The following is a 115,343-nucleotide window of genomic DNA, read 5'->3' as shown; positions in this document are numbered from 1 at the left end:
CGGCGCGGGCCTGCTCGGCGGCGGCCTCCTCCTTGAGCCGGCCGATCTCGGCGTGGGCGACGGTCAGCTGCTGTTCGGCGGCGACGTGCGCGGCGGCCAGCTGCTGCTGGGCTTCGCCGCGGGCGGCGTCGACGTCGGCGGCGGCCTGGGCGCCGGCCTGCTGGGCCTGCTCGGAGGCGGCGCGCAGCATCCGCTCGGCGTCGGTGTGGGCGCGCTGGAGGGCGGCCTCGGCGGCGGCGTGGGCCTCGCCGCGGGCGGCGTCGACGTCGGCGGCGGTCTGCGCCCGGGCCTGGTCGGCCAGGGCGGTGGCCTCGGCGCGGGCAGCGGCCATCATCCGGTCGGCCTCGGCGCGGGCGTCCTGGAGGAGGCGCTGGGCCTCCTGCTCGGTGCCGGCCCGGGTCTGCTCGGCCCAGTTGACGTTCTCGTTGACGTGCTGTTCGGCGCTGCGCCGCAGCTCGGCGAGCTCGTCCTCCAGCTGGCGGCGGCGGGCGGCCAGCTCGGCCTCCAGCCGGGCCGTGCGCTCGGCGGCCTCGGCCATGATGCGCTGGGTGGCGGCCTGGGAGTCGCGAAGCTGGCGTTCCGCGTCGGCGCGCAGCTGCTGCGCCTGCATCTCGGCAGTGCGGAGCATCTGCTCGGCCTGGCCGGAAACGGCGTCGAAAGCGCGCGGCTGGGCCAGCATGCGACGGGACTCGTGCAGCTTGGCCCGGAGTACCTCCACCTGGTAGGCGAGGTCCTCGGCATGCTCGACTGCCTTTTCCCGTTCCTTCCGAGTCCGATCCATGTCGGCCTCGAACTGGGAGAGGTGGTCGTCAACCTCGTAGCGGTCGTAGCCCCGCACTCCGCGGTCCCATCCATCTCCTGGTCGCGTCCTCGACCCGGCCGGTCCGGTGCTCCCGTTGTCCGGGCGCTGGTCCGACTGGTCCTTGCATCCGCGCTCGTGCGGGCGGCCCCGTCCTTGGGGGCACCCGCCGCGGTCGTGGGAGTCCGGGGCTTGGGAGCGCGGTCGATCCGCGTTCCCCCGTCCGGGTGGACTCCTGGGCGAACTCTTGCCTTGTGGAGAATGGTGACAGATCCGTCTTGCGACTGTTCAGCCGTGCCCGCGAAATGGACTCCCCTGCGACGGGCCTCCCACCGGGGCGGACGGGCCTGTCTTCGGCCGTGCCCGTCGTCCCCGTCCCCCGGAGTCTTCGCGCACCTGGGCATTGTAGTGGGAGCGCCTTGCGGGGGAATGGCCGCGTGGGGGTTTTCCGGCTCGCCGCCCGAGGTTACCGGCGGGTCATGAGCGTGGAGGGGCGGTGGCACGGCGGCGGACGGGCGTCCGGGGGGCCCGAGGAGTGCCGGAGGAGTCGCCGGGAACGGGGCCGGGGAGAGACGCCGAAGCGGCCGGGAAGCGGCGGGGAGGGGCCGGGTGCCGCCGCCCGGCGGCACCCGGCGTCGCTCAGTGGGCCTCGTGCTCGCCCGGCTTCGCGGCGGTGACCAGCTCGGTCAGTACGCCGCCGCAGTCCTTCGGGTGCAGGAAGGTGATCCGGGAGCCCATCGAGCCGATCCGCGGCTCCTCGTAGAGGACCCGGACGCCCTTGGAGCGGATCTCCTCGGAGTCGGTGTCCACGTCGGCGGTGCCGAAGGCGATGTGGTGGACGCCCTCGCCGTTCTTCGCCAGCCACTTGCCGACCGGGGAGTCCTCGCGGATCGGCTCCAGCAGCTGGAGGTAGGAGGCGCCGCCGTCGCCGGTGTCGTTGATCTTGAGCATGGCCTCGCGGACGCCCTGCTCCTCGTTGACCTCGCTGTGGAACACCTCGAAGCCGTAGGTGGAGCGGTAGAACTCGACCGTCTTGTCGAGGTCGTGGCAGGCGATGCCGATGTGGTCGATACGGGTCAGCACGGTGGCCTCCGGATGCGGCGCGGGTGACAGGTCGGCAACAGTGCAGCGCATGCGGGTCCGCGGCGCCAGCGATCCCGGTGCGAGCCTGCTCACACGGGAGGCCCGGCGGCAAGGGTTCACCCGGACCGGGTTGACACGGTGTTGACTGGAGGGTGCCAGTGCGCTCGATCACACGGTCGGTCCGGTGACGGGCGGGTAGCAGGTCAGTACATTGAGCGGCATCCTCACCTGGCCACGACGTGCGAAGGGGCCCGTCCTATGACCAACACCACCTCTGTGATCGTTGCCGGTGCACGGACCCCGATGGGTCGGCTGCTCGGTTCGCTCAAGGGCTTTTCCGGCGCCGAACTCGGCGGCTTCGCGATCAAGGCGGCGCTGGAGCGGGCCGGTGTCACGGGCGACCAGGTCCAGTACGTGATCATGGGCCAGGTGCTGCAGGCCGGCGCCGGCCAGATCCCGGCCCGCCAGGCCGCCGTCAGGGCCGGTATCCCGCTGAGCGTCCCCGCGCTCACCATCAACAAGGTGTGCCTCTCGGGTCTGGACGCCATCGCCCTGGCCGACCAGCTGATCCGGGCCGGCGAGTTCGACATCGTGGTGGCGGGCGGCCAGGAGTCCATGACCAACGCCCCGCACCTGCTGCCGAAGTCCCGCGAGGGCTACAAGTACGGCGCGATCGAGCTGCTCGACTCGATGGCCCACGACGGCCTGACCGACGCCTACGAGAACATCCCGATGGGCGAGTCCACCGAGAAGCACAACGCCCGGCTGGGCATCCCGCGCGAGGTCCAGGACGAGATCGCGGCCGCCTCGCACCAGCGCGCCGCCAAGGCCCAGGCGGACGGCGTCTTCGACGCCGAGATCGTCCCGGTGGCCGTCCCCCAGCGCAAGGGCGAGCCGGTCCTGTTCAGCCAGGACGAGGGCATCCGCGCCGACACCACCGCCGAGGGCCTGGCCCGGCTGCGCCCGGCCTTCACCAAGGACGGCACCATCACCGCCGGCACCTCCTCGCAGATCTCGGACGGCGCCGCGGCCGTGGTCGTGATGAGCAAGGCCAAGGCCGAGGAGCTGGGCCTGAGCTGGATCGCCGAGATCGGCGCGCACGGCAACGTCGCGGGCCCGGACAACTCGCTGCAGTCGCAGCCGTCCAACGCGATCCGGCACGCGGTCGCCAAGGAGGGCATCGCCGTCGGGGACCTCGACCTGATCGAGATCAACGAGGCCTTCGCCGCCGTCGCCCACCAGTCGACCAAGGACCTGGGGGTGTCGTCGGAGATCGTCAACGTCAACGGCGGCGCGATCGCGCTCGGGCACCCGATCGGCATGTCCGGCGCACGGGTGGTGCTGCACCTCGCGCTGGAGCTCCAGCGCCGCGGCGGCGGTGTCGGCGCGGCCGCGCTCTGCGGTGGCGGCGGCCAGGGCGACGCGCTGATCGTCCGGGTTCCCAAGGCCTGACCCGTCACAGGAAACCCACTCAGGGGCTGCGGACCGCCACCGGCGGGCCGCAGCCCTTCGGCGCAAGGAGCAGCTACCCATGATCGATGTGCCGACGCTGGTCGAGCAGGCCCGGCAGGGCCGTCCGCGGGCGGTAGCCCGACTGATCTCGCTGGTCGAGAACGCCGCACCCGAGCTGCGCGAGGTGATGGCCGCGCTGGCGCCGTACGCCGGGCGCGCCTACACCGTCGGGCTGACCGGCTCGCCGGGCGTGGGCAAGTCCACCTCCACCTCGGCGCTGGTCTCCGCCTACCGGCGGCTGGGCAAGCGGGTGGGGGTGCTGGCGGTCGACCCGTCCTCGCCGTTCTCCGGCGGCGCGCTGCTCGGGGACCGGGTCCGGATGCAGGACCACGCGACCGACCCCGAGGTGTTCATCCGCTCGATGGCCACCCGGGGCCACCTGGGCGGCCTCTCCTGGACCGCCCCGCAGGCGCTGCGCGTGCTCGACGCGGCCGGCTGCGACGTCATCCTGGTCGAGACGGTCGGTGTCGGCCAGTCCGAGGTGGAGATCGCCGCGCAGGCCGACACCACCGTGGTGCTGCTCGCCCCCGGCATGGGCGACGGCATCCAGGCCGCCAAGGCCGGGATCCTGGAGATCGGCGACCTCTTCGTGGTCAACAAGGCCGACCGGGACGGCGCCGACGCCACCGCCCGGGAGCTGAACCACATGCTCGGCCTCGGCGGGCCGCGCGAGCCGGGGGACTGGCGGCCGCCGATCGTGAAGACCGTCGCGGCCCGGGGCGAGGGCGTGGACGAGGTGGTCGAGGCGCTGGAGAAGCACCGCGCCTGGCTGGACGAGCACGGTGAGCTGGCCGTCCGCCGCCGCCGCCGGGCGGCCGACGAGATCGAGGCGATCGCGCTGGCCGCGCTCCGCGCCCGGATCGGCGACCTGCGCGGCGACCGGCACCTGACGACCCTGGCCGAGCGGGTGGTGGCCGGGGAGCTGGACCCGTACGGGGCGGCCGACCGGCTGGTCGCGGGGCTCACGGCGGCCTGACCGGTCCGTGCGGAAGGCCGGCACCCCTCGTGCGGGGCGCCGGCCTTCGTCCCGCGCGGCGGTTCGTTCCGTCGTGCGGCGGTTCCGTGTCGCGCGGTGGTTCGGGGGCCGGGTCAGGAACGGCCGCGGAGCCCGCGCAGGTGCTCGGCCACCGGGGCGAGCGCCTCGTACATCGCGTCCAGCTGCTCGGGCGTGAAACGGTCGATGAAGTGCGCCCGGACGCTGCGGACGTGGTCCGGGGCGACCCGCTGCATGGTCTCCCAGCCCTGTTCGGTGAGGTGGGCGTACAGGCCGCGGCGGTCGCCCGGACACTCCTGCCGCAGCACCAGGCCGGCGTTCTCCATCCGGGTGATCTGGTGCGAGAGCCGGCTCTTGGACTGGAGGGTCGCGGTGGCGAGGTCGGTCATCCGCATCCGGCGCTCGGGGGCTTCGGAGAGCACGACCAGGATCTCGTAGTCGTTGATCGCCAGGCTGTGCGGCTGGAGTTCGCGGCCGAGCTGGTAGTCGAGCAGCTTGGCGACCTCCAGGTGGGCCCGCCACAACCGCTGCTCCCGGGAGGACAGCCAGGGGGTCTCCTCCTCGGGGCCCGCGGGCTGCGAGGAGGAGACGTCGGCCGGGGCGATCGTGTGCGTGTCCATGGACACAGCATACCCCAATTAGTTCAATGTTGTACGAATTTACCGGCGTTCACGAACGCCGGCGTACGGATCCGGCCGGGGAGGCTCAGAGTCCGAAGCGGCGTCCGAGGTCGCCCAGGTTACCGAGGCCCGGCACGTTCGGGCCCCCGTGGCCCTGGGCGTGCTGCGGCGGCACCCCGCCCATCGGCACGCCGGCCTCGGCGTGCACCTGGCCGACCGCGCGCTCGGCCATCAGCACCTCGGTCGACTGCAGCAGCACCTGGCCGGCGCCGATGAACTCGAACTGGTGCTCCTCGCCGGACGCCCCGCCCAGCCCGGTCAGCCGGCGGATGCCGCCGATCACCCCGTGCATGTAGTCGTGGTCGTAGTGGTGGCACGGCGCCGGGCAGTCCGCCCAGCCCACCAGTGCCTGCGGGTCCACCCGGATCGGCGGCTCGACGAAGTGCACCGGTCCGTTGGAGGCGGCGACGAACTTGCCGCTGCCGATCAGGGTGAGGAACCCGGGGATGATCGACTGCTTGAGCCGCAGTGTGGGCTCGTACGCGAGGAGGTTGCCCGAGCGGACCGTCAGGTTGCCCTCCTCCAGGTCGTAGGAGTTGAGGTCGAAGGCGCGGTCGGCCAGCAGCAGCTTGCCCCGCCCCTCGGCGACCACCCAGTCCGCCGCGTGCATCGGCGAGTTGAAGTGCTGCCCGAGCATCCGGTCGATCGCGCCGGCGCCGACGCCCTTGAAGGAGATGTCGCCGTAGTAGGCGATCATCTTGCCCTTCTGCAGGAAGTACGACCCGTTGAGGTCCACCGAGAAGGCGTACGGGTTGACGTTGTCGTTGACCGGCAGGCTGTGCACGTCGTGCACCACCGGGCCGGAGCCGTCCTGGGCCTTGGGCAGCGGGGCCTGGGCGCCGCCGAACTGCTCCTGGGCGTACTGCTGCGGCGGCTGGGCCGGGTAGCCCTGCTGCGGGGGCGGCGGGTACCCCTGCTGCGGGTAGCCCGGCGGGGGCTGCGGCGGGTAGGGCTGTCCCTGCTGCGGGTACCCCTGCGGCGGGTAGGGCTGCCCCTGCTGGGGGTAACCGGGCTGCGGGTAGCCGGGCTGGGTGGGCTGCCCGTACGGGTCCTGCCCGTACGGGGGCTGCGGCGGGTAGGACATCAGAGCTTCTCCTCGCTCGCCTGCACGTACACCGCGCCGTTCCCGGACAGCTCCAGCTGGAACGCCTCGCCGGAGCCGCGCCCGATCATGTCGCGCCACCCCAGCGCGGTGGACAGCTTGTTCTGGACCTGGCCGCGGTGCGCGACGTAGGCCTGCGGGTCGACGAACACCGGCTGGTGCGGGGTGATCGGCAGCTCGAAGACGCCGCCGTGCGCCATCACCGCCACCGCGCCGTGGCCGTCCAGCTTGGTGGTGAACAGGCCCTGTCCGGTCACCTGACCGCGGACCATGCCCATCACACCGCCCTGCGAGCCCATGAACATGGTGGACTGCTGGAGCGAGCCCTCGAAGGCCAGCAGCCGGTCCGCCTCGACGTACAGGGTGTCGCCGGTGAGGTCGATGACCTGCACGTGGTGGCCGCCGTGGCCGAACATCACGCTGCCGTGGCCCTCGACGCTCATCAGCGGGGTGTCCTCGTTGGCCACCCGGCGGCCGATCATCGACATGACCCCGCCCTGCCCGCCGGTGATGTTCGGAGTGAACCGGACCTCGCCGCGGTACGCGAGCATCGCGCCGCGCTGGCTGAACAGCCGCTGGCCGGGAACGACCACGGCTTCGATCATCTTGCTGTTGATCTTCGTGAACGCCATCAGACGTCGCCCCCGACGGTCAGCTTCTCGGACGGCTGCACGTAGACCAGGCCCTCGCCGGCGAACTCGACCTGCACGGCCTCGCCGCCGCCCTCGCCGATGAAGGTGCTCCAGCCGGCGCCCGACTTGATGGAGCGGTTGAGGTTGCCGGTGTGCGCCACGTACGCACCCGGGTCGACCCGCAGGGGCATGCCCTGGGTGACCCGGAGGATGATCGCCGGACCCTTGGAGGTGACCGCGGCCCAGCCGTGGCCCTCGACCTTGGTGGTGAACAGGCCGTTGCCGGAGGAGACGCCGTTCAGCCCGGTGAAGCTGGTACCGGTCTTCAGCGTCGCCTCGGTGCAGAGCAGGTTGTCGGACTCGACGTACAGCGTCTCGCCGTTCAACCGCACGAGGTTGATCTCGGTCGCGCGGTCGGCGAAGTAGCAGGTGCCCTGTCCCTTCACCTCCATGACCGTCATCTGCTCGCCGGTCAACCGGCGGGTCACCATGCCCCGTAGGCCGTCGCCGCCGCCGCTGAGCTTCTTGAAGCCCATCTGGCCGGTGTACGCGACCATCGAGCCGTTTCTGGCCTTCACGGCGTCGCCCGTCATGTCGACGGCGAGCACCTTGGACCCCTGGAGTCGAAACTGTGCCACGGGCGCAATCTAGCGGGCCGCGGGCGGCCCGGGGGAGGGGGTGGGGGTGTTCTGGTACGCATCTGGGACAAAGCGGGGGTCCGGACTCCGCTCCGGACCCGGCTCCGCGCCCCTGCACCGCACCCCTGCTCCGGACCCCGGCCGAGGACCCGGACATGTGCTCGGTGATAATGGGCCGGACGCTTGTGAGCCGGTTCACAAGTGATCTCCGACCCCCGCATCGAGGTACCCATCGTGAACAGCAGCGCCGTCCACCGCCTGCGCCTGGTCTCCGGCCCCGAAGGGGTCTCCTTCCTCCTCCTGCTGCTGTGCTCGGTGCTGAAGCGCACCACCAGCTTCAACGGCGTGCCCGTGATGGGCATGATCCACGGGATCCTCTTCATCCTGTACGTGGTCTTCTGGATCATGGCCTGGCAGGCGCAGAAGTGGGACGTCAAGCGCGGCGCCGTGCTGTTCATCCTTTCGGTGCTCCCCGGCGGCGGCTTCGTCGCCGAGCGGATGCTCGCCAGGGAGGAGCGCGCCGGCGGCCCGGTCGGGAAGCCCGTCACGGCCTGAGCCGCCGACCGGTCCGACCCCGCCGCGAACGCCGACAGGCTGCCGGGGCCCCCTCTCCCAGTGGGCCCCGGCAGCCTGTCGCTTTTCCGGGAGTGGTCCGGTGGCGACTAGTTGACCTTCACCGCTAGTTGACGTTCACCGCGCTCCAGGCCGCGGCCACGGTGTTGTACTCGGTGCTGCCGGCGCCGTAGAGGTCCTTGGCGGCGTTCAGCGTGCCGGTGCGGGCCGCCTTGTAGTTGGTGCTGGAGGTGAAGTAGGTGGTCAGCGCGCGGTACCAGATCGCCCCGGCCTTGGCGCGGCCGATGCCGGTGATCGTGGAGCCGTTGGAGGTCGGGCTGTTGTAGCTGACGCCGTTGATCACCTTGGCGCCGCTGCCCTCCGAGAGGAGGTAGAAGAAGTGGTTCGCGACGCCCGAGGAGTAGTGGACGTCGATGCCGCCGATGCCGGAGTACCAGGAGTCCTTGGACGAGCCGTCCTTGGAGGGCTTGTCCAGGTAGCGCAGCGGCTGGCCGTTGCCGAAGATGTTGATCTTCTCGCCGATCAGGTAGTCCGGCACGTCCACCGGCAGATTGGCGTACCACTCGACCAGGGTGCCGAAGATGTCCGAGGTGGCCTCGTTGAGGCCGCCGGACTCGCCGGAGTAGGTGAGGTTGGCGGTGGCGGAGGTGACGCCGTGGGCCATCTCGTGGCCGGCCACGTCGATGGCGGTCAGCGGGTTCGAGTTGCCGGTGCCGTCGCCGTAGGTCATGCAGAAGCAGGAGTCCTGCCAGAACGCGTTGACGTAGGCGTTGCCGTAGTGGACCCGGCTGCTCGCGCCGACGCCGTTGTTCTTGATGCCGTTGCGGTTGAAGGTGTTCTTGAAGTAGTCCCAGGTGGCGCTGGCGCCGAACTGCGCGTCCACCGCGGCCGACTGGGTGTCGGAGGCGAGGCCGTTGCCCCAGTTGTTGTCCGCGTCGGTGTACAGCGCGTTGCCGCTCTTCGCGTTCCCGGTCCACTGGTTGCCGCGGGACGCGTCCTTGAGCTGGTAGGTGGAGCCGCTCTGGGTGGTGGTCAGGGTGACCGAGCCGACGTGGACGCCCTTGCCGGTGCCGGTCGCGGTCTGCACCTCCTCGTGGGTGGAGAGCACCTTGCCGCTGGCGGCGTCGGTGATCAGCCGCTGGCTGCTCGGGGTGCCGTCGGCCCGCTCGCCGTGGACCACCGTCTGGTAGGCGAGGCGGGGGCTGCCGTCGCCCGCCCAGACGACCAGGGTGGGCGGGCTCGCGCCGTCGACCCGGCTGACCGGGACCTCGTCCGCGTCGGCGGCGATGCCGACGGTGGCCCGGACCGAGTCGACCGCCTGGGTGGAGGCCGTGCCGGCGGAGAGCGCGGGGGTGAGGCTCGGCAGCGAGAGCCGGCCGTCGAAGGCGCGGTCGACGGAGGTGATCGTCCCGTTGGCCTTCTGGTGCACGATCAGGTCGCCGCCGAGCACCGGCAGGCCGGCGAACGTCCGGTCGTAGCGCAGGTGCCGGGTGCCGTTGGCGTCGACGATGGCGTCCTTGACGACCAGCGTCTCCTGGCCGCCGAGCGCGAGGGCCTGGGCGAGCGGCGCGGCCTGCTGGCCGGCCAGGGCGATCAGGGCTTCCCGCTGCTGGACCGGCGCGGGGGGCGCGGCCTGGGCGGGGGCGGCGGCGACCTGGATGGCGCCGGCCAGCAGAGCGGTGGCGGAGAGTACGGCGCCGGCTGTCAGCTTTCGCTTCACGTACGGGGTTCCTTCCACGAAACCGCGGGTGCGCGGTCACGCCGCATACCGGGGCACCGGGGTTGGCGCCGTGGGGCGGTAGGGCGTTGACGTGCTGTCCCGTGCGGCCTGGCGGTCCGTCGATGGGTGGGGGCGACGGCCGCCCGACGGGGCGTGGTCAGAAGCATGACAATGCAGGTTGTGAAAGAACAGGGTGCGGCCGGCGATTGGCCAGGTCCCGCCACGCGCAGGTGCGGGAGGTGACGGAGCGCCGGGTGTCCGGTTCGGGACGGTTCGTCCGGCTGGCGGGATCCCGCCAGCCGACGGGCCTTGCCGGGCCCGGCGGCCGTTGCTACCGCGCGCCCGTGCCCGTGCCCGCGCCCCCGGCGCTCGCGCGTACGGGCGGCGCGTGGACGCCCGGTGCCCGCCGGTGGCGGAGGTCCGGGAACGCCGGACGCCCGGGGCCTCCCCTCCCAGTGAGGACCCCGGGCGTCCGGCACGCGGACGTCAGTTGACGTTGACGCCGCTCCACGCGGCGGCCACCGCGTTGTACTCGGTGCTGCCGGCGCCGTAGAGGTCCTTGGCGGCGCTGAGGGTGCCGGTGCGGGCCGCCTTGTAGTTGGTGGTGGAGGTGAAGTAGACGGTCAGCGCGCGGTACCAGATCGCCGCGGCCTTGGTGCGGCCGATCCCGGTGACGGTCGAGCCGTTGGAGGTCGGGCTGTTGTAGCTGACGCCGTTGATCACCTTGGCGCCGCTGCCCTCGGCCAGCAGGTAGAAGAAGTGGTTGCCGACGCCCGAGGAGTAGTGGACGTCCAGGCTGCCGACGCCCGAGGACCAGGAGTCGGCCGATCCGCCGTCCCTGGAGGGCTTGTCCATGTAGCGCAGCGGCGTGCCGTCACCGTTGATGTCGATCTTCTCGCCGATCAGGTAGTCCGGCTTGTCGGCGGGGAGGTTGGCCGACCACTCGACCATGGTGCCGAAGATGTCCGAGGTGGCCTCGTTGAGGCCGCCGGACTCCCCCGAGTAGTTGAGGCCGGCGGTGGCCGAGGTGACGCCGTGGGTCATCTCGTGGCCCGCGACGTCCAGTGCGGTCAGCGGGTGCGTGTTGCCGTCGCCGTCGCCGTAGGTCATGCAGAAGCAGGAGTCGTTCCAGAACGCGTTGACGTAGTTCTTGCCGTAGTGGACGCGGCTGGTGGCGCCGACGCCGTTGTTCTTGATGCCGTTGCGGCCGAAGCTGTTCTTGTAGTAGTCCCAGGTGGCCGCGGCGCCGAACTGCGCGTCCACGGCGGCCGACTGGCGGTTGGCGGCGGTGCCGTCGCCCCAGGTGTTGTCGGCGTCGGTGAGCAGCGTGCCCGACCCGGAGGTCCTGCCCTTGAGGTCGCTGGTGGACTGTCCGCCGCGGGAGGCGTCCTTCAGCGAGTAGCCGCCGCTCGCGGTGGAGGTGGTCAGCGGGACGCTGCCGACGAAGACGCCGGTGCCGGTGCCGGAGGCGGTCTGCACCTGCTCGTGGCTGGAGAGCACCTGACCGGTGGCGGCGTCGGTGACCAGCAGCTGGCTGCTCGGGGTGCCGTCGGCGCGGAGGCCCTCGACGGTGGTCCGGTACGCCAGGCGCGGCTTGCCGTCGGCGGCCCAGACGACCAGCTGGGCGGCGCCCGCCCGGCGGACCTCGGTCACCGGGGACTCGTCCTTGTCGGCGGCTATGCCGACGGTGGACTGCACCGCGCCGGTGGCCTGCGAGGCGGCCTGGTCGGCGGGGATCCCGGGGGCCAGGCTGGGCACCGAGATCTGCGCGGCGACGGCCTTGTCGACCGCCTTCACCGCGCCGTCGGGCGCCTGGTGCACCACCAGGTCGCCGCCGAGCACGGGGAGGCCGGCGAAGGTGCGCTCGAAGCGGAGGTGTCGGGTGCCGTCGGCGTCCACGACGGCGTCCTTGGCGACCAGCGTCTCCTGGCCGCCCAGGGCGAGCGCCCCGGCCAGCGGGCCGGACTGGCCGCCCGCCAGCGCGATCAGGTCGGCGCGGTGCTGCGCGGCCTGCGCCTGGGCGGACGGGGTCGGGGTGGCCTGGGCCGCGGTGCTCACCTGGATGACGCCGGTGAGGAGGGCGGTGGCGGAGAGTACGGCGCCGGCTGCGAGCTTTCGCTTCACGTACAGGTCCTTCCGGAAAACCGCGTGTGCGCGGTCGCACCTCGCTCCGGGGTGCCGGGGTTGGCACCTGAGGGGCGGAACGGGCGCTGACGTGCTGCTCCGTGCGGTCCCCGGCGGTCACCGGTGAGTGGGGGCGGTGATCGCCGGACGGGGCTGGGCGAAAGCATGACAATCCAACAAGTGAAATGACAGGTCTGCTTCATCGATTGGCCAGGTCTCGCCAATGCGGCGGATCGTGAACAGGGCGACAAAGGGGGACGGATCGCCCTTCGCGCGGCGGGTCACCGCCCGAACCGAGGCCTGATCCCGGGCCGGACGCCGGTTCGTCGGCCAACCACCTGACCCGGCCTGCGGGTTGGCGGGGGTTCACATCCGCGCAACGTCCTGGTCCGGACCTGGTGGACCGGCTGGCGTGATCCCGCCACGTGTCGCACTTGTCCACCATCAGGACGCCTGGTAGCACCAGCCCCACCCGCCGGTACGGTAAGGGCGTGGCCAAGCCCCTCGCACTCGACTTCGATCCGATCGCCCGCGCCGACGAGCTGTGGACCCGCCGCTGGGGAGCCGTCCCCTCGATGGCGGCGATCACCTCGATCATGCGCGCCCACCAGATCCTGCTCGCCCGCGTGGACGCGGTCCTCAAGCCGTACGGACTGACCTTCGCCCGCTACGAGGCGCTGGTGCTGCTCACCTTCAGCCGGACCGGCGAGCTCTCGCTCTCCAAGGTCGGCGAGCGGTTGATGGTCCATCCGACCAGCGTCACCAACACGGTCGACCGCCTGGAGCGGGCCGGCCTGGTCGCCCGCCGCCCCAATCCGCTGGACGGCCGCGGCGTGCTCGCGACGATCACCGCGCGCGGTCGCGAGGTCGTCGAGGAGGCCACCCGCGGGCTGATGTCGGTGGAGTTCGGCCTGGAGGAGTACGACGCGGACCAGTGCCGCGAGGTGTTCGACCTGCTGCGTCCGCTGCGGGTGGCGGCCGGCGACTTCGACGAGTCGGAGGCCGAGGGGCCTGCGCGGGGCGGGGCGTGAGGACGGCTACCCTCGTGGGAGCGGTGCGCGGAACGGGCGTGCCCCCCGATCCTGCCGAGCGAGGCGATTGAAGATATGAAGGCGACCCCCCTGCTGGGCTGGTACCGGGCCCTGGCCATTGCGACCGGTGCGGCTCTGCTGGTGTTCTGCGGCTTCATGGTGGCGAAGTACGGCTTCGACGCGGCCGAGGACGCGACCACGTACGTGGCGATGCTGCACGGCTACCTCTACATCGGGTACTTCGTGGTGACCTTCATGCTCGGGCAGAAGCTCAAGTGGCCGCTGGGCCGGATGATCCTGACCCTGGCCGCCGGCTGCATCCCGTTCGCCTCCTTCGTCGCGGAGCGCAAGGTGGTCGCCGAGGCCGCCGCGAAGCTGCCGTCCGGCGACGCCGCCCGCCAGCCCGCGGGCGTCTGACCACAGGTGTTCCACAGGGCGCTCTCCCCCGTCGGGGAGGGCGCCCTCGTGCGTGCCGCACCCCGTGGCGTACCCCGTTCCGCCCGGGGGTCGCCCGTCGGCCACCGAATTCCCCGCATGTCGTACCGGACGTCCGTCGACAATTACTAGGACGTCCGAGTAAATTAGTAGGACGTCCTAACAGCAGTGTCGCCCGCTGGTGCGGCGGCCGTACGGAGCGGAGTTCGGGGTCATGGACGCCGAGGAGATCGAGCGCGGACGTCAGCGCTGGCAGCAGCGGTACGACAGCGCCCGCAAGCGGGACGCGGACTTCACCACCCTCTCCGGGGACGAGGTCGAGCCCGTCTACGGGCCGGCCCCCGGGCAGGCCTACGAGGGATTCGAGCGGATCGGCTGGCCGGGCGAGTACCCGTACACCCGGGGCCTGCACCCGACCGGCTACCGCGGCCGGACCTGGACCATCCGCCAGTTCGCCGGCTTCGGCAACGCCCAGCAGACCAACGAGCGGTACCGGATGATCCTGGAGGCCGGCGGCGGCGGCCTCTCGGTCGCCTTCGACATGCCCACGCTGATGGGGTACGACTCCGACGACCCCAAGTCGCTCGGCGAGGTCGGCCACTGCGGCGTGGCCATCGACTCGGCCGCCGACATGGAGGTGCTGTTCGGCGGCATCCCGCTGGGCGAGGTCACCACCTCGATGACGATCAGCGGCCCGGCCGTCCCGGTCTTCTGCATGTACCTGGTCGCCGCCGAGCGCCAGGGCGTCGACCCGGCGGTGCTCAACGGCACCCTGCAGACCGACATCTTCAAGGAGTACATCGCCCAGAAGGAGTGGCTCTTCGCCCCGGAGCCGCACCTGCGCCTGATCGGCGACCTCATGCAGTACTGCGCCGAGGGCATCCCGGCGTACAAGCCGCTCTCGGTCTCCGGCTACCACATCCGCGAGGCCGGGGCCACGGCCGCGCAGGAGCTGGCGTACACCCTGGCCGACGGCTTCGGCTACGTCGAGCTGGGCCTCTCCCGGGGCATGGACGTGGACGACTTCGCGTCCGGCCTCTCCTTCTTCTTCGACGCGCACCTGGACTTCTTCGAGGAGATCGCCAAGTTCCGCGCCGCCCGGCGGATCTGGGCCCGGTGGATGCGCGACCGGTTCGGCGCGAAGACCGACAAGGCGCAGTGGCTGCGGTTCCACACCCAGACCGCCGGCGTCTCGCTCACCGCCCAGCAGCCGTACAACAACGTCGTCCGCACCGCCGTCGAGGCGCTCTCGGCGGTGCTCGGCGGCACCAACTCGCTGCACACCAACGCGCTGGACGAGACCCTGGCGCTGCCCTCCGAGCAGGCCGCCGAGATCGCCCTGCGCACCCAGCAGGTGCTGATGGAGGAGACCGGCATCACCAACGTGGCCGACCCGCTGGGCGGCTCCTGGTACGTCGAGGCGCTCACCGACCGGATCGAGCAGCAGGCCGAGGAGATCTTCCGGAAGATCCTCGACAAGGGCCGGGACGACCACGAGATCGGCCCGATCACCTCCGGCATCCTGCGCGGGATCGAGGACGGCTGGTTCACCGGCGAGATCGCCGAGGCGGCCTTCCAGTACCAGCAGGGGGTGGAGAAGGGGGAGAAGCGGGTCGTCGGCGTCAACTGCCACCCGCGCAGCGTCACCCCCGAGCTGGAGATCCTGCGGGTCAGCCACGAGGTGGAACGCGAGCAGGTGCGGGTGCTGGGCGCACGCAAGGCGGCCCGGGACGACGCCGCGGTCCGGGCCGGGCTGGACGCGATGCTGGCCGCCGCGCGGTCCGGTGCGTCGATGATCCCGCCGATGCTGGACGCGGTGCGGGCCGAGGCGACCCTGGGCGAGATCTGCAACGCGCTGCGCGACGAGTGGGGCATCTACCGGGAGACCGCCCGGTTCTGACCCCGCCCGCCCCGGCGGGCCGAGAGCCGCCCCGCACCTCCGTGTGCGGGGCGGCTCTCGGCCGTCGGGGCGCCGCCGGACGGCTCCGGCGGCGCCGTCAGGGTGCCAGCAGGCTGGGGAACGGCCCGAGCAGCAGGTTGGTGAACCGCCGGGTCCACTCGCCGGTGATCGGCTCGCCGCTGACCAGCACCCGGTGCTCGACCGTCCCGGCGATGGTGTCGAAGATGATGTCGATCTCCTCCCCGGCGGTCTTCTCGTCGCAGTCCGGGGCCAGCTCGCCGCGCGCCTGGGCGGCGGCCCTGCCCTGCCGGACCAGTCTCTTCTGGGGGTCGACGATCGCCTCGCGGATCCGCCGGCGCAGCTGCCGGTCGCGGGTGCCCTCGGCGAACAGGGCGAGCAGGGCCGCCTGGGTCTCCGGTCGGGCCAGCAGGTCGGCGAACTGGGCGACCACGCCCTCGATGTCGGCCCGCAGGCTGCCCAGGTCGGGCATCACCAGCTCGTCGAAGAGGCTGGCGACGGCGTCCACCACCAGCTCGTTCTTGGACGGCCAGCGCCGGTACAGGGTGGTCTTGGCGACGCCCGCGCGGGTGGCGACGTGGCCCATGGTGAGACCGCCCCAGCCGAGGTCGGCGAGGGTCTCGCGGGTGGCGTCCAGGATGGCGCGGTCGGCGGCCGCGCTGCGTGGACGACCCTTGGCGCGGACGGTCGCGCCGTCGGGGTTCTCCGGGGTTTCCGGAGGTTCGTCCGGGCGGGCCGGGTGCGCCGGGGTCACGGGGGGCTGGGGGGCCGGCACCGGGCCTCCTTGCAGTTTACCGGTAAGTAACATGGGTGGGGCTGGTAACGGTAGCGACTTCACCGTGTCCAGGTCAGCCGGGCCGAGCCGGAAAGTGGGGCAGCTCACGTTGCGGGAGTGCCGGCGGGGGTTGCGGCGGGTGCCCTCGATCCAGTTACGCTACGACTCGTAGCGAAAGCTGACGACGACCAGGCGCCGCCACCCCGTGGGACGGGAGCGGCACGGGTGCGGATGGGGATCCGCACCGAACGGTTCAGGTTATCGGGGGTCGGGTTCTCCACCGGGGGAATCGAGGCCGCGCAGCCCGCGCGGGTCGGTTTTCCGGAAGGTGGTGCCCGCAGGCAGGGCGGACGGGGGAGGATGGTGCCATGCAGCCACGGAATTCGCGTCCCAACAGCTCCGCCCTGCGCGGTGCGGTCGATCTCGCCGCAGTGAAGGCAGCCGGCGAAGCTGCCCAGAAGGCCGAGCAGGCCCGGGCCGAGCGGGCCCGCCAGGCGGCCGCCGCCGAGGAGGACGGAGTCGCCCCGGTCGGGGTCGACTACCCGCTCGTCATCGATGTCACCGAGGACACCTTCGAGACCGAGGTCGTCCAGCGCTCCACCGAGGTGCCGGTCGTCATCGACTTCTGGGCCGAGTGGTGCGGGCCCTGCAAGCAGCTCAGTCCGATCCTGGAGCGTCTGGCCGAGGAGTACGCCGGCCGGATCGTGCTCGCCAAGATCGACGTCGACAGCAACCAGCTGATCGCCCAGCAGTTCGGCATCCAGGGCATCCCGGCCGTGATGGCCGTGGTGGCCGGCCAGCTGGTGCCCCTCTTCCAGGGCGCCGAGAACGAGGCCAACGTCCGCAAGGTGCTGGACCAGCTGATCCTGGTCGCCGAGCAGCGCTTCGGCATCGTCGGCGGTGCCGGTCTGCCGGGCGGCGCCGAGTCCGCCGAGGCGCCGGGCAGGCCCGAGGACCCGGCCCTGGCGGCGGCGCACGACGCGCTGGACCGGGGCGACCTCGGCGGCGCCGTCCAGGCGTACGAGAACGTGCTGGCCGAGCAGCCGGGCAACACCGAGGCGAAGCTCGGCCTGGCCCAGGCGGAGCTGCTCCGCCGGGTGGAGGGTCTGGACCTGCAGGCGGTCCGGGCCGCGGCCGCCGCGGACCCGAAGAACGTCGAGGTGCAGCTGCAGGCGGCCGACCTGGACCTGGTGGGCGGGCACGTCGAGGACGCGTTCGGCCGCCTGGTCAACACGGTGGGCAGGACCTTCGGCGAGGAGCGGAACGCCGTCCGGGTCCGGCTGTTGGAGCTGTTCGAGGTCATCGGCACCGAGGACCCGAGGGTCACGGCGGCCCGCCAGGCACTGGCGCGCGTGCTCTTCTGAGGCCCTGTCGTTCCGGGCCCGCCGGGCGGGCCGGAGGCCGCTGTTCCGGCACGGTGGACGACCTGCGGTGCCGCTGGTGATTTGGCGACAATCCGGTCGCCGCGCCAGAGGTTTACCAAATCTTGACAACACCCGTGGACGGTCACGACATGTGACCGTCCACGGGTGTTTCGCTGATGTTTCCGGGGGATTTCGCCGTCACGATTCCTTCAATTCGTGACTCTGCGTGTTCATGTGGCTGATTCCATGATCATCGCCGTCCGATGTTGGATTACCCGTCAGTAATGAACCTCTTGTGCTCAGCCCGGGATTCGAGCAGCATCGGCACGCCCGGTCCCCACACTCCAACTCCCGGCAGCCGGCCGGGGACGACGGAGCGGGGGATCCCCACCGGGCAGCCGTCGGCCCCGGCCGCCGGCATGAAGGCAGGGGGGTATCCGCGGTCCCACGGCGGTTCCTGTCCTTCGTCAGGCCGCGCTGCCCGCGCGGTCACTGGTTGTCGCTCGGGGGGATCGCCCGTGTTGTCACGGCGCTCTCCGCTACCGAGGACGTAGCTCTCTCCCATCCCAGGCCCCCCCACCGGTGCGGGACGCACCGCCGGGGAGCCGGAGATGTACGTCCGATAGGAGGACACGCATGTCCCAGACCCACGGCAAGACCCGCTGGAAGCGCTTCGCCCTGGTGATGGTGCCGAGCGTCGCGGCCACCGCGATGGTCGGCGTCTCGATCGCCAACAGCGCGCTCGCGGCGTCGTTCAGCATCTCGGGCCAGCAGTTCAAGGTGAAGACCTCGCACCTCAAGGGCACCAACTTCGCCCAATTCGGCACGGTCGACATCGAGGCCAACGGCACGCCGCACCCGGTCGCCGTCTCGGCCTTCGACGACGCCATCATCGAGAACCTCTGCCAGTCGGTGGTGACCGACCTCTCGGCGCTCGGCCTCGGCAAGATCACCCTCCAGCTGAACGCCGGCACCGACAAGGACAAGCCGGTCACCGCGCACAACCTGCTGATCGACCTGGAGCAGCTGAAGGCCGACGCGAAGTTCACCGACATCAACATCGGTCAGGACGCCTCGACCCTCACCGGTTCGGCGACCCAGGGCTGGAAGGGCCACCCGGCCCTCAAGGAAGCCGGCAAGAAGCTTCCGACCGGCGCCGTCGGCTTCGCCCAGGCCGCCAGGGAGGCCGACCTCACCGGCGTCGAGCAGGTCGCACGCGCCACGTCGGCCGGCACCTTCGTCCTCAACGGTCTGAGCCTCAAGCTCAAGAGCGGCGACGGCCCGGGCAACGAGTGCTTCTGAGCCTCGTCTGACGGTGCGCCGGTCGGCGCACCCGAGTGAGGGGTCCTTCAGGGCCGGGGGCGGCGGGCGACCGCCGCTCCCGGCCCCACGCCACTGTTTCTCCCTCGTAGAGACATCGAGGAGCTGCACCATGTCCAGCGCAACGGCCGACGCTCGGCCCGAACACCGGAACCCGGTCGGATGGCTCTGGCGGAACTTCCGCGAATTCCGCCGTACCCGGCCCTTCTGGGGCGGTCTGCTGGCCATGATCGCCGGCGTCCCGATCCTGTACTTCCCCTATGCGAACCTGTCGCTGGGCGGCGTCACCATCGCCATGTCGACCACGGCGGGCGCCGGTTCGCTGATCATCGGCGTGCTGCTGATCCTGCTCGGCTTCACCGCCTGGTTCCAGCCCGCCGTGCGGATCTTCGCGGGCGTCGCCACCACGCTGCTCATCCTCGTCTCGATCCCGGTCTCGAACCTGGCCGGCTTCGGCCTGGCCCTGCTGCCCGGGCTCATCGGCGGCGGGCTGATGATGGCCTGGGCGCCGGTGCCGGAGGCGGCGGTCGAGGCCGTCGACCCGGGTGCCGACCAGGGCGTCGCCGAGAGGACCGCCACCGGGACGGCTGCCGCCGGGGCGTTCGCCGCCGAGGGGACCGCCGCCGAGGCCGCCACCGCGCCGCTCCCGGCCGTCCCCGCCCAGGGCGAACCGTCGGTCGGGGGCCCGGCCGGGCCCGCCGCCGAGGGAACCGTTCCGCCGCAGGCCGGCGAGCCCAAGGAGGTTCGGTGACCGAGCCCGACGAGCGGCAGGGTGGTCCCGTCGTTCCCGCCCCGCGCTCCGCCCGGCACGCGGCGCCCCGGACACCCGTCCGGATCCGCCTGCGCGGCCGCGCGCTGGCGATGGCCGCGGTACCGACCGCCCTGCTGATGGCCGCCGCCTACACGCCGGGCTCGGCCATCGCCGAGACCTCGGCGAGCAAGCCGTGCGCCACCGCGCCGGACGCCGCGCCGCTGCCGCCGAAGGTGGCCGAGACGCCCGTCCCGAAGAGCGAGCTGCCGCCGCCGATCCCGGGCCCGTCGGTTCCGCTTCCCGAGGCGACCGCCCCGACGACCGCCCCGGCGACTCCACCGGCGAGTGTGCCGGCCACGGCCCCGACGGCCGTCCCCACGCCCGCCGTCCCCACGACGGCCGTCCCGCCGACTGCCGCGCCGACGAGTGCCGCGCCGTCGGCACCTCAGCCGAAGGCCGCGACCCCGCCGCCGGCCGCGACCGCCGGCACTGCGGGCGGGGCCACCCGGGCCGGGCTCATCGACGACATCGTCGGGGGCGTCATCGACCTCGTCCGCCCGGGCGGTGCGCCGAGCCCGACCGCGGCGCCGTCCGCCGGCGTCCACGCGGTGGCCCCGGCCGCCCCCGCGCCCTCGCCGACCGGACCCGCCCCGACCGCACCGGCGCCGACCGCCACCGCGCCTGCGCCCGTCACCCCGAGCGGTACGGCGAGCGGTGTCCCGAGCGGCACCCCGTCCGGAGCACCGTCCGGAGCACCGAGCGGTTCGGCCTCCGCCAAGCCCTCCACCAAGTCCTCCACCAAGCCCACCGCCGGTTCCTCCGCGGGCTCCGGGGCGAGCTCCTCGCCGTCGGCCCCGGCCAGGTCCTCCGCGCCGGGTACCCCGACGCCCTCCGGTTCGGCCTCGGCCACGCCGACCAAGGACCCGAACTGCCTGGTCGACACCAAGGCGCTCAACCCGGCCGGCAAGCCGCCGGACAACCCGATCCTCGTCCCGGACCAGAACTGGACCCTGCAGACCTCCCGGCTGGTGCTGAACCACGCGGTGCTGCTCGGTGTGGTCAACGTCCAGACGCCCACCGGCACCAAGCGGGTGCTGAAGTTCGAGGTCGAGAGCGTCGACATCGAGAACCTGCACATGTCGACGCTGGAGGGCAACGACAAGACCTTCCACGTCAAGGGCGCGCCCGGCTCGGTCTCGACCATGCGCAGCGGCACCGTCACCATGTACGTGGAGCGGCTCTCCGGCCACCTGTCCAAGGTGCTGGGCCTGCCGATCCCGATCGACCTGGGGGAGCTCACCCTCACGCCGGACGGGCCCCTGCCGCAGTGGCTGTACGACCTGATAGGTCAGCTCCAACTGCCGCTCTGGCTGGAGCTGACCGGCGTCACCGCCGTCCAGGCCGGTCAGTTCGGCGGCACCCTGACGATCCCCGGTATGCAGCTCTACAACGACGACACCCCGTACGTGGGCAACGCGAAGTAGCCCCGGGCGGGCTCCGGCCCGGACACCGGCACCGAACGCCCGTGGGGCGGCCCCTCCGACCGGAGGAGCCGCCCCACGGGCGTCGTGCGGGGGACTACTTGTCGCTGCGGGTACCGAGGTGGTGGACCTGGACCATGTTGGTGTTGCCGGGGACGCCGGGCGGGGAGCCGGCGGTGACGATGACGGTGTCGCCCTCGGTCAGCTCGCCGATGCGGAGCAGTTCGCCGTCGACCTGGGCCACCATCTCGTCGGTCGAGCCGACCTGCTCGGTCACGTGGGCCTCGACGCCCCAGCTCAGCGAGAGCTGGTTGCGGGTGGCGTTGTCCGGGGTGAACGCGATCACCGGGATCGGCGAGCGGTACCGGGAGAGCCGGCGCGCGGTGTCACCGGACTTGGTGAACGCGACCAGCGCCTTGCCGTTGAGGAAGTCGCCCAGCTCGCACGCGGCGCGGGCGATCGAGCCGCCCTGGGTGCGCGGCTTGCGGCCGGGGTTGAGCGGCTGGAGACCCTGGGAGAGCAGCTCCTCCTCGGCCTTCTCGCAGATCCGGCTCATGGTGCGGACGGTCTCGATCGGGTACTTGCCCACGCTGGACTCGGCGGAGAGCATGACCGCGTCGGTGCCGTCCAGGATGGCGTTGGCGACGTCGGAGACCTCGGCGCGGGTCGGGCGCGAGGCGTGGATCATCGACTCCATCATCTGGGTGGCGACGATGACGGGCTTGGCGTTCCGGCGGGCCAGCGTGATGAGCTGCTTCTGGACCAGCGGCACCCGCTCCAGCGGGTACTCGACGGCCAGGTCACCGCGGGCGACCATGATGGCGTCGAAGGCGAGGACGATCTCCTCCATGGCCTCGACGGCCTGCGGCTTCTCGATCTTGGCGATGACCGGCACCCGGATGCCGACCGCGTCCATGACCTCGTGGACGTCCTTGACGTCGGCCGCGTTGCGGACGAACGAGAGGGCGACCATGTCGACGCCCAGCTCCAGCGCGAAGCGCAGGTCGTCCTTGTCCTTCTCGGACAGCGCGGGCACGTTGACGGCCGCGCCGGGAAGGTTGATGCCCTTGTTGTTCGAGAGCACGCCGCCCTCGACGACCACGGTCCGCACCCGCGGGCCGTCGACGCTGACGACCTCCAGGGCGATGACGCCGTCGTTGATCAGGATCGGGTCGCCGGCCTTGACGTCGCCGGGCAGGCCCTTGTACGTGGTCCCGCAGATGTGCTGGTCACCGGGGACGTCCTCGGTGGTGATGGTGAACTCGTCGCCGTTGTCGACGGTCACCGGGCCGTTGGCGAAGGTCGCCAGACGGATCTTGGGACCCTGGAGGTCGGCCAGGACGCCGATGGCCTTGCCGGTGTCCTCCGAGACCTGGCGGACCTTGCGGTACCGCTCCTCGTGGTCCGCGTGGGTGCCGTGGCTCATGTTCAGTCGGGCGACGTTCATGCCCGCCTCGACGATGGCCTTCAGCTGTTCGTAGGAGTCCGTCGCCGGACCCAGGGTGCAGACAATTTTCGCTCGGCGCATATCGATCAGTCTATCCGTTCGTGTTATAGGTGCATTCGGCCCGAATCGAGAGGAATCGCCGACGAAGGATTCCGGGGAGCGAGACGACGGGGGGTCAGTTTTCGGACGACCGGTGCACCAGGGCGAAGGCCTGCCGGGCGATCTCCAACTCCTCGTCGGTGGGCACGACGGCGACCGCCACCCGTGCGTACTCGGGGGAGATCAGCCGGGGCTCGCGCGAGCGTACCGAGTTGAGTTCCGGGTCGACCGCGATGCCCAGCCCGTCCAGGCCGGCCGTGGCGGCCGCCCGGACCGGTGCCGCGTTCTCCCCGACACCCGCCGTGAAGGCGATCGCGTCCACCCGGCCGAGCACCGCGTAGTAGCCGCCGATGTACTTGCGCAGCCGGTGGATGTAGGCGTCGAACGCCAGCCGCGCGTCCTCGTCGCCCTCCTCCGAGCGGCGCATGATCTCGCGCATGTCGTTGTCGCCGCACAGGCCCAGCAGGCCGCTGCGACGGTTGAGCAGGTCGTCGATCTCGTCGATCGAGAGCCCGCCGACCCGGTGCAGGTGGAAGACCACGCCCGCATCGATATCACCCGAACGAGTGCCCATCACCAGGCCCTCCAGCGGGGTCAGCCCCATCGAGGTGTCCACGCACCGGCCGCCCGCGACCGCCGACGCCGAGGCGCCGTTGCCCAGGTGCAGCACGATCACGTTCACCTCGGCCGGGTCCTTGCCGAGCAGCCGCGCGGTGGCCCGCGAGACGTACTGGTGCGAGGTGCCGTGGAAGCCGTAGCGGCGCACCCGGTGCCGGTCGGCGACCTCCTTGTCCACCGCGTACCGGGCGGCGTGCTCCGGCATCGAGGCGTGGAAGGCCGTGTCGAACACGGCGACCTGGGGCAGGTCGGGCCGCAGCGCGCGGGCCACCTCGATGCCGGTGATGTTGGCCGGGTTGTGCAGCGGGGCGACCGGGATCAGCCGGCGGATCTCCCGGAGCACGTCGTCGGTGACCACGGTCGGCTCGGTGAACCGCAGGCCGCCGTGCACCACCCGGTGGCCGATCGCGGCCAGCTCCGGGGAGTCCAGCCCGAGGCCGTCGGCGGCCAGCTCCTCGGCGACGGCCTTCAGCCCCGCGCCGTGGTCGGGGAAGGCCTGGACGCTCTCCCGCTCGGCGCCGCCGCGCGGGGTGTGCACCAGCCGGCCGCCGGCCTCGCCGATCCGCTCGACCAGCCCGGAGGCCAGCCGGGCGCCGTCCAGCATGTCGATCAGCTGGTACTTGACCGACGAGGAGCCGGCGTTCAGCACCAGGACGCGGGTACCTTCACTCATGCCGTTGCTCCTTCGCGGCGTTCCTGGGACTGGATGGCGGTGATCGCCACCGTGTTGACGATGTCCTGCACCAGCGCGCCGCGCGAGAGGTCGTTGACCGGCTTGCGGAGCCCCTGGAGCACCGGGCCGACGGCGACCGCGCCGGCCGAGCGCTGGACGGCCTTGTAGGTGTTGTTGCCGGTGTTGAGGTCCGGGAAGATCAGCACGGTGGCCCGGCCGGCCACCTCGGACCCCGGCAGCTTGGTGGCCGCGACGTGGGCGTCGACCGCCGCGTCGTACTGGATCGGCCCCTCGACCAGGATGTCCGGGCGCAGCTCGCGGACGAGTTCGGTGGCCTTGCGGACCTTGTCGACGTCCGCGCCCGAGCCGGAGGTGCCGGTCGAGTAGGACAGCATCGCGACCCGCGGCTCGACGCCGAACTGGGCGGCGGTGGCGGCCGACTGGATGGCGATGTCGGCCAGCTGCTGGGCGTCCGGGTCCGGGTTGACGGCGCAGTCGCCGTACACCAGCACCTTGTCGGCCAGGCACATGAAGAAGACGCTCGACACGATGGCCGCGCCCGGCGAGGTCTTGATCACCTCGAAGGCGGGCCGGATGGTGGCCGCGGTGGAGTGCACCGCGCCGGAGACCATGCCGTCGGCGATGCCCTCCTGGACCATCAGGGTGCCGAAGTAGGAGACGTCGGTGACCACGTCCAGGGCCAGTTCGACGGTCATCCCCTTGTGCGCCCGCAGCTTCGCGTACAGCTCGGCGAACTGGCGGCGCAGCGGGCTGGTGGTCGGGTCGACGATCCGGACCTGGGCGCGGTCGGCGGCCGGGTTCTCGGCCGGGAGGTCGATGCTCAGGCCCGCGGCCTTGCGGCGGACGGCGTCGACCTCGCCGAGCAGGGTGAGGTCGCAGATGTTGCGGCGGAGCAGGATCTCGGCGGCGCGCAGCACCCGTTCCTCGGTGCCCTCCGGCAGCACGACGTGCCGGCGGGCGCCCCGGGCCCGCTCCAGCAGCGCGTGCTCGAACATCATCGGGGTCACCCGCTCGGACCGGCCGACCTCGATCAGGTTGGTCAACTCGGCCGTGTCCACGTGCAGTTCGAAAAGGCCGAGGGCGAGGTCGGCCTTCCGCGGGCTGGCTGCGGAGAGCTTGCCCTCCAGGTGGGTGAGCGCGGCGGCGGTGAGCCAGCTGCCCTCCGGCACGACCGCGACCGGGGTGCCGGGGGCCAGCCGCGCGGCGAGTGCCATCACGTTCGGCCCCGGGTGCTGGCCGAGAGTGAGCAGCACGCCGGCGATCGGCGGCGCGCCGGCGGCGTGCGCGGCCAGCGAGCCGATCACCAGGTCGGCGCGGTCCCCGGGGGTGACCACCAGGGCGCCCTCGGTCAGCGCGTCGAGGAAGGTCGGCAGCATGGCGCCGCCGAAGACGAAGCCGCGGACGTCCCGGGCCAGGCCCGCGGCGTCCCCGATCAGCACCTCGGCGCCGGTCGCCTCGACCAGCTGGGCGACGGTCGGCGCGGCCAGCGCCGGCTCCTCGGGGATGACGTACGCGGGGATCGGCAGCTTCTCGGTGAGCTTGCGCTGGACCGGCTGCTTGGCGCCCGGCGCGACCCGGTTGGCGACCATCGCCAGGGTCTCGCAGCCCAGGTCGGTGTAGGCCCGGTGGGCGTTGCGGACCTCGGCGACCACGGTGGCGGCGTCCTCGCCGTGCCCGCCGACCACCGGCAGGACGGCGGCGCCGAACTCGTTGGCGAGCCGGGCGTTGAAGGCCAGCTCGTCCGGGATGTTGGTGTCCGCGAAGTCGGTGCCCAGCACCAGTACGGCCTGGCAGCGCCGCTCCAGTGCCCGGAACCGGTCCACCAGGACCGAGACCAGCTCGTCCTGTCCCCGGGCGGCCTGGAGCGCGGCGGCCTCCTCGTACGTCAGCCCGTACAGCTCGCCGGCCGGCAGGTCCAGCCGGTACCGGGCCCGCAGCAGCTCGACCACGTGGTCCGACCCGGGCCCTCCCCCGGCCGGGCGGCCGGAAGCCGCTCCCACGGGCGCGTGCGCGTGTACCAGCGGACGGAACACCCCGACCCGGTCCACCTGGCGGGTGAGCAGCTCCATGACCCCGAGCTCCACCGCCTGTCGCCCGTCCCCCCGGTCGATCCCGGTCACGTACACGCTGCGCGCCACGTGGCTCTCTCCGTCCCGTCGTCTCAGAAAGTGGTCATATCGACCATACCTTCGCACCCTGAACGCCCGTCCGCGAGCAGAGTGGTCGTACCCCGGCAAGGGTCGAAGGTCACAGGGGCGAGAAGCGGTCCGGGCCGACGAGCTCGACCACGGCTCCCCGGTCGAGCTCGTCGAGGCGGAGCACGGTCACCCGCTTGTCCAGCAGCCAGCCGTGCCGGCGGCGGAGGGTGTCGTTCGGTCCGGGCCGCCAGCCGTCGGCGGCGAGCCGTTCGCGCACCCGGCGGCCCACCTCGGAGCCGGGCAGGCCCCCGGGGCTGCCGAGGGTGAGTTCGCGGACGCAGAAGTGCAGGGCGCAGCGGGGATCGTCGCCGCTGTCGTGTTCGACGGTGAGTCCGGCCGGCAGCGAGAACTCGGCCCGGGCGGGGGAGTACGGCTCGTGGACGGCCAGCTGGTAGAGGAGGCCGATGACGAGGCCGATCAGGCTGTGGGCGGCGGTGGCGAGGGTCGCGACGGCCACCGGGCGGCTGTACTCCGGGGACGGCCGGGGGCCGCACCGCCGCCGCTCGACCAGCGCACCGGCCAGGACGACCAGGCCGGCGGCCAGCGGATAGCCGGCCTCGGACTCGGCGGTGGCCCGGCTGTGGAACCAGCCGTGTTCCAGTCCGACCGGGACGGCCGCCAGGCCGGCGAGGACGGCGCCGACCGCCGCTCCGGTCGTGCGGGTGCGCGCCAGCACCGCCCAGCAGGCCGGGGGCAGCAGAACGTAGGCCCACCCCAGGAACGTTGCCACGCGCGAGGCCCCCCAGCCGCCGACGATCGGTAACCGCCCGGGGGAGCCTAGGGGCCACCGCCGCCAGGCACAACGGCCCCTGCCGCGGGGCGCGACCGCGCCGCGGGGGCGGGTGCCGGGCCCGCGGGCCGGCACCCGCCGGGAGCGTCAGACGGGGCGCAGCCAGAGGGTGGCGAGCGGGGGGAGGACCAGTTCGGCGCTGCGGGGCTGGCCGTTCCACTCGACGGGCTCGGACTTCACGGGGCGGGAGTTGGCGATGCCGCTGCCGCCGTAGGTCTCGGCGTCGGTGTTGAGGACCTCTTCCCAGAGCTGGTCGCGGCCGTCGAGGGCGGGCAGGCCGACGCGGCGGCCGTGGCGGACCACGGGGGAGAAGTTGCAGACGGCGACCAGCGGGGTGCCGTCCGCGGCGTACCGGACGAAGGAGAGCAGGTTGTCCTCGGCGGCGCCGCCGTCGAGCCAGCGGAAGCCGGCCGGGGTGGTGTCCAGCTCCCAGAGGGCGGGGGCGTCGAGGTAGCGGCGGTTGAGGTCGCGGACGAGGCGGCGGACGCCCAGGTGGTCCTGGTGGGCGGGCCACTGCTCGTCGAGCACCCACCACTGCGGGCCCTGCTCGTGGTCCCACTCGGCGCCCTGGGCGAACTCCTGTCCCATGAAGAGGAGCTGCTTGCCCGGGTGGGCCCACATGAAGCCGAGGTAGGCGCGGTGGTTGGCGCGCTGCTGCCACCAGTCGCCGGGCATCTTGGAGACCAGGGCCTGCTTGCCGTGCACCACCTCGTCGTGCGAGATCGGCAGGATGTAGTTCTCGGAGTAGGCGTACACCATCGAGAAGGTGATCTCGTTGTGGTGGTACCTGCGGTGCACCGGTTCCTTGCCGATGTAGACCAGCGAGTCGTGCATCCAGCCCATGTTCCACTTGAGGCCGAACCCGAGGCCGCCGCTGTCGGTGGGCCGGGTGACGCCGTCCCAGGCGGTGGACTCCTCGGCGATGGTGATGACGCCGGGGCAGCGGCGGTAGACGGTGGCGTTCATCTCCTGGAGGAACGAGGCCGCGTCGAGGTTCTCCCGCCCGCCGTACTGGTTGGGGGTCCAGGCGCCGCCCTCGCGCGAGTAGTCGAGGTAGAGCATCGAGGCGACGGCGTCGACCCGCAGGCCGTCGATGTGGAACTCCTCGCACCAGTAGACCGCGTTGGCGACGAGGAAGTTGCGCACCTCGACGCGGCCGTAGTCGAACTCCAGGGTGCCCCAGTCGGGGTGCTCGGCACGCAGCGGGTCGGCGGGCTCGTACAGCGGCTCGCCGTCGAACCGGGCGAGGGCGAAGTCGTCCTTGGGGAAGTGCGCCGGCACCCAGTCGACGATGACGCCGATGCCGTGCCGGTGCAGGGTGTCGACCAGGTGCCGGAAGTCGTCGGGGGTGCCGAGCCGGGCGGTGGGCGCGTAGTAGCCGGACACCTGGTAGCCCCAGGAGCCGCCGAAGGGGTGCTCCATGACCGGCATGAGCTCCACGTGGGTGAAGTTCAACTCCTTGAGGTACCCGGGGAGTTCCTCGGCGATGGCGCGGTACGAGGTGAGGTCGGGGCGCCAGGACGCCAGGTGCAGCTCGTACACCGACATGGGGGCGCGGTGGTGTGCGGTGCGGGCCCGGCCGGCCATCCACTCGTCGTCCTGCCAGCGGTGGGCGGAGGTGGTGACGACCGAGGCGGTGCCGGGCGGGATCTGCGCGGCGCGGGCGAGCGGATCCGCCTTGTCGAGGATCCAGCCCTGCCGGGTGCGGATCTCGTACTTGTACTGGGTGCCCTCGCCGAGGCCGGGCACGAACAGCTCCCAGATGCCGGAGGAGCCGAGCGAGCGCATCGGGTGGCCGGAGCCGTCCCAGTGGTTGAAGTCGCCGATCAGGCGGACCCCGGCGGCGTTCGGCGCCCAGACGGCGAAGGCGGTGCCGGCGACCCCGTCGACGGTGCGCACGTGGGAGCCGAGGGCCTGCCAGAGCTGTTCGTGCCGGCCCTCGGAGATCAGGTGGAGGTCGAGGTCGCCGAGGGTGGGCGGGGTGCGGTAGCCGTCGTGCTGGCGGATCGGCTCGATGCCCGGGTAGCTGACCAGCAGCCGGTAGTCGACCGGGTCCGACGCGGCGGGTCCGGCGCCGGGGAGCAGCCCGGTGAAGAGGCCGCTCTGCTGGTGGGTGAGCTCGGCGGGTCCGAGCGCGGTCTCGACGACGACGCGTTCGGCGAACGGGCGGAGCACCCGGATGGCGGTGCCGCCGTGCACGGGGTGGGCGCCGAGCAGGGAGTGCGGGTCGTGGTGCTGTCCGCCGACCAGCCGGTCGACCTCGGCGGGCGGCAGCGGCGCCTCGGGCAGCCGCAGTGCCCCGGACGGTGCGGCGGCCTCGGCGGCGGCACCCGCCCGGTCGGTGGTCCCGGTGTCGGCCGGGCGCCCGGCCGAGACCCCGGCTGCCGCGGTCCTGGTGCCGGCGGGGGCGTCGCGGGCCTCGGGGCCGGCGACCGGGGCCCCGACCGGGGCCGGGGCGGCGTTGGTCGGGGCGGCGTTGGCCGGGGCCGGTACGGCCGGCGGCCGCGGCTCGGCCCGCCGGGCGGTCGCGGGCTCGCGCTGCGGGGAGTCCGGGCCGGCCAGGAAGGTGGCCGGCACGGTGCGGGTGGTGCGGCCTGGCGGGTCGAGCGGCGTCACTGCGAGGACCTCCTGGATCGGGGCCGGCGGGTTCGGAGGGGCGTCGGTGAACTCGCCGGCGGCTGGTTCCGGCGGATGAGGGTGGACTCGGGTGGAGCGGGGGACAGCGGGTGGCGACAGGTGGAGCCGGACGGAGCCGGACGGAGCGGGATCAGACGGTGAGCGCCAGGCGGTTGATGGCGGCGAGCGGGATCGGCAGCCAGCTCGGCCGGTGCCGGGCCTCGTACACGACCTCGTACACCGCCTTGTCGATCTCCAGGGCGCGCATCAGTTCGGGGGAGGCGGCCGGGTCGGTGCCGCCGCCGGCGGTGTAGCCGGCGCTGTAGGCGGTGCGGTTGCGCTGCGCCCAGGCGGCCGCGAGGTGGGCCAGTTCCGGGTCGGACGGTCCGCCGGCGAGCAGGTGGGCGGCGGCGTAGTCGAAGGAACGGAGCATCGCTGCCACGTCCCGCAGCGCCGTCTGCGGTTCGCGCCGCTCGGTCACCGACTTGGCGGGTTCGCCCTCGAAGTCGAGCAGCACCCAGCCGTGCGGGGTGCGCATGGCCTGGCCGAGGTGCAGGTCGCCGTGGATCCGCTGGACCGGCAGGCCGTCGGGGTGGGCGTCGGCCATCTGCTGGAAGGCGGAGCGCAGCGCGGCCCGGTAGCGCATCAGCCCGGGGACGGCGGCGACCGCGCTGTCGAGGCGGTCGGTCATCGCGGAGGCCAGCCGTCGGGTCTGCGCGCGGTCGAGGCGGGCGACGGGCATCGAGCGGGCCAGTACCCGGTGGACCTCGGCGGTGGCCCGGCCGAGCCGGTGGGCCTCGATGGCGAAGTTGCCGGGGGACGGGTCGCCCTTGAGGCGGCCGACCTGGTCGAGCGCGAGCTCCCAGCCGTCCTCGGCCTCGGGCAGGTAGCGCTGGAGCAGCCCGAGGGTGGCCGGCTCGGCGCGCTCCAGACGGCTCTCGAACCAGGCGGCGACCCGGGGGATGCGGGTCGAGCCGGCCCGGGAGAGCGCCAGCGAGAGTTCGAGGTCGGGGTTGGTGCCGGGGTGGATGCGCCGGAACAGCTTGAGGATGTAGGAGGTGCCGTAGATGACCGAGCTGTTGGACTGCTCGGCGGTGGAGGCGCGGCCCGGGAGGTTGGTGGGAAGCCCGGAGCCGGGGGTGCGGCGGAACGACAGCGAGCCGAACCGGTCGCCGGTGGCGAGGTGTTCGAGCAGCCGACCGGTGAGTTCGGGGTCGTGCACGGCGTCGTAGAGGGCCGCACCGTCGTACGGGCCCTGGGTGAGCCGGCCGAGGACGGCGGTCGGCTCGATGCCGGCCGGGCCCTGCGAGCGGATGCCGAGCAGCAGCTGGTACAGGTCGCCGTGCGGCGCGCCGGCGGTGGTGGCGTGCTCGACCCGGAGCAGCAGGTGCAGCAGGGCGGGGTCGCCGACCTGGAGGGGGGTGCCGACGAGGGGGGTGAGGCCGGTGATCGGCCGTCCCTTGCCGGCGTACCAGCGCTGGGTGGGGAGCCACTCGGCGATCAGGGGCAGAGCCGCCTGGACGAGTTCGCTGACCCCCAGGGCGGTTCTCCGGGCCCCGGTGCCTCGCGTGCCGACCGGCACGGCGGAGCCGGCGGGGGTGTCACGGTGCAGTGGAGCTTGAGAACGGGAGGTTTCGGACATGACTCCCTTTCCCCGGAAGAGGCGGGCGGACTGCCCGACGGGTCTGGCCGGGTCCGTCAGTCTTCCGGATTGCGGCGGCGCGGCGGCGACGGCACGCGAGCGTTGCGCCCGGGTGTCACGCCTTCGTGTGGGTGGCCGTTGGGCTGTTCTCCGTACGCGGTGGTGCAGAGAACTCCGGGGGCGCGGGTTCGAACTCGCGCCCCCGGAGGGTTCGATGAGCTTCCGGCGGCTGCCGGATCGTTACTTCGGATGCCTGGTTCCGCTCAACCGGGGGGGCCGGCGGAGCTGGAACCAGTAGAAGCCGTGCCCGGCGAGGGTGAGCAGGTACGGCCACTCGCCGATCGAGGGGAAGCGCACTCCGCCGATCAGCTCGACCGGGTAGCGTCCTCCGAACTGCCTCAGGTCCAGTTCGGTCGGCTGTGCGAACCGCGAGAAGTTGTTCACGCACATGACCAGGTCCCCTTCGTGCTCACGGACGAAGGCCAGCACCGCGGGGTTGCTGGAGGGCAGTTCGGTGTACGTCCCGAGGCCGAAGGCCGGGTTGAGCTTGCGGATCTCGATCATGCGACGCGTCCAGTGCAGCAGTGAACTCGAACTGCTCTGCTGTGCTTCGACGTTGGTCACCTGGTAGCCGTACACCGGATCCATGATGGGCGGCAGACTGAGCCTGCCCGGGTCGGCGGACGAGAAACCCGCGTTGCGGTCCGGGGTCCACTGCATCGGGGTCCGGACGCCGTCCCGGTCGCCGAGCCAGATGTTGTCCCCCATGCCGATCTCGTCCCCGTAGTAGAGCACCGGCGAGCCGGGGAGGGAGAGCAGCAGCGCGGTGAACAGCTCGATCTGGTTGCGGTCGTTCTCCAGCAGCGGGGCGAGCCGGCGGCGGATGCCCACGTTGGCGCGCATCCGCGGGTCCTTGGCGTACTCCGCGTACATGTAGTCGCGCTCCTCGTCGGTGACCATCTCCAGGGTCAGCTCGTCGTGGTTGCGCAGGAAGATGCCCCACTGGCAGCCGCGCGGGATGCTCGGCGTCTTGGCGAGGATCTCCGAGACCGGGTACCGGGACTCCCGGCGGACCGCCATGAAGATCCGCGGCATCACCGGGAAGTGGAACGCCATGTGGCACTCGTCGCCGCCGGAGGCGAAGTCGCCGAAGTAGTCGACGACGTCCTCCGGCCACTGGTTGGCCTCGGCGAGCAGCACGGTGTCCGGGTAGTTGGCGTCGATCTCCTTGCGGACCCGCTGGAGGAACTCGTGGGTCTCCGGCAGGTTCTCGCAGTTGGTGCCCTCGCGGGCGAACAGGTACGGCACCGCGTCCAGCCGGAAGCCGTCGATGCCGAGGTCGAGCCAGAACCGGAGCCCGGCGATCATCTCGTCCTGGACGCGCGGGTTGTCGTAGTTGAGGTCCGGCTGGTGCGAGAAGAACCGGTGCCAGTAGTACTGCTTGCGCACCGGGTCGTAGGTCCAGTTGGAGGTCTCGGTGTCGACGAAGATGATCCGGGCGTCGGGGTACTGCTTGTCGTCGTCGGCCCACATGTAGAAGTCGCCGTACGGGCCGTCCGGGTCCTCCCGGGAGGCCTGGAACCACGGGTGCTGGTCGCTGGTGTGGTTCATGACGAAGTCGATGACCACGCGCATGCCGCGCAGGTGGGCGGCGTCGACGAACTCCATGAAGTCGGCGAGGTCCCCGAACTCGGGCAGGACCGACTTGTAGTCCGCCACGTCGTACCCGCCGTCGCGCAGCGGTGAGGCGAAGAACGGCGGCAGCCAGAGGCAGTCGACCCCGAGCCACTGCAGGTAGTCGAGTTTGGACGTGAGCCCCCGGAGGTCCCCGACCCCGTCGCCGTTGCTGTCCTGGAAGGACCGCACCAGCACCTCGTAGAAGACCGCACGCTTGAACCATTCCGGGTCCAGGTTCTTCTTCGAGGTCTCGGGGAAGGTGTCGGGAACGGGCTCGTTCACTGTCACGCTGGGTTCCTCCGAACCGTGAGGAGGTGAGCCGGCTCGGTTGAGGGATCGAGCCGGACGTAGTTGTGCCGGCCCCAGGTGTAGGCGGCGCCGGTGAGCTCGTCGTGGACCGCGTACGGCCCCTCCCCGTCGAGGGTGACGGTGGCCTCCTGGGCGTGGTGCGGGTCCAGGTTCACCACGGTGATGACGTGGTCGGTGAGGCCGTCGGGCGTCAGGGCGGTCTTGGAGTAGGCGAGCACCTGGTCGTTGTCGGTGGGGTGGAAGCGCAGGGAACGCAGCTGCTGGAGGGCCGGGTGACGGCGGCGCAGCCGGTTCAGGACGGTGAGCAGCGGGGCGAGGGTGTCGGTGCGGCTCCAGTCCCGGGGGCGCAGTTCGTACTTCTCCGAGTGCAGGTACTCCTCGGAGCCGGGGTGTGTCGGCTCGTTCTCGTACAGCTCGTAGCCGGCGTACACGCCGTAGCTGGGGGAGAGGGTGGCGGCCAGTACGGCGCGCACCGCGAACGCGGCCGGACCACCGTGCTGGAGGAAGTCGTGCAGGATGTCCGGCGTGTTGGGGAAGAAGTTGGGCCGCATGTAGGCGGCCGCGTCACCGGAGAGTTCGGTGAGGTACTCGATGAGTTCCTGCTTGGTGTTGCGCCAGGTGAAGTACGTGTACGACTGGTGGAAACCGATCTTCCCCAGGGTGTGCATCATCGCGGGGCGGGTGAACGCCTCGGCCAGGAACATCACGTCCGGGTCGGTGCGGGCGATGTCGGCGAGCACCTTCTCCCAGAACGCCACCGGTTTGGTGTGCGGGTTGTCGACCCGGAAGATCCGCACGCCGTGGGCCATCCAGAACCGGAGCACCCGGATCGTCTCCTTGACGATTCCGTCCATGTCCTGGTCGAAGTTGATCGGATAAATATCCTGATACTTTTTCGGCGGGTTCTCGGCATGGGCGATGGTGCCGTCGGTGCGGTGGCTGAACCATTCCGGGTGCTTGTTCACCCACGGGTGGTCCGGCGAGCACTGCAGCGCGAAGTCCAGCGCCACCTCCAGGTGCAGCGCCGCCGCCTCGGCCACGAAGTGGTCGAAGTCCTCGATGGTGCCGAGGTCCGGGTGGACGGCGTCGTGGCCGCCCTCCGGCGAGCCGATCGCCCACGGCGAGCCGACGTCGTGCGGACCGGCCGTCAGGGTGTTGTCCGGCCCCTTGCGGAAGGCTCGCCCGATCGGGTGGACCGGCGGCAGGTAGACCACGTCGAAGCCCATCGCGGCGACCGCCGGAAGCCGCTCGGCCGCCGTCCGGAGACTGCCGGACCGCGGCGGCTCGACGCCCGACGGGTCGACCACCGCCCCCTCCGAGCGGGGGAAGAACTCGTACCAGGAGCCGAACAGCGCCCGCTCCCGGTCCACCTGGAGCGGGAGCGGGCGGGAGGCGCTCAGCAGCTCGCGCAGCGGGAACCGGGCCAGCAGCTCCTGGACGTCCGGGGCGAGCGCGGCGGCCAGCCGGGAGAGCGGCGGCAGACCCGGGTCGCGCAGCGCGTCGACCGCGGCCAGCACCTGGGCCCGGCCGTCCTTCTTCGGCACCCCGGAGGCGGCCCGCTCCAGCAGCTGGGCGCCCTCCTCCAGGACCAGCGCGGTGTCGATCCCGGCCGGCAGCTTGATCGACGCCGTCCGGCGCCAGGTGGCGACCGGGTCGGACCACGCCTCCACCAGGTACGACCAGCGGCCCGGCGCGGTCGGGGTGACGTGCGCGCCCCAGCGGTCGGTGCCCTCGGCCAGCTCGCGCATCGGCGTCCACGGGCCGCTGCGGCCGCGCGGGTCGCGCAGGACCACGTTGGCGTTGACCGCGTCGTGGCCCTCGCGGAAGACGGTCGCGGTGACCAGGAAGGTCTCGCCGGCCACCGCCTTGGCCGGGCGGCGGCCGGCGTCTACGAGGGGGCTGACGTCCAGGACGGGGATGCGGCCGATCACGGTGTCGCTCTCTGTCGTCTTGCGGGCGGCGGGCTTGCGGGCGGCGGGTTTGCTCGTGACGGGTTTGCCGGCGGGGGGCTTGCGTGTCGCGGCGCCGCGGCCGACCGGCTCGGTGCCGGTCCCGGCCTTCGCGGTGGCGGGCTCGGCGGCGGTCGCGCTGCGCCGTGTGGTGGTGGTGCGCTTGCGCGGTGCCGCGGGTCGGCTCTCCTCGGCCCCGGGTTGTCGGGCCGGTTCGTCCGCTCGCTCCGTACGGATAGCCCCGGCTCCCCGGGGACCCGGCATCGACGCGTCTGTCCGGATGTCAGAATCCATCCGTCCGGACGATTCCGCGACCGCTGCGTCGGGGCTGTCGGCCACCGGTGTGGACTGGTCCCGCGTGTCGCCGTGCATGCCAAACTCCTGCCCGAGATCGGCGGCAGCTCCCGCGGGCCGGCGGGGCCAGGGGAGTACCGGGAGGACTGCTGGGTGGGGAGGACGTGCGACCGGAAGCCTGCCCGCGCCGCCGTCCCCGGCAACCTGCCCCGCTCCCGCCGAGCCCGTGGCGGGACCCCCGAGAGCCCGCGCGCGTCCCGGCGCACGCCTCTCGGGGCACACCCCTGGGTGACCCAACCCACCCGTGAACGAGCAGGCCGAGTCCGAGGACACGCGTCGGTGCGCGGTGAGCGCCGAATGGACCAAGGAAGAAGGGGAACGGTCAACGCGAAAAGGATTCGGACGTGCTGCTTCTCGGGGGAGCGCCACCCGTCTCCGCACACCCCGAAGCATCAACGACCTTGGCTCATCGTCGCATCGGCGACACGACTTTCGCAGCGGTATGACAGTAGTTTCGGGCGTGATCGGGGTCGGAACCGTCACCGGAAAAGGATCTTTTCCGCCGTGTTCACGTATTGGTGGCGCGGCCCCCGGAAAAGTGCGCCTCGTGCGCCCCCCGTGCAGCCCAATGCGCCGAATGCGATCTCATCAATAGGCCGAACGGAGGTCGAATAGACCAACTGACGCACCATCATGCCAGTGGCCGCGGCTACGCTTCACGCCGTGAAGGCAATCCGCAGATTCACCGTCCGCACCGTCCTGCCCGAACAACTCCAGCCGTTGCACGAGCTGGCCCTCAACCTGCGCTGGTCCTGGCACCCCGAGACCAGGGACCTCTTCCGGTCCGTGGACCCGGAGGTCTGGGCCGCGACCGGCGAGGACCCGGTGCGACTGCTCGGGGAGGTCCCGGCCGCCCGGCTCGCCGCGCTCGCCACCGACCGGCGCTTCCTGCGCAGACTCGGAGACCTCGCCGACGACCTCCGGGAGTACCTGGCCGGCCCGCGCTGGTACCAGTCGGCCGGGCAGGCGGCCGACGTCCCGCTGCCCGCCGCCGTCGCCTACTTCTCGCCCGAGTACGGCATCGCCGCCGCGCTGCCCCAGTACTCCGGCGGCCTCGGCATCCTCGCCGGGGACCACCTCAAGGCCGCGAGCGACCTCGGCGTCCCGATCATCGGCGTCGGGCTCTTCTACCGGCACGGCTACTTCCGGCAGTCCCTCGACCGGGACGGCTGGCAGCAGGAGCGCTACCCGCTGCTCGACCCGGACGAGCTGGCCGTCACCCTGCTCCGCGAGACCGACGGCACCCCCTGCCGGATCGACCTCGCGCTGCCCGGCGGCCGCACCCTGGCCGCGCACGTCTGGAAGGCCCAGGTCGGGCGCGTCCCGCTGCTGCTGCTCGACTCCGACATCGAGGCCAACTCGCCCGCCGAGCGCGACGTCACCGACCGCCTCTACGGCGGCGGGAGCGAGCACCGGCTCCTTCAGGAGATGCTGCTCGGGATCGGCGGTGTCCGCGCCGTCCGCGCCTACGGCCGGCTCACCGGCCACCCCGCCCCCGAGGTCTTCCACACCAACGAGGGCCATGCCGGCTTCCTCGGCGTCGAGCGGATCCGCGAGCTCGTCGCCGACGCCGGACTCGACTTCGCGGCGGCCCTGGAATCGGTCCGGGCCGGCACCCTCTTCACCACCCACACGCCCGTCCCGGCCGGCATCGACCGGTTCGACCGCGACCTGGTCGCCCGGCACTTCGGCGGGGACACCGCCCTGCCCGGCGTCCCGGTCGAGCAGGTCCTCGCACTCGGCGCCGAGAGCTGGCGCGGCGGCGACCCCAAGCTGTTCAACATGGCTGCCATGGGTCTGCGGCTCGCCCAGCGCGCCAACGGCGTCTCCACCCTGCACGGCGAGGTCAGCCGGTCCATGTTCAGCGGCCTCTGGCCAGGGTTCGACACCGCCGACGTCCCGATCACCTCCGTCACCAACGGCGTCCACGCGGCGACCTGGATCGACCCGGCGGTGGTCCGGCTCGGCGCCGCCGAGATCGGCGCCGACCGCGCCGAGGCGGCCATGACCACCGGCGACACCCAGCGCTGGACCGGCCTGGAGCGGATCGGCAACACCGAGATCTGGGAGCTGCGCCGCACCCTGCGCGCCCAGCTGGTCGACGAGGCCCGCCGCCGGCTGCGCGCCTCCTGGCGCCAGCGCGGCGCCGGTGAGGCCGAACTCGGCTGGGTCGCCTCGGTGCTCGACCCGGACGTCCTCACCATCGGGTTCGCCCGCCGGGTGCCCTCGTACAAGCGGCTCACCCTGATGCTCCGCGACCCGGAGCGCCTGCGCGCCCTGCTGCTGCACCCGACCCGGCCGGTCCAGATCGTGGTCGCCGGCAAGGCCCACCCGGCCGACGACGGCGGCAAGCGGCTGATCCAGCAGATGGTGGCCTTCGCCGACGACCCGGCCGTCCGGCACCGGATCGTCTTCCTGCCCGACTACGACATGGCGATGGCCCGGCACCTCTACCCGGGCTGCGACGTCTGGCTCAACAACCCGCTCCGCCCGCTGGAGGCCTGCGGCACCTCGGGGATGAAGGCGGCGCTCAACGGCTGCCTCAACCTGTCCGTGCTGGACGGCTGGTGGGACGAGTGGTTCGACGGCCAGAACGGCTGGGCGATCCCCACGGCCGACACCGGCGACGGGGTGCTCGACCCGGAGAGCCGGGAGGCCGAGCGGCGGGACGACATCGAGGCCGCCGCGCTGTACGACCTGATCGAGGAGCAGGTGGCCGCCCGCTTCTACGACCGGGGCGGCGACGGGCTGCCGCACCGGTGGATCGCGATGGTCCGGCACACCCTGGTGACCCTCGGTCCCAAGGTGCTGGCCGGCCGGATGGTCCGCGAGTACGTGGAGCGGCTCTACGCCCCGGCGGCGGTCGCCCAGCGCGAGCTGGCGGCGGCCGGCCCGGCCGTCGGGACGGCAGGGATCGTCGGGACGGCAGGGGTCGTCGGGGCGGCGGCGGAGACGGGCGTCGTCGGTGAGGCGGGGGGCTTGGAGACCGGGCCGACCGCCGTCCCGCACGCCGGAGCGCGTGAACTGGCCGCCTGGAAGGCCAGGGTCCGGGAGGGCTGGCCGGCCGTCCGGGTGGAGCACGTCGAGGCGGACTGCCCGGACGAGGCGCAGGAACTGGGGAGTTCGCTGGCGTTGCGGGTGCAGGTCGCGCTCGGTCCGCTGGAACCCGCGGACGTCGAGGTGCAGGCCGTCTCCGGCCGGGTCGACGAGTCGGACCGGATCTCGGACGGCTGCCTGCTCGCCCTCAAACCGGTCGGCGGGCCCGACCTCGACGGGCGGACGAGGTACGAGGGTTCCCTGGAGCTCTGCCGCACCGGTCCGTTCGGCTACACCGTCCGGGTGCTGCCGGCCCATCCGAGGCTGGCCTCGCCGGCCGAGCTGGGACTGGTCGCGCTGCCCCCGGAGGCGTCCGGGATGGACGCCGGGCTGCTGCGCTGAACCCGCCGGCGGGGCGGGGAGCCGGGCGGTCCGGCTCCCCGCCCCGCCGGGTGTCGCGCGCCGCCCCGCCGCCCCGTCCGCGGTGGCTCACCGCCGGGCCGGGGGCCGTGGCCGACGGCCCCCGGTGGCCGGGGACCCGCCGTTCGCGGCGTCAGCGGACCGCCGCGACCAGGGCGTCACTGACGGAGCGCCACGCCACCCCGGCCTCGCGGAACCCGGCCTCGACCAGCCGCCCGGTGTGCCAGCCGGCCGGATGCGACGCGCCGTCGGCGTGCGACCCGTACATCGCGTTCCGCGCGGCCACCTGCTCGGCGAGCAGCGGGTCGGCCGCGGCGGCGATCCACCAGCCCTCCCAGTCGAGGACGCCCTCGGCCGTCTCGCGCTCCTGGCGCCGGTGCCGGAGGGCCGCGTCGGCGGCGCTGAGCAGCGGGATCGACGCCTCGGGGGTGTGGTCGGCGTTGAGGAAGACGCCGCCGGGCCGGACCAGCCCGGCGAGATCGCCGTAGAGCCGGACCAGGTCGTCGGTGGGCAGCCAGTGTAGGGCGGTCGCGGTCACCACGGCGTCGAACGACCCGGGCGGCAGCGCCCGGGCCCACTCCGGGTCCTTGAGGTCGGCGGTCACGAGGGTGAACCGCCGGTCGTCGCCGAGGACACCGCGGGCGATGGTCATCAGCGCCGGGTCCTGGTCGACGCCGACGCTGACGGCGCCGGGCAGCCGGGCGAACAGCCGCTCGGTGATGCTGCCGGTCCCGCAGGCTAGGTCGAGGACGCGGGGCTCGGGCCCGGTCACCGCCTCGACGACGTCGAGCATCACCCGGAACCGCTCCTCGCGGTCGGGCAGGTACCACTCCTGCTGGCGGTCCCAGCTGCGCTGCCACTGCTCCCAGTGCTGTCGGTCGACCATGGTCGCTCCTTCGGTCCCGAACACGGATCGGTAAGGCCCGGAAAAGACTCTAGACCCTTTCGGTAATGGATGAAAGGGTCCAGAGTCTCTTACGGGCTTCGAAGGGGGCGGCAGGTCGGAGTCAGACCAGGCTGTCCCGCCAGGCCTGGTGGAGCTCCGCGAAGCGGCCGGCGCCGTCGATCAGTTCGCGCGGCGTGCCGTCCTCGACGATCCGGCCCTGATCCATCACCAGGACCCGGTCGGCGATCTCCACGGTGGAGAGGCGGTGCGCGATGATCACGGCCGTCCGGCCCGCCAGCACGGTGCGCATCGCCCGCTGCACCGCCTGCTCGCCCGGCACGTCCAGCGAACTGGTCGCCTCGTCCAGGATCAGCACCGCCGGGTCGGCGAGCAGGGCGCGGGCGAAGGCGACCAGCTGGCGCTGGCCGGCCGAGATTCGCCCGCCGCGCTTGCGCACGTCGGTGTCGTAGCCGTCCGGCAGCTCGGCGATGAAGGCGTGCGCGCCGATCGCCCGGGCGGCCTCCTCGACCTCGTCCCGGGTGGCGCCGGGCCGGCCGATCGCGATGTTCTCCGCGACCGTGCCGGAGAACAGGAAGGACTCCTGGGTCACCATCACCACCCCGCGCCGCAGCTCGGGGCCGGCCAGGTCGCGCAGGTCCACCCCGTCCAGGGTGATCCGGCCTTCGGTCGGGTCGTAGAACCGCGCGAGCAGTTTGGCCACCGTCGACTTGCCGGCCCCGGTCGCGCCGACCACGGCGACGGTCCGGCCGGCGGGCAGCACCAGGTCGAAGGGCGGCAGCACCTCCTTGCCGGTGCGGTACGCGAACCGGGTCTTCTCGAAGTGCACCTCGCGGCCCAGGGAGGACGTCGCGGGCAGCTCCTTCGGCTCGGTCGGCTCCGCGACGGTCGGCTCGTGGGCCAGCAGTCCGGCGATCTTCTCCAGCGCGGCGGCGGCCGACTGGTAGCTGTTCAGGAACATCGCCAGCTGGTCGATCGGGTCGTACAGCCGGCGCAGGTAGATCACGAACGCGGTCAGCACGCCCAGCGCCACACTGCCGTCGGTCACCAGGTAGGCGCCGAGCAGCACCGTCCCGGCGGTCCAGACGTTGGCGGTACCGCGGGAGAGGCCGACGTACCGGGCGATCTCCAGGAGGCCGTCCGCGGTGGCGGTCGCCGACTGGCGGTTCACCACGCCGAAGGCGGCGTCGTTGGCCCGCTCGCGGCGGAACGCCTTCACCGGGCGGATGCCGTTCATCGTCTCGGTGAAGCGGACGATCAGTGAGGCCGCCGAGGTGCGCGAGCGGCGGTAGACCCGGCGCGAACGGCGCCGGAACGACCGGGCGACCAGCCAGAGCGGCAGGAACGAGGCCAGCGTGACCAGGCCGAGCCGCCAGTCGAGCACCAGCAGGATGACCGAGATCGAGCAGACCGAGAGGAAGACGGTGAGCAGCTCCTGGAGCCCCTCGGAGAGCAGCTCGCGCAGCGCGTCCACGTCGCTGGTGGCCCGGGAGATGATCCGCCCCGAGGTGTAGCGCTCGTGGAAGTCGAGGCTGAGCCGCTGGGCGTGCCGGAAGATCCGGCCGCGCAGCTCCAGCAGGATGTCCTGGTTGACCCGGGCGCTGATCTTGATGAACGTCCACTGGAGCACGGTGCCCAGGAGCGCGCAGCCCAGGTACGCGCCGATCACCGCGGTCAGCGGTCCGGCGTCGTCGTCGCGCAGCGCGGGGATGCCGCGGTCCATCGCGACCGCGACGAGCAGCGGTCCGGCCTGGAGGGCGGCCTGCTGGAGCAGGATCACCGCCATGGCGGCGACGACCCGGCCCCGGTGCGGGCCGAGCAGCGAGCGGAGCAGCACCCCGGGTGCGCCCGGCGGGACGGGGATGTCCTCCTCGTCGGCCGGTGGGGGCGGCAGCTCCTCCTCGTCGCCCGGGGCGCCCGGACCGGCGGACTTCGTGCCGGCGGACTTCACGTCCACCGACTTCGCGTCCACCGACGTCCTGCCGGGGGCCTCGGCGTCGGTCGGGTTCGGGTCGGCGGCCTTCGGATCGGCCGTCCCGGTATCGCCCGCCTTCCGGCCGGCGGGTTCGACGGTGGTGGTCATCGGGCGGTGCTCCCCTCGGGGACGAGGGCGGCCTCGCCCGACATCAGTTCGCGGTAGTGCGGGGAGCCGTGCAGCAGCTCCTGGTGGGTGCCGACCGCCTCGATCCGGCCGTCGACGAGCACCGCCACCCGGTCGGCGAGCATGACGGTGCTCGGCCTGTGGGCGACCACCAGGGCGGTCGCGGAGCCGAGGACCTGGCGCAGCGCGCGTTCGACCAGCGCCTCGGTGTGCACGTCCAACGCGGAGAGCGGGTCGTCCAGGACGAGGAAGGCCGGATCGCCGACCACCGCGCGGGCCAGGGCGAGCCGCTGGCGCTGGCCGCCGGAGAGGCTCAGGCCCTGCTCGCCGACCTCGGTGCCGACGCCCTCCGGCAGCTTCTCGACGAAGCCGGCCTGGGCGGTGGCGAGCGCGGCGTGCAGCCGGTCGTCCCCGGCGCCCGGAGCACCCATCAGCACGTTCTCCCGGACGGTGGCGGAGAACAGGGTGGGTTCCTCGAAGGCCACCGCGACCAGCTCGCGCAGCCGGGTCCGGTCGAGCTCGCGGATGTCCCGGCCGTCCAGGGTGATGGTGCCGCCGGTGGCCTCGTACAGCCGGGGGAGGAGGGCGGTGAGCGTGGTCTTCCCGCTGCCGGTGGCGCCGACCAGGGCCATCGTCTCGCCGCTGCGGATGTGCAGGTCGATGCCGCGGAGCAGGTCGGGGGTGTCGGCGGGGGCGTCGGGGTAGCGGAAGCGGACGCCGGTGAGCCGGATGCCGTCGAGTCCGGCGGCCGTGGCGGCGGCCGTGGTGGCTGCGGCGAGGTCGGCCCCGGGGGCGCCGGCCTCGGTCTCGGGTTCGTCCATGACCTCGAAGAACCGGTCGGTGGCGGTCGCGGCCTCGTTAGCGTACGCGAGCAGCCAGCCCAGCGACTCGACCGGCCAGCGCAGCGCGAGCGCGGTCGAGAGGAAGGCGACCAGGGTGCCGGCGCTCAGCTCGTCGTGGGCGACGAGGTAGGCGCCGGCGGCGAGGGCGCAGCCGAGGGCCAGCTCGGGCAGCCCGACGATGAGCGCCCAGAGGTTGGCGAGCAGTCCGGCCTTCTTCAGCTCGGTGCGGCGCAGGTCCCGCGAGTGGTCGCGGAAGCGCTCGGCCATCGAGCGGTGGCGGCCGAAGGCCTTGAGGATGCGGATGCCGAGGACGGACTCCTCGACGACGGTCGCGAGGTCGCCGTTCTGGTCCTGCGCGAGGCGGGCGGCACCGGAGTAGCCGGACTCGAAGCGGCGGGTGAGCAGGAACAGCGGCACCACGGGGACGAGCGCGATCAGGGCGAGCCGCCAGTCCTGGGTGAACATCAGGCCGGTGCCGGCGAGGAAGGTGACCGAGTTGACGATCAGGAAGACCAGCGGGAACGCCAGGAACAGCCGCATGGTGTACATGTCGGAGGTGGCGCGGGAGAGCAGCTGGCCGGAGCCCCAGCGGTCGTGGAAGGAGACCGGCAGCCGCTGGAGCTTGGCGAAGAGGTCGCCGCGCATCGCCGTCTCCACCCTGGACAGCGGTCTGGCCAGCACCACCCGGCGCGTGTAGAAGAGGGCCGCTTCGGCGAGGCCCAGCACGAGCAGCAGGCCGACCAGCGGCCAGAGCCCGCCGAGGTCGTGCTCGGCGATCGGCCCGTCGACGATCCGTCCGAGCACGATCGGGACGAGGAGCACGCTGAACGCGGCGAGCAGTGCGGCACTGACCGAGATGGCCAGCCGGGCGCGGATCGGGCGGACGTAGGGCCACAGGCGCAGCAGTGAGCGCACCGTCGACCGGTGGGCGGGCGCGGAGTCGGGAGTCTGGTTCTCGGCCATCGCCGTGAGGGTAGGCCGGGTGGCCGTCATTTCTCATCCGGTTTTTCGGACCTGTCGTCGAATACCGGCCACGGACCCGGCGGCGGCGGTGTACCGGCCGTGGTGCTCCGGCGGCTCCGGTGACGGGGTGACGGGTGACCCTCGGTGGGCCTCCCCGGCTCTCCCCGGCCCTCCCCGGCTCTCCGCGGCTCTCCGTGGCCTCCGGGGGCGGCGGGGCGTCCGGGGTCAGGCGCCGCCGGACGGCCCGGCCGGGCGGCCGCCTCCGTCCGGTGTCCGCAACAGCCGCAGCGAGCGCCCGGCCAGGACGACCGCGTCCTGCGGGAGGTGCGTGCCGGTGTCGTCCGCCGCCGTCTCCACGACCGTCTCGTACCGTGCGCCGGGCGCCGCCCAGGGCTCCCCGGGCAGGGTGAAGGTGACCGGTTCGGGCCCGGAGTTGAGCAGCAGGAGGAAGCTGTCGTCGCGCAGGGGCCGGCCGTACCGGTCCCGCTCGGACATCGCCGCGCCCGAGAGCAGCATGCCCAGACCGGCGGTCGGGGTGAACCAGTCGGCCTCGGTCATCTCCTTGCCGAGCGCGGTGAACCAGGCCAGGTCCGGCTGGCCGCCGGGGGCGGGGGCGCGGCCGGAGAAGAACGCCCGCTGCCGCAGCACCGGGTGGGCGCGCCGCAGCCGGACGAGGCGCGCGGTGAACTCGTACAGCCCGCGCCAGGCCGGGTCGGCCAGCAGCGACCAGTCCACCCAGCCGACCTCGTTGTCCTGGCAGTAGGCGTTGTTGTTGCCGCCCTGGGTGCGGCCGAACTCGTCGCCGGCGGTGAGCATCGGGACGCCGGCCGAGAGCAGCAGGGTGGCCGTCAGGTTGCGCAGCTGGCGTTGCCGCAGGGAGTTGACGGCCGGGTCGGCGGTCTCGCCCTCGGCGCCGTGGTTCCAGGACCGGTTGTCGTCGGTGCCGTCCCGGTTGGCCTCGCCGTTGGCCTCGTTGTGCTTGCGGTCGTACGAGACGAGGTCGCGCAGGGTGAAGCCGTCGTGGGCCGTCACGAAGTTGACCGAGGCGTAGGGCCGCCGCCCGCCGCGCTGGTAGAGGTCGGAGGAGCCGGTGAGCCGGTAGCCCAGCTCCCGGACGTCCGGGCGGGCGCCGCGCCAGAAGTCCCGCACGGTGTCCCGGTAGCGGTCGTTCCACTCGGCCCACAGCGGCGGGAAACCGCCGACCTGGTAGCCGCCGGGGCCGACGTCCCAGGGCTCGGCGATCAGCTTCACCCGGCTCAGGACCGGGTCCTGGGCGACGGCGGCGAGGAAGGGGTGGTCCATGTCGACGGCGTCGCCGCCCCGGGCCAGCGCGGCCGCCAGGTCGAATCGGAAGCCGTCCACGCCCATCTCGGTGACCCAGTACCGCAGCGAGTCGGTGATCAGCCGGATCACCTGCGGTCGGCGGGTGTCGAGGGTGTTCCCGCAGCCGGTGTAGTCGGCGTAGCCGCGCGGGCGGTTGGGCGGCAGGCGGTAGTAGCCCGAGTTGTCGATCCCGCGCAGCGAGAGCGAGGGGCCGAGCTCGGCGCCCTCCGCGGTGTGGTTGTAGACCACGTCGAGGATCACCTCGATCCCGGCCGCGTGCAGCGCGCGCACCATCCGTTTGAACTCGCCCACCTGGCCGCCGCGCGAGCCTGCGGCGGAGTAGCCGGCGTGCGGGGCGAAGTAGGCGGCGGTGTTGTAGCCCCAGTAGTTCACCAGCCCGCGGGCCTGGAGGTGGTCCTCGCTGACGTGCTGGTGGACGGGCAGCAGTTCGACCGCGGTGACGCCCAGGCCGGTGAGGTGGGCGACGGCGGCCGGGTGCGCCAGACCGGCGTAGGTGCCGCGCAGTTCGGGCGGGACCCCGGGGTGGCGGAGGGTGAAGCCCCGCACGTGCACCTCGTAGAGGACGGTCTCGGCCCACGGGGTCTTCGGGCGGTGGTCGTCGTACCAGTCGTCGTCGTCCTGGACCACGACGGATCTGGGCACGTACGGGGCCGAGTCGCGGTTGTCCCGGACGGTGTCGGCGACCTCCGCCTCGGGCCAGCCGCGGGCGGCGGCGCAGGCCGCGTCGTGGGAGGTGTAACAGCCGTCGACCGCGCGGGCGTACGGGTCGAGCAGCAGCTTGGCCGGATTCCAGCGGGCGCCGGTCCACGGGTCCCAGCGGCCGTGCACGCGGAAGCCGTACCGGGTGCCGGGGAGCACGCCCGGGACGAAGCCGTGCCAGACCTGGAAGTCCTGCTCGGTGAGCCGGTGCCGGGTCTCCCGGTCGTCCTCGTCGAAGAGGCAGAGCTCCACGGCCTCGGCGCCGGCCGCCCAGAGCGCGAAGTTGGTGCCGCGGAGGCCGTCCGGCTCGGTGCGGAACCGGGCGCCGAGCGGTTGCCAGCTGCCCGGCCACGGCGGCCCGTCGCCGTGCGCCGCGCCGTGTGCCGCTCCGCGCGCCGTGCCGTGTGCGCGCGCGGCGGTTTCCAGCTCCTGCCCTGACGCCATGGCGGTGCCCTCCCTGGCCGGGGTGTCCCGTACCCCGTGAGGGGTCTCTTTCCCTGATCGCACCGGGTGGATGCGGCTGAACGGTTTCTTACCGGCGGATGGCGGGCGGGCGCACGGAAAGTCGGCGGGTCCGACTTCCCCCGCAGCAGCCACCCGCGTCGGCCGCCTCCGCGGTGCGAGCGGACCGGCCGACCCGCCGTGACCGGCGGGCGGGGACCGGCGGGAAGGGGCCCGGCCCGCGTCCACGGGCCCTGCGCGCGTATGCGTCGGGACCCCTCTCGGAGGCCGCCCGGTCCTCGTCGAGGAGGACGGGTTCGAGCACGCGAAGATCGGCGTCGAACGCCGCGTCCCCGAAGAGGAGGAGGCGTAGGAACCGGAGCACGGAATCCCGGCATCCGCCCACGACAGCGGACCGGGAGGTCGGCGAGGCCGACTTCCCGTGCGGGGAAGCGGGTCGGCCCTCACCGGGAGGCGCGGGGAGGAGGCAGACACGTCGGTCGTTCCACGTGCCCGGCGTCAAGGCTCGGTGTGCTCTCGGCCACCGGGGTGGGATTCTCCGGCGTGTCCGCGTGTCCCGCCGGGACTGCCCTCGTTGTGGGAGGTATCGGACGGAAACGGCGGGAGGCCCCGGGTATGCGGCCCCGAGGACTGATGTGGGCGCGGCGGGCGGCGGCGTCGTGGTGCTGCCTGGTCGTGCTGGCCGGTTGCTCGGGCGGCGGTGCACCGAGGACCCCGAGCGGCGACGCCGCCCCGCCGGGCGCGGGGGGTCCGCCGCCCGTGTCCCGCGCGGTGATCACCGCGCTGCCCGCCGACAACGCCCAGAACGTCCCGCCGGAGGGCCCGGCCCGGGTGACCGTCGCCCAGGGCCGGCTGGTCTCCGTCCGGCTGGCGGACACCCGGGGCAACGAGGTGGCGGGCGCGATCGCCGAGGACGGCACGAGCTGGGCGCCGTCCGGCCCGCTCCCGCTGGCCACCGCCTTCACCCTGGACGCGGTGGCCGAGGACGACCAGGGCCAGAAGGCCGCCCAGCACTCCGACTTCTCGACGATGGCCCGGGCGCACACCTTCGTGGCGTTCTTCACGCCCGAGGACGGTTCGACGGTGGGCGTCGGCATGCCGGTCTCGCTGCGGTTCAGCAGGACGATCACCGACCGGGCGGCGGTGGAGCGCGCGGTGGTGGTGACCGCGGACCCGCCGGTGGAGGTGGCCGCGCACTGGTTCGGCGGCCAGCGCCTGGACTTCCGGCCCAAGGCCTACTGGTCGGCGGGGACCAGGGTGTCGGTGGCGCTGCGGTTGAAGGACGTGCAGGGCGCGCCGGGCGAGTTCGGCACCCAGACGAAGGACGTCCGGTTCACGATCGGCCGCGCGCAGGTCTCCACCGTGGACCTGGACGCCCACACCCTCACCGTCCGGGCCGGCCAGGGCGGCAAGGTGGTGCGCACGCTCAAGGTGTCCGGCGGCGACGCCAAGCACACGACCTACCGGGGCGTGCTGGTGGTGTCGGAGAAGTACCGGGTGACGAGGATGAACTCGCAGACGGTCGGGATGGGCGACGAGTACGACATCAAGGACGTGCCGCACGCGATGCGGCTGACCAACTCGGGCACGTTCGTGCACGGCAACTACTGGGCGAACCCGGGGGTGTTCGGTACCGCGAACACCAGCCACGGCTGTATCGGGCTGGCGGACGTGAAGGGCGGTGCCAGCAAGGAGAGCCCGGCGGGCTGGCTGTTCGAGCACACCGTCCCGGGGGACGTGCTGGAGGTGAAGGCCTCGACGGGGGACACCGTCCCGCCGAGCAACGGACTGAACGGCTGGAACCTGCCCTGGGCGCAGTGGGTGGCGGGAAGCGCCCTCCAGTCCTCCGCGAGCCCCTCCGGTGCCGCGGCCGCCCCTTCCGTCGGGCCGTCCCCTGCCGCAGGCGCGCCGACCGGTGCGGCCGGGGTGACCGGTGCGCCGACCGGTCCGTCGTCGGCCCCGGCGGCCGGCCCGTCCACGAGCCCGTCGACGAGCCCGTCCGTGAGCCCCTTCGCGTCTCCCGCCGCGAGCCGTCCGGCGAGCCGGTCCGCGGGGCCCTCGCTGTCCGGGGAGCCGGTCACCGACCCGTAGGTCACGGACCCGCGGGCCGTCGGGCCGAAGGCCGTCGACGGCGCCCGGCCACGTGTGGCGATCCTGTGCAGGGGATCTTCACCCGCATTCACCCGCATTCACCGGGATCCTCCCCGGGGTTCACCCGTTCGGCCGAGCTATCCTGCTTGCCGCGCCGAAGCCCGGCGCGGAAGATCACCGGTCCGGTGCAACCCACCCGGGCGGAAGCGCGTCCATCAGGGTGGACACCGGGAGGGGAGAAACCGTGAAGCCGGTTAGGGCGGCCGACGCCGCGATACGTACCACCACCACCAGCCGCCGTCTGCGTCGCAGTGCGGTGGCGCTGGCGATGGGCGGGGTACTGCTGCTCACTGCGGCCTGCAACGACGACAAGAGCGGCGGTGACAAGGCGACCGGGGGAGGCGACGCTGCCGCGACGGCCGGCGCCGACGGCGGGGCCGGCGGCAACGGCGGGACGCCGTCTCCCGCGCAGACCTCGACGGCGCCGAAGACCTCGACGGCGGTGCTGACCGTCGAGCCCAAGGACGGCGCCCAGGACGTCGCGCCGACCAACGCGCTCCAGGTGTCGGTGGCCAACGGCAAGCTCACCACGGTCGAGGTGACCGACAAGGAGGGCAAGCCCGTCGCGGGCGCCATCACCCCGGACGGCCTGGGCTGGAAGCCGGCCGGCGCGCTGGCCGTCGGCATGGCGTACAAGGTGAACGCGCAGGCCGCGGACGCCGAGGGCCTGGTGGCCGCGTCCACCACCTCGTTCACCACACTGACGCCGGACAAGAAGGTCTCCACCAACGACAACATCGCCGACAACGCCACCTACGGCGTCGGCATGATCGTCTCGGTGGTCTTCAACAAGGACATCAAGAACAAGGCCGAGGTCCTCAAGGGCATCTCCTTCGAGACCAACAACGGCACCGAGGTGAAGGGCCACTGGTTCGGCAGCCGCCGGGTGGACTTCCGCCCCGAGAAGTACTGGACGCCGGGCACCAAGGTGACCATCAAGTACCGGCTGAAGAACGTCGAGGTGGCCCCCGGCGTCTACGGCGACGTCGAGAAGGACGAGCCGTTCGTCATCGGCCGCGCGCAGGTCTCCGTGGCGGACTCGGCCTCGCACCAGATGACGGTGACCCGGGACGGCGTGAGCCACACCGTGCCGGTGACCCTCGGGGACGAGAAGAACCCGTCCTGGAACGGCACCATGGTGGTCTCCAGCAAGGAGAAGGTCACCCGGATGAACTCGCAGACCGTCGGTCTCGGCGGCGAGTACGACATCCCGGACGTGCCGCACGCGATGCGGCTCACCACCTCCGGCACCTTCGTGCACGGCAACTACTGGGCCAACCCGTTCGGGAAGAGCAACGCCAGTCACGGCTGCATCTCGATGCAGGACGAGAAGGGCGGCAGCGACACCTCGGTGGCCGGCAAGTTCTTCAACGACTCGATCATCGGTGACGTCATCACCGTGAAGAACTCCAAGGAGAAGACCGTCGCCCCCGACAACGGGCTGAGCGGCTGGAACATCCTCTGGCCCAACTGGTAGCTCCTACCCGCCGGTAGACCGGTGCAGTCCCGGTTCGGCAACCGACCGGCCCGATCCTCACTCGTTGGGGTCGGGCCGGTCGTGTTTTCCGGGCCGATCGCCCCCCGAACGGCGCAACCTTTCCGGTGGCTGCCGCGTGTATCTGTCGGGTCCCCCGACACCCCGGCACCGGGGCGGGGTCGCGCGCGCGGGACCGAGGGAGGGAGCGACGGTGAGGTCGATACGCAGGATGGTGGCCGCCGGTCTGGTCGGCGGTGCGCTGGTGCTGACCAGCGCCTGTGGCGGCGGGGGGAACGGGAGCGCGGCCAGGGCCGAGCTGGGTGTCGGCGGGGCCGCGGGGGCCTCGTCGGCGGCGGCTCCGGCCTCGGGCGGTCCGGACGCCGGGGCCGCCCCGGCGGGCACGGGGACGCCGGGTGCGGCTGCGCCGGGCACCGGGACGCCGAGCGCCGCGCCGAAGGTCTCGCAGGCGGTGGTGGACGTCCAGCCGAGGAGCGGGTCCGTGGACGTCGCCCCGGACGGCGCGCTCAAGGTCGCGGTGGCCGGCGGGAGGCTCACCACCGTGAAGGTGAACGACCGGACCGGCAAGGAGGTGGCCGGTGTCATCGCCGCCGACGGGTCGAGCTGGAGCCCGTCCGGTCCGCTGGCGGTCGGCACCGCGTACCAGGTCAGCGCGCTCGCGGTGGACGCCGGCGGCGTGGTCGCGTCGGCGGACAGCAGCTTCAGCACGTTGACGCCGGAGCGCGAGGCGAAGGCCGGCGACAACATCGTCGACGACGCCACCTACGGCGTCGGCATGATCGTCTCGGTGACCTTCGACAAGGACGTCAAGAACAAGGAGGCGGTCGCGAAGGGCATCACCTTCAAGACCGACAACGGCACCGTGGTGAAGGGCCACTGGTTCGGCAACCGCCGGCTGGACTTCCGTCCGGAGAAGTACTGGACGCCGGGGACCAAGGTCACGGTCCAGTACCGGCTGAAGAGCGTGGAGATCGCCGCGGGCGTCTACGGGGGCGTCGACCGGGACGAGCCCTTCACTATCGGGCGATCCCGCGTCTCGACGGTTGACGCCAAGTCCCACCGGATGACGGTGGTCCAGGACGGTCAGAGCTCGGTCGTCGACATCACCTCCGGCTCGCCCGAGCACCCGACCTGGAACGGCACCATGGTCGTCATGTCGAAGGAGGGCGTGGTGCGGATGCAGTCCAGCAGCATGCCCGGTATGACCGGCGACCCCTACGACCTGCAGGTGCCGCACTCCATGCGGCTCACCGACTCCGGTACGTACGTGCACGGGAACTACTGGAGCAACGCCTTCGGCGCCGACAACGTCAGCCACGGTTGCGTGGGCCTGAAGGACGTCAAGGGCGGCGGTGCGGGCACCTCGGCGGGCACGTTCTACGACGGCTCGCTGATCGGGGACGTCGTGTCGGTGAAGAATTCCTCGCGCGGTCAGGTCGCCCCGGACAACGGCCTCAGCGGCTGGAACCTGGACTGGAGTGCCTGGTAGGAGGCGGTACGCGGCAACCCGGGCTTGACGTCCGCCGGACCCGGGTTGCTCGCGGCATATGCCCGGCGGGTAGTGATCGTTTGGTCATTGTCCGTACGCGGCCGCTTGCGTTCCGCAATGATGGACCGCATGGCGGGTTGGGGCGAAACAGATCAGTCATCACTTCTCGCGTCCAGCTTGATTGCTGACGCGTCGTGGGCGTGCTTCCAGGACGCGCTGGCGGCCCTGGAGCGGCTCAGCTCGGAGGAGCTGGAGCGGATGTACGTCGGCAGGCTGTGCGACCAGTCGGCGTCCGGTGAGGTGCGGTTGCCTTCCCGGCCGGAGTCCGGCCCGGTGGCGCGCCGGCTGGTGCTCTCGGTGCTGGAGACCTGGGAGCTGCACCAGCAGCTGGAGGTCGGCGAGTTACTGACCAGCGAGCTGGTGGCCAACGCGGTGCGGCATGCCGCCGGGCGCACCATCGGACTCCAGGTGTCGCGGAAACCCGGCTGGCTCCGGGTCGAGGTGCGGGACTCGTCGCGGGCGTTGCCGTGCATGATCCTGGCCGAGCCGCTGCCGATCAACGAGCGCGGGCGCGGACTCAAGGTGGTCGACGACCTGGCGGACCGCTGGGGTGCCGACCTGATGCCGCGCGGCAAGGGCGTCTGGTTCGAGCTGAAGGTGCGCGAGCGGCACTGAGGGCCGGGGTTCGAACGGACCGGGGGCTCGAACGGCCCCTGCGGCTCGAACGGGCCCGGGAAACACGCAGGGCCCCCGATTCACCGTGGTCCGGTGGCTGGGGGCCCGTGCAGGTCATCGCGCCGGCCAAGGGGGTGCGTGCCGCGCGATGGGCGACGGCTGCGCCAGGTCGGGCCAGCCGTGGTCTCGGTGTGCCCGCGGCGAGTTGTCGTCGCCCGCCGTCGGACATGTCGACTATCGCACGGATCTCAGCATGTGGGCAAACCGAGTGGCTTCGATTGCAAGGTTTGTAACTTAGTTCACCTTGGGAATTTGCATAGGTTCACGCTGGCGCCTGAGATTATTCACGATCGGAGCTATTCACGGCCGGAGTGACCCGTGTGTGCGGCGTGTGCGGGATGTGCCGACGGCCACGTGCTGCGCACCGAGAGCAACGGGGTGTCGATTCCCAGCTTGGCGGCCGTGCTGTGCACCGACTCCCGGAGGTACGGGTAGAGCACCGTCACGCCGATCTGGTCGACGAACCACTGCTGCGCCTCGGCCCCCAGCTCGAACGGCCCGCCGAGCGAGAACGCCGCCACCGCGTCGACGACGAAGTCCGCCTGGGCGGCGGCCAGCTCCAGCCGGCAGCGCACCTCCAGGGTGGCGCCGTCGTCGCCCTGCCGGAGCCAGACCGACAGCGCGGTGCGCAGCTCCTCCTCCGGCCGGGGCTCCGGCCGGTCGAACAGCCGCCTCCCGCCCACCTCCAGGAAGACGACGTCGTCCAGCTGGGCGGCCTCGGCGAGCTCCTGGAAGCTCCCGAACCGCCGGACCGGGCGGCGGGCGGCGGGCGGCGTCATCAGACGGTCACCGACCGGGCGTCGCCGTCCGTCCAGACCGTCGTCCGGGGCCGTCGAGCGCCCTCGCGGGTCGCCACCCGGACCTGCACCCGCACCTCGACGGGCGCGGGCGTCCAGACCGGCGTCAGGTCGGCGGAGGTGTGGTCGACCAGCGTGTGGAGCCGGGCGCCGACGGCCCGGGCGTAGCGCTGGAGCGTCGAGTAGCGGGCGTCGCCGCCGGCGCGCTCGAACTCGGAGACCGTCGACTGGGAGGTGCCCATCAGCTCCGCCACGTCGCGCTGGGTCAGCCCGCACTTCCGGCGGGCCACCACCAGGGTCTCGATCAGCTCGGCGTAGGCCGTCGCGTCGTCCAGCGCGGCTGCGGTGCGGGGATCGTCCGGGTCGATGCCGAGAAGATCATGCAGTGTCGATGCCATGGCCGCCTCCCCTCCGAGTGCTCCCACAGTATCGCCCAAAACCGATACCGAGAACCGGGAACTCATCCGTTCGGTGACCTCCGCCGCCACTCCCGGAGTCGTTTCGAGGCGGTGCCGCGCTCGTTCGACGGGGTCTTCTGGGACTTCTTCTGGAAGAACGACAGGGCGAGCAGGACGAGGCCCCCCGACTCCTCCGCGTAGAGCAGGCGGAAGGTGCGGTGGTCGCCGGTGAGGCGCACCTCCAGCAGGTCGTCGCCCAGGTCCTTGACGTCGCCCGGCAGCGTCTGCCGCTCCTTGACGCGGTTCAGCAGGACGAACAGCCGGGCGCGCTCGTGCGGGGCGAGATCGGCCTTCTGCAGTTCCTTCTGCACCGGCGCCGATCCGTCGACGCCTTGGTAGAACGCCCAGTCCCGTGCCGTCGACACCCCGCCCCACCCCCTCCGTCCGCCCTTCCGGGCAGTCTAGGCGGCGGGCCGATCAACGTCTGTGCGCCGGTTCCCGGTTGAGGGCGGCCCGGACGCGCCCGGGCGCGTCCGGGCGCGTCCGGCACGCCGGTACGGGCGGACCGCCCTGCGCCGGTCCGCGAATCCGGCGAAGACTCCCGGCGAAGGCTCCCGGCGAAGAAACACCGTGCGGACCGATGACTTCGTCCCTGATCGGCAGTCATAGATCATGACCGGTAAGCCGACGGCCGCCGACGCCGTCGGGGCGCACCGGTCGGACATGCCGGGAAGCGGACACGAGTCACCGAGGACCTTCAGATGCGAACCCTGATCAGCACCGCCTTCATCTCGCTCGACGGCGTCGTCGAGGCTCCGGGCGGCGAGCCCGGATACCGGAACTCCGGCTGGACCTTCAAGGACGTCGAGTTCCTCCCCGACGCCTTCGAGATCAAGGGCCGGGAGCAGCAGGAGGCCGCCGCGATGCTGCTGGGCCGGACCAGCTACGAGGCGTTCAGCGCGGTGTGGCCGGACATGGCGGACTTCGCCGAGTACAAGGTGATGCCGAAGTACGTCGTCTCGACCACGCTCACCGAGGACGGCCTGGTCACCGGCTGGGGCGAGACCACGATCCTGCGTTCGGTCGACGACGTGGCCGCGCTCAAGGAGACCGAGGGTGGACCGATCATCATCCACGGCAGTGCCTCCCTGACCCGGAGCCTCTCCGACGCCGGTCTGATCGACCGCTACCACCTGCTGGTCTTCCCGCTCCTGCTCGGCGCCGGGAAGCGGCTGTTCAGCGCCACCGACAAGGACGTCCAGAAGCTGAAGCTGGTCGAGCACGAGGTCTACGCCAACGGCCTGCAGAAGAACGTGTTCGACGTCGTCCGCTGACCGGGGACCCGGCCACGACCGGGCGGTCCGCGCCGGGCCCGTCCTATCCGCTGCCGAGGGCCGACCTCGGCAGCACCCCGGCCGCCCGGCCGTCCACCAGGACCAGCACGCCCGGATGCGCCTCCCCCAGCGCCGCGCGGGCCTCGGCCGCCGACTGCCCGACGCCCACCGTCGGCAGCGCCGGCCCGATCAGTGCGCCCAAGGGGGCGTCCGGCTTGGCGGTGCCGTCCGCGAGCGCCGCCGCCAGCACCTCCCGGGACACCGAGCCGACCACCTCCATCACGCTCACCCCGTACGGGCGCGTCGCCCGCGCCAGGACGGCCGGGGCCACGCCGTCCGGCACCGCGCGCAGCGCCCGCGCCGCCTCGCCGACCGTCGCCGCGGCGTCGACCGTGACCAGCGGCCCGGCACCGGCCAGGAGCGGCCGCAGGCCGTCCGGCTCCTCCAGGAAGCCCCACTCCCGCATCCACGCGTCGCTGTGCACCTTGGACAGGTACGAGCGGCCCGAGTCCGGCAGCAGCACCACGACCAGGTCGTCCGGGCCCAGCCGCCGCGCCACCCGCAGGGCCGCCGCCACCGCCGTGCCGGACGACGGCCCGGCCAGGATGCCCTCCTCGCGGGCGAGTCTGCGCACCGTCAGCAGCGACTCGCGGTCCGGGACGCGTTCGAAGGAGTCCGCGACGTCCGGCCGGTAGGCCTCCGGCCAGCGGTCCTCGGCGGTGGCGGGGTGGACGAAGTGGCCGATGCTCTCGACGAAGTACGGGCTGCCGTCCCCGCCTCCGTAGACCGAGGACTCGGGGTCGGCGCCGACGACGGTCACCGCGCCGCCCGAGACCTCCTTGAGGTACTCCCCGGTACCGGTGATGGTGCCGCCGGTGCCGACCCCCGCGACGAAGTGGGTCACCCGGCCGCCGGTCTGCTCCCAGACCTCCGGCCCGGTGGTCCGCACATGGGCGCCGGGATTCGCCGGGTTGTCGTACTGGTTGGCGAACCAGGCTCCGGGAATCTCCTCGGCGAGCCGCCGGACGACGTTGAACAGGTGCGCCGGGTCCTCCAGCGGCAGGACGGTCGGCGCGAGCACCACCTCCGCGCCGTACGCCCGCAGGATGTCCGACTTCTCCGGCGCGGCCTTGTCGGCCACCCCCACGATCACCCGGTACCCGCGCTGTTGCCCGATGAGCGCCAGGCCGATGCCGGTGTTGCCGGAGGTCGCCTCGACGATCGTCCCGCCGGGCTTCAGCAGGCCCTCCCGCTCGGCGGCCAGCACCATGGACAGCGCGGCGCGGTCCTTGACGCTGCCGCCGATGCCGAGGAACTCGACCTTCGCGTAGACCGGCGCGGCGAGTCCGGCGCCGAGTCGGGCGAGACGGATCAGCGGTGTCCCGCCGATCGCGTCGAGTACGGATTCGTGCACTGCGGCCATCGCCGGCTCCTCAGCTCGTTCTGCGACCGTCGTCGACCCGACGTCCGACCGAGCCTGCCCAGCCCCGCGCACCGTTAGGCCGCTTCCCGGCGATCGTTCGATCGCCGCAGGGAACGGCCGGTGGGCGGGCGGACGGCGGACGGCGGACGGCGGCGGTCCGAGGGCGGACCCTAGGCCAGGAACAGTGCGGCCAGGCCGGGGAGCCTGCGGCCGACCTCGTCCTCGTCGTCGAAGTCGAACCCCTCGCCCATGTCGGGTGCGGTGCGCCCGGAGGGCGGTCCGCCGGCGGTCAGCGCGTCCCGGTCCTCCTCGCCGGGGGTCCGCTCGAACGCGCGGTGCGCCGCGTAGTTGGCCTCCTCGTCGAAGAGCAGCTCCTCCAGCTCCTCCGGGTCGCTGCCGCGCGCCACCGGGTGCCCGGCGAGGCTGTCGGGGGAGGCGAGCACGCGCTCGTACCAGTCCCGGCCGAGCGAGATCACCCCGGCGCGGAAGTCCGTGAACGCGTCGTCGGAGCAGCCGCCGCCGATGACGTAGGCGGCGCCCCACACGTCCCACCGGTACAGCGCCCCGTGCAGCTCGCCGAACCGCCGCTCGAACGCGGCGATCTCCGGGCGGGGCCGGGAGGCGAGCAGCGCGGCGAGCCGGCCGGCGAACGGCCGCTCCGCCGAGGCCCGGGCGGCGGCGGTCTCGACGATCGCCCAGAAGTCGTCGAGCGGCATGGCGGGGAGCGGTCGTGCACCGGTGGTCATGGCGGCACTCAACCAGGGAGGTCCGACAGTCACGGACGGAGCGGAGGGGGTTGACGGAGCGGAGGCGGCTGACGGAGCAAAGAGGGTGGAGGGAACGGAGGGGGAGCGGGGACGGGGGGTGGCAGGCCGGTCCCGTCCGGCGTCCTGCTCCCGGCGGGCTCAGTCGTCGGTGGGCGTGCGGGTCCAGCCACGGGTGCCGTCGGCCCAGAAGTAGCCGGGGGCACCGCGCAGGCCGACCGTGCGGAAGGGCTTGCCGTGGTCGTTGACGGTGAGGGTGCCCTGGCGGTCGCCGCTGCTCCACACCACCTCCAGGTACCAGCTGACGTCCTGGCCGGCCGTCGAGGCGTCGACGTTCAGCACCTGCGGGTCGGTGGACGAGACCCGGAACGGGAAGTCGGAGGACTTTCCCCTCGTGTTGCCCTCCGTCGCCGGGACGGGCACGGGCCGGGGCGCGGCCGCGTCCAGGTCGACGGCGAAGGCCGCCGGGGTGAGGCCGCCGCCGCAGCCCGAGCCCATGGTGTAGGCGTTCCACCTGGGCGCCGGGCGGGTGCCGACCACCTGCACGTAGAGGGCGTGCAGGACGACGGGCTTGTCCTCGGAACCCTGCGCGGTCAGCTGCAGCCGCAGGTGCCCGCCGGGGACGGCGTGCTGGGAGGCTGCCCAGGAGTCCGTCCGCCGGCCTCCCGGCGGCGCGGGCGTCGTGCCGGGCGGCTGGGCGGACAGGAACCACTGGCCGCAGGGGCTGCCCCAGTTGTCGGTCAGCACGTTCACGTGGAAGGGCGGCGCGTCGTCCTCGGTGGGCGTCGGCGTGGGCGTGGGCGTCTGCGCGGGCGCGGGTGTGGACGGCGGGGCCGTGGTGGGCGGGGGCGTCCCCGCCGGGTCGGCCGGAGGGACGGCGGCTGCCGACGGTCCGGGGCCCGCCGCAGGGGTCCCGGACCGTCCGGACAGGACGACCACCGGGACCAGCGCGGCCACGACGGCCACGGCGGCTGCGCTCAGCAGGATCCGGGCGACGCGCCGGCGGCGTCGGGGCTCCTGTGGGGGCCCGTCCCCGGCCCTGTCGTCCCCGGCCCGCTCGTCCGGGGCCCGCTCGTCCGGGGCCCGCTCGTCCGGGGCCCGCTCGTCCGGGACCGGAGCCTTCTGACTCGGAGCCTCCTGGCTGCTCGGCGCGGAGGCCGGTCGGACCGCCGGAGGCCGCGGGCCTCCGCCGGGCCCGGGCGCGGACGGCGACTCCGGCAGAGCCGCCTGCCCGGTCTCCGGCTCGGGCTGCGGCTGCGGTTCAGGCAGCGGCTGCGGCACCGGCGCGGGCACCGGCCGGGCGGCCGGGGCTACGGGATCCCGGCGGCGGGACGCGTCCGCCAGGATCCACCGGCGGTGCAGCTCGACGAGCTCGTCGGTGCTCGCCCCGCAGAGCCGGGCCAGCCGCTCCACCGGCGCGTACTCGTTGGGTACGGCCGCGCCGTTGCAGTAGCGGTGCAGGGTGGAGGTGCTGACGTGCAGCCGGGCGGCGAGCGTGCCGTAGCTGCGCCCCGAACGGTCCTTCAGCTCCCTCAGCAGCTCCGCGAACCGCTCCGTCTCGACACTCATCCGGTGCCCCCCTTGTCCCGTGACGGCGTTCCAGGCCCCGCCGAACGCGCAGCTCACGGTACCCGTAGGCGTTCCGGCGTCCCGAATCGCCCGGAAGCTCTGGCGGCCGGGACAGGACCCGGGCGAGTCTGCGGTCCGGCGGCAGACCGACGCCCCGGCCGAGCGGATCCGCCCGACCGGTCGACGCCCTCCGGCGGAGAAGAGGACCCACCCGTGACCGTCCACCGCATCCTGATCCCGTGCACCCTGGCCGTCCTCGGCGCGGTCGCCCTCACCGGGTGCTCCGGCGGTCGACCGGCCGGCGGGACGACCGCCGCGGCGACCGCCCCGCACTCCGCGGTCACGCCGAACGCCACGGCCACGGCGGGAGCTGTGGACGCACCGGCCGCCGTCCCGGCGCCCCCGGCCGCCTCGGCCCCGCCCGCCCCTCCGGCGTCGGCCGCTGCTCCCGCCGCTTCCGCAGTGCCCGCCGTGCCCGCTGCTCCCGCCGGGGCCGGCAGTGGAGGGGCGGGCGCACAGGGCGGCGCGCCCCGTCCGTCCCCCTCCACGCCGGGCAAGACCGCACCCGCCGTGCCGCGACCCGCGCCCCCGGCGGCCCGACCCGCCACCCCCGCAGCCGTGCCCGACCGGGCACCGAGCTGCAAGCCCGGGCAGCTCGCCGTCACGGCGAAGCCCGTCTCCCGCCCGGCCGGGCGCCTGCTGCTCACCGCCCGCAACACCGGGACCGCCCCGTGCGATCTGGGCCTGGTCGGGGTCGTCACCTTCGCGGGCGGGATCAAGGCCGCCGTTCCCGGCGGCATCGGCGGCGGGCCGAATGTCCTGATGCCCGGACAGGCGGGATACGAAGCGGTCACGCTGGTCGGTGAGGGCGCCCCGGGCAGCGGCGCCACCTCGACGGCGCTCACCGTCGCGCTCGACGACGGCGCCACGGTGACCGTCCGCACCACGTCCTTCGTCCACGCCCCCTCGTCCGGCCTGTGGCGGTCGACCGAGGCCGAGGCCCTCCGGCAGTGACCGGGCGGGCGGCGACGCCGCCCCGCCGAAGCGAACCGACCCGGGCGAACCGCCCGGCGTCCCACCCCGTGAACCCGAACGAAAGAGGAGCACCCCGCATGCGCATCCCGAACCGCCGCCCGCACCGCACCGCCACCCCCCACCGCACCGACGCCCCCGCCCGCACCGGTCGGCGCCCGCTCGCCGTCCTGCTGGCCGCCGCCGGGCTCCTGGCGGTGGCCGCCACGCCCGCCGCCGCCGTCCACGGCGGGTCGGACACGACGACCAGGGCGCACCCGTTCGTGATCGCCCTGGAGACGGCCGACGGTCAGCAGTGGTGCACCGGCGCCCTGATCGCCCCGACCAAGGTCCTCACGGCCGGCCACTGCGTCACCGAGGCCGACGACCCGACCACCCTGCGGGTGATCGCGGGCCGGACCGACCTCACCGGCACCGGCGGCCAGGAGCGGAGGGTGAAGAGCTTCAAGGTCGACCCCCGCTTCACCTCCGCCCTGGCCCACGACTCGGCGGTGCTCACCCTCGACCGGCCGCTCCGGCAGCGGACGGTCCGGGTGGCGGGCAAGGGCGACGAGAAGCTCTACCGGTACGGCCGCACGGCCACCGTGTACGGCTACGGCCGCACCGGTGACGGGCAGCCGGGCACGCACCTGAAGCAGGCGGTGCTCAGGCTCGCGGCGCCGGTCGACTGCTTCCCGTACGCCGACGCGGAGACCTCGCCGCTGCTGAAGGTCTGCGGCATGCCCGGTCCCGGGACGACCGACAGCATCTGCAAGGGCGACTCCGGCGGGCCGCTCGTCGTGGACGGCGTGGTGATCGGCGTCGTCTCGACCGGCAACAAGTACTGCGACACCCAGATCCCGGTCTCGGTGTTCACCCGGGCCACCGACGTGCCCCGGTCGATCCTGAAGTAGACGGGGCCTCGGGGCCACCGGGCCCGGACGGGAGCGGGCTCGGGCCCCCCGTCCGGGCCCGGCGGACCGGCGGGCCCGGGCTCGGCGCTGAGCGGGCCGGCGTGCGGGTCAGATGCCGAGGCGGGCCGCGACGCCGTCCAGGACGCAGTCGAGGCCGGTCTCGAACTGCCAGTCGCGGTCGTCCTTGCGGGTGGCCTCGGCGAGGTAGCGGTGGTAGGCGGGGTAGCGGCCGGTGGCCATCAGCCAGGTCATCCGGGGGGCGAGGGCGGCGCGGGCCGCGTCGCCGTCCGGCCAGCCCTTCTCGTGGTGCAGGGTCTGCAGGGCGACCTCGGTGGCGACCGAGCCGCGCACGTAGTCGGTCACGGTGCGGAAGACGGCCATCGTGGTGTCGGCGTCCAGGCCGTGTTCGGCGAGGGCGGCGAAGGCGTGCTCGGGGACGGCGAGCTGGTGCGGGGTGAGGGCGAAGGTGCCGGCCCGGGAGGTCCACGGGTGGGCGAGGTTCATCGCGCGGAGGGCGAGGGCGAGGGCGCGCATGGTGGCGCGCCAGTCCGTGCCGGAGCGGTCCAGGGGGAGCTCGGCGTAGACGGAGTCGACCATCAGCTCCAGGAGTTCGTCCTTGCCGGAGACGTACCGGTAGGCGGCCATCGGGGCGACGCCCAGTGTGGTGGCGAGGCGGCGCATGGTGACGGCGTCCAGGCCCTCGCTGTCGGCGAGGGCGACCGCGGCCGCGGCGATCCGGTGCGGGGTGAGCGCGTTCCGGGGGGTGGGGGCCGGGCGGTCGAGGCGTTCCCAGAGTGAGGCGGGGGGCTGCTCCGCGGCGGCGTCCTCGGGAGGGGTCTCGGGCGGGGTCATGGGCGGCTCCTTCCGGTGGGGTCGGCCGCCGGGGGCCGGGGGCCGGGGGCCGGGGGATCCGGGTGACGGCGGCCGATGTGTACAACGTATCAGCAGTAGACGTTGTACGCGTCGATGTGTACGTTGTATCCATCAGCGATACGTTGTACACATCGAGGGGGATCCCCATGTCCGCGAGCCCGTCCACCACCGTCGAACAGCTCCGCGTCGCCGTCATCGTCGGCTCCACCCGGGGCGGACGCTTCGCGCCGGTCGTCACCGGCTGGCTGCGCGAGCACCTCGACGCCCGGGGCGATCTGGAGGTCGACGTCGTCGACCTGCTCGAAACCCCGCTGCCCGCCGAGCTGCCGGATTTCGGGGGCCAGGCCGCGCCCGGGACGGAGGAACTGCTCGCCGCCGTCTCCCCCCGGCTGGCCGCCGCCGACGCCTTCGTGATCGTCACGCCCGAGTACAACCACAGCTACCCCGCGCCGCTGAAGAACGCCCTCGACTGGCACAACCACGAGTTCCACGCCAAGCCGGTCGCGTTCGTGTCGTACGGCGGGATCTCCGGCGGCCTGCGCGCCGTCGAGGCGCTGCGCATCGTCCTGGCCGAGCTGAACGCCGTGACCATCCGCAACACCGTCAGCTTCCACGGTGCCTGGGAGCGGTTCGACACCGACGGCAAGGCCGTCGACCCGGCCGCCGACGCCGCCGCCAAGACCCTGCTCGACCAGCTGACCTGGTGGGCCCAGGCGCTGCGCGACGCCAAGCGCGTCCGGCCGTTCACCGGCTGAGGGCCGGGACGAGGAGGGGACGAGGACGAGGACGAGGGGGCGGAACCATGGAGCGGTTTCCCTGGCTGGGAGTGATCGGGCTGATGCTCGGGATCTTCCTCGGCGCGCTGGACGGCCAGATCGTCTCGACCGCGCTGCCCACGATGGTGGGCGATCTCGGCGGGCTCGACCATCTCTCCTGGGCGGTGACCGCGTACCTGCTCACCTCCGCCGCCGCCACCCCGCTCTGGGGCAAGCTCGGCGACCTGTACGGGCGGAAGGGCGCGTACCAGGGGGCGGTGGTGCTGTTCCTGGCCGGCTCGGTGCTCGTCGGGCTCGCCCGGTCGATGGAGCAGCTGATCGCCTTCCGGGCCCTCCAGGGGGTGGGCGCGGGCGGACTGATGGTCGGCGCGCTGGCGGTCGTCGGGGTGCTGGTGCCGGCCGAGGGGCGGGGGCGGGTGCAGTCGGTGATCGGTGTGCTGATGCCGGTCGCGTTCGTCGGCGGGCCCCTGCTCGGAGGGTTCCTCACCGACCACCTCAGCTGGCGCTGGGCCTTCTACGTCAACGTGCCGGTCGGGGTGTTCGCCCTCGCCGCAGTCGCGGTCGGTGTCCGGCTGCCGGACACCGACCGCCGGACCGGGGCGCGGATCGACTGGGCCGGCGTCGGCCTGCTGACCGGCGGGGTCCTGGCGCTCACCCTGGTCGGCAGCTGGGGCGGCACCGCGTACGGCTGGACCTCGCCGCAGGTGCTCGGCGCCGCCGCGGTCGCGGTGGTGGCGCTGGCCCGGTTCGTCCGGGTCGAGCGGCGGGCCGTCGAACCGCTGATCCCGCCCGCGCTGTTCCGCCACCGCGCCGTCACCGAGGCCCTGGTGCTCGGCTTCCTGCTCGGCGGGCTGATGCTCGTCCTGGTCGGCTACCTGCCCCAGTACCTGCAGTTCGTCCAGGGCGCCTCCCCGACCACCGGCGGGCTGCTGCTGGTGCCGCTGATGCTCGGGATGATCGGCGCCCAGCTCGTCACCGCCCGGCTGACGGCCCGGGGCGGCAGCGGGCGTCACCACCCGCTGCTCGGCAGCGCCGTCGCGCTGGCCGGCACCCTGCTGCTGCTCACCCTCGGCACGGACACCCCGCAGCTGCTCGCCTCGGCGCTCACCGTCGTCGCCGGGGCCGGGATCGGGCTGGTCATGCAGAGCACCCTGCTGGCCACCATGGCGGCGGTGCCGCCGCGCGACATGGGGGCCGCGATGGGCTCGGTGATGCTGTTCCGGACGATCGGCGGCTCGCTGGGCATGGCCGCCCTCGGTGCGGTCTACACCGCCCGGCTGTCGTCCTCCCTCTCCGGCGGGCCCGGCGCGGACGCCGCCGGTCCGACCGCCGACGGTCTGACTCCCGCCGCCGTGGACCACCTCCCGGCGCAGGCCGCGGAGGCCGTCCGCACCGCCGTCACCACCGGCCTGCACGGCACCCTCCTCGGGGCCGCCGCGATCGCCGCCGCCGCGGTCGTCGTCGCGGCCCTGGCCCGCCGGGCCGCCCCGGCTCCGGCGGGGGACCGGGCCCCGGAGCCGGCGCCCGCCGACCTGGGCTGAGCGCACGGCGCGGACCCGCGCGCACGACGAGGCCCGGTGGCCCGGACCGGTCAGGACGCTGTTGGCTAATTCCGCCCCGCTGGATCTCATCCAGCGGGGCGGAGTGCTGCGAAGTGGCTGGTGCGGGTGGAGGCTCGGCGCTGGCCGGTGAGGTGGGCGTCGATGCGGGCGAGGTTGATGGCGGCTCCGGTGAGTTGGTGTTGGAGGCTGGTCTTGGCCAAGCCCCGGTAGCGGGATCTGCGCAGGCCGCAGCGCCCCACGCCTTGGGAGATGGTCCCTTCGACCCCTGCGCGGACCTGGTAGCGCTCCTTCCATTCCTCGGTCTGCTGCTCGGCCCTCGCCGCGTGGAGGGCATGGTGTTCCTCGCGATGACGCAGGCGTAGTTCACGACGTGGAGCGATGGGCGAGTTGGTGCACTCACTCCGCAAGGGGCAGGGACTGCAGTCTGTCTTGGAGAACAGCACACGGAGCACCGGCAGTCCCTGCTGGGAGCGACGGGTGCTCCAGTTGACGTTGGTCTTGCCGCCAGGACACGTGACCTTCTGGTGGTCCCAGTCGATCGTGCCCGGCCGACAGTCTTGAGCAGCCCCTTCTCCCGGGACGCGACCAGGACACCGTCCAGCACACGCCGCCCGGCCTCCGCCCCGACCAGCCGGTCCCGGAACTCCGACAGCACCGAGAAGTCGAACCCGGGATCATCGAGTTCCAGCCCGAGGGCGTACTTGAAGTCAATCCTCGCCCGCACCGCCTCCGCGGCTTGCCGGTCGGTGAGCCCTTCCACGAACTGCAACACCAGCACGAGCACCAACCGGCCCGGTGACCAAGCCGGCTTCCCACGCGACGGGAACAGGTCCGCGAACTCCTCATCGCGGAACAACACTCCCAGCTCGTCCCTGACCCGGATCGCCAGACTCCCTTTCGGGAACGCGGCCCGCGCCACCCGTACTGTCTCCGCCGGGATCTCCCCAGGCCCCTTTGGACGCATCGACATCGACACCCTCCCCATACGACAACGTCGGTTCCCAAGACCACAACCAGGTCTTGGGAACCGACGTCACGGCGAGGCCCGAATTGGCCAACAGCGTCCGGTCAGCGGTCAGGTCCGGGCCACCGGGCCTCGTGGAGCGTCCGGGACCTCAGGGCCGGCGGGGGCCGGCGCCGGCGGCCGTCAGCACTCGATGACGTTGACGGCGAGGCCGCCGCGCGAGGTCTCCTTGTACTTGATCTTCATGTCGGCCCCGGTCTCCTTCATGGTCTTGATCGCCTTGTCGAGGGAGACGTGGTGGCGGCCGTCGCCGCGCAGTGCCATCCGGGCGGCGGTGACGGCCTTGACCGACGCCATGCCGTTGCGCTCGATGCAGGGGATCTGGACCAGGCCGCCGACCGGGTCGCAGGTGAGCCCGAGGTTGTGCTCGATGCCGATCTCGGCGGCGTTCTCGACCTGCTCGGGGGAGCCGCCGAGGACCTCGGCGAGGCCGCCCGCGGCCATCGAGCAGGCGGAGCCGACCTCGCCCTGGCAGCCGACCTCGGCGCCGGAGATGGAGGCGTTCTCCTTGAAGAGCATGCCGATGGCGCCGGCCGCGAGCAGGAAGCGGACGATGCCGTCCTCGTCGGCGCCCGGGATGAAGTTCAGGTAGTAGTGCAGGACGGCGGGGATGATGCCGGCCGCACCGTTGGTGGGGGCGGTGACGACGCGGCGGCCGGAGGCGTTCTCCTCGTTGACCGCCATCGCGTACAGCGTCACCCACTCCATCGCGTTGGCCGGGCCGATGCCCTCGGCGCGCAGCGCGCGGGCCCCGGAGGCGGCCCGCCGGCGGACCTTGAGGCCGCCGGGGAGTATCCCCTCGCGGGACATGCCGGCCCGGACGGACTCCTGCATGACGCGCCAGATCTCCAGCAGCCCGGAGCGGATCTCCTCCTCGGTCCGCCAGGCCTTCTCGTTCTCCAGCATCAGGCCGGAGATGGACAGGCCGGTCTCCCGGCTGAGCCGGAGCAGCTCGTCGCCGGTGCGGAAGGGGTACTTCAGCGCGGTGTCGTCGGGCTTGACCCGCTCCGCGCCGATCGCGTCCTCGTCGACGACGAAGCCGCCGCCGACCGAGTAGTAGGTCTTCTCCAGCAGGGTGGAACCGTCCGCGCGGAAGGCCCAGACGGTCATGCCGTTGGCGTGGTAGGGCAGCGAGCGGCGGCGGTGCAGGACCAGCTGGCTGTCGGGGTCGAAGTCGATGGCGTGGGTGCCGAGCAGGTTGAGCCGCTTCTCGGCCTTGATCCGCTCGACGTCCCGGTCCGCCTGGTCGACGTCGACGGTGCGGGGGGAGTTGTTCTCCAGGCCGAGCAGGACGGCCTTCGGGGTGCCGTGGCCGTGACCGGTCGCGCCGAGCGACCCGTACAGCTCGGCGCGGACGGCCGCCACCTCGGTCAGCAGGCCCTCCGACTTCAGGCGGCGGGCGAACATCCGGGCGGCGCGCATCGGGCCGACGGTGTGGGAGCTGGACGGGCCGATGCCGATGGAGAAGAGGTCGAAGACGCTGATGGCCACGGAGGGACGTCCTTGTCTGGTCTCGTGGGATGAGCAGGCGGGCGGGTGCTGACACGGGACGGGGCACCGCGCGCACTCTCCAGTGTGCGCGGTGCCCCGGAATCCCTGGTGGACCGGCGGGGTGAGGCCGGTCACCTGCACCCGAACTACAGGTTCGGGTAGAGCGGGTACTTGTCGGCCAGCGCGGTGACGCGGGCCTTCAGCGAGGCGGCGACGGTCTCGTCGTAGGCCGGCTTCAGGGCCTCGGCGATGATGTCGGCGACCTCGCGGAAGTCCTCGGCCTGGAAGCCGCGGGTGGCGAGAGCCGGGGTGCCGATCCGCAGGCCGGAGGTCACCATCGGCGGGCGCGGGTCGTTCGGGACGGCGTTGCGGTTGACGGTGATGCCGACCTCGTGCAGACGGTCCTCGGCCTGCTGGCCGTCGAGCTGGCTGTTGCGCAGGTCGACCAGGACGAGGTGGACCTCGGTGCCGCCGGAGAGCACGGACGCACCGGCCTCGGCGACGTCGTCCCGGAGCAGGCGCTCGGCGAGGATCCTGGCGCCGTCGAGGGTGCGCTGCTGGCGCTCCTTGAACTCCTCCGAGGCGGCGACCTTGAAGGCGACGGCCTTGCCGGCGATGACGTGCTCCAGCGGGCCGCCCTGCTGGCCGGGGAAGACCGCGGAGTTGATCTTCTTGGCCCACTCGGCCTTGGAGAGGATGACGCCGCCGCGCGGGCCGCCCAGGGTCTTGTGGGTGGTGGTGGTGACCACGTCCGCGTACGGCACCGGGTTGGGGTGCAGACCGGCGGCGACCAGGCCGGCGAAGTGCGCCATGTCGACCATGAGCAGCGCGCCGACCTCGTCGGCGACCCGGCGGAACGCGGCGAAGTCGAGCTGGCGCGGGTAGGCGGACCAGCCGGCGATGATCAGCTTCGGCTGGTGCTCCTTGGCGAGGCGCTCGACCTCGGCCATGTCGACCCGGCCGGTCTTGTCGTCGACGTGGTAGGCGGCCACGTTGTAGAGCTTGCCGGAGAAGTTGATCTTCATGCCGTGGGTCAGGTGACCGCCGTGGGCCAGGGACAGGCCCAGGATGGTGTCGCCCGGCTGGATCAGCGCGAACATCGCGGCGGCGTTGGCCTGCGCGCCGGAGTGCGGCTGGACGTTGGCGTGCTCGGCGCCGAACAGGGCCTTGATCCGGTCGATCGCGATCTGCTCGACCACGTCGACGTGCTCGCAGCCACCGTAGTAGCGGCGGCCGGGGTAGCCCTCGGCGTACTTGTTGGTCAGGACCGAACCCTGGGCCTCCATGACCGCCACCGGGGCGAAGTTCTCGGAGGCGATCATCTCCAGGGTGGTCTGCTGGCGGTGCAGCTCGGCGTCGACCGCGGCGGCGATCTCCGGGTCGAGGGCGTGCAGGGACTGGTTCAGAACCGTCATGGTGGGGTCTTCCCGGGAGGAGAGAAGGAGAGCCGCGCGCGGCGCCCCCGCGGGGGCGGCGACGGGCGACGGGAGGGCGAAGCCGGTGGGCGCGGGGCGGGCCGCCGCGCTGCGGCCCGCCCCGACGGGTGGCTCAGGCCGAGGGGTTGGTGAGCGCGGTGTACTCGTCCGCGCTCAGCAGCTCGTCGGTGGACTCGACGCGCACCTTGAACAGCCAGCCGCCGTCGAAGGGCTCGCCGTTCACCAGGGCGTTGTCGTCCAGGACGGCCTGGTTGACCTCGGTGATCTCGCCGGTCACCGGCGAGTAGAGGTCGCTCACCGACTTGGTGGACTCCAGCTCACCGCAGGTCTCACCGGCGGTCACGGTGTCGCCGACCTCGGGCAGCTGCACGTAGACGATGTCACCGAGGGCGTCGGCCGCGTGCTTGGTGATGCCGACCGTGGAGACGCCGTCCTCGGCGACGGTCAGCCACTCGTGCTCCTTGGTGTACTGCAGGTGCTGGGGGTTGCTCATGACGTCATTCTCCAGGATGGGAAGCGGGTACGACGAAGCGGCCCGGTGGGCGGGCATGCCTCGGGAAGGGAAGGGGTCAGCGGGCGCGCTTGTAGAACGGCAGCGCCACGACCTGGACGGGCTCGTGCTTGCCGCGCACGTCCACCGCGACGGTGGTGCCGGGGGCGGCGTGCGCCGCGTCCACGTAGGCGATCGCGATCGGCTTGCCCAGGGTGGGGGAGGGGGCGCCGGAGGTGATCCGGCCGATCGGCTCGCCGTCGGCGGAGACCACGCTGTACTCGGCGCGCGGGACGCGCTTGCCCTCGGAGACCAGGCCGACCAGCACCCGCGGCGGGTTGGCCTCGGCCGCGGCGGCGGCCTTCTCCAGCGCCTTGCGGCCGATGAACGCGCCCTCGTTGGTGGTCTTGTCGAAGCGGACGACCCGGCCCAGGCCGGCGTCGAACGGGGTCAGCTCGGTGGACAGCTCGTGGCCGTACAGCGGCATGCCGGCCTCCAGGCGCAGCGTGTCGCGGCAGGAGAGACCGCACGGGACCAGGCCGCGGTCGGCGCCGGCCGCGGTCAGCGACTGCCAGATCTGCTCGGCGTCGCCGGGGTGGCAGAAGATCTCGAAGCCGTCCTCACCGGTGTAGCCCGTGCGGGCGAGCAGCACGTCGCGGCCGGCCACCTGGGCCGGGAGGATCGCGTAGTACTTCAGGCCGGGCAGGTCGGCGTCGGTGGTGTCGGCCAGGATGCCGGTGGCCTCCGGGCCCTGCACGGCGATCAGCGCGTAGGTGTCGCGGTCGTCGGTGACGACGGCGTCGAAGCCCTTGGCGCGGGCGATCAGCTCGTCCAGCACCAGCTGGGCGTTGGAGGCGTTGGCGACGACCAGGAACGCGTCCTCGCGCAGGCGGTAGACGATCAGGTCGTCCAGGATGCCGCCGTCCTCGGCACAGATCATGGTGTAGCGGGCGCGCAGCACGCCGAGCGCGGAGACGAAGCCGACCAGCGCGTGGTCCAGCATCTCGCCGGCCTGCGGGCCGGTGACGGTGATCTCGCCCATGTGGGAGAGGTCGAAGAGGCCGGCCCTGGTGCGGACGGCGAGGTGCTCCTCGCGCTCGCTCCCGTAGCGCAGCGGCATGTCCCAGCCGGCGAAGTCGGTCATGGTCGCGCCGAGGGCGCGGTGCAGCGCGTCGAGCGCGGTCAGGCGGAGGGACATGGCCAGGAACTCCTCGGTCGGGGCACTCAGGGGTGCACGCGCCGGAGCCGGCCCTGCTCGGGACCGACCCTGCGCGCGGGCATGCGGCGGCTGGGCCTCCCCATCTGTCGTCGAACCTGAGAGCTTCACCGCGCGCTGTCCTACGGGAACAGCATGGCGGCTTGCACCGTGGGTGGGCGTACGGCAGGGCCGTGCGCCGCTTTCCAGATGTGCCTAACCCGTGCGGTAGGGGTGCCTGAGAGATTCCGGGGAGGACTTGCTCCTTCGGCGCCGGCTGTGCCACCAGACGGGGCACTCCGGACTCTCCCGCGCGGGTTCGAGCGGCCGGTATGGAGTTAGGGGCCTCGGTGGGAATACACCCGAGACGCGGACATCATGGCACGTCCGCCCGGATGAGGGGAGAGGGGGAGGGGCCGGGCCGGGGGATCCGGCCACCGGGGAGCCCGGCGCCGGGGCGCTCCGGAGCAGGGCCGGGGCGGTGCCCGCTAGGCTGCGGGCGTCGGCGAGCGGAGGGCGGTACAGCGGCGCATGGGGAACCCGGTGGAGCAGCAGCAGGGGTGGGGCGGCCAGGAGCCGGTGCCGCCGGGCGGCGGATGGCCGGCCAACGAGCTGGAGCAGGTGCTCACCGCCGCGCTCGGTGATCCGGGGGCGACCCCCCGGGTGATCGAGGTGCTGGCCCGCAGCCAGGTGTGGATCCCGCTGCCGGCCGGCGGCGACCCGCAGGGGCAGTCGCTGGACCTCCCGGTCGTCGAGCTGGCCGGCGACCCGTACGTGCCGGTGTTCTCCTCGCAGGAGGTGTTCGTCCAGCAGGCGCCGGGGATGGCCTTCGCGGTCGCGCCGATGTGGGAGTTCGCCCGGGGCCTGCCGCTGGGCGTGGGGGTCGCGGTCAACCCGGAGGCGGCGGTGGGCATCCCGGTGCCGCCGGAGGGCGTGGCCGAACTGCGCCGCGGGCCGCGCGAGGACCGCTGGGAGGCCGGGGACGCGCCGTCCGGCGGCCGGGTGGCGCTGCGCGAGCCGGTGCCGGGCGAGGACCCGGAGCCGTTCCTGGCCGCCTGCCGGAACGAGCTGTTCGCCCTGCCGGGGGTGTTGACCGCACGGCGGGCACTGGCCAGTGTGGAGGGCGAGCCCACCGTGATGTTCGTGGGCGTCCAGCTCGATCCGTCGGCCCCGGCCGACCCGGGGGCGGTCAACGAGGCGCTGGGGCGCGCGCTGGGAACCGCGCCGCTGCCCGGCGGCGTCCACCTCGTACTGCTCGACCTCGCGGACGACCCGGTGGTCGACTGGATGCTGAACCGGGTCGCCCCTTTCTACGTACGGGGTTGATCCGGCCCCCGGCCGCGGTCGGGCGGGGGAGCGGTGCGCACCCTGGCACGTCGGCGTGGCGGTGGTCGGCGGCGCCCCATAGGGTGCGTCCTGGCGGCCGCGGGGCCGCCGGTGGCAGACGAGGAACGAAGAGGCGCAGCGAGGTGGGCGCATGAGTGCGGGAGCGGTAGCGGGCGGTGCACCGGGGCCCTGGGGCCAGGCACCCACCGGACGTCCGGATCAGGGCGCGCTGGAGCGCGCCCTGCGCGAGGTGGCGCCGGAGCGCTACGAGGCGTACGAGACGCTGCTGCACGCGCTGGCCGAGGGGCAGGTCTGGATGCTCCTCTGGCACGGTACGCCGGGCAGCGCGGACGCCCAGTACGGGAACATGGAGATCAGCGGCCACGGCTACGCGCCGGCCGTGACCTCGCCCGAGCAGTTGACGGCGTCCGGCTGGGCCCGGGCGCACGAGGTGATCTCCGGCCGGGAGATCGCCGCCTCGCTGTTCCGGACCCGCTGGGGGCTCTGGCTGAACCCGCACGCGCCGGGTGGCGGTGTCGGGGTGCCCTGGGCGGACCTGCGCCGGGTCGCGGCGGGGCTGGACCGGCTGCCGGCCGGTCCGTTGAAGCTGAGCGAGCCGCAGGTGCCGGCGCAGCAGTTCTTCGCGCTGCTGGAGCGCCAGGCGGTCGAGGTGCGGGCGGTGCGGGCGCTGCGCCGGGCCTGGGTGCGCCCCACGGTGGGCGAGCCGTACCTGGCCATCGGCCTTGAGCTGTACGAGAGTTCGCCGCCCACGGTGGAGGCCGTGCGGGCGCTGATGCAGCGGGCGATCGCGGTCGCGCCGGAGGGCCTGGCCGTCTCGACGGTGGCGATGGCGGACGAGTTCGACCCGGTGGCGCTCTGGATGCGGGCCAACGCGCGCCCGTTCTACGACCGGGAGGCGGCCGGGACGGGCCGCCCGCAGGGGCCTTACCCGCCGGTGCCACCGCCGCCCTACGCCTCGCAGCAGGGGCCCGGCTACGGCTACGGCACGCACCCGCCCGCGCCGGGCTGGCCGGGGCAGCAGCCGCCGCCCCAGCAGCCGTGGCCCGGCTACCCCGGGCGCTGAGCCGCCAAACGCAATAGCAACGTTCCTTTTCCGGAACCGGTCTGACGACAAGTCAGGCCGGTTCCGACGTTTTCCGGACGAACTTCCCGAAGTCGGTGGCCATCATCTTGACATGGCTGTTACAGCTGTGTGAAGAGGGATATACCGGGGATCAGGGAGGTGCATGGGCGCAGATCACAGTTGGGCATCTGTCGGTTGTCAGGGCTGGCGCAAGCCAGTTCGGATGGCAGAGAGTTCTGCAACAGCCGCCGCGCGTGGTTGGCGCCTCACAAAGGCGAACGCGCTGACGGACCGCAATATCCACGTGATGCCCATGCCGCGTGGCAGCAGTACTGAGCACGCCGTACCGCTGGGAACACCGCACTCCGCATGCCCGCACGTCCGCACCAGCCGTACCGCCGATCCCGGCGTCCGGCACCCGTGGGCCGGCCACCGTCGGCGAGGGGACCGAACTGACCATGACCGCACCCGTCAAGACCGCCGGCAACGCTCCGGAGGCAGCAGCCGCCGCGAGCCCGGCCAACAAGATCGAGGGCCGCTCGCTCGGCCGGATCGCCTGGACCCGCTTCAAGCGGGACAAGGCCGCCGTCGCAGGCGGCGTCGTCGTGATCCTGCTGATCCTGCTCGCCGTGCTGGCCAAGCCGATCGAATCGGTCTTCGGCCTCGACCCCGACGCGCTCAACCAGGACCTGCTGGACGCCAACCTCGGCGGCCTGCCGCTGGGCGACTGGGGCGGGATGAGCTGGGACCACCCGCTCGGTGTCGACCCCCTGCAGGGCCGTGACCTGCTCTCCCGCGTCATCGAGGGCTCCTGGGTCTCCCTGCTGGTCGCCTTCGGCGCGACCCTCCTGTCCAACACCATCGGCACCGTGCTCGGCGTGATGGCCGGCTACTACGGCGGGTGGGTGGACACCCTGATCAGCCGGGTGATGGACGTCTTCCTCGCCTTCCCGCTGCTGCTCTTCGCCATCGCGATCTCCGCCTCGCTCCAGGGCGGCGCGTTCGGCCTGCACGGCCTCCCGCTGCACATCGCCGTGCTGATCTTCGTGATCGGCTTCTTCAACTGGCCCTACATGGGCCGGATCGTGCGCGGCCAGACCCTCTCGCTGCGCGAGCGCGAGTTCGTCTACGCGGCCCGCAGCCTCGGCGCGCGGGGTCCGTTCATCCTGTTCAAGGAGCTCCTGCCGAACCTGGTCGGTCCGATCCTGGTCTACTCGACCCTGCTGATCCCGACCAACATCCTCTTCGAGGCGGGCCTCAGCTTCCTCGGCGTCGGCATCCAGGCACCCCAGGCCTCCTGGGGCGGGATGCTCAACGACGCGATCCAGTACTACCAGGTGGACCCCCAGTACATGGTGGTCCCCGGTATGGCGATCTTCCTGACGGTGCTCGCCTTCAACCTGCTCGGCGACGGGCTCCGTGACGCCCTCGATCCCAAGAGCAACTGACCCAGCGTCAGGACCCTCCGTTCGGCCACCACTTCCTCAAGGGGTTGATCCCACCCATGCGCAGGTCCCGTACCGTCGCACTGACCGCCGCAGCTGCCGCCGCGGTCCTGGTCGTCACCGGCTGTTCGTCGAGCTCCAAGAGCGACGACGCCAAGTCCACCGCCACCGGTAGCTCCGCGGCCGGCGGTGCCTCCGGCGCCGACGCGGCCACCAAGGGCATCGTCAACGCCTCGGACAAGAAGGGCGGCACCGTCACGTACGAGATGCGTGGCACGCCGGACTCGCTGGACCCGGGCAACACGTACTACGCGTACATCTACAACTTCTCCCGCCTGTACGGGCGTCCGCTCACCACCTTCCAGCCGGACGGCCAGAAGCTCGTCCCGGACCTGGCCGAGTCGCTCGGCCAGGCCAGCGCGGACGGCCTGTCCTGGACGTACAAGCTGCGCGCGGGCCTGAAGTACGAGGACGGCACGCCGATCACGTCCAAGGACGTCAAGTACGCGGTGCTGCGCTCCAACTACGCGCCGGAGGTCAACTCCAACGGCCCGACGTACTTCAAGGAGATGCTGGTCGACAACGAGACGCCGTACCAGGGTCCGTACAAGGACAAGGAAGGCGACCTCAAGTCCATCGAGACGCCGGACGACCAGACCATCGTCTTCCACCTGAAGCACGCCTTCGCGGACTTCGACTACCTCGTCTCCGCCCCGCAGACGGTGCCGGTCCCGAAGGACAAGGACACCGGCTCCAACTACGTGAAGCACGTCATCTCCTCGGGCACCTACAAGTTCGAGAGCTACGAGGACGGCAAGCAGGCGGTCCTGGTCCCGAACACCAACTGGGACAAGAGCACCGACCCGATCCGCAAGCAGCTGCCGGACAAGATCGTGCTCAAGATGAACATCGAGCAGTCCACGATCGACAAGGACCTGCTCGCCGGGAACGCCCAGGTCGACCTGGTCGGCGCCGGCGTCGACCAGCAGACCCAGGCGAAGATCCTCCAGGACCCGAAGCTCAAGGCCTCCACCGACAACGCCTACGGCGGCCGTCTGGTCTACACCGCGATCAACTCCAAGGTCGCGCCGTTCGACAACGTCGAGTGCCGCAAGGCCGTCCAGTACGCCATCGACAAGGTCTCGGTGCAGACCGCGATCGGCGGCCCGATCCGCGGCGCGGTCGCCAACACCGTGCTGCCGCCGGACATCCCGGGTCACGAGGACTTCAACACCTACCAGACCAAGGACAACAAGGGCGACGAGGCCAAGGCCAAGGACGCCCTGAAGGCCTGCGGCAAGCCCGGCGGCTTCGACACCGTCATCACCGCGCGCACCGAGCGCGGCCCGGAGATCGCCGCCGCGACCTCGATCCAGGCCGCGCTGAAGAAGGTCGGGATCAACGCCGAGATCCAGCAGTACCCGCAGGGCAAGTACCTCTCCGACCACGTCGGTGTCCCGGCGTTCAACAAGGAGAAGAACGTCGGCCTGATGATGATGCAGTGGGGCTCCGACTGGCCGACCGGCTACGGCTTCCTGCAGCAGATCGTCGACGGCCGCTCGATCAAGGCCTCCGGCAACAGCAACCTCGCCGAGCTGAACGACCCCGAGGTCAACAAGCTGATCGACGACGCCGCGGTCAACACCGACAAGGCGGCCCGCGAGAAGATCTACGCCCAGATCGACAAGAAGGTCATGGACGCGGCCGTCTACGTCCCGCTGACCTACTTCAAGGTCTTCCTGTACCGCCCGGACAGCGCGACCAACCTCGTCTCCACGCCGGCCTTCTCGGGTGAGTACGACTACCTGAACATCGGCACCACCAAGTAAGAGCCTGGCTCCGCATCCCTGAAGGCAGGTGAAGGCAGCGGCGCCCGCCGTCGTCCGGAGGATCCCGGACGGCGGCGGGCCGCCGGAGCCGCCCAACTGTGTTTGCCTACATCATCCGCAGGACGCTGGCCGCCGCGGTGCTGCTGCTGGTGGTCAGCGCGGTCACCTTCGCGATCTTCTTCCTGCTCCCGCGCCTGGCCGGCGAGACCACCGACCAGCTCGCCGCCCAGTACATCGGGAAGAACCCGTCCCCCGAGGCGATCGCGGCGGTCAAGAAGAACCTCGGTTTCGACCAGCCGCTGTACACCCAGTACTGGAACTTCCTGAAGGCGCTGGTCGCCGGTGCCGAGTACAACTTCGGCCCTGACCCCGCCACCTGCCACGTGCCGTGCTTCGGCTACTCGTTCAAGAACCACCTGGAGGTCTGGCCGGAGCTCACCAAGCGCATCCCGGTCACCATCTCCCTGGCCATCGGCGCCGCCGTCATCTGGCTCGTCTCCGGCGTCACCACCGGCGTGATCTCCGCGCTCAAGCCCAAGTCGATCTTCGACCGGCTCTCCATGGGCGTCGCCCTGGCGGGCGTCTCGCTGCCGGTCTTCTTCACCGGTGCGCTGCTGCTCACGCTCTTCAGCTACGAGTGGCCGATCCTGGACAACCTCCAGTACACCAACTTCACCGACGACCCGCTGATGTGGGCGCGCAACCTGATCCTGCCGTGGATCTCCCTCGCCTTCCTGTACTCCGCGCTCTACGCCCGGCTCACCCGCGCGGGCATGCTGGAGACGATGAGCGAGGACTACATCCGCACCGCCCGGGCCAAGGGCCTGGCCGAGCGGAAGGTGGTCGTCCGGCACGGCCTGCGGGCCGCGCTCACCCCGGTCGTCACCATCTTCGGCATGGACCTCGGCCTGCTCCTCGGTGGCGCGCTCATCACCGAGCAGGTCTTCTCGCTCCAGGGCGTCGGCTTCTTCGCGGTCTCCGCGATCAAGGACAACGACCTGCCGAAGATCCTCGGCGTCACCCTGCTCGCCGCGTTCTTCATCGTCCTGTGCAACCTCGTGGTTGACCTCCTGTACGCCCTTGTCGACCCCCGGGTGAGGCTGTCGTGACCGAGCTCCAGAAGACCGCGGCACCCGAGGCCGCCCCGACCGGGTCCGCCCCGACGGGGGACGCCTTCCTCTCCGTCCGGGACCTGCGGATCCACTTCGACACCGACGACGGCCTGGTCCGCTCGGTCGACGGGGTCAGCTTCGACCTCAGCAAGGGGCGGACCCTCGGCATCGTCGGCGAGTCCGGCTCCGGCAAGTCCGTCACCTCGCTCGGCATCATGGGCCTGCACCGCTCCAAGCGGGCCCGGATCGGCGGCGAGATCTGGCTGGACGGCGAGGAACTGGTCGCGGCCGGCCCGGACCGGGTCCGCCAGCTGCGAGGCCGCCAGATGGCGATGATCTTCCAGGACCCGCTCACCGCGATGCACCCGTACTACACGGTCGGGCAGCAGATCGTCGAGGCCTACCGGGTGCACCACCCGCGGGCCACCAAGAGGCAGGCGCGGGCCCGCGCGGTCGAGATGCTCGACCGGGTCGGCATCCCGCAGCCCGACCGCCGGGTCGACGACTACCCGCACCAGTTCTCCGGCGGCATGCGCCAGCGCGCGATGATCGCCATGGCCCTGGTCAACGACCCCTCGCTGCTGATCGCCGACGAGCCCACCACCGCCCTGGACGTCACCGTCCAGGCGCAGATCCTGGACCTCATCCGCGACCTCCAGGAGGAGTTCGGCTCCGCCGTCATCATCATCACCCACGACCTCGGGGTGGTCGCCGAGCTCGCCGACGACATCCTCGTCATGTACGGCGGCAAGTGCGTCGAACGCGGCCCGGCCGAGACCCTCTTCGACGCGCCCGAACACCCCTACACCTGGGGCCTGTTGGGCTCGATGCCGCGCCTCGACCGGGAGCTCCAGGACCGGCTCGTCCCGGTCAGGGGCACCCCGCCCAGCCTCATCAACGTGCCGTCCGGCTGCGCCTTCCACCCGCGCTGCCCGTACGCCGAGCTGACCGGCGGGCGCTCGGCCGGCGAGGTCCCGGTGCTCACCGAGGCCGCGGCCGGACACCACGCCGCCTGCCACCTCGCGACCGCCGACCGGCACCGCATCTTCACCGAAGAGATCGCGCCCCGACTGTGAGCCCCGCCCCGTACCACCTCTCTGGAGAGAACCGATGACGGACACTCAGGCGGCGGCCATCCCTTCTCCCGCACCCGCCCCCGACCGGGAGCCGCTGCTCCGGGTGGCCGGCCTGACCCGGCACTTCCCGATCCACGGCGGCCTGCTGCGGCGCCAGACCGGCGCCGTCCGCGCGGTCGACGGCATCGACTTCACGGTCAACGCCGGTGAGACCCTGGGCGTCGTCGGCGAGTCCGGCTGCGGCAAGTCCACGATGGGCCGGCTGGTCACCCGGCTCGACGAACCCACCGGCGGGACGATCGAGTTCGAGGGCACCGACATCACCCACCTGGGCGTCGGCGCGATGCGGCCGCTCCGCCGTGACATCCAGATGATCTTCCAGGACCCGTACTCCTCGCTGAACCCCCGGCACACCGTCGGCACCATCGTCAGCGCGCCGTTCCGGCTGCAGAAGGCCGAGCCGGCCGGCGGGGTGAAGCAGGCCGTCCAGGACCTGCTGGAGCTCTGCGGACTCAGCCCCGAGCACTACAACCGCTACCCGCACGAGTTCTCCGGCGGCCAGCGCCAGCGCATCGGCATCGCCCGGGCGCTCGCCCTGCGGCCCAAGATGATCGTCGCGGACGAACCGGTCTCCGCCCTGGACGTCTCCATCCAGGCGCAGGTGGTCAACCTGCTGGACGACCTCCAGCAGGAACTCGGCCTGACCTACCTGATCATCGCGCACGACCTCTCGGTGGTCCGGCACGTCTCCGACCGGGTCGCGGTCATGTACCTCGGCAAGATCGTCGAGATCGCCGACCGGGACTCGCTCTACAGCCGCCCGATGCACCCCTACACCAACGCCCTGATGTCCGCGGTGCCGGTGCCCGACCCGCGCCGCAAGCAGCGGGCCGGGCGTGAGCGGATCCTGCTCAAGGGCGACGTGCCGTCCCCGATCAACCCGCCCAGCGGCTGCCGGTTCCGCACCCGCTGCTGGAAGGCCCAGGACGTCTGCGCGAGCCAGGAGCCGCCGCTCGTCGCGCTGGAGTCCGGGCACCAGGTGGCCTGCCACTTCCCCGAGAACGCTCCCGGGTCCGCCGCGGCCGCCCCCGGGACCGCCCCGTCGGGCGGACCGGTGCCCGTCTCCGGGTGAGGCCCGGGCCGCCCGCCGAACGGCGCAGGCCGTCCCGCACCGTCCGTCCGGAGCTCCGGGCTCCGGACGGACGGTGCGCGGAGGTCCGGACCATCGGGTCCATAGTGGTCCGGTGACCTCGCAGATCTTCCCCTCCGACGTGCAGCAGTCGCTGGACCTCGTCGGCATCTTCGTCTTCGCCCTCTCCGGAGGGCTGCTCGCCGTCCGCAAGAACATGGACATCTTCGGCATCTGTGTGCTGGCCGAGGTCACCGCACTGGGCGGCGGGGTGATGCGCGACCTCGTGATCGGCGCCACCCCGGTCGCCGCCTTCAGCAACCTCGGCTACTTCGTCACCCCGCTGGCCGCCGGGCTGGTCGTCTTCTTCCTGCACCCCGAGGTCGAACGGATCAACCGCGCCGTGCAGACCCTCGACGCGCTCGGCCTCGGCCTGTTCTGCGTCACCGGGACCGCCAAGGCGCACGACTACGGGCTCGGAGCCGTCGCGGCCGTCGCGCTCGGCATGGTGACCGCGGCGGGCGGCGGCGTCATGCGCGACCTGCTCGCCGGGGAGATCCCCTCCCTGCTCCGCTGGGACCGGGAGATCTACGCCGTGCCCGCCCTGGTCGGCTCGGCGCTGGTCGCCGTGCTCATCGCCCTCGACCGGCTGACCGCCCTCACCGGCACCGCCGCCGCCCTGACCGCCTTCCTGCTCCGGATGCTCGCCCTCAAGTACGGCTGGCGCGCACCGCGGGCCTGGCACCGCAACGGTTCTCGCACCAGCGAGGAGTAGGCGAACCGCCGTACGCCAGCGAGATCGCCTCGACCGTGCAGAGCAGCTCCGGCACCAGCCGCACCAGCTCGGCGGGCGACACCCGGTCGGTCGGCGCCGAGACCGCGCAGGCCGCCACGGCCCGCCGGTCGCTGCCGGCCACCGGCGCGGCGACGCAGGTGACCGCCTCCCGGTGCTCGGCCGACTCGGCGGCCCAGCCCCGGTGGCGGACCGCGGCCAGGTCGGCGGAGAGCTCCGCCTCGGGCAGGCCGTCCCCGGGCAGCCCGGCCAGCAGCACCCGGCCGATCGCCGTCCCGGCCGCCGGGGCGCGCCGCCCGATCCTGGTCGGCCGCCCGGCCTCGCCGTCCCACCGGCCCGCCAACTCGTCCAGGTACAGCACCTCGCCGTCCTGCAGCACCGCCAACTGCACGGTGCAGCCGGAGCGCTCGGCGAGGGCCGCCAGGTACGGCGCGGCCACCTGGCGGACGTCGATCTCCTCCAGGGCCCGGTTCGCCAGCGACAGCACCTTGCCGCCCAGCCGGTAGCGACGGTCGGACTGCCGGTGGACGAAGCCGTGCTCCTCCAGCGTGCGCAGCAGCCGCAGCGCGGTCGACTTGTGCACCCCGATCGAGGTGGCGGCCTGTTCGAGGGAGACCGGGCCGTCGCCGAGCGACCCGAGCAGGGTCAGCGCACGATCGACAGACTGCGACATTCCGCCCCGTCCTGTTCCGTCCGGCCGCATTGCGGTGGCCGTCAGGCTAACCGTTCGAGGCGGGTGCCCCCTACCGGGCCCCGGTCGCCCGGCACCCCCGCCGTCCGGGTCCGCCCCTCCGCCCGCCGCCGGACCCGCCCGCCCGACTGCCCGCCCGGGCACGGCGGGTCACCGACCGCCCGGGAGCGGCGGTCGGTGGCCGGATCGGTACGGTGGGCGGATCGGCCGCCGGACCGCACACCGGGGGCCCTCTACAATCGGATGGTTATGCCATACCTGGACCATGCGGCGACCACGCCGATGCTGCCCGAGGCGATCGCCGCGATGACGGCGCACCTGGGGGTCGTCGGCAACGCCTCCTCCCTGCACGCGGCCGGCCGCCGGGCCCGCCGCGTCGTCGAGGAGTCCCGCGAGTCGCTGGCCGACTCGCTCGGCGCCCGGCCCAGTGAGATCGTCCTCACCGCCGGCGGCACCGAGTCCGACAACCTGGCCGTCAAGGGCCTGTACTGGGCCCGCCGGGGGGCCGACCCGGCCCGCACCCGGGTGCTCTGCAGCCCCGTCGAGCACCACGCGGTGCTGGACGCCGTGCACTGGCTCGCCGAGCACGAGGGCGCCACCGTCGACTACCTGCCGGTGGACGGCCTCGGCCGGGTGCACCCGGCGGCGCTGCGCGAGGCGGTCGAACGCGACCCGGCCTCGGTCGCGCTCGTCACCGTCATGTGGGCCAACAACGAGGTCGGCACCGTCCAGCCGGTCGCCGAACTCGCCGCCGTGGCCGCCGAGTACGGCGTCCCGATGCACGCCGACGCGGTCCAGGCGCTCGGTCAGGTCCCGGTGTCCTTCGCGGACTCGGGGCTCACCGCGCTCACCGTCACCGGCCACAAGATCGGCGGACCGTTCGGCATCGGCGCCCTGCTGCTCTCCCGCGGCGCGACGCCCGTCCCGCTGCTGCACGGCGGCGGCCAGGAACGCGACGTCCGCTCCGGCACCCTCGACGCACCCGCCGCCGCCGGCTTCGCGGCCGCCGCGGCGATCGCCGTCGAACGCCGCGCCGAGCACGCCGGCACGCTCGGCGCACTGCGGGACGACCTGGTCGCCGAGGTGCTGGCCGGGGTCCCGGACGCGGTGCTCAACGGCGACCCGGCGGCGGACGGACGGCTGCCCGCCAACGCGCACTTCTCCTTCCCCGGCTGCGAGGGCGACGCACTGCTGATGCTGCTCGACGCCCAGGGCATCGAGTGCTCCACCGGCTCGGCCTGCTCGGCCGGCGTCCCGCAGCCCAGCCACGTCCTGCTGGCGATGGGCGTCGACCCGCTGCTCGCCCGGGCCTCGCTCCGCTTCTCGCTCGGCCACACCTCCACCCGGGAGGACGTCGCCGCCCTCACCGGGGCCATCGGCCCGGCCGTCCACCGCGCCCGCAACGCCGGTCTCGCGGCCGTCCGGCGCTGAGGAAAACCCCGGCGGAATGCCGGACGGCACCACGTACGCTTGGACTCATCATGACTGACTTCCCGGGTGCTCCGACCGCTCCGTCCCCCACCGGCCGCCTGCGCGTGCTCGCGGCGATGTCCGGCGGGGTGGACTCCGCCGTCGCCGCGGCCCGCGCCGCCGAGGCCGGACACGAGGTGACCGGCGTGCACCTGGCGCTCTCCAGCAACCCGCAGTCCTTCCGTACCGGCGCCCGCGGCTGCTGCACCATCGAGGACTCCCGGGACGCCCGCCGGGCCGCCGACGTGATCGGCATCCCGTTCTACGTCTGGGACCTCGCCGAGCGGTTCCGCGAGGACGTGATCGACGACTTCGTCGCCGAGTACGCGGCCGGGCGCACCCCCAACCCCTGCCTGCGCTGCAACGAGAAGATCAAGTTCGCCGCGCTGCTGGACAAGGCGGTCGCGCTCGGCTTCGACGCCGTCTGCACCGGCCACTACGCCCGGATCGTCGACCTGCCGGACGGCCGCCGCGAGCTGCACCGCGCGGTGGACGGCGCCAAGGACCAGTCCTACGTGCTCGGCGTGCTCGACGCCGACCAGCTCGCCCACTCGCTCTTCCCGCTCGGCGACACCACCAAGGACGTCATCCGCGAGGAGGCCGAACGGCGCGGCCTGGCCGTCGCCAAGAAGCCCGACAGCCACGACATCTGCTTCATCGCGGACGGCGACACCCAGGGCTTCCTCGCCCGGCACCTCGGCACCGCGACCGGCGACATCCTCGACGCCGACGGCACCAAGCTCGGCGAGCACGACGGCGCGTACGGCTTCACCATCGGCCAGCGCAAGGGCCTGCGGATCGGCCGCCCGGCCGCAGACGGCAAGCCGCGCTACGTCCTCGACATCTCGCCGGTGAACAACACCGTCACCGTCGGCCCGGTCGAGGGCCTGGACGTCACCGCGCTGACCGCGATCCGTCCGCGCTGGTGCGGCGACGAGGCACCCGTCGAGGGGCGCTACACCGCCCAGCTGCGCGCCCACGGCGAGGAGGTCCCGGTCGCCGCCTCGGTCGCCGACGGCGAACTCCGCGTCCGCCTCGACACCCCGGCCCGCGGCATCGCCCCGGGCCAGGCGGTCGTGCTCTACGACGGCACCCGCGTGGTCGGCTCCGCCACCATCGCCACGACGGAGCGCCCGGCCGTCAACGCCTGAGCACACGGCGGTCGGGCCCGTCCAGCCGCTCCCGCCGATCAGGTAGTGGGCGAATCAGCCGTCGTGATACACCGGGGAGCACTATGAACATCACTGTCTTCTGCTCCGCGTACTCGCTCGACGACCGCTACTCGGCTCCGGCCGCCGAGTTCGCCCGGCTGCTGGGGGAGGGCGGGCACACGCTGGTCTGGGGCGGTTCGAACGCCGGGCTGATGGGTCTGCTCGCGGACGGGGTGAAGGCCGCCGGGGGCCGGCTGGTCGGGGTCTCCGTCGAGTTCCTGAGGCACAAGGCGTACGACGGGGCCGACGAGCTGATCACCACCGCCGACCTCGCCGAGCGCAAGGCCCAGCTGCTGATGCGGGCCGATGCCGTGGTGGTGCTCGTCGGCGGCCTCGGCACGCTGGACGAGGTCACCGAGGTGCTGGAGCTGAAGAAGCACGCGCTGCACGACAAGCCGGTGGTCGTCCTGGACACCGAAGGTTTCTACGCGGGCCTGCGCACCCAGCTGGAGCGGATGGACGCCGAGGGCTTCCTGCCCCGCCCGCTGGGCGACCTGATCACCTTCGCCGGTACTCCGGCCGAGGTTTTCGAACAGCTCAAGTCCGGCGCCTGAGAGGATCGGCCCCATGGCTGCACATCTGATCACCGGCGCCGGCTCCGGCATCGGCGCCGTCCTCGCCGAACGCCTCGCGGAACGCGGGGACGACCTCTGGCTGCTGGCCCGCGACGCCCGCCGCGCCGCCGAGCTGCGCGAACGCTTCCCCGGGGCGCAGACCCTGGTCGGCGACCTCGGCACCCCGGCGAAGCTCTCCTGGGCCCTGGGGCACCAGGCACCGCCGATCGAACTCGACTCGCTGCTGCACGTCGCGGGCATCGTCGAGCTGGGCCCGGTCGGCGAACTGCCGGTCAAGGCCTGGCAGGACACCCTGAACGTCAACCTGGTCGCGCCCGCCGAGCTGACCCGTCTGCTGCTGCCCTCGCTGCGGCTGGTCAAGGGCCACGTCGTCTTCGTGAACTCCGGTGCCGGTCTGCGGGCCAGTGCCGACTGGTCGGCGTACGCGGCGAGCAAGCACGGCCTGAAGGCGCTCGCCGACTCGCTGCGCGCGGAGGAGCACGGGCACGGCGTCCGGGTCACCTCGGTCTACCCCGGCCGCACCGCCACGGCGATGCAGGTCAAGGTGCACCAGCAGGAGGGCAAGGAGTACGACGCCGGGCAGTGGATCGAGCCGGAGTCGGTGGTGAAGGCGATCCTGACCGCCCTCGACGTCCCGCGCGACGCCGAGATCACCGACATCACCGTCCGCCCCGGCCGCTGAGCCGCGACCGGCGGGGCGGGAGGTCGGCCGGTCCGACCTCCCGCCCCGGCGCACTAGGCTCGGGCGGGTGAGCAACGGACACCCCTTCCCCGACCTGGTCGGCGCCGCCACCGGCGTCGGATCGCTGCCCGGCACCGACGCCCGGGAGGCCGCCAGGACCTCCACCGGTGCGCTGGAGCACCTGCCGTTCCTCCCCGAACTGCCCGCGCGCGGGCCGGGCGCGGACATGATCGGACGCTCCGCCGGGATGCTGGTCGAGCTGTTCACGCAGACCGAGCCGAGCGGCTGGCGGTTCGCCGACCGCCCCGGCCGGGACACCCGCCGCGCCCACTCCTGGCTCGGCGAGGACCTGGACGCGCTGGAGGAGTACACCCAGGGCTACCGGGGACCGCTCAAGGTCCAGGCGGTCGGCCCGTGGACGCTGGCCGCGTCGATCGAGCTCAAGCACGGCGAGAAGGCGCTCGCCGACCGCGGCGCCTGCCGCGACATCGCCGCCTCGCTCACCGAGGGCCTCCGCCGCCACCTCGCCGACGTCCGCCGTCGCGTCCCCGGCGCCGAGGTCGTCCTCCAGCTCGACGAGCCCTCGCTGCCCGCCGTGCTGGCCGGCTCCGTGAAGACCGCCAGCGGCTTCCAGCGGCTGCGCTCGGTCGACCGGCAGGTCGCCGAGGAGGTCCTGCGCGAGGTGGTCCTCGGGCTGGACGCGCCGGTCGTGGTGCACTGCTGCGCGCCGCAGGTGCCGCTGCCGCTGCTGCGCCGCGCCGGGGTGGTCGGGGTCTCGCTGGACTTCTCGCTGCTGACCGAGCGTGAGGACGAGGAGCTGGGCGAGGCGATCGACGCGGGCACCGTGATCCTCGCCGGTGTCGTCCCCTTCACTGACCAGGGAGTGTCGGACGCGGCCGGTAGTGTCCAGGGTGTCAGGACGTTGTGGCGCAGGCTCGGGTTCGCCCCGGAGCTGCTGGGCCGCCGTGTGCTGGTGACGCCCACCTGCGGGCTGGCCGGGGCCTCACCGGCCTACGCGCGCACGGCGCTGTCACTCAGCGTGAAGGCGGGCCAGAGCCTGGTGGACAACCCGGAATGAGAAGTTAACGGAGGGCTTGCGGTGGTGGCTGTCGAGGGCTGGGAGGACGTTCCGGCGGAGGTTCGCAGGCGGCACGCCGAGCTGGCCACCGAGATCGAGGACCACCGGGCCCGCTACTACGAGCAGGACGCTCCGGTCGTCAGCGACGCCGAGTTCGACGCGCTGATGCGCGAGCTGGAAGGGCTGGAGGCCGAGCACCCGGCGCTGGTCACGCCGGAGTCGCCGACCCAGCGGGTCGGCGGCGCGCCGACCGGGCTGTTCGCCCCCGTCGAGCACCGGGAGCGCCTGCTCAGCCTGGACAACGCGATGGACGACGACGAGCTGGCCGCCTGGGCCGAGCGCGTCGCCGCCGAGCTGGCCGGCATCGACTACCACTACCTCTGCGAACTCAAGGTGGACGGCCTGGCCGTCAACCTCACCTACGAGAACGGCCAGTTGGTGCAGGCGGCGACCCGCGGCGACGGCCGGGTCGGCGAGGACATCACCGCCAACGTCCGCACCATCAAGGAGATCCCGCACCGGCTCAAGGGCGAGAACATCCCCGAGCTGGTGGAGATCCGCGGCGAGGTCTACTTCCCGACCGACGCCTTCGAGGCGCTCAACGCCTCCTTCGCGGAGGAGAACGAGCGCCGCCGGCTGGAGAACGAGGAGCGCGCCAAGGAGGGCAAGCGGCCCCGGGCGATGATCCGGCTCTTCATGAACCCGCGCAACGCCGCCGCCGGCTCGCTCCGTCAGAAGGACCCGCTGGTCACCGCCTCCCGTCCGCTGCAGATGGTGGTGCACGGCATCGGTGCCCGGGTCGGCTTCGACATCGACGACCAGTCGCACGCCTACCGGCTGCTGCACGACTGGGGCCTGCCCACCGCGCGGCACAACGAGGTGGTGGGGACCCTCGACGAGGTCCGCGCCTTCATCCGGCGCTTCGGCGAGCAGCGGCACTCGGTCGAGCACGAGATCGACGGCGTGGTCGTCAAGGTCGACGAGATCGCCCTGCAGGGCCGGCTCGGCTCCACCTCCAAGTCCCCGCGCTGGGCGATCGCCTGGAAGTACCCGCCGGAGGAGGTCACCGGCAAGCTGGCCGAGATCAAGATCGGCATCGGGCGCACCGGCCGGGCCACCCCGTACGCGGTGCTGGCCGAGCCGGTCAAGGTGGCCGGCTCGATGGTCCAGTACGCGACGCTGCACAACCAGGACGTGGTGAAGGCCAAGGACGTCCTGCTGGGCGACACCGTGGTGCTGCGCAAGGCCGGCGACGTCATCCCGGAGATCCTCGGCCCGGTCTACGACGTGCGGGACGGCAGCGAGGTGCCGTTCGTGATGCCCTCGCACTGCCCCGAGTGCGGTGCCGAGCTGCGGCCGATGGCCGAGGGGGACATCGACCTGCGCTGCCCCGACGCCCGGTTCTGCCCGGCCCAGATCCGCGAGCGGATCGCCTTCCTCGGCGGGCGCTCGGCGCTGGACATCGAGGGTCTGGGCTACGTCGCGGCCACCGCGCTGACCCAGCCGCTGACGCCGGCCGAGGCGCCGGTGCGCAACGAGGGCGACATCTTCGGCCTGACGGTGGAGCAGCTGCTGCCGATCAAGGTCCTGGTGCGCGACCAGAAGACCGGCATGCCGAAGCTCGACGACGAGACCGGCGAGGAGAAGGAGGTGTTCTTCTTCGCGACCACCGCCGGGGCGCCGAAGAAGAACACCGGGGTGATGCTCGACAACATCGAGAAGGCCCGGGACCGCCCGCTCTGGCGCTTCCTCAACGGCCTCTCGATCCGGCACGTGGGCCCGGTCGCGGCCCAGGACCTGGCCCGGGAGTTCCGCGACCTGGACGCGATCTTCGCGGCGAGCGAGGAGCGGCTGGCCGCGACCGACGGCGTCGGCACGGGCACCGCGCGGTCGATCATCGAGTGGTACCAGGTGGACTGGCACCGCGAGATCCTGGAGAAGTGGCGTGCGGCCGGCGTCCGGTTCATCGAGGAGGCCCCCGAGGAGGAGGCCGAGCGTCCGCTGGAGGGCCTGACCGTCGTCGTCACCGGGACGCTGGCCGGGCACACCCGGGACGGCGCCAAGGAGGCGCTGACCTCGCGCGGCGCGAAGGCGACCGGATCGGTGTCGAAGAAGACCCACTTCGTGGTCGCCGGGGACAACCCGGGGTCCAAGTACGACAAGGCCGTCCAGCTCGGACTGCCGGTCCTCGACGACGCCGGCTTCGACGTCCTGCTGGCGCAGGGCTCGGCCGCGGCGCGGGTCCACCTGGGCCTGCCGCCGGAGCCCGAGGCCGAGGAGCCGGTGAAGAAGGCGCCCGCGAAGAAGCGTGCGGCGAAGGCCGCCGCGGGAGCGGTCGCGGAGGCCGCCGAGGGCGCCGAGGGCGCGGCGGACGCGGGGGAGAGCGCGGCGGGGGAGCCCGCCGAGGCGCCCGCGTCGGAGGCCGCCGGGCAGGATCCGTCGGCGCCGGAGCCGGGGGCGGAGGAGCCCTCTGAGGGCTGACCCGCGCGCGGAGGCCGGGGATCCGTCTTGTTATCGTCCTGATGCAACGTCATCGGGTGTCGCACGGTGGGAGCGGGCATCGTGTCACCGTGCGACACCGGAGCGCGGTGGCGCATTTCCGGTTGTCCGAAAGTCTGCCCGTCGGGTGGACCCGCGCATACCCTGGAGCGCAACAGAGTGTCAGCAGGGGTGGGGGTACCGGCTGAGCCGGACTCCGCGGGGCCGCTCCATGCCCGGCAGGCTGCCGGCACCGGTACGGTGCCTCACCGCTAGGCGGCCTGACGGGGCGGGCCCGACGGAGGACAGGGCTTATGGATCATACGACCGGCGGTGCGCCCACACGCCCGCCGCAGGGGGTGGCGGGTGCGGTCCTGCTGCTCGGAGTCCTGCTGGCCGGCGCCGCACCGCTCATCCCGCTGGCCGTCCTGGTCTACCGCTACGAACCCGAGCTGCTGCCGCTGTTCGCGGTTCCGCTGGCCGTGCTGGTCGCCGCCTGGCGGATCGCCCGGGACCGTGCCCGGGACCAGCTCACCGACCCGCTGACCGACCTGCCCAACCGCCAGGCGTTATTGATCGCGGCCCAGGAGGCGATCGCCGAGCACGCCGAGGGATACAGCGTCGGTCTGATCCTGCTCGACCTCGACCGCTTCCGGTCGCTCAACGACACCCTCGGTCATACCGCCGGTGACCGGCTGCTGGTCCACATCGCCCGCCGCCTGCACCGGGCGCTGCGCTCCGGCGGTGCGGCCGGCAGCGCCACCCGGGAGTCGATCGACGACGTCTTCGCCGGGCTGCCCCGGCACTACCGCGGCCGCCCGATGGTGGCCCGGATGGGCGGCGACGAGTTCGCCGTCCTGCTGCCCGGCATCGGCTGTCCGGACTCGCTGGAGAAGGTCGCCAAGGCGCTGATCGCCGAACTCGCCGCGCCGATCCGGCTGGACGGCCTGCTGCTCGTCCTGGAGGCCAGCGCCGGCGTCTGCGTCTACCCGCAGCACGCGCAGGACGCCGAGTCGCTGCTGCGCCGGGCCGACGTCGCGATGGGCCACGCCCAGCGCGGCCGTACCTCGGTCGAGCAGTACGACGAGGCGCAGGACGCCGACACGCCGTACCGGATCGGGCTGCTGGGCGACCTGCGGCGGGCCCTGGAGACCGGCGAGGTGCAGCTGCACTACCAGCCCAAGGTGGCCTTCGACGGCCGGGTGGTCGGGCTGGAGGCGCTGCTCCGATGGGAGCGGCCCGGCCAGGGGAAGGTCTCGCCGGACGAGTTCGTCGGGCTGGCCGAGTCCAGCGGCCTGATGCCCCGGCTGACCGACTACGTGCTGGAGGCCGCCGTCGGCCAGCTCGCCACCTGGCGCGAGCAGGGCCTCCAGGTGCAGGTCGCGGTGAACGTCTCCCCGCGCGACGTGCTCAACCCGGGCTTCGCCCAGCGGGTCGCCGGCCACCTGGTCCGCCACCAGGTCCCGGCCCACGCGCTCCAGCTGGAGATCACCGAACGGCTGCTGCTGGACGACTCCCGGCGGGCCGCCGACACCCTCGCCGAGCTGCGCGGCTACGGCGTCGGGATGTCCCTGGACGACTTCGGCACCGGCCACTCCTCGCTGGTGCGGCTGCGCAGCCTGCCGGTCGGCGAGCTGAAGATCGACCGCTCCTTCGTCTCCCGGATGGTCGCCGACGACCACGACGCGGCGGTGGTCCGCTGCTCGGTGGAGCTGGCGCACTCGCTCGGCCTGACCGTGGTCGCCGAGGGCGTCGAGGACGACGAGACCTGGGAGCGGCTGAACCGCATGGGCGTGGACGCCGTGCAGGGCTGGCTGGTCTCGGCGGCGCTGCCGGCCGAGCAGGCCACCGCCTGGCTGCGGGTGCACCGCACCGGCGCGCCGCCGGTGGAGCGGCTCACCACCGCCCCCGCCGTCCAGCTGCCGTCGGTGATCCACCCGGTGCGGCCCCCGGTGCTCCCGCCGGTGCCCCACGTTCTGCCGCCGGTGATCCAGGCGGTCCAGGCCGCGAAACTGGAGATCCAGGCGCCCGGGCAGCAGAGTTGGGCGCCGACCCGCCCCCAGTGAGCCGCCCCGCTCACCCGGGTGACCCGGGCCCGCCCTCGCTCGTTGGCCGGTGGCCGGGCCGTGCCCCATAGGATGGGGGCCACAGACCAAGAGGACGGGAGCGCCGGACAGGCCGCTCCTGCCCGGGCCCGGCGCCGCCGGAAGGCGGTACCGGGCCTCACCAGAACTCACCCTGAGGATCGCTGCATGCCTGGCATCACGCGCGAGGAGGTTGCCCACCTCGCTCGGCTGTCGCGTCTTGAGTTGCAGGCCGAAGAGCTGGACCACTTCGCCGAGCAGCTCGACGTGATCATCGGCGCGGTCGCCCGCGTTTCCGAGGTCGCCGGACAGGACGTCCCGCCGACCTCCCACCCGCTGCCGCTGACCAACGTCATGCGCGCGGACGAGGTGCGGCCGTCGCTCACCCCGGAGCAGGCGCTGGCCGGTGCCCCCGCCGCCGAGGAGCAGCGTTTCCGTGTGCCGCAGATCCTCGGGGAGGACTGACCGAGATGACCGACCTGATCCGTTACACCGCGGCCGAGACGGCGAACGCCGTCGCCACCGGCGAGGTCTCCGCCGTCGAGGTCGCCCAGGCGCACCTGGACCGCATCGACGCCGTCGACAAGAAGGTCAACGCCTTCCTGCACGTCGACACCGAGGGCGCGCTGAGCGCCGCCCGGGCCGTCGACGAGAAGCGCGCCAGGGGCGAGGAGCTGGGCCCGCTGGCCGGCGTCCCGCTGGCGCTGAAGGACGTCTTCACCACCAAGGGCGTCCCGACCACCTGCGGCTCCAAGATCCTCGAAGGCTGGATCCCGCCGTACGACGCCACTCTGACCACGCGTCTCAGGGACGCCGGCGTGGTGATCCTCGGCAAGACCAACATGGACGAGTTCGCGATGGGATCCTCCACCGAGAACTCCGCCTACGGCCCGACCGGCAACCCGTGGGACCTCTCCAAGATCCCCGGCGGCTCCGGCGGCGGTTCGGCCGCCGCGCTGGCCGCCTTCGAGGCCCCGCTGGCGATCGGCACCGACACCGGCGGCTCGATCCGCCAGCCCGGCGCCGTCACCGGCACCGTCGGCGTGAAGCCCACCTACGGCTCGGTCTCCCGCTACGGCCTGGTCGCGTTCTCGTCCTCCCTGGACCAGGGCGGCCCGTGCGCCCGCACCGTGCTGGACGCGGCGCTGCTGCACGAGGCCATCGCCGGCCACGACCCGCTGGACTCCACCTCGATCGACGCGCCGGTCCCGGCCGTGGTCGAGGCCGCCAGGCGGCGTGACGTCCGCGGCATGCGGATCGGCGTCGTGAAGGAGTTCGCCGGCGAGGGCTACCAGGCCGGCGTGATGCAGCGCTTCAACGAGTCCGTGGAGCTGCTGCGCGAGCTGGGCGCCGAGGTCGTCGAGGTCTCCTGCCCGTCGTTCACCCTGGCGCTGCCCGCGTACTACCTGATCGCGCCCAGCGAGGCCTCGTCCAACCTGGCCCGTTTCGACGCGATGCGCTACGGCCTGCGGGTCGGCGACGACGGCACCCGCTCGGCCGAGGACGTCACCGCGCTCACCCGCGAGGCCGGCTTCGGCGCCGAGGTCAAGCGCCGCATCATCCTCGGCACCTACGCGCTCTCCTCGGGCTACTACGACGCCTACTACGGCTCGGCCCAGAAGGTGCGCACGCTGATCTCGCGCGACTTCGACGCGGCCTTCGCCGGCGTGGACGTCCTGGTCTCGCCGACCACCCCGACCACCGCCTTCCCGATCGGCGAGCGCGCCGACGACCCGATGGCGATGTATCTGGCCGACCTGTGCACGATTCCGTCCAACCTGGCGGGCAATGCGGCCATGTCGCTGCCGTGCGGGCTGGCCCCGGAGGACAATCTCCCGGTCGGCCTGCAGATCATCGCACCCGCGATGGCGGACGACCGCCTGTACCGCGTGGGCGGCGCCGTGGAGGCCGCACTCAACGACAAGTGGGGGCACACCCTGCTGGAGGAGGCACCGGCACTGTGAGCAAGATCGAGAAGGCCAAGGGCTTCAAGCACTCGAAGCCAGGCATCTGGCTGTCCATCGGCACGAGCGCGTTCAGCGTGATCACCGTGGTGAAGGACGTCCGCAAGGCCCGGGGCGAGAACGACACCCTGAAGCTGGTCAACGCCCTGGTCGGTGCCGCCGCGCTGGTCACCGGCACCGCCCTGCTGGTGCGCGAGCTGCGCCGGCTGGGCGACGACGACGTCCTGCTGGGCTGACCGAGCCCGCGAGGCCCGGCCTGTACCCGCCGTACAGGCCGGGCCGGCACCTCCAAGACTTTTAGTGAAGGGGACGCTGTGAGCGTCAAGAACCTGGTCTCCTACGAGGACGCTCTCGCGTCGTACGACCCGGTGATGGGCCTTGAGGTCCACGTCGAGCTGGGCACCAAGACCAAGATGTTCTGCGGTTGCTCGACCGAGCTGGGTGCCGAGCCGAACAGCCAGGTCTGCCCGACCTGTCTGGGCCTGCCGGGCTCGCTGCCGGTGGTCAACGCGATCGGCGTGGAGTCGGCCGTCAAGATCGGCCTGGCGCTGAACTGCGAGATCGCCGAGTGGTGCCGGTTCGCGCGGAAGAACTACTTCTACCCGGACATGCCGAAGAACTTCCAGACCTCGCAGTACGACGAGCCGATCGCCTTCGACGGCTACCTCGACGTGCAGCTGGAGGACGGCTCGACCTTCCGGGTGGAGATCGAGCGCGCCCACATGGAGGAGGACACCGGCAAGTCCAGCCACGTCGGTGGCGCGACCGGCCGCATCCACGGCGCCACGCACTCGCTGCTCGACTACAACCGGGCCGGCATCCCGCTGATCGAGATCGTCACCAGGCCGATCGTCGGCGCCGGCGAGCGCGCCCCCGAGGTCGCCAAGGCGTACGTCGCCGAGCTGCGCGAGCTGATCAAGGCGCTGGGCGTCTCCGAGGCCCGGATGGACAAGGGCCAGATGCGCTGCGACGTCAACCTGTCGCTGCGCCCGAACGGCACCGAGACCTTCGGCACCCGTTCGGAGACCAAGAACGTCAACTCGCTGCGCAGCGTCGAGCGGGCCGCCCGGTTCGAGATCCAGCGGCACGCGACGGTGCTCTCCGACGGCGGCACGATCGTCCAGGAGACCCGGCACTTCCACGAGGAGGACGGCAGCACCACGGCCGGCCGGATCAAGGACAACGCCGAGGACTACCGCTACTTCCCGGAGCCGGACCTGGTCCCGATCGCGCCGTCCCGCGCGTGGGTCGAGGAGCTGCGGGGCGGTCTCCCCGAGCTGCCGCGGGTGCGCCGGGCCCGTCTCCAGGCCGAGTGGGGCCTGACCGACAAGGACATGCAGTCGGTGCTGAACGCGGGCGCCGTCGAGTCGATCCAGGAGACCATCGCCGCCGGCGCCCCGGCCGACCAGGCCCGCAAGTGGTGGATGGGCGAGCTGGCCCGCCGGGCCAACGAGACCGGCACCGAGCTGAGCGAGCAGCCGATCACCCCGGCGCAGGTCGCCCGGGTCGCCGCGCTGGTCGCCGAGGGCAAGCTGAACGACAAGCTGGCCCGCCAGGTCATCGAGGCCGTGCTGGCCGGTGAGGGCGAGCCGGACGAGGTCGTCGAGAAGCGCGGCCTGGCCGTCGTCTCGGACGACTCCGCGCTCGGTGCCGCCGTCGACCAGGCCATCGCCGAGAACGAGGCGATCGCCGCCAAGATCCGTGACGGCAAGGTCGCGGCCGTCGGCGCCCTGGTCGGCGCGGTCATGAAGGCCACCCGTGGCCAGGCCGACGCGGCCCGTGTGAAGGATCTGATTCTGGAGAAGCTGGGCGCTTCTGCCTGAGTTTCTAAGGTGTCTTAGACCTTCTAAGGTCTACTTAGACGCCTCAGGCCCGGTCTTACCCCTCATAAGGGGTAGGCCGGGCCTTTGCCGTGTCCGGGCCGGGCGCCCGGGCCCGGCACCTAAGGCCCGGACGGCCCGGAAGATCCGGCAGGCTGCCGATGCGCCCCACCCCCCTGGGAGAGGAGTGTTTACCCCAGAACGAGAGAGACACACCGAAACCCACAAGGGGAACACCGTGATCGAGTACGAGCTCATCAAGCAGCACGAGCAGGAACTCCAGGCCCTGGCCGAGCACGAGCGGCTGGTACGCCAGGCGAAGGGCGCCAAGCGCACCGGATGGCGGCCGAACGTCGCCTTCCGCTCCGTGCGCCGCGCCGTGCGTCCCGGCGAATGCTGACGGACCGGCACCAGCCCGGTGCCGCAGGGAATCCGGAGGGGGAGGCGACACGGGGGTGCGCCTCCCCTTCCGGGCGTCCGGAGGACGGGATAACCGCTCGGCCGGTGCAGGACCTCTATGGCATGCTCGCAGCCATGCAGCAGATATCGGTGAGTCCCGTCTTCGTCGGCCGCGATCCGGAGCTCACCGCCCTGACGGCCGCGCTGCGACGGGCCGGCTCGGGACAGCCGCAGGCCGTGCTGATCGGCGGCGAGGCGGGCGTCGGCAAGACCCGGCTGCTGGAGGAGTTCCTGCGACAGGCCTGCGACGACGACGTGCTGACCACCGTCGGCGGCTGCCTGGAGATCGGCGCCGAGGGCCTGCCGTACGCACCGCTGGCCACCGCGCTGCGCCGGCTCCACCGCGGCATGGGGGCCGACTTCGAGGGCGCCGCCTCGGGGATGGAGGGCCATCTCGCCCGGCTGCTGCCCGACTTCGGCGAGGCTGACGGCGAACCCAACAACGAGTACGGACGAGCCCGGCTGTTCGAGCACACCGCGAGGCTGTTCGAACGACTCGGCACGGACCGTACTCTCGTGCTCGCCGTGGAGGACCTGCACTGGTCCGACCGGTCCACCCGCGAGCTGTTCTCCTACCTGGTCCGCACCCTGCACCGGGCCCGCGTCCTGCTGGTCGCCACCTACCGCAGCGACGACCTGCACCGCCGCCACCCGCTGCGGCCCTTCCTGGCCGAACTGGAGCGGCTGCGCACCGTGCAGCGCATGGAGCTGGAGCGGTTCGGGCCGGGCGAGGTGGCCGCGCAGCTGGCCGGCATCCTCGGCACCGCCGCGCCCGACCGTCAGCTCGTCGACCGGATCCACCGCCGCTCGGAGGGCAACCCGTTCTTCGTCGAGGAGCTCGCCACCTCCGTCCGGGAGGGCTGCTCGGCCGGGCTCACCGACTCGCTGCGGGACATCCTGCTGGTCCGGGTGGAGGCCCTGGACGAGCAGACCCAGCGGGTCCTGCGGATCGCCGCCGAGGGCGGCTCCTACGTCGAACACGCCCTGCTCGCCGCCGTCCTGGACGACGAGGAGGAGCTGATCGACTCGCTGCGCGAGGCGGTGGGCGCCAACATCCTGCGCCCGGACACCGACGGCGACGGCTACCGGTTCCGGCACGCGCTGGTCCGCGAGGCCGTCTCGGACGACCTGCTGCCGGGTGAACGGCACCGGATCAACCGCCGGTTCGCCGAGGCCCTGGAGGCCGAGCCGCACCTGGTCGGCAGCGACACCCGGCCGGCCCGGCTGGCCAACTACTGGTACCACGCGCACGACCCGGCCCGGGCCCTGCCGACGGCCCTGGACGCCGCCCGGGCCGCCCGGCGGCGCAACGCCTTCGCCGAACAGCTGCGGATGCTGGAGCGGGCCCTCGAACTCTGGGACGAGGTCTCCGAGGAGGTGCTCGGCGGCACGCTGCGGCCGTACGACTGGGCCGAGACCTACCCGCCGTGCTCCTGCGACGCCGACGCCCACGACGAGAGCTGCGACCGGCTGAACCTGATCGACGTGCTGGCCGAGGCGGTCGTCGCGGCCCGCCGCACCGGCGACCGCGAGCGCGGGCTGAGCCTGGCCCGACGGGCGCTCAAGCTGGTCGACGAGGTCGAACACCCGGCCCGCGCCGCCTGGTTCCGGATCAACCGGGCCCGGATGCTCGGCCACCTGCGCCGCTCCGGCGACGAGGAGGAGATCGCGTACGCGCACCGGCTGGTCGAGCACCTGCCGGCGTCCGCCGTCCAGGCGGAGGTGTTCGCGCTCGGCGCCGGCAGCGGGATGCTCTCCAACCCCCGGCCCGAGCTGGTCGAGCTCGCCGAGCGGGCCGTCCGGATCGCCCGCCAGGTGGGCGCGCACGCCGTCGAGCAGCACGCCGTGATGACGCTCAGCGGACTGCGCAACGACCTCGACTCCGACCCGGACGCCGCGGTCGCCCAGCTCACCGCCGCGGTGGAGGCCACCCGGCGGATCGGCGCACCGGACGTCCTGCTGCGCGGCATCAACAACCTCTCCTCCATGCAGCGCGGGCTCGGCCGGGCCGAGGAGGCGGTGGCGCTGGCCCGCGAGGGCCTGGAGTCGGCGCGCGGCAACGGCCTGCAGCGCAACATCGGCGCCATCCTGACCGGCAACCTCGTCGAGGCGCTGATGGACCTCGGGCGGATCGACGAGGCCGAGCGGGTGCTCGCCGAGTGCGACCTGCTCGGCTCGACCGGCACCCACGCCGAGTTCCTGGACCGGATGCGCGGCGAACTCGCCCTGCTCCGCGGTGACCTGTCCGGCGCCGCCGCGATGCTGGCGCAGGCCAGGGCGGCCAACCGGGTCGGTCAGCTCCAGCACTCCGTCCCGATCGCGCGGCTGGCGCTGCGGATCGCGGTCGGGGCCGGCCGCCCGCTGGACGCCCGCGCCGAGCTGCTCGCCGCCCTGGACGAGGACCTCCGGTGCGGCTACCTCGCCGACCTCTACCCGCTGCTGGTCGACGGCGCCGCCGCCGAGGCGGACACCCGGGGCCTACCGGAGGCCGGCCCCGGCCGGGCCGCGGTGCTGGCCCGGATCACCGCCGTCGCCGCCGGGCTGACCCCGACCGCGCCGCTGCACCGCGGCTGGGCCCGGCTGCTGGCGGGCGAGCTGGCCCGCGCGGAAGGGGCGGACGCCCCGGCGCACTGGGCCGCCGCGATCGAGGCGCTGCGCCCGACCGGGCTGCCGTACCCGCTGGCGCTCGCGCTGCTGCGGGCCGGCGAGGCGGAGGTGCTGGCCGGCCGCCGCGAGGCTGCGGTCGAACTGCTGCGCGAGGCAAGGGAACTGTCGATCGCCCGGTCCGACGCCGGACTCGGCGCGGAGGTCTGTGCGCTGGCCGAGCGGGCCGGTCTGGCGCTCACCGTGCGCCGTCCCGCCCCGGCTCCGGCGGCCCCGATCGGCGACTCCTTCAGCCTCACCCCCCGTGAGCGGGACGTGCTCCGTCTGCTCGCGCGGGGCTGCACCAACCGGCAGATCGCCGAGGAACTGTACATCTCGCCGAAGACCGCGAGCGTGCACGTGTCCAACATCCTCGGCAAGCTCGCGGTGGCCGGTCGGGGCGAAGCGGCCGCGCTGGCGCACCGGTTGCGGCTCTTTCCGGAGGACCTGGTCCCGGCCGGCCGCTGACCGCCCGACCCCGCAGATGCCCGACCGGTACCGCCGCCTTCCGGCGGTGGCCGGTCGGGCACTGTCGTGTGCTCCCGTGCGCGCCGCGTGAGCCCCTGCCCGCGCGCCCCCGCCAACCGGCCGGTTTCGTCGGAATCGAGTGTATTTCCCCACCTCCGCGCCATTACTCTACGTTGAGTGTGCGTGTCATTGAGTGACCGAAGTGGTGTAGGGTCCCGACCGGGAACATCGGTGCGGCGGGCCGGCCTGCAGGCCGCCCACCCCCTGGGCCACCGCCCTGACGGGGCGCCAGGTCACCGCGTACGGCCACCAGGCGTGCGGCCGGTGGTCCGTGGCCGGGGCGCCAGGCCCCGGGCCGGAGGGGGAGAGGCCGAGTGAGCCCCACCGACGCGGTGCTGCCCGGAGCCGGACGGCCGGAGGTGCCGGACACCGACCTGCCCGCGACCGGGCCGCCCACCGCCGGCCGGCCGGAACGGGACCGCTTCCCCGCCGCCGACCGGCCCGCCCGCGACCGCCCGGCCGTTGACCACGCCGCCGTCGACCGCCCGGCCGCCGACCGGGCCGCCGCCGCCGCCCGCCCCGCCGTTCCGGGCGCGGCCGGCCGGTTCGGGCCGGCCCGCCGCGCGCTCCACAGCCGCAACCTGCCCGGCGCCGCCCTCGGCGTGCTCTGCCTCGCCTACGCCCTGGGTGCGGCGCTCGGCTGGGGCTCGCACCAGATCGCCGTCTTCATGGGCGACTTCGGTCTGGCCGCGGCGGCCCTCGCCGCCGCGCTCTCCTGCCTCGCGTACAGCTGCACGGTCGGTGGCCACGCCCGCCCGGCCTGGCTGCTGTTCGGCCTCTCCTCGCTCATGGTCGCCTTCGGCAACGGCACCTGGGGCTGGTACGAGCTGGTCGAGCGGACCCCGCTGCCGCCGAACTCGCTCGCCGAGTACGCCTTCCTGCTGTTCGCCCCGCTCGCCATCACCGGCGTCCTGGTGCTCGCCCAACGCCCCCGCACCGCCGCCGGCTGGCTCTGCCTGCTGCTGGACGGCTGGCTGGTGGCCGGCTCGCTGTTCACCCTCAGCTGGAGCCTCGCACTCGGCCGCACCGCCGCCGGCGAGGACGGCTCCCCGCTCCGGCTGGCCCTCAACCTGGCCTACCCCGTCCTGGACATCCTGCTGGTCTCGCTGGTCGTCGGGCTGCGCTTCGGCGGCCGGGACGGCAACCGGGCCGCCGTCCACACCGCCATGGTCGGCCTCGCCGTCACGGTGCTCTGCGACGCCCTGTTCACCTCGCCCGAGCTGCGCAGCAGCTACCACTCCGGCGAACTGCTGGACGCCGGCTGGTTCGCCGGCAGCCTGCTGCTCGCCTGGGCGCCGTGGTCCCCGCGGTGGCGCCGCCCGCTGCGCGAGCACCCGGCGCTCGGTGGACTGCCCCGGCGCCGGGTCGCCACCACCTTCAGCGCGCTCACCCCGTACGCGGCCGCCGCCGTCTGCACCGCCGGAATCCTCTACAACGCCCTCGGCGGGCGGTCGCTGGACCGGGTGGTGGCCTCGGCCGCCTGCACCGTCGGCCTGGCGCTGATCCTGCGGCAGGGCATCATGCTGCTCGACAACCTCTCACTGGCCCAGGAACTCGCCCACAAGGAGGCGCACTTCCGCTCCCTGGTGCAGGGCTCCAGCGACGTCATCATGATCGCCGGCGCCAACGGCGTGCTCTCCTACGTCTCCCCGGCCGCGCTCGGCGTCTACGGGCGCGACCCGGAGGAGCTGGTCGGCGGCAACCTGCTCGACCTGATCCACCCCGAGGACGTCGACCGGGTGCTGCTGGAGGTCCGCCGCTTCCTGGCCCGCGGCAGGCTCGCCGCCCACCGCGACCCCGGCGGCGCCGAACCGGCCGCCGCCCGGGTGGAGTGCCGGATCAGCTCCGGCGACGGCGAGTGGCTGCACGTCGAGTCGACCGTCGACCGGTACCGCGACGGTCTGATCCTCAACAGCCGGGACGTCACCGAACGCGTGATACTCCAGGCCCAGTTGCAGCACAACGCCTTCCACGACCCGCTCACCGACCTGCCCAACCGGGCGCTGTTCACCCAGCGCCTGCGCGCCGCCCTCGCCACCCGCAGCCAGCAGGACGAGGCGGGCGCCGGGGTCGCGGTGCTCTTCCTCGACCTGGACGGCTTCAAGGCCGTCAACGACACCGCCGGCCACCAGGTCGGCGACGAGCTGCTCGTCCGGGCCGCCCGCCGGCTGCAGTCCGCCGTCCGCTGCGGGGACACCGTCGCCCGGTTCGGCGGCGACGAGTTCGCCGCGCTGGTCTGCGGCCCGCTCGGCCGCCTCCAGGTCCAGGAGCTCGCCGACCGGCTGCGGACGGCGCTCTCCGAGCCGTACTGGATCGGCGGCGTCGAACTCAGCGTGGCCGCCAGCATCGGCATCGCCTTCGGCACCCCCGAACGCGGCCCGGCCGCCGACCCGCGCGCCGCCACCGACGAGCTGATGCGCAACGCCGACCTCGCGATGTACCGGGCCAAGTCCGAGGGCAAGGGCCGGGTGGTGCTCTACACCCCCGCCATGCGCGCCGACCTGGAGCGCCGCACCGAACTCGACGAACGGCTCCGGGCGGCTGTCCGGGAGGGCGGCTTCACCCTGCTCCACCAGCCGGTGGTGGACCTCGCCAACGGTGTGGTCACCGGGGTCGAGGCGCAGGCCCGCTGGCGCTCCGCCCAGGGTCTGCTGCTCACCCCCGCCGAGTTCCTGCGCTCCACCGAGCACGGCGACGCCGCGACCCGGTTCTCCCGCTGGCTGATCCGCGAGGCGGTCACCGCCGCCGCACTGCGCCGCGGCCTGCCGCTCAGGGGTCGCCCGGCGCCGCCGCCCGTCCCGGTCTCGATCCGGCTCTCCGCCGAGCGGCTCTGCGCGCCGGGCCTGTACGAGGCGGTGGTCGCGGCGCTGCGCGACAGCGGGCTGCCCGGCGGCCAGCTGGTCATCGAGGTGGCCCGGATGGGGCCGGACACCCTGGCGGACGAGCTCGGCCGCCGGCTCGGAGCCCTGCGGATGCTCGGCGTCTCCACCGCGCTGGCCGGCTTCGGGGCCGGCAACGGCTCGCTCGGCGCGCTCGCCCGGCTGCCGTTCGACGGCCTCAAGCTGGACCGCACGCTCGTCCAGGACCTGGGGGAGTCCCCGCTCAGCCGGACCCTCGCCGGGCACGCCCTGCGGCTCGGCCGCGACCTCGGGCTGGTCACCGCCGCCGAGGGCGTCGACCTGCCCCGCCAGATGGCCGTGCTGCAGGAACTGGGCTGCCGGCAGGGCCAGGGTTCGGCCTTCGCCCCGCCGCTGGACGAGACCCGGCTGAGACGCGCGCTGGCCCGCCGTTCCTACCCGCTGCCGAGACCGGTCGGCGCCCTCGCGGCGCGGCGGGCCTTCCTCGCCGCGGACGCCCGTACGAGTGGCGGCGGCGAGGGTGCGCCGGGACGTGTCGCACCTCACCACGGTGGCCCCGACCTGCCCGAACACCGAGCCGCCGCAGGTCCGGGAGCGGGTCCGCATGGCGAGACTGTCGTCCCACCTGCTTGACAGTCGACCCTTGACGGGAGGAAGGTCGTTGCCATGCGCACCCGAATTCTCGTACTTGGCGGGCGCGTCGGCTGAGCGGGCCTCGCCCCGTTCGTGACAGACCGACGCGCCACCCCTCGCATGCCCTTGGCACGAGGGGTTTTTTGTTGCACTGACGCTGTTCCACCACCGCAAGACCCCTGGCCCCGAGCCCCTCGAATTGGGACGATTGGGGCAGAGCCGGCGATCGGCCCGCAAGCGGGACCCCACCCTCGACCTACCGGGGCCCGGAACCACCGGGCCGGCAAGAACCGAGAAGAGACAGGCAGATGACTGAGCACGCCGCATCCCCCCGCCGCGGGGACACCCCGGCCGCCCACGCTCCCGCTCCCCAGCACGTCGTCGAGACCATGACCGGCGCCCAGTCGCTCATCCGCTCGCTGGAGGCCGTGGGCGCGGACACCGTCTTCGGTATCCCGGGCGGGGCCATCCTTCCCGCGTACGACCCGCTGATGGACTCCGTCAAGGTGCGCCACATCCTGGTCCGCCACGAGCAGGGTGCCGGCCACGCCGCGACCGGCTACGCGCAGGCCACCGGCCGGGTCGGGGTCTGCATGGCCACCTCCGGCCCGGGCGCCACCAACCTGGTGACCCCGATCGCCGACGCCTACATGGACTCGGTGCCGATCGTCGCGATCACCGGCCAGGTCGCCTCCAAGGCGATCGGCACGGACGCCTTCCAGGAGGCGGACATCTGCGGCATCACGATGCCGATCACCAAGCACAACTACCTGGTCACCGACCCGGCCGAGATCCCCCGGGTGATCGCCGAGGCGTTCCACATCGCCGCCACCGGCCGCCCCGGCCCGGTCCTGGTCGACATCGCCAAGGACGCCCTGCAGGCCACCACGACCTACCGCTGGCCGGTCGAGACGTCGCTGCCCGGCTACCGTCCGGTGACCAAGCCGCACGCCAAGCAGATCCGCGAGGCCGCGAGGCTGCTGGTCTCCGCCAAGCGCCCGGTCCTCTACGTCGGCGGCGGCGTCATCAAGGCCGGTGCCACGGCCGAACTGCGCATCCTGGCCGAGCTGACCGGCGCCCCCGTGGTCACCACCCTGATGGCGCTCGGCGCCTTCCCGGACAGCCACCCGCAGCACCTGGGCATGCCCGGCATGCACGGCTCCGTCCCGGCGGTCACCGCACTGCAGAAGTCCGACCTGCTCTTCACCCTCGGCGCCCGCTTCGACGACCGGGTCACCGGCAAGCTGGACGGCTTCGCGCCGCACGCCAAGGTCGTCCACGCCGACATCGACCCGGCCGAGATCGGCAAGAACCGCCCCGCCGACGTGCCGATCGTCGGCGACGCCCGCGAGGTGCTGGCCGACCTGATCGTCGCCGTGCAGGCCGAGTTCGACGCCGGCCACAAGGGCGACTACGCGGACTGGTGGGAGAAGCTCGACGCCTGGAAGAAGACCTACCCGCTGGGCCACGAGCCCGCCCCGGGCGGCCAGCTCTCCCCGCAGCAGGTCATCGAGCGGATCGGCCGGCTGGTCGGCCCGGACGCGATCTACGCGGCGGGCGTCGGCCAGCACCAGATGTGGAGCTCGCAGTTCATCCGGTTCGAGAAGCCGGGGACCTGGCTGAACTCCGGCGGCGCCGGGACGATGGGCTACGCGGTGCCGGCCGCGATGGGCGCCAAGGCGGGCCGCCCGGAGACCGCGGTCTGGGCGATCGACGGCGACGGCTGTTTCCAGATGACCAACCAGGAACTGGCCACCTGCGCCCTGAACGACATCCCGATCAAGGTCGCGGTCATCAACAACGGCTCGCTGGGCATGGTCCGCCAGTGGCAGACCCTGTTCTACAACCAGCGCTACTCCAACACCGTGCTGCACTCCGGGCCGGAGCACGACGGCATCGAGCCGCCGGCCCAGGGCACCCGGATCCCCGACTTCGTCCTGCTCTCCGAGGCGATGGGCTGTGTCGGTCTGCGCTGCGAGCGCCCGGAGGACCTGGACGCGGTGATCAAGCAGGCGATGGAGATCAACGACCGCCCGGTGGTCATCGACTTCATCGTCCACCAGGACGCCATGGTCTGGCCGATGGTCGCGGCCGGCACCAGCAACGACGAGATCCTGTTCGCCCGGGGCGTCCGCCCCGACTTCGGCGACGACCTCGACTGAAGCCCCCACCTCCAGAACGACCTAGGGAACAGAGACCCATGTCCAAGCACACCCTCTCCGTCCTGGTCGAGAACAAGCCCGGCGTGCTCGCCCGCATCGCCTCGCTGTTCTCCCGTCGGGGCTTCAACATCGACTCCCTCGCCGTCGGCCCCACCGAGCACCCGGACGTCTCCCGGATGACGATCGTGGTCAACGTCGAGGACCTCCCGCTGGAGCAGGTCACCAAGCAGCTCAACAAGCTCGTCAACGTGATAAAGATCGTCGAACTCGACCAGTCCGCTGCGATCCAGCGGGAACTGGTCCTGGTGAAGGTCCGCGCCGACAGTGAGACCCGGTCGCAGATCGTCGAGATCGTCCAGCTGTTCCGCGCCAAGACGGTCGACGTGTCCCCGGACGCGGTGACCATCGAGGCCACCGGCAGTTCGGACAAGCTGGAGGCCATGCTCCGGATGCTGGAGCCGTACGGCGTCAAGGAGCTCGTCCAGTCCGGTCTGGTCGCCATCGGCCGCGGCGCCCGTTCGATCACGGACCGCTCGCTGCGCGCCCTCGACCGCAGCGCGTAGCGCCCCGCCGGCCGCCCGCCACCACCCTCCCGGGCGGCGTGCCGGCGCGCGACACCGCGGTCCGTCTCACACCCTGAAGCACCGTCCCACCGCACCGCCGGGTCCACGTACGGTTGGAACCGCAGTACCCGGCAACACCACCACGCAAGGAGAAGTGCCCCCGTGGCCGAGCTGTTCTACGAAGACGACGCCGACCTGTCCATCATCCAGGGCCGCAAGGTCGCGGTCATCGGCTACGGCAGCCAGGGCCACGCCCACGCGCTGTCCCTGCGCGACTCGGGCGCGGACGTCCGGGTCGGCCTGAAGCCCGACTCGAAGTCGCGCCAGAAGGCCGAGGAGGCCGGGCTGCGCGTGGTCACCCCCGCCGAGGCGGCGGCCGAGGCCGACGTCATCATGATCCTCGTCCCGGACCCGATCCAGTCCGACGTGTACGAGGCGGACATCGCCCCGCACCTGAAGGCCGGCGACGCCCTGTTCTTCGGCCACGGCCTGAACATCCGCTTCGGCTTCATCAAGCCCCCGGCCGACGTCGACGTCTGCATGGTCGCCCCGAAGGGCCCGGGCCACCTGGTCCGCCGCCAGTACGAGGAGGGTCGCGGCGTCCCCGCGATCGTCGCCGTGGAGCAGGACTTCAGCGGCAACGCGTTCGCCCTGGCGCTGTCCTACGCCAAGGGCCTGGGCGCCACCAAGGCCGGTGTCATCAAGACCACCTTCACCGAGGAGACCGAGACCGACCTGTTCGGTGAGCAGGCCGTCCTCTGCGGTGGCACCGCCGCCCTGGTGAAGGCCGGGTTCGAGACCCTGGTCGAGGCCGGCTACCAGCCGGAGATCGCCTACTTCGAGTGCCTGCACGAGCTGAAGCTCATCGTCGACCTGATGTACGAGGGCGGCCTGGAGAAGATGCGCTGGTCGGTCTCCGAGACCGCCGAGTGGGGCGACTACGTCACCGGCCCCCGCATCATCACCGACGCCACCAAGGCCGAGATGAAGAAGGTCCTCACCGAGATCCAGGACGGCACCTTCGCCAACACCTGGATCGCCGAGTACAAGGCCGGTCTGCCCAAGTACAACGAGTACAAGAAGGCCGACGAGGACCACCTGCTGGAGACCACCGGCAAGAAGCTCCGCAAGCTGATGAGCTGGGTCAAGGAAGAGGCCTGAGCCTCACCGCTCCTGTGACGCCCTTGTACAACTAGGCTGCTCCCGTCCGGGTGATTTCGCCGGACGGGAGCAGCCTGGTACCCAGCCCGTCGATACACTTCCGAGTGCGCGTCAGGCCCACAGCGTCGTGCGTCTACCTACGCGGCATGCCACCTTCCCCCCGCCTTCCACGCCACCTACGTGCCGGGGAGAACCGGACAGTTAAGGACAACACTGTCGTGAGCACTGCTAACACTGTGAAATCCGGCGTCGTACTGATCGCCGAGGAGCTGTCGCCCGCCACCGTCGACGCCCTCGGTCCCGACTTCGAGATCCGTCACTGCAACGGCGCGGACCGCACCGAGCTGCTGACCGCCATCGCGGACGTCGACGCCGTCCTGATCCGCTCGGCCACCAAGATCGACGCCGAGGCACTGGCCGCCGCACGCAAGTTGAAGGTCGTCGCCCGTGCCGGCGTGGGCCTGGACAACGTGGACGTCGCCGCCTCCACCAAGGCCGGCGTCATGGTCGTCAACGCGCCGACCTCCAACATCGTCACCGCCGCCGAACTCGCCTGCGGCCTGCTGATCTCGGTCGCCCGCAACATCGCGCCGGCCAACGCCGCGCTCAAGCAGGGCGAGTGGAAGCGCAACAAGTACACCGGCGTCGAGCTGAGCGAGAAGGTCCTCGGCGTGGTCGGCCTCGGCCGGATCGGCGTCCTGGTCGCGCAGCGGATGTCCGCGTTCGGCATGAAGATCGTCGCGTACGACCCCTACATCCAGGCCGCCCGCGCCGCGCAGATGGGCGTCAAGCTGGTCTCCCTGGAGGAGCTGCTGGAGGTCTCGGACTTCATCACCGTCCACCTCCCGAAGACCCCGGAGACCATCGGCCTGATCGGTGACGAGGCGCTGCACAAGGTCAAGCCGAGCGTCCGGATCGTCAACGCGGCCCGCGGCGGCATCGTCGACGAGGAGGCGCTCGCCTCCGCGCTGCGCGACGGCCGGGTGGCCGGCGCCGGCCTCGACGTGTACACCAAGGAGCCGTGCACCGACTCGCCGCTGTTCGCCTTCGACAACGTGGTGGCCACCCCGCACCTGGGCGCCTCCACCGACGAGGCGCAGGAGAAGGCCGGCATCGCCGTCGCCAGGTCGGTCCGGCTGGCGCTGGCCGGCGAGCTGGTGCCGGACGCGGTCAACGTCCAGGGCGGCGTCATCGCCGAGGACGTCCGTCCGGGTCTGCCGCTGGCCGAGAAGCTCGGCCGGATCTTCACCGCGCTGGCCGGCGAGGTGGCCGTCCGGCTCGACGTCGAGGTGCGCGGCGAGATCACCCAGCACGACGTGAAGGTGCTCGAACTCTCCGCGCTCAAGGGCGTGTTCGAGGACGTCGTGGCGGAGACGGTGTCCTACGTCAACGCCCCGCTGTTCGCGCAGGAGCGCGGCGTCGAGGTGCGCCTGACCACGTCCAGCGAGAGCCTGGAGCACCGCAACGTGATCACCGTGCGCGGCACCCTGGCGAGCGGCGAGGAGATCGCCATCTCCGGCACGCTGTCCGGCCCGAAGCAGACCCAGAAGATCGTCGGCGTGGACGCCTTCGACGTGGACGTGGCGCTCACCGACCACATGGCCTTCTTCAAGTACGAGGACCGCCCGGGCGTGGTCGGCGTCCTCGGCCGCCACCTCGGCGACGCCGGCGTCAACATCGCCGGCATGCAGGTGGCCCGTGACGGCAGCGGCGCGCTGGCCTCCATCACCGTGGACAGCCAGATCCCGCAGGACGTCCTGACCGCCATCGCCGGCGAGATCGGCGCCCGCTTCGCCCGCTCGGTCGACCTGGGCGACTGAGCCCCGGAACGCCCCGCCGGCAGGGCCCGGACCACCGTTCGCACGGTGGTCCGGGCCCTGCTGCTTTCCTCCGGGTGACCCGCGTCTCAGATAGTAGGAAATCCAAGTATTCGTGCAGACACGGCCGCGCCCCGGTCGTACCGTGGAGGGACCGTACGGTGTGCCGCCCCTGCAGCCAGGGCGTTCGGCCCGGACGGCCCCGCATGCCCGATGGGCGGGTGATCCCCGCCCGGCGTGCCGTCCCGTGACCCGCCGCCGCCCCCGTGCGGCGCGCTTCGCACGGGTCCCCCGTCGCACACCCTCCACCGCGTCCTTCCCGGCACGCAACGAACCAAGGAGCCCGGCATGTCCCCGACCGCAGACCGCCACGCCGCTTCCGCCGCCGCCACCGCCACGACCCGCGCCCCCCGCCGCCGTCGGACGGCCGAGCCGAACCCCTTCGCCGCCGCCGCGCTGCAGCGTGCGCTCGACCGCCGCGACAACGGCGGGTCGGCCGGCCGCGCCTGACGGGCGGGCCCTGGCCTGACGGGAGGGCCTCCGCCTGACGGGAGGGCCCGCCTCCGGCGGGCTCGCCGTCCCCTCCGGACGACCGGATCCGCAGGATCCGCGTTCATCCTCCGAATAGGCCGACCGGGCTGACGGCGGGTCACTCGGGAGAGTGCAAGTCGCCACCGTTCGGGGGATGTTGCTCGCCCTGACCGGCGCGATATTCCTAATTTGGGGCCCCCGGAAGGGTGATCGACGGCCGCGCGGGCGGGCGTCAGCGGCGCGACATGCGGATCAGCTCCCCCGGCCGGGGGAGAGGGTCCCATGCGTCAGCCGACCGTCCGTCGACCGCTCGTCCGGATCGGGCTCGTCCTGAGCCTCCTGGCCGGGCCGATCCTGCTCACCGCCGCCCCGGCGGCCGGCAGCCCACCGGGCGCCCCGCCGGGCCGCACGGCCGCGGCCGGCGCCCCGGCCTCCGTCCTGCTGGAACTCCGCACCGAAGCCGTCGCCCCCGCCTGGCGCCGGGCCGGCGCCGAGGCCCGGCGGGCCCAGCGCTCCCCGGAGGCCGTCCGGGGCGAGGCGGCCCGGGCCGGAGCCGGACAGCGGGCCCGGGCCTCCGCGGCCCTGGACCGGCTCGCCGAGGCCGTCCGCGGCGTCGCTCCCACCGCCCGGGAGCTCTACCGCACCCGCACCCTGCTCACCGGCCTCGCCGTCACCGTGCCCGCCGACCGGCTGCCCGCGCTGCGCACCCTGCCCGGGGTCGCGGCCGTCCGCCCGATCGTCCGCAAGCAGCGCGCCAACGCCCACTCCGTGCCGGTGACCGGCGCGCCCGAGGTCTGGTCCGGGGCCTCCGCGGACACCTCCTCCGGAGCCGCCGGGAACACCGGCGGGGGCGTCCGGATCGGCGTCGCCGACAGCGGCATCGACTACACCCACGCCGACTTCGGCGGCCCCGGCACCGAGGAGGCCTTCACCGCGGTGGACGGCGCGAAGCCCGCGCCCGCCGGCCTCTTCCCCAACGCCAAGGTGGTCGGCGGCCGGGACCTCGTCGGCGACGACTACAACCCCGACCCGGCCTCCCCGCACTACCAGCCCGAACCCCGCCCCGACGACAACCCGATCGACTGCGCCCGCAACGGCCACGGCACCCACGTCGCCGGCACCGCCGCCGGCCTCGGCGTCACCACCGACGGACGCCCCTACACCGGTCCCTACCGGCCCGGCCTCGACCCGGCCGGCTTCAGGGTCGGCCCCGGCGCCGCACCCGGCGCCCAGCTCTACGCGATCCGGGTCTTCGGCTGCGACGGCTCCACCGACCAGCTCGCCCAGGCCCTCGACCTGGCCGCCGACCCCGACGGCGACGGCGACCTCGGCGACCGGCTCGACGTCCTCAACCTCTCGCTCGGCAGCCGCTTCGGCTCCACCGACGACGCCGACGCCCTCGCCGTCGACCGGCTCTCCGAACTCGGCACCGTCGTGGTCGCCGCCGCCGGCAACGAGGGCGACGTCCACGGCATCGGCGGCAGCCCCGGCACCGCCGCCCGGGCCGTCGCCGTCGCCGCCTCCGTCGACCCGCACAGCGACGCCGACGGCATCACCGTGCTCGACCCCGAACCGCTCGCCGGCGTCGTCCCCGCCCACTGGAGCGCCCGCTACCAGGACTGGTCCACCGCCGACGTGACCGGCGCGCTGGCCCTGCCCGCCGACCAGTCCGACGGCTGCACGGCCTTCTCCGAGGCCGACCGGCAGCGGATCGGCGGAAAGATCGCCGTCCTCGCCTGGCGCACCCGCGAATCCGAGCGCGCCTGCGGCTCCGGCCCCCGCGCCGACCACGTCGCCGAGGCCGGCGCGATCGGTGCGCTGCTCGCCGCCGACGACGACCACCTCGCCGAGATCGCCGGGAACGACCGCGTCCCGCTCGCCCTGCTCGCCCGCGCCGACGGCGCGCGGCTCCGCGAGGGCGCCGCCGCCGGCCCGGTCCGGGTCCGGCTCGCCGCACCCGGCAACCCGCTGCACGGCGTCGTCCCCCAGGACCAGCCGCAGCGCCTCGACACCCTCACCGACTTCACCTCCCGGGGCATCGGCGTGCCCGGCGTGGTCAAGCCCGACCTGGCCGCCCCCGGCGAGACCATCTGGTCCGCCAAGGTCGGCAGCGGCAGCGGCGGCCAGCGCGAGGACGGCACCTCGATGGCCACCCCGCACACCGCGGGCCTGGCCGCCCTGGTCCGCGCCGCCCACCCCGACTGGACCGTCGAGCAGGTCAAGGCCGCGCTGATGAACACCGCCGGCGACACCTGGGCCGGCGACGGCGCCACCGGCCCGGTCTACGGCCCCGAACGCACCGGCGCAGGCCGGGCCCGGGTGGACCGCGCCGTCCGCACCCCCGCCGTCGCCTACGCGGCGGGCGCGGGCGCGGTGGAGGGCGCCGTCGGCGTCTCCTTCGGCCCGGTGGCGGTCGGTGGACCGCTCACCCTCGACCGCGAGGTCGAGGTGCGCAACCTCTCCGGCTCCCCGGTCGTGTACCGCACCGGCTACGCCGCCGCGACCGAACTGCCCGGCGCCCGCTTCGACGTCTCGCCCGGCCGGGTCGACGTCCCGGCCGGCGGCAGCGCCCGGGTCCGGGTCACCCTCGCGGTCCCCGGACAGCTCGGCCGCGTCCCGGACCCGACCATCGCCACCCTCCAGGGCGGCAAGGCCCGCACCTACCGGGGCGAGCTCTCCGGCCGGCTGCTGCTCACCCCGGACGACCCGGCCGTCCCCGAGCTGCGGGTGCCCGTCCTCGCGGCCCCGCGAGCGGCCTCCGAGCTGACCGCCACCACTCCGGTCCGGACCATCCGCGCGAACGCCCTGGCCGCCCTCTCCGGCACCGCCGCGCCCGGCGACCAGCCCGGACTGCTCAGCGCCTTCGCCCTGGGTGGGGAGGCCGCCCGCTGGCCCGACTGCCCGCCGGACAGCGGTGCGGCGGTCGGCCCGGGCGCCGGCATCGTGCCGGACGACAGCACGGACGAGGCCGCCGGGATCCAGGACGTCTGCGTCGAGCGCGCCGGGGACCGGGCCGCCAACCTGCGGGCGGCCGGCGCGGCCACCGACGCTCCCGCCGTCGCCGGCGACCCGCTCGCCGAGGGCGTGCTCTACCTCGGGGCCCAGGTCTGGGCGCCCGCCGCCACCCCGGTCGGCCTGTTCGGCGTCCGGGCCTCGCTCGACACCGACGGGGACGGCGCCACCGACGTGATCGTCAAGGCCGACCGGCAGCGCGGCAGCGACGTCCTGGTGGCCCGGGCGCTCGACGCCCGCACCGGCGCCGAGCTGGACGTCCAGCCGCTCAACGCGCGCTGGGGGGACACCGACACGGCGTTGCTGGACAGCGACGCGGTGGTCCTCCCGGTCCGGCTGGCCGTCCTGCCGGGCGTGCGGGCGGGTCACAGCACCGTCCGCTACGCGCTCTGGACCGGTGTGGCCGGCGCGGGGAAGCCCGATCCGGCCGGGGCCTTCTCGGCGATCGGCCTGCGCGGCACCCGGCCCACGCTGACCGTCGACGTCCTGCAACCGGCTGTCGACGTCCGCACCGGTCAGGGCGGCCCGGCGGCCGTCGCCGCGCCCGCCGGGCCCGGCACCGTCCTCGACATCCGCCGCACCGAGGGCGACACGTCCCGCCTGTTCCTGCTCCACCACTTCAACCCGGACGGCCGGAGGGGGCAGGTCCTGACCCTGCCGTGACCCCGAGGAGGGAGCGCCCGCAAACAGCCGGGCGCTCCCTCGAAAGGTGGAAGATCGGGACGGTCGGCCCGAGTAGCCTGAGATCAGCCACGAGGATGCCCGCATGGGAGGAACCATGAGCGTCGTGCCGTACCCCGACTGGATTCGGCCCCCCGCCGGTGGTTACACCGCCGAGGACCTCGACCGGCTGCAGGGTCTCCCGCCGCACACCGAGCTGCTCGACGGGCGCCTGGTCTTCGTGAGTCCGCAGACGAAGTTCCGCCTGAGGACGAAGCGCCTGCTGGAGCGTGCGCTGGAACAGGCTGTTCCGGACGGGTGGGAAGTCTGGCCCGGGATGACGGTGACCATCGACCGGCGGAACCGTCCGGAGCCGGACCTGCTCGTCGTCAACGCGTCCTCGGACACCGGGTATCTCCAGACGACCTTCGACGCCGAACACGTCCTGCTCGCCGTCGAGGTCGTCTCGGAGGAATCGCGGGACCGGGACCGGGAGGTCAAGCCGCGGAAGTACGCGAGGGCGGGCATCCCGCACTTCTGGCGGGTCGAGTGCGACGAGGGGCGTCCGATCGTCCACACCTTCGAGATCGACCCGGCCACCGGCCTCTACGGCCCCACCGGCATCCATCACAAGCAGCTGAGGCTGAACCGGCCCTTCCCGGTCGACATCGATCTGACCTGATCGCTTCCGGGTGGCTATGTCCGGATAGTGGACGGCAGATGTCAGGCTCTGGGACGGCGGAGTAGCCTCCGAGCATGTCTCGCACGATTCGTCTCGCAGTTGTCCCCGGTGACGGCATCGGCCAGGAAGTGGTGGCCGAAGGCCTCAAGGTCCTTGGTGCGGTGCTCCCCGCCGACGTGAAGCTGGAGACCACCGAGTTCGACCTCGGCGCCCGGCGCTACCACCGCACCGGCGAGACGCTGCCGGACAGCGTCCTGGCCGAGCTGAAGGCGCACGACGCGATCCTGCTCGGCGCCATCGGCGACCCGAGCGTCCCGTCGGGCGTCCTGGAGCGGGGGCTGCTGCTCAAGCTGCGGTTCGCCTTCGACCACCACATCAACCTCCGCCCCGGCCGGCTCTTCCCCGGCGTGAAGTCCCCGCTGGCCGGCGAGCCGGACATCGACTTCGTGGTCGTCCGCGAGGGCACCGAGGGCCCGTACGTCGGCAACGGCGGCTCGCTGCGCACCGGGACCGAGCACGAGGTGGCCACCGAGGTCAGCCTGAACACCGCGTTCGGCATCGAGCGGGTCGTCCGGGACGCGTACGCGCGTGCCGCCGCCCGGCCGCGCAAGAAGCTCACCCTCGTCCACAAGAACAACGTGCTGGTGCACGCCGGCCACCTGTGGACCCGGATCTTCGAGCAGGTCGGCCGGGAGTTCCCCGAGGTCACCACCGACTACCTGCACGTCGACGCGGCGACCATCTTCTTCGTCACCCAGCCCGAGCGGTTCGACGTCATCGTGACCGACAACCTGTTCGGCGACATCCTGACCGACCTGGCCGCCGCCGTCACCGGCGGGATCGGCCTGGCCGCCAGCGGCAACATCAACCCGAGCGGCGCGTTCCCGTCGATGTTCGAGCCGGTGCACGGTTCGGCGCCGGACATCGCGGGCCAGGGCAAGGCCGACCCGACCGCCACCGTGCTGTCGGTCGCCATGCTGCTGGAGCACCTCGGCCTCGCCGCCGAGGCCGCCCGGATCGAGGCCGCGGTCGCCGCGGACCTCACCGAGCGGACCGGAACCCGCACCACCGCCCAGGTCGGCGACGCGCTCGCCGCCCGAGTATCCGGCTAGGCCGGAACCGAAAGAAGGTAGTCCGGCCTGGCAGGGCCGGAACCGACAGACGGTGTTCCGGCCGGTGGGCCGGACCCCATAACGGCAGCTTGCGGCTCTCCGAGGAGCCGGCGACTGTTCGGCACGGCCCTCTGGATGCGAGTATCGACAGTGGGCCGTGCCGTTGTGCGTCCGTTTCGGGGAAATCCACCGAAACGCTCACCCGGCGGAGGCGGCCCGGACCAACCCCACGGTGAAGGACACACAGCCATGAGCACGCCCACCCAGGCGCCCATCACGTTCGACCTCAAGCCCTCCGCCCACCCGCTCTCCGACGCGGAGCGCGAGGCCCGACTGGTTAACCCGGGTTTCGGCAGGGTCTTCACCGACCACATGGTCACCATCCGCTGGACCGAGGGCGTGGGCTGGCACGACGCCCAGCTGGCGCCGTACGCGCCGCTGGAGATCGACCCGGCCAACATGACCCTCCACTACGGTCAGGCGATCTTCGAGGGCCTCAAGGCGTACCGCCAGGCCGACGGCTCGATCTCGACCTTCCGCCCGGAGGCCAACGCGGCCCGCTTCCAGTCCTCGGCCCGCCGCCTGGCGATGCCGGAGCTGCCGGTCGAGACCTTCGTCGAGGCGGTCGAGCTGCTCGTGCAGCAGGAGCAGGCGTGGGTCCCGAACGAGGCCGAGCAGAGCCTCTACCTGCGCCCGTTCATGTTCGCCACCGAGGTCGGCCTGGGTGTCCGCCCGGCCAACTCCTACCTCTTCATGATCATCGCCTCCCCGGCCGGCGCCTACTTCTCCGGTGGCGTCAAGCCGGTCTCGGTCTGGCTCTCCGAGGACTACGTCCGCGCCGCCCCGGGCGGCACGGGCGCCGCCAAGTGCGCCGGCAACTACGCCGCCTCGCTGGTGGCCCAGGCCGAGGCCGCCGCCAAGGGCTGCGACCAGGTGGTCTGGCTCGACGCCGCCGAGCACCGGTGGATCGAGGAGATGGGCGGCATGAACCTGTACTTCGTCTTCGGCGAGGGTGCGGACGCCCGGATCGTCACCCCGGAGCTGTCCGGCGCCCTGCTGCCCGGCATCACCCGTGACTCGCTGCTCCAGCTCGCGGCCGACCTCGGCTACGCGGTCGAGGAGCGGAAGATCTCCACCGAGGAGTGGAAGCAGGGCAACGCCGACGGCACCCTCACCGAGGTCTTCGCCTGCGGCACCGCCGCGGTGATCACCCCCGTCGGCTCGGTCAAGTCCCGCGGCGGCGACTGGACCGTCGGCGCCGGCGAGCCCGGCCCGGTCACCATGGAGCTGCGCAAGACCCTGCTGGCCATCCAGGGCGGCCAGGCGGCCGACACCCACGGCTGGCTGCACAAGATCGTCTGACCGCCGCGAGCGGCACGTCCGGGAGCCCGCCGCGGCGGGCTCCCGGACGGAACGGGAGCCGCCCGGGCCGCGCGCCGGCCCGTCGCGCGCCGGCCACCGGGCGGACCCGTCGCGCGGCCGCGGCCCCCGTTCCGGATACCGAGACGGGGCGGCCGGATCCCGGATCGGTGTGCCAGACTGCGAGCGTGTCCTCGCTTTCGCTGATTATTAGCAGCAGGCGCGCCGGTCCGCAGTGACCGCTCCCGCAGTACCCGATGCGGAGCGACCACCAGCGTCCAGACCCGCGCGCAGACCTCTCGCACCCGCGAGGGGTCTTTTTGTTTCCCCCGGACCGGCCGGAGCCCCCACAAGGGGCCGAGGGACACCGGGGAGCGCGCGGGATGCTGGACAGTGGAGCCGGATCAGAACCGGCAGAGCAGCACCCGACCTCCCGGAACGGAGAACCCAGGGTCATGACCCAGGCGAGCAACCTCCCAGACGACGCCTTCCACGTCTTCGACACCACCCTGCGCGACGGGGCCCAGCGCGAGGGCATCAACCTCACGGTGGCCGACAAGCTGGCCATCGCCCGGTACCTGGACGAGTTCGGGGTCGGCTTCATCGAGGGCGGCTGGCCCGGCGCCAACCCCCGGGACACCGAGTTCTTCGCCCGCGCCGCCACCGAGCTGGACCTGGCCAACGCCCAGCTCGTCGCCTTCGGCGCCACCCGCCGGGCCGGCGGCAACGCGGCCGACGACCCCCAGCTCGCCGCCCTGGTGAACTCGGGCGCGCCCGTCGTCACCCTGGTCGCCAAGGCCCACGACCGCCACGTCGAGCTGGCGCTGCGCACCACGCTGGACGAGAACCTGGAGATGATCCGGGACAGCGTCGCCCACCTGCGCGCCCAGGGCCGCCGCGTCTTCATCGACTGCGAGCACTTCTTCGACGGCTACAAGGCCAACCGGGACTACGCCCTCGCCGTGGTCCGGGCCGCCCACGGGGCCGGCGCCGACGTGGTGGTGCTCTGCGACACCAACGGCGGGATGCTGCCGGCCGGCGTGCACGACATCGTCGCCGACGTCCTCCGCGAGACCGGGGCCCGGCTCGGCATCCACGCCCAGGACGACACGGGCTGCGCCGTCGCCAACACCCTGGCCGCGGTGGACGCGGGCGCCACCCACGTCCAGTGCACCGCCAACGGCTACGGCGAGCGGGTCGGCAACGCCAACCTCTTCCCGGTGGTCGGCGCGCTGGAGACCAAGTACGACCGCCGGGTGCTGCCCGCCGGCAAGCTGGCCGAGATGACCCGGATCTCGCACGCCGTCGCGGAGCTGGTCAACCTGACCCCCTCCACCCACCAGCCCTACGTCGGCTTCTCCGCGTTCGCCCACAAGGCGGGCCTGCACGCCTCGGCGATCAAGGTCGACCCGGACCTGTACCAGCACATCGACCCGGAGACGGTCGGCAACACCATGCGGATGCTGGTCTCCGACATGGCCGGCCGGGCCTCCGTCGAGCTGAAGGGCAAGGAGCTCGGCTACGACCTCTCGACCGACCGCGACCTCGCCGGACGGGTGGTGGCCAGGGTCAAGGCGCAGGAGAGCCTCGGCTACACCTACGAGTCCGCCGACGCCTCGTTCGAGCTGCTGCTCCGCGACGAGGTGCGGGGCGACCGCGCGCGCTTCTACACCCTGGAGTCCTGGCGGACCATCAGCGAGCAGGGCCCGGAGGGGAGTACCGGGAACGAGGCCACCGTCAAGCTCCGGGCCAAGGGCGAGCGGATGATCGCCACCGGCGAGGGCAACGGTCCGGTCGACGCGCTGGACAAGGCCCTGCGCACGGCGCTGGAGCGGATCTTCCCGCAGCTGGCCAAGCTGGAGCTGGTCGACTACAAGGTCCGGATCCTGGAGGGCCAGCACGGCACCGGCTCGAAGACCCGGGTGCTGATCGAGACCACCGACGGTACCTCCGCCTGGTCCACGGTCGGGGTGGCGGACAACGTGGTGACCGCCTCCTGGCTCGCCCTGGAGGACGCCTACACCTACGGCCTGCTCCGGTCCGGTCTGGAGCCCGTCACCGAGTGACCGGCGTGACCGTGCGGCCCGTGGACCGGAGGGTCCGCGGGCCGCACCGCTGTCGCGCGCACCGTCGCCGTACGCGCCCGTCTCACCGGAGGCGGGCGAGGAGGGCGTGTTCGACGAGGGTGATGAGGGCGCTCTTGGCGCTGTCCCGGCGTCGGGCGTCGAGGGTGACGACGGGGGTGTCGGGGCCGAGTTGGAGTGCTTCGCGGACCTCGTCGGAGGTGTGGGGC

At 72.8% G+C, this 115,343-nt stretch carries 85 protein-coding genes, 2 pseudogenes and 1 riboswitch (1 of these 88 running past the window's edge); of the genes and pseudogenes, 52 read left to right on the top strand and 35 right to left on the bottom strand.

Translation table 11 applies throughout. The annotated features are described in order from the left end of the window. Together PUR56_RS37265 and mce are read right to left on the bottom strand one after the other, a co-directional pair. The coding region annotated (locus tag PUR56_RS37265; protein ID WP_329952214.1) for a hypothetical protein crosses the window boundary (this coding region is incomplete at its 3' end): on the bottom strand, positions 1-838 show 838 of its 2,467 nt. The annotated region extends 1,629 nt beyond the left edge of the window. A gap of 600 nt (positions 839-1,438) precedes the next feature. After that, on the bottom strand, positions 1,439-1,882 hold the full coding sequence (gene mce, locus PUR56_RS37260) for a methylmalonyl-CoA epimerase (RefSeq protein ID WP_329952217.1): 444 nt from the start codon (positions 1,880-1,882) through the stop codon (positions 1,439-1,441). Between the two features lie 258 nt (positions 1,883-2,140). Here mce and PUR56_RS37255 point away from each other — a divergent pair, with 258 nt between their 5' ends. Together PUR56_RS37255 and meaB are read left to right on the top strand one after the other, a co-directional pair. After that, positions 2,141-3,334: an acetyl-CoA C-acetyltransferase gene (locus PUR56_RS37255; protein ID WP_329882996.1), complete on the top strand. Its 1,194-nt coding sequence runs from the start codon at positions 2,141-2,143 to the stop codon at positions 3,332-3,334. Between the two features lie 79 nt (positions 3,335-3,413). Continuing rightward, positions 3,414-4,370 (top strand): methylmalonyl Co-A mutase-associated GTPase MeaB, encoded by a 957-nt coding sequence (meaB, locus tag PUR56_RS37250; protein WP_329952213.1) that lies wholly within the window; start codon positions 3,414-3,416, stop codon positions 4,368-4,370. Between the two features lie 113 nt (positions 4,371-4,483). Here meaB and PUR56_RS37245 read toward each other — a convergent pair whose 3' ends face one another. The 4 genes from PUR56_RS37245 to PUR56_RS37230 all read right to left on the bottom strand — a co-directional run bounded on the left by PUR56_RS37245 (position 4,484) and on the right by PUR56_RS37230 (position 7,440). Next, positions 4,484-5,008 (bottom strand): MarR family winged helix-turn-helix transcriptional regulator, encoded by a 525-nt coding sequence (locus tag PUR56_RS37245; RefSeq protein WP_329882994.1) that lies wholly within the window; start codon positions 5,006-5,008, stop codon positions 4,484-4,486. A gap of 85 nt (positions 5,009-5,093) precedes the next feature. After that, entirely contained in the window at positions 5,094-5,894 is an 801-nt protein-coding gene (locus PUR56_RS37240; protein WP_329883202.1) for an AIM24 family protein, read from the bottom strand. Between the two features lie 257 nt (positions 5,895-6,151). After that, on the bottom strand, positions 6,152-6,802 hold the full coding sequence (locus PUR56_RS37235; RefSeq protein ID WP_329882993.1) for an AIM24 family protein: 651 nt from the start codon (positions 6,800-6,802) through the stop codon (positions 6,152-6,154). Continuing rightward, on the bottom strand, positions 6,802-7,440 hold the full coding sequence (locus tag PUR56_RS37230; RefSeq protein ID WP_329882992.1) for an AIM24 family protein: 639 nt from the start codon (positions 7,438-7,440) through the stop codon (positions 6,802-6,804). Before PUR56_RS37230 ends, PUR56_RS37235 begins: the two co-directional genes overlap by 1 nt. A gap of 231 nt (positions 7,441-7,671) precedes the next feature. Between PUR56_RS37230 and PUR56_RS37225 the strand changes: the two genes are divergently transcribed. Beyond that, positions 7,672-7,995, top strand: coding sequence for a DUF3817 domain-containing protein (locus tag PUR56_RS37225; protein ID WP_329883201.1), 324 nt, complete (start codon positions 7,672-7,674; stop codon positions 7,993-7,995). Between the two features lie 124 nt (positions 7,996-8,119). Here the strand turns inward: PUR56_RS37225 and PUR56_RS37220 are convergent, their stop codons facing one another. Continuing rightward, a complete protein-coding gene (locus tag PUR56_RS37220; RefSeq protein ID WP_329952212.1) occupies positions 8,120-9,733 on the bottom strand; it encodes a M4 family metallopeptidase in 1,614 nt (537 codons plus the stop codon). A gap of 486 nt (positions 9,734-10,219) precedes the next feature. Next, on the bottom strand, positions 10,220-11,857 hold the full coding sequence (locus PUR56_RS37215) for a M4 family metallopeptidase (protein WP_329952211.1): 1,638 nt from the start codon (positions 11,855-11,857) through the stop codon (positions 10,220-10,222). A 491-nt stretch (positions 11,858-12,348) separates the two neighbouring features. On the opposite strand from PUR56_RS37215, the gene PUR56_RS37210 reads away from it, so the two are divergent. From PUR56_RS37210 to PUR56_RS37200, 3 genes are all read left to right on the top strand, one after another. Then, on the top strand, positions 12,349-12,888 hold the full coding sequence (locus PUR56_RS37210; RefSeq protein WP_329952210.1) for a MarR family winged helix-turn-helix transcriptional regulator: 540 nt from the start codon (positions 12,349-12,351) through the stop codon (positions 12,886-12,888). A gap of 75 nt (positions 12,889-12,963) precedes the next feature. Continuing rightward, positions 12,964-13,305 carry a DUF3817 domain-containing protein gene (locus tag PUR56_RS37205; protein ID WP_329882988.1) on the top strand — a complete coding sequence of 114 codons (342 nt, stop codon included), beginning with the start codon at positions 12,964-12,966 and terminating at the stop codon, positions 13,303-13,305. A 232-nt stretch (positions 13,306-13,537) separates the two neighbouring features. Next, a complete protein-coding gene (locus PUR56_RS37200) occupies positions 13,538-15,223 on the top strand; it encodes an acyl-CoA mutase large subunit family protein (protein WP_329882987.1) in 1,686 nt (561 codons plus the stop codon). Positions 15,224-15,320: 97 nt separating this feature from the next. On the opposite strand, the gene PUR56_RS37195 is transcribed toward PUR56_RS37200, so the two are convergent. Beyond that, on the bottom strand, positions 15,321-15,881 hold the full coding sequence (locus PUR56_RS37195; RefSeq protein WP_329883200.1) for a TetR/AcrR family transcriptional regulator: 561 nt from the start codon (positions 15,879-15,881) through the stop codon (positions 15,321-15,323). Between the two features lie 503 nt (positions 15,882-16,384). Between PUR56_RS37195 and PUR56_RS37190 the strand changes: the two genes are divergently transcribed. The 4 genes from PUR56_RS37190 to PUR56_RS37175 all read left to right on the top strand — a co-directional run bounded on the left by PUR56_RS37190 (position 16,385) and on the right by PUR56_RS37175 (position 20,935). Then, on the top strand, positions 16,385-17,380 hold the full coding sequence (locus tag PUR56_RS37190) for a tetratricopeptide repeat protein (RefSeq protein ID WP_329952209.1): 996 nt from the start codon (positions 16,385-16,387) through the stop codon (positions 17,378-17,380). A gap of 636 nt (positions 17,381-18,016) precedes the next feature. Then, positions 18,017-18,682 (top strand): DUF6230 family protein, encoded by a 666-nt coding sequence (locus PUR56_RS37185; RefSeq protein WP_329882985.1) that lies wholly within the window; start codon positions 18,017-18,019, stop codon positions 18,680-18,682. 130 nt (positions 18,683-18,812) lie between these two features. Then, a complete protein-coding gene (locus tag PUR56_RS37180; protein ID WP_329952208.1) occupies positions 18,813-19,451 on the top strand; it encodes a DUF6114 domain-containing protein in 639 nt (212 codons plus the stop codon). Next, positions 19,448-20,935, top strand: a complete 1,488-nt coding sequence (locus tag PUR56_RS37175) for a hypothetical protein (protein WP_329952207.1) — start codon at positions 19,448-19,450, stop codon at positions 20,933-20,935. The genes PUR56_RS37180 and PUR56_RS37175 overlap by 4 nt, the downstream gene beginning before the upstream one ends. A gap of 94 nt (positions 20,936-21,029) precedes the next feature. Here PUR56_RS37175 and pyk read toward each other — a convergent pair whose 3' ends face one another. From pyk to PUR56_RS37135, 8 genes are all read right to left on the bottom strand, one after another. Next, positions 21,030-22,460 (bottom strand): pyruvate kinase, encoded by a 1,431-nt coding sequence (gene pyk / locus PUR56_RS37170; protein ID WP_329882982.1) that lies wholly within the window; start codon positions 22,458-22,460, stop codon positions 21,030-21,032. A 94-nt stretch (positions 22,461-22,554) separates the two neighbouring features. Continuing rightward, the gene (locus PUR56_RS37165; RefSeq protein ID WP_329952206.1) at positions 22,555-23,769 is read right to left on the bottom strand and encodes an acetate kinase; all 1,215 of its coding nucleotides are present in this window, start codon (positions 23,767-23,769) and stop codon (positions 22,555-22,557) included. Further along, on the bottom strand, positions 23,766-25,928 hold the full coding sequence (gene pta / locus PUR56_RS37160; protein WP_329952205.1) for a phosphate acetyltransferase: 2,163 nt from the start codon (positions 25,926-25,928) through the stop codon (positions 23,766-23,768). The genes PUR56_RS37165 and pta overlap by 4 nt, the downstream gene beginning before the upstream one ends. 109 nt (positions 25,929-26,037) lie before the next feature. Then, on the bottom strand, positions 26,038-26,718 hold the full coding sequence (locus PUR56_RS37155; RefSeq protein ID WP_329952204.1) for a hypothetical protein: 681 nt from the start codon (positions 26,716-26,718) through the stop codon (positions 26,038-26,040). 147 nt (positions 26,719-26,865) lie between these two features. Further along, positions 26,866-29,394 carry a 1,4-alpha-glucan branching enzyme gene (gene glgB / locus PUR56_RS37150; protein WP_329952203.1) on the bottom strand — a complete coding sequence of 843 codons (2,529 nt, stop codon included), beginning with the start codon at positions 29,392-29,394 and terminating at the stop codon, positions 26,866-26,868. A 151-nt stretch (positions 29,395-29,545) separates the two neighbouring features. Then, positions 29,546-31,036 carry a maltokinase N-terminal cap-like domain-containing protein gene (locus PUR56_RS37145; RefSeq protein WP_380357199.1) on the bottom strand — a complete coding sequence of 497 codons (1,491 nt, stop codon included), beginning with the start codon at positions 31,034-31,036 and terminating at the stop codon, positions 29,546-29,548. Positions 31,037-31,276: 240 nt separating this feature from the next. Further along, the gene (treS, locus tag PUR56_RS37140) at positions 31,277-33,001 is read right to left on the bottom strand and encodes a maltose alpha-D-glucosyltransferase (RefSeq protein ID WP_329882976.1); all 1,725 of its coding nucleotides are present in this window, start codon (positions 32,999-33,001) and stop codon (positions 31,277-31,279) included. Beyond that, positions 32,998-34,953: an alpha-1,4-glucan--maltose-1-phosphate maltosyltransferase gene (locus PUR56_RS37135; RefSeq protein WP_329952216.1), complete on the bottom strand. Its 1,956-nt coding sequence runs from the start codon at positions 34,951-34,953 to the stop codon at positions 32,998-33,000. The genes treS and PUR56_RS37135 overlap by 4 nt, the downstream gene beginning before the upstream one ends. Before the next feature lie 1,035 nt (positions 34,954-35,988). Between PUR56_RS37135 and glgP the strand changes: the two genes are divergently transcribed. Then, a complete protein-coding gene (gene glgP / locus PUR56_RS37130) occupies positions 35,989-38,763 on the top strand; it encodes an alpha-glucan family phosphorylase (RefSeq protein ID WP_329952201.1) in 2,775 nt (924 codons plus the stop codon). Between the two features lie 151 nt (positions 38,764-38,914). On the opposite strand, the gene PUR56_RS37125 is transcribed toward glgP, so the two are convergent. The 4 genes from PUR56_RS37125 to glgX form a co-directional block, all read right to left on the bottom strand. Continuing rightward, a complete protein-coding gene (locus tag PUR56_RS37125; protein ID WP_329952200.1) occupies positions 38,915-39,667 on the bottom strand; it encodes a class I SAM-dependent methyltransferase in 753 nt (250 codons plus the stop codon). Positions 39,668-39,788: 121 nt separating this feature from the next. After that, positions 39,789-41,768 carry an ABC transporter ATP-binding protein gene (locus PUR56_RS37120; protein WP_329952199.1) on the bottom strand — a complete coding sequence of 660 codons (1,980 nt, stop codon included), beginning with the start codon at positions 41,766-41,768 and terminating at the stop codon, positions 39,789-39,791. Further along, positions 41,765-43,591, bottom strand: a complete 1,827-nt coding sequence (locus PUR56_RS37115) for an ABC transporter ATP-binding protein (protein WP_329952198.1) — start codon at positions 43,589-43,591, stop codon at positions 41,765-41,767. Before PUR56_RS37115 ends, PUR56_RS37120 begins: the two co-directional genes overlap by 4 nt. Positions 43,592-43,816: 225 nt before the next feature. Next, the gene (glgX, locus tag PUR56_RS37110) at positions 43,817-46,078 is read right to left on the bottom strand and encodes a glycogen debranching protein GlgX (protein WP_329952197.1); all 2,262 of its coding nucleotides are present in this window, start codon (positions 46,076-46,078) and stop codon (positions 43,817-43,819) included. Positions 46,079-46,855: 777 nt separating this feature from the next. On the opposite strand from glgX, the gene PUR56_RS37105 reads away from it, so the two are divergent. From PUR56_RS37105 to PUR56_RS37090, 4 genes are all read left to right on the top strand, one after another. Beyond that, positions 46,856-48,187, top strand: coding sequence for a L,D-transpeptidase (locus PUR56_RS37105; protein ID WP_329952196.1), 1,332 nt, complete (start codon positions 46,856-46,858; stop codon positions 48,185-48,187). A 244-nt stretch (positions 48,188-48,431) separates the two neighbouring features. Continuing rightward, a complete protein-coding gene (locus PUR56_RS37100; protein ID WP_329952195.1) occupies positions 48,432-49,724 on the top strand; it encodes a L,D-transpeptidase in 1,293 nt (430 codons plus the stop codon). Positions 49,725-49,935: 211 nt separating this feature from the next. Further along, the gene (locus PUR56_RS37095; RefSeq protein ID WP_329952194.1) at positions 49,936-51,231 is read left to right on the top strand and encodes a L,D-transpeptidase; all 1,296 of its coding nucleotides are present in this window, start codon (positions 49,936-49,938) and stop codon (positions 51,229-51,231) included. Positions 51,232-51,408: 177 nt separating this feature from the next. Continuing rightward, positions 51,409-51,906, top strand: coding sequence for an ATP-binding protein (locus PUR56_RS37090; protein ID WP_329882967.1), 498 nt, complete (start codon positions 51,409-51,411; stop codon positions 51,904-51,906). 356 nt (positions 51,907-52,262) lie between these two features. Here PUR56_RS37090 and PUR56_RS37085 read toward each other — a convergent pair whose 3' ends face one another. The 3 genes from PUR56_RS37085 to PUR56_RS37075 all read right to left on the bottom strand — a co-directional run bounded on the left by PUR56_RS37085 (position 52,263) and on the right by PUR56_RS37075 (position 53,586). Further along, positions 52,263-52,745, bottom strand: coding sequence for a hypothetical protein (locus tag PUR56_RS37085; RefSeq protein WP_329882966.1), 483 nt, complete (start codon positions 52,743-52,745; stop codon positions 52,263-52,265). Beyond that, entirely contained in the window at positions 52,745-53,161 is a 417-nt protein-coding gene (locus PUR56_RS37080) for a helix-turn-helix domain-containing protein (RefSeq protein ID WP_329882965.1), read from the bottom strand. The genes PUR56_RS37085 and PUR56_RS37080 overlap by 1 nt, the downstream gene beginning before the upstream one ends. Before the next feature lie 62 nt (positions 53,162-53,223). After that, entirely contained in the window at positions 53,224-53,586 is a 363-nt protein-coding gene (locus PUR56_RS37075; RefSeq protein WP_329882964.1) for a type II toxin-antitoxin system RelE/ParE family toxin, read from the bottom strand. 336 nt (positions 53,587-53,922) lie between these two features. Here PUR56_RS37075 and PUR56_RS37070 point away from each other — a divergent pair, with 336 nt between their 5' ends. Continuing rightward, positions 53,923-54,495, top strand: a complete 573-nt coding sequence (locus PUR56_RS37070) for a dihydrofolate reductase family protein (protein ID WP_329952193.1) — start codon at positions 53,923-53,925, stop codon at positions 54,493-54,495. 43 nt (positions 54,496-54,538) lie between these two features. Here PUR56_RS37070 and PUR56_RS37065 read toward each other — a convergent pair whose 3' ends face one another. The 3 genes from PUR56_RS37065 to PUR56_RS37055 all read right to left on the bottom strand — a co-directional run bounded on the left by PUR56_RS37065 (position 54,539) and on the right by PUR56_RS37055 (position 58,251). Continuing rightward, entirely contained in the window at positions 54,539-55,918 is a 1,380-nt protein-coding gene (locus tag PUR56_RS37065; RefSeq protein ID WP_329952192.1) for a pyridoxal-phosphate dependent enzyme, read from the bottom strand. 170 nt (positions 55,919-56,088) lie between these two features. Continuing rightward, complete coding sequence (locus PUR56_RS37060; RefSeq protein WP_329952191.1) at positions 56,089-56,664, bottom strand: DUF4240 domain-containing protein; 576 nt, start codon at positions 56,662-56,664, stop codon at positions 56,089-56,091. A 159-nt stretch (positions 56,665-56,823) separates the two neighbouring features. Continuing rightward, entirely contained in the window at positions 56,824-58,251 is a 1,428-nt protein-coding gene (locus PUR56_RS37055) for a helix-turn-helix domain-containing protein (protein ID WP_329952190.1), read from the bottom strand. Positions 58,252-58,464: 213 nt separating this feature from the next. Here PUR56_RS37055 and PUR56_RS37050 point away from each other — a divergent pair, with 213 nt between their 5' ends. Together PUR56_RS37050 and PUR56_RS37045 are read left to right on the top strand one after the other, a co-directional pair. Then, positions 58,465-59,265, top strand: a complete 801-nt coding sequence (locus tag PUR56_RS37050) for a hypothetical protein (protein ID WP_329952189.1) — start codon at positions 58,465-58,467, stop codon at positions 59,263-59,265. A gap of 98 nt (positions 59,266-59,363) precedes the next feature. Further along, positions 59,364-60,176, top strand: a complete 813-nt coding sequence (locus PUR56_RS37045) for a S1 family peptidase (protein WP_329952188.1) — start codon at positions 59,364-59,366, stop codon at positions 60,174-60,176. Positions 60,177-60,284: 108 nt separating this feature from the next. Here the strand turns inward: PUR56_RS37045 and PUR56_RS37040 are convergent, their stop codons facing one another. Then, positions 60,285-61,028 carry a TetR/AcrR family transcriptional regulator gene (locus PUR56_RS37040; protein ID WP_329952187.1) on the bottom strand — a complete coding sequence of 248 codons (744 nt, stop codon included), beginning with the start codon at positions 61,026-61,028 and terminating at the stop codon, positions 60,285-60,287. A gap of 167 nt (positions 61,029-61,195) precedes the next feature. On the opposite strand from PUR56_RS37040, the gene PUR56_RS37035 reads away from it, so the two are divergent. Then, complete coding sequence (locus PUR56_RS37035; RefSeq protein ID WP_329882956.1) at positions 61,196-61,804, top strand: NADPH-dependent FMN reductase; 609 nt, start codon at positions 61,196-61,198, stop codon at positions 61,802-61,804. 47 nt (positions 61,805-61,851) lie between these two features. Continuing rightward, positions 61,852-63,366, top strand: a complete 1,515-nt coding sequence (locus PUR56_RS37030) for an MDR family MFS transporter (RefSeq protein WP_329952186.1) — start codon at positions 61,852-61,854, stop codon at positions 63,364-63,366. A gap of 86 nt (positions 63,367-63,452) precedes the next feature. Here the strand turns inward: PUR56_RS37030 and PUR56_RS37025 are convergent. The 5 genes and pseudogenes from PUR56_RS37025 to gcvT form a co-directional block, all read right to left on the bottom strand. Further along, a pseudogene (locus PUR56_RS37025) lies at positions 63,453-64,357 on the bottom strand (transposase). A gap of 177 nt (positions 64,358-64,534) precedes the next feature. After that, on the bottom strand, positions 64,535-65,902 hold the full coding sequence (locus PUR56_RS37020; RefSeq protein ID WP_329882954.1) for an L-serine ammonia-lyase: 1,368 nt from the start codon (positions 65,900-65,902) through the stop codon (positions 64,535-64,537). 146 nt (positions 65,903-66,048) lie between these two features. Then, on the bottom strand, positions 66,049-67,317 hold the full coding sequence (glyA, locus tag PUR56_RS37015) for a serine hydroxymethyltransferase (protein ID WP_329882953.1): 1,269 nt from the start codon (positions 67,315-67,317) through the stop codon (positions 66,049-66,051). Between the two features lie 133 nt (positions 67,318-67,450). Continuing rightward, on the bottom strand, positions 67,451-67,831 hold the full coding sequence (gene gcvH, locus PUR56_RS37010; RefSeq protein ID WP_329882952.1) for a glycine cleavage system protein GcvH: 381 nt from the start codon (positions 67,829-67,831) through the stop codon (positions 67,451-67,453). 76 nt (positions 67,832-67,907) lie between these two features. Continuing rightward, positions 67,908-69,026, bottom strand: coding sequence for a glycine cleavage system aminomethyltransferase GcvT (gcvT, locus tag PUR56_RS37005; protein ID WP_329952185.1), 1,119 nt, complete (start codon positions 69,024-69,026; stop codon positions 67,908-67,910). Positions 69,027-69,239: 213 nt separating this feature from the next. Then, positions 69,240-69,345, bottom strand: a riboswitch (glycine riboswitch). 209 nt (positions 69,346-69,554) lie between these two features. Here gcvT and PUR56_RS37000 point away from each other — a divergent pair. The 8 genes from PUR56_RS37000 to PUR56_RS36965 all read left to right on the top strand — a co-directional run bounded on the left by PUR56_RS37000 (position 69,555) and on the right by PUR56_RS36965 (position 78,799). Beyond that, positions 69,555-70,349, top strand: coding sequence for an enhanced serine sensitivity protein SseB (locus PUR56_RS37000; RefSeq protein ID WP_329952184.1), 795 nt, complete (start codon positions 69,555-69,557; stop codon positions 70,347-70,349). A 151-nt stretch (positions 70,350-70,500) separates the two neighbouring features. Continuing rightward, complete coding sequence (locus tag PUR56_RS36995; RefSeq protein ID WP_329882949.1) at positions 70,501-71,433, top strand: enhanced serine sensitivity protein SseB C-terminal domain-containing protein; 933 nt, start codon at positions 70,501-70,503, stop codon at positions 71,431-71,433. 458 nt (positions 71,434-71,891) lie between these two features. After that, positions 71,892-72,881 (top strand): ABC transporter permease, encoded by a 990-nt coding sequence (locus tag PUR56_RS36990; RefSeq protein ID WP_329882948.1) that lies wholly within the window; start codon positions 71,892-71,894, stop codon positions 72,879-72,881. A 56-nt stretch (positions 72,882-72,937) separates the two neighbouring features. Beyond that, positions 72,938-74,707, top strand: a complete 1,770-nt coding sequence (locus PUR56_RS36985; protein WP_329882947.1) for an ABC transporter substrate-binding protein — start codon at positions 72,938-72,940, stop codon at positions 74,705-74,707. Between the two features lie 98 nt (positions 74,708-74,805). After that, on the top strand, positions 74,806-75,816 hold the full coding sequence (locus PUR56_RS36980) for an ABC transporter permease (RefSeq protein WP_329882946.1): 1,011 nt from the start codon (positions 74,806-74,808) through the stop codon (positions 75,814-75,816). Beyond that, positions 75,813-76,895, top strand: coding sequence for an ABC transporter ATP-binding protein (locus PUR56_RS36975; protein WP_329952183.1), 1,083 nt, complete (start codon positions 75,813-75,815; stop codon positions 76,893-76,895). Before PUR56_RS36980 ends, PUR56_RS36975 begins: the two co-directional genes overlap by 4 nt. 34 nt (positions 76,896-76,929) lie before the next feature. Further along, positions 76,930-78,027: an ABC transporter ATP-binding protein gene (locus PUR56_RS36970; protein WP_329952182.1), complete on the top strand. Its 1,098-nt coding sequence runs from the start codon at positions 76,930-76,932 to the stop codon at positions 78,025-78,027. A gap of 112 nt (positions 78,028-78,139) precedes the next feature. Further along, positions 78,140-78,799 carry a trimeric intracellular cation channel family protein gene (locus PUR56_RS36965; RefSeq protein ID WP_329952181.1) on the top strand — a complete coding sequence of 220 codons (660 nt, stop codon included), beginning with the start codon at positions 78,140-78,142 and terminating at the stop codon, positions 78,797-78,799. Here PUR56_RS36965 and PUR56_RS36960 read toward each other — a convergent pair. Continuing rightward, a complete protein-coding gene (locus PUR56_RS36960; RefSeq protein WP_329952180.1) occupies positions 78,735-79,490 on the bottom strand; it encodes an IclR family transcriptional regulator in 756 nt (251 codons plus the stop codon). The genes PUR56_RS36965 and PUR56_RS36960 overlap by 65 nt on opposite strands. A gap of 267 nt (positions 79,491-79,757) precedes the next feature. On the opposite strand from PUR56_RS36960, the gene PUR56_RS36955 reads away from it, so the two are divergent. The 24 genes from PUR56_RS36955 (at position 79,758) to cimA (ending at position 115,116) form a co-directional block, all read left to right on the top strand. Then, positions 79,758-80,939, top strand: a complete 1,182-nt coding sequence (locus PUR56_RS36955; RefSeq protein WP_329952179.1) for a cysteine desulfurase family protein — start codon at positions 79,758-79,760, stop codon at positions 80,937-80,939. Positions 80,940-80,989: 50 nt separating this feature from the next. Then, entirely contained in the window at positions 80,990-82,129 is a 1,140-nt protein-coding gene (gene mnmA / locus PUR56_RS36950; RefSeq protein ID WP_329952178.1) for a tRNA 2-thiouridine(34) synthase MnmA, read from the top strand. A gap of 83 nt (positions 82,130-82,212) precedes the next feature. Beyond that, complete coding sequence (locus tag PUR56_RS36945) at positions 82,213-82,743, top strand: TIGR00730 family Rossman fold protein (RefSeq protein ID WP_329882939.1); 531 nt, start codon at positions 82,213-82,215, stop codon at positions 82,741-82,743. 13 nt (positions 82,744-82,756) lie between these two features. After that, positions 82,757-83,446: an SDR family oxidoreductase gene (locus PUR56_RS36940; RefSeq protein WP_329882938.1), complete on the top strand. Its 690-nt coding sequence runs from the start codon at positions 82,757-82,759 to the stop codon at positions 83,444-83,446. A gap of 67 nt (positions 83,447-83,513) precedes the next feature. Continuing rightward, the gene (locus tag PUR56_RS36935; protein WP_329952177.1) at positions 83,514-84,524 is read left to right on the top strand and encodes a methionine synthase; all 1,011 of its coding nucleotides are present in this window, start codon (positions 83,514-83,516) and stop codon (positions 84,522-84,524) included. Between the two features lie 24 nt (positions 84,525-84,548). After that, positions 84,549-87,005 (top strand): NAD-dependent DNA ligase LigA, encoded by a 2,457-nt coding sequence (ligA, locus tag PUR56_RS36930; protein WP_443034615.1) that lies wholly within the window; start codon positions 84,549-84,551, stop codon positions 87,003-87,005. 311 nt (positions 87,006-87,316) lie between these two features. Beyond that, positions 87,317-89,068 carry a putative bifunctional diguanylate cyclase/phosphodiesterase gene (locus tag PUR56_RS36925; RefSeq protein ID WP_329952175.1) on the top strand — a complete coding sequence of 584 codons (1,752 nt, stop codon included), beginning with the start codon at positions 87,317-87,319 and terminating at the stop codon, positions 89,066-89,068. Between the two features lie 186 nt (positions 89,069-89,254). Then, positions 89,255-89,551 carry an Asp-tRNA(Asn)/Glu-tRNA(Gln) amidotransferase subunit GatC gene (gatC, locus tag PUR56_RS36920; protein ID WP_035845952.1) on the top strand — a complete coding sequence of 99 codons (297 nt, stop codon included), beginning with the start codon at positions 89,255-89,257 and terminating at the stop codon, positions 89,549-89,551. A gap of 5 nt (positions 89,552-89,556) precedes the next feature. Continuing rightward, a complete protein-coding gene (gene gatA / locus PUR56_RS36915; protein WP_329952174.1) occupies positions 89,557-91,050 on the top strand; it encodes an Asp-tRNA(Asn)/Glu-tRNA(Gln) amidotransferase subunit GatA in 1,494 nt (497 codons plus the stop codon). Beyond that, on the top strand, positions 91,047-91,286 hold the full coding sequence (locus tag PUR56_RS36910) for a hypothetical protein (RefSeq protein ID WP_329882933.1): 240 nt from the start codon (positions 91,047-91,049) through the stop codon (positions 91,284-91,286). The genes gatA and PUR56_RS36910 overlap by 4 nt, the downstream gene beginning before the upstream one ends. A gap of 78 nt (positions 91,287-91,364) precedes the next feature. Next, entirely contained in the window at positions 91,365-92,873 is a 1,509-nt protein-coding gene (gatB, locus tag PUR56_RS36905) for an Asp-tRNA(Asn)/Glu-tRNA(Gln) amidotransferase subunit GatB (protein WP_329882932.1), read from the top strand. Positions 92,874-93,108: 235 nt separating this feature from the next. Then, complete coding sequence (locus PUR56_RS36900) at positions 93,109-93,270, top strand: hypothetical protein (RefSeq protein WP_329882931.1); 162 nt, start codon at positions 93,109-93,111, stop codon at positions 93,268-93,270. 122 nt (positions 93,271-93,392) lie between these two features. Continuing rightward, the gene (locus PUR56_RS36895; protein WP_329952173.1) at positions 93,393-96,440 is read left to right on the top strand and encodes a helix-turn-helix transcriptional regulator; all 3,048 of its coding nucleotides are present in this window, start codon (positions 93,393-93,395) and stop codon (positions 96,438-96,440) included. Between the two features lie 641 nt (positions 96,441-97,081). After that, complete coding sequence (locus tag PUR56_RS36890) at positions 97,082-99,991, top strand: putative bifunctional diguanylate cyclase/phosphodiesterase (RefSeq protein ID WP_329952215.1); 2,910 nt, start codon at positions 97,082-97,084, stop codon at positions 99,989-99,991. 308 nt (positions 99,992-100,299) lie between these two features. After that, on the top strand, positions 100,300-102,153 hold the full coding sequence (locus PUR56_RS36885) for an acetolactate synthase large subunit (protein ID WP_329882929.1): 1,854 nt from the start codon (positions 100,300-100,302) through the stop codon (positions 102,151-102,153). A gap of 38 nt (positions 102,154-102,191) precedes the next feature. Beyond that, complete coding sequence (ilvN, locus tag PUR56_RS36880) at positions 102,192-102,716, top strand: acetolactate synthase small subunit (RefSeq protein ID WP_329882928.1); 525 nt, start codon at positions 102,192-102,194, stop codon at positions 102,714-102,716. A 162-nt stretch (positions 102,717-102,878) separates the two neighbouring features. Further along, complete coding sequence (gene ilvC / locus PUR56_RS36875) at positions 102,879-103,877, top strand: ketol-acid reductoisomerase (protein WP_329882927.1); 999 nt, start codon at positions 102,879-102,881, stop codon at positions 103,875-103,877. A gap of 218 nt (positions 103,878-104,095) precedes the next feature. Next, complete coding sequence (gene serA, locus PUR56_RS36870; protein WP_329882926.1) at positions 104,096-105,697, top strand: phosphoglycerate dehydrogenase; 1,602 nt, start codon at positions 104,096-104,098, stop codon at positions 105,695-105,697. Between the two features lie 345 nt (positions 105,698-106,042). Then, entirely contained in the window at positions 106,043-106,204 is a 162-nt protein-coding gene (locus PUR56_RS36865; RefSeq protein ID WP_329882925.1) for a hypothetical protein, read from the top strand. 303 nt (positions 106,205-106,507) lie between these two features. Further along, positions 106,508-109,900: a S8 family serine peptidase gene (locus PUR56_RS36860; protein WP_329952172.1), complete on the top strand. Its 3,393-nt coding sequence runs from the start codon at positions 106,508-106,510 to the stop codon at positions 109,898-109,900. Between the two features lie 103 nt (positions 109,901-110,003). Beyond that, entirely contained in the window at positions 110,004-110,579 is a 576-nt protein-coding gene (locus PUR56_RS36855) for a Uma2 family endonuclease (RefSeq protein WP_329952171.1), read from the top strand. 74 nt (positions 110,580-110,653) lie between these two features. Beyond that, on the top strand, positions 110,654-111,691 hold the full coding sequence (locus PUR56_RS36850) for a 3-isopropylmalate dehydrogenase (protein WP_329882923.1): 1,038 nt from the start codon (positions 110,654-110,656) through the stop codon (positions 111,689-111,691). Positions 111,692-111,940: 249 nt separating this feature from the next. Then, positions 111,941-113,053, top strand: a complete 1,113-nt coding sequence (locus PUR56_RS36845; RefSeq protein WP_329882922.1) for a branched-chain amino acid aminotransferase — start codon at positions 111,941-111,943, stop codon at positions 113,051-113,053. A gap of 452 nt (positions 113,054-113,505) precedes the next feature. Then, positions 113,506-115,116 (top strand): citramalate synthase, encoded by a 1,611-nt coding sequence (gene cimA / locus PUR56_RS36840; RefSeq protein ID WP_329952170.1) that lies wholly within the window; start codon positions 113,506-113,508, stop codon positions 115,114-115,116. An 82-nt stretch (positions 115,117-115,198) separates the two neighbouring features. Here the strand turns inward: cimA and PUR56_RS36835 are convergent. Next, positions 115,199-115,343: pseudogene (locus PUR56_RS36835) on the bottom strand (ATP-binding protein); the annotation flags it as partial.

It is taken from the genome of Streptomyces sp. BE303, assembly GCF_036290945.1.
In the GTDB taxonomy this organism is placed as follows: domain Bacteria; phylum Actinomycetota; class Actinomycetes; order Streptomycetales; family Streptomycetaceae; genus Kitasatospora.
The sequence above is the reverse complement of the archived record's forward strand: the minus strand, read 5'-3'. Positions and strand labels throughout refer to the sequence as shown.

What these genes read in the sequence shown, in the direction of transcription:
- PUR56_RS37255 (WP_329882996.1), top strand. Translation starts at nt 2,141, where the DNA reads ATGACCAACACCACCTCTGTGATCGTTGCCGGTGCACGGACCCCGATG.
- meaB (WP_329952213.1), top strand. Translation starts at nt 3,414, where the DNA reads ATGATCGATGTGCCGACGCTGGTCGAGCAGGCCCGGCAGGGCCGTCCG.
- PUR56_RS37245 (WP_329882994.1), bottom strand. Translation starts at nt 5,008, where the DNA reads ATGGACACGCACACGATCGCCCCGGCCGACGTCTCCTCCTCGCAGCCC.
- PUR56_RS37235 (WP_329882993.1), bottom strand. Translation starts at nt 6,802, where the DNA reads ATGGCGTTCACGAAGATCAACAGCAAGATGATCGAAGCCGTGGTCGTT.
- PUR56_RS37205 (WP_329882988.1), top strand. Translation starts at nt 12,964, where the DNA reads ATGAAGGCGACCCCCCTGCTGGGCTGGTACCGGGCCCTGGCCATTGCG.
- PUR56_RS37200 (WP_329882987.1), top strand. Translation starts at nt 13,538, where the DNA reads ATGGACGCCGAGGAGATCGAGCGCGGACGTCAGCGCTGGCAGCAGCGG.
- PUR56_RS37190 (WP_329952209.1), top strand. Translation starts at nt 16,385, where the DNA reads ATGCAGCCACGGAATTCGCGTCCCAACAGCTCCGCCCTGCGCGGTGCG.
- PUR56_RS37185 (WP_329882985.1), top strand. Translation starts at nt 18,017, where the DNA reads ATGTCCCAGACCCACGGCAAGACCCGCTGGAAGCGCTTCGCCCTGGTG.
- PUR56_RS37180 (WP_329952208.1), top strand. Translation starts at nt 18,813, where the DNA reads ATGTCCAGCGCAACGGCCGACGCTCGGCCCGAACACCGGAACCCGGTC.
- pyk (WP_329882982.1), bottom strand. Translation starts at nt 22,460, where the DNA reads ATGCGCCGAGCGAAAATTGTCTGCACCCTGGGTCCGGCGACGGACTCC.
- PUR56_RS37165 (WP_329952206.1), bottom strand. Translation starts at nt 23,769, where the DNA reads ATGAGTGAAGGTACCCGCGTCCTGGTGCTGAACGCCGGCTCCTCGTCG.
- PUR56_RS37145 (WP_380357199.1), bottom strand. Translation starts at nt 31,036, where the DNA reads ATGTCCGAAACCTCCCGTTCTCAAGCTCCACTGCACCGTGACACCCCC.
- PUR56_RS37125 (WP_329952200.1), bottom strand. Translation starts at nt 39,667, where the DNA reads ATGGTCGACCGACAGCACTGGGAGCAGTGGCAGCGCAGCTGGGACCGC.
- PUR56_RS37120 (WP_329952199.1), bottom strand. Translation starts at nt 41,768, where the DNA reads ATGACCACCACCGTCGAACCCGCCGGCCGGAAGGCGGGCGATACCGGG.
- PUR56_RS37115 (WP_329952198.1), bottom strand. Translation starts at nt 43,591, where the DNA reads ATGGCCGAGAACCAGACTCCCGACTCCGCGCCCGCCCACCGGTCGACG.
- glgX (WP_329952197.1), bottom strand. Translation starts at nt 46,078, where the DNA reads ATGGCGTCAGGGCAGGAGCTGGAAACCGCCGCGCGCGCACACGGCACG.
- PUR56_RS37085 (WP_329882966.1), bottom strand. Translation starts at nt 52,745, where the DNA reads ATGACGCCGCCCGCCGCCCGCCGCCCGGTCCGGCGGTTCGGGAGCTTC.
- PUR56_RS37080 (WP_329882965.1), bottom strand. Translation starts at nt 53,161, where the DNA reads ATGGCATCGACACTGCATGATCTTCTCGGCATCGACCCGGACGATCCC.
- PUR56_RS37070 (WP_329952193.1), top strand. Translation starts at nt 53,923, where the DNA reads ATGCGAACCCTGATCAGCACCGCCTTCATCTCGCTCGACGGCGTCGTC.
- PUR56_RS37065 (WP_329952192.1), bottom strand. Translation starts at nt 55,918, where the DNA reads ATGGCCGCAGTGCACGAATCCGTACTCGACGCGATCGGCGGGACACCG.
- PUR56_RS37060 (WP_329952191.1), bottom strand. Translation starts at nt 56,664, where the DNA reads ATGACCACCGGTGCACGACCGCTCCCCGCCATGCCGCTCGACGACTTC.
- PUR56_RS37055 (WP_329952190.1), bottom strand. Translation starts at nt 58,251, where the DNA reads ATGAGTGTCGAGACGGAGCGGTTCGCGGAGCTGCTGAGGGAGCTGAAG.
- PUR56_RS37045 (WP_329952188.1), top strand. Translation starts at nt 59,364, where the DNA reads ATGCGCATCCCGAACCGCCGCCCGCACCGCACCGCCACCCCCCACCGC.
- PUR56_RS37040 (WP_329952187.1), bottom strand. Translation starts at nt 61,028, where the DNA reads ATGACCCCGCCCGAGACCCCTCCCGAGGACGCCGCCGCGGAGCAGCCC.
- PUR56_RS37035 (WP_329882956.1), top strand. Translation starts at nt 61,196, where the DNA reads ATGTCCGCGAGCCCGTCCACCACCGTCGAACAGCTCCGCGTCGCCGTC.
- PUR56_RS37030 (WP_329952186.1), top strand. Translation starts at nt 61,852, where the DNA reads ATGGAGCGGTTTCCCTGGCTGGGAGTGATCGGGCTGATGCTCGGGATC.
- glyA (WP_329882953.1), bottom strand. Translation starts at nt 67,317, where the DNA reads ATGACGGTTCTGAACCAGTCCCTGCACGCCCTCGACCCGGAGATCGCC.
- gcvH (WP_329882952.1), bottom strand. Translation starts at nt 67,831, where the DNA reads ATGAGCAACCCCCAGCACCTGCAGTACACCAAGGAGCACGAGTGGCTG.
- gcvT (WP_329952185.1), bottom strand. Translation starts at nt 69,026, where the DNA reads ATGTCCCTCCGCCTGACCGCGCTCGACGCGCTGCACCGCGCCCTCGGC.
- PUR56_RS37000 (WP_329952184.1), top strand. Translation starts at nt 69,555, where the DNA reads ATGGGGAACCCGGTGGAGCAGCAGCAGGGGTGGGGCGGCCAGGAGCCG.
- PUR56_RS36995 (WP_329882949.1), top strand. Translation starts at nt 70,501, where the DNA reads ATGAGTGCGGGAGCGGTAGCGGGCGGTGCACCGGGGCCCTGGGGCCAG.
- PUR56_RS36990 (WP_329882948.1), top strand. Translation starts at nt 71,892, where the DNA reads ATGACCGCACCCGTCAAGACCGCCGGCAACGCTCCGGAGGCAGCAGCC.
- PUR56_RS36985 (WP_329882947.1), top strand. Translation starts at nt 72,938, where the DNA reads ATGCGCAGGTCCCGTACCGTCGCACTGACCGCCGCAGCTGCCGCCGCG.
- PUR56_RS36970 (WP_329952182.1), top strand. Translation starts at nt 76,930, where the DNA reads ATGACGGACACTCAGGCGGCGGCCATCCCTTCTCCCGCACCCGCCCCC.
- PUR56_RS36960 (WP_329952180.1), bottom strand. Translation starts at nt 79,490, where the DNA reads ATGTCGCAGTCTGTCGATCGTGCGCTGACCCTGCTCGGGTCGCTCGGC.
- PUR56_RS36955 (WP_329952179.1), top strand. Translation starts at nt 79,758, where the DNA reads ATGCCATACCTGGACCATGCGGCGACCACGCCGATGCTGCCCGAGGCG.
- mnmA (WP_329952178.1), top strand. Translation starts at nt 80,990, where the DNA reads ATGACTGACTTCCCGGGTGCTCCGACCGCTCCGTCCCCCACCGGCCGC.
- PUR56_RS36945 (WP_329882939.1), top strand. Translation starts at nt 82,213, where the DNA reads ATGAACATCACTGTCTTCTGCTCCGCGTACTCGCTCGACGACCGCTAC.
- PUR56_RS36940 (WP_329882938.1), top strand. Translation starts at nt 82,757, where the DNA reads ATGGCTGCACATCTGATCACCGGCGCCGGCTCCGGCATCGGCGCCGTC.
- PUR56_RS36925 (WP_329952175.1), top strand. Translation starts at nt 87,317, where the DNA reads ATGGATCATACGACCGGCGGTGCGCCCACACGCCCGCCGCAGGGGGTG.
- gatC (WP_035845952.1), top strand. Translation starts at nt 89,255, where the DNA reads ATGCCTGGCATCACGCGCGAGGAGGTTGCCCACCTCGCTCGGCTGTCG.
- gatA (WP_329952174.1), top strand. Translation starts at nt 89,557, where the DNA reads ATGACCGACCTGATCCGTTACACCGCGGCCGAGACGGCGAACGCCGTC.
- PUR56_RS36895 (WP_329952173.1), top strand. Translation starts at nt 93,393, where the DNA reads ATGCTCGCAGCCATGCAGCAGATATCGGTGAGTCCCGTCTTCGTCGGC.
- PUR56_RS36885 (WP_329882929.1), top strand. Translation starts at nt 100,300, where the DNA reads ATGACTGAGCACGCCGCATCCCCCCGCCGCGGGGACACCCCGGCCGCC.
- ilvN (WP_329882928.1), top strand. Translation starts at nt 102,192, where the DNA reads ATGTCCAAGCACACCCTCTCCGTCCTGGTCGAGAACAAGCCCGGCGTG.
- PUR56_RS36865 (WP_329882925.1), top strand. Translation starts at nt 106,043, where the DNA reads ATGTCCCCGACCGCAGACCGCCACGCCGCTTCCGCCGCCGCCACCGCC.
- PUR56_RS36860 (WP_329952172.1), top strand. Translation starts at nt 106,508, where the DNA reads ATGCGTCAGCCGACCGTCCGTCGACCGCTCGTCCGGATCGGGCTCGTC.
- PUR56_RS36855 (WP_329952171.1), top strand. Translation starts at nt 110,004, where the DNA reads ATGGGAGGAACCATGAGCGTCGTGCCGTACCCCGACTGGATTCGGCCC.
- PUR56_RS36850 (WP_329882923.1), top strand. Translation starts at nt 110,654, where the DNA reads ATGTCTCGCACGATTCGTCTCGCAGTTGTCCCCGGTGACGGCATCGGC.
- PUR56_RS36845 (WP_329882922.1), top strand. Translation starts at nt 111,941, where the DNA reads ATGAGCACGCCCACCCAGGCGCCCATCACGTTCGACCTCAAGCCCTCC.
- cimA (WP_329952170.1), top strand. Translation starts at nt 113,506, where the DNA reads ATGACCCAGGCGAGCAACCTCCCAGACGACGCCTTCCACGTCTTCGAC.